This is a genomic window from Microbulbifer mixtoriginis (SeqCode) (genome assembly GCF_052466765.1).
Window position 1 is genome coordinate 3,942,672 of sequence record NZ_CP174289.1, and the last position, 115,343, is coordinate 4,058,014.

The 115,343-nt window shown below is 50.6% G+C and carries 105 protein-coding genes and 1 pseudogene (1 of these 106 only partly in view); 75 read left to right on the forward strand and 31 right to left on the reverse strand.

The window, feature by feature from the left end; all coding sequences use genetic code 11:
* A protein-coding gene (locus tag ACJJIV_RS17170) for a response regulator (RefSeq protein WP_444884168.1) crosses the window boundary here: on the reverse strand, positions 1 to 72 show its 5' end (the start). It extends 633 nt beyond the left edge of the window; the window shows 72 of its 705 coding nt (coding positions 1–72); it begins with the start codon at positions 70 to 72; the stop codon falls past the left edge of the window.
* 168 nt (positions 73 to 240) lie between these two features.
* On the opposite strand from ACJJIV_RS17170, the gene ACJJIV_RS17175 reads away from it, so the two are divergent.
* The 3 genes from ACJJIV_RS17175 (at position 241) to ACJJIV_RS17185 (ending at position 1,869) form a co-directional block, all read left to right on the forward strand.
* Entirely contained in the window at positions 241 to 717 is a 477-nt protein-coding gene (locus ACJJIV_RS17175; RefSeq protein WP_444889729.1) for a Spy/CpxP family protein refolding chaperone, read from the forward strand.
* Between the two features lie 216 nt (positions 718 to 933).
* Complete coding sequence (locus ACJJIV_RS17180; RefSeq protein ID WP_444891722.1) at positions 934 to 1,485, forward strand: flavodoxin; 552 nt, start codon at positions 934 to 936, stop codon at positions 1,483 to 1,485.
* A 6-nt stretch (positions 1,486 to 1,491) separates the two neighbouring features.
* Positions 1,492 to 1,869 (forward strand): hypothetical protein, encoded by a 378-nt coding sequence (locus ACJJIV_RS17185; RefSeq protein WP_444889730.1) that lies wholly within the window; start codon positions 1,492 to 1,494, stop codon positions 1,867 to 1,869.
* Positions 1,870 to 1,942: 73 nt separating this feature from the next.
* Here ACJJIV_RS17185 and ACJJIV_RS17190 read toward each other — a convergent pair whose 3' ends face one another.
* The 10 genes from ACJJIV_RS17190 to map all read right to left on the reverse strand — a co-directional run bounded on the left by ACJJIV_RS17190 (position 1,943) and on the right by map (position 14,314).
* A complete protein-coding gene (locus tag ACJJIV_RS17190; RefSeq protein ID WP_444889731.1) occupies positions 1,943 to 2,710 on the reverse strand; it encodes an alpha/beta hydrolase family protein in 768 nt (255 codons plus the stop codon).
* A 69-nt stretch (positions 2,711 to 2,779) separates the two neighbouring features.
* The gene (locus ACJJIV_RS17195) at positions 2,780 to 3,898 is read right to left on the reverse strand and encodes a hypothetical protein (RefSeq protein ID WP_444889732.1); all 1,119 of its coding nucleotides are present in this window, start codon (positions 3,896 to 3,898) and stop codon (positions 2,780 to 2,782) included.
* A gap of 111 nt (positions 3,899 to 4,009) precedes the next feature.
* Positions 4,010 to 6,064 (reverse strand): alpha/beta hydrolase family protein, encoded by a 2,055-nt coding sequence (locus ACJJIV_RS17200; protein ID WP_444889733.1) that lies wholly within the window; start codon positions 6,062 to 6,064, stop codon positions 4,010 to 4,012.
* A gap of 138 nt (positions 6,065 to 6,202) precedes the next feature.
* Positions 6,203 to 7,336, reverse strand: a complete 1,134-nt coding sequence (gene dapE / locus ACJJIV_RS17205) for a succinyl-diaminopimelate desuccinylase (protein ID WP_444889734.1) — start codon at positions 7,334 to 7,336, stop codon at positions 6,203 to 6,205.
* A gap of 90 nt (positions 7,337 to 7,426) precedes the next feature.
* On the reverse strand, positions 7,427 to 8,458 hold the full coding sequence (dapD, locus tag ACJJIV_RS17210; protein ID WP_444886832.1) for a 2,3,4,5-tetrahydropyridine-2,6-dicarboxylate N-succinyltransferase: 1,032 nt from the start codon (positions 8,456 to 8,458) through the stop codon (positions 7,427 to 7,429).
* 9 nt (positions 8,459 to 8,467) lie between these two features.
* Positions 8,468 to 8,821: an ArsC family reductase gene (locus ACJJIV_RS17215; protein ID WP_444886831.1), complete on the reverse strand. Its 354-nt coding sequence runs from the start codon at positions 8,819 to 8,821 to the stop codon at positions 8,468 to 8,470.
* Between the two features lie 2 nt (positions 8,822 to 8,823).
* Positions 8,824 to 9,492 carry an endonuclease III gene (nth, locus tag ACJJIV_RS17220; RefSeq protein WP_252082677.1) on the reverse strand — a complete coding sequence of 223 codons (669 nt, stop codon included), beginning with the start codon at positions 9,490 to 9,492 and terminating at the stop codon, positions 8,824 to 8,826.
* Positions 9,493 to 9,549: 57 nt separating this feature from the next.
* Positions 9,550 to 10,728: a succinyldiaminopimelate transaminase gene (dapC, locus tag ACJJIV_RS17225; protein ID WP_444889735.1), complete on the reverse strand. Its 1,179-nt coding sequence runs from the start codon at positions 10,726 to 10,728 to the stop codon at positions 9,550 to 9,552.
* A 30-nt stretch (positions 10,729 to 10,758) separates the two neighbouring features.
* Positions 10,759 to 13,464 (reverse strand): [protein-PII] uridylyltransferase, encoded by a 2,706-nt coding sequence (locus ACJJIV_RS17230; RefSeq protein WP_444889736.1) that lies wholly within the window; start codon positions 13,462 to 13,464, stop codon positions 10,759 to 10,761.
* A gap of 79 nt (positions 13,465 to 13,543) precedes the next feature.
* On the reverse strand, positions 13,544 to 14,314 hold the full coding sequence (map, locus tag ACJJIV_RS17235; protein ID WP_252082672.1) for a type I methionyl aminopeptidase: 771 nt from the start codon (positions 14,312 to 14,314) through the stop codon (positions 13,544 to 13,546).
* Between the two features lie 287 nt (positions 14,315 to 14,601).
* Between map and rpsB the strand changes: the two genes are divergently transcribed.
* From rpsB to rnhB, 16 genes and pseudogenes are all read left to right on the forward strand, one after another.
* Positions 14,602 to 15,348: a 30S ribosomal protein S2 gene (gene rpsB / locus ACJJIV_RS17240; protein ID WP_252082670.1), complete on the forward strand. Its 747-nt coding sequence runs from the start codon at positions 14,602 to 14,604 to the stop codon at positions 15,346 to 15,348.
* A gap of 113 nt (positions 15,349 to 15,461) precedes the next feature.
* Positions 15,462 to 16,325 (forward strand): translation elongation factor Ts, encoded by an 864-nt coding sequence (tsf, locus tag ACJJIV_RS17245; protein ID WP_252082668.1) that lies wholly within the window; start codon positions 15,462 to 15,464, stop codon positions 16,323 to 16,325.
* A 162-nt stretch (positions 16,326 to 16,487) separates the two neighbouring features.
* Entirely contained in the window at positions 16,488 to 17,225 is a 738-nt protein-coding gene (gene pyrH / locus ACJJIV_RS17250) for a UMP kinase (protein WP_152452478.1), read from the forward strand.
* Positions 17,222 to 17,779: a ribosome recycling factor gene (frr, locus tag ACJJIV_RS17255; protein ID WP_252082666.1), complete on the forward strand. Its 558-nt coding sequence runs from the start codon at positions 17,222 to 17,224 to the stop codon at positions 17,777 to 17,779. Before pyrH ends, frr begins: the two co-directional genes overlap by 4 nt.
* Positions 17,779 to 18,534 carry a polyprenyl diphosphate synthase gene (gene uppS / locus ACJJIV_RS17260; protein WP_252082665.1) on the forward strand — a complete coding sequence of 252 codons (756 nt, stop codon included), beginning with the start codon at positions 17,779 to 17,781 and terminating at the stop codon, positions 18,532 to 18,534. Before frr ends, uppS begins: the two co-directional genes overlap by 1 nt.
* 126 nt (positions 18,535 to 18,660) lie before the next feature.
* A complete protein-coding gene (locus tag ACJJIV_RS17265) occupies positions 18,661 to 19,506 on the forward strand; it encodes a phosphatidate cytidylyltransferase (RefSeq protein ID WP_252082663.1) in 846 nt (281 codons plus the stop codon).
* A gap of 108 nt (positions 19,507 to 19,614) precedes the next feature.
* A complete protein-coding gene (gene ispC / locus ACJJIV_RS17270) occupies positions 19,615 to 20,799 on the forward strand; it encodes a 1-deoxy-D-xylulose-5-phosphate reductoisomerase (protein WP_252082660.1) in 1,185 nt (394 codons plus the stop codon).
* Between the two features lie 58 nt (positions 20,800 to 20,857).
* Positions 20,858 to 22,213: an RIP metalloprotease RseP gene (gene rseP, locus ACJJIV_RS17275; RefSeq protein WP_444889737.1), complete on the forward strand. Its 1,356-nt coding sequence runs from the start codon at positions 20,858 to 20,860 to the stop codon at positions 22,211 to 22,213.
* Between the two features lie 112 nt (positions 22,214 to 22,325).
* Positions 22,326 to 23,603, forward strand: a pseudogene (gene bamA / locus ACJJIV_RS17280) (outer membrane protein assembly factor BamA); the annotation flags it as partial.
* A 63-nt stretch (positions 23,604 to 23,666) separates the two neighbouring features.
* Positions 23,667 to 26,219 carry an outer membrane protein assembly factor BamA gene (bamA, locus tag ACJJIV_RS17285; RefSeq protein WP_444889738.1) on the forward strand — a complete coding sequence of 851 codons (2,553 nt, stop codon included), beginning with the start codon at positions 23,667 to 23,669 and terminating at the stop codon, positions 26,217 to 26,219.
* Positions 26,220 to 26,289: 70 nt separating this feature from the next.
* Positions 26,290 to 26,805 carry an OmpH/Skp family outer membrane protein gene (locus ACJJIV_RS17290; protein WP_444889739.1) on the forward strand — a complete coding sequence of 172 codons (516 nt, stop codon included), beginning with the start codon at positions 26,290 to 26,292 and terminating at the stop codon, positions 26,803 to 26,805.
* A gap of 12 nt (positions 26,806 to 26,817) precedes the next feature.
* Positions 26,818 to 27,873 (forward strand): UDP-3-O-(3-hydroxymyristoyl)glucosamine N-acyltransferase, encoded by a 1,056-nt coding sequence (gene lpxD / locus ACJJIV_RS17295; RefSeq protein WP_444889740.1) that lies wholly within the window; start codon positions 26,818 to 26,820, stop codon positions 27,871 to 27,873.
* 85 nt (positions 27,874 to 27,958) lie between these two features.
* Entirely contained in the window at positions 27,959 to 28,396 is a 438-nt protein-coding gene (gene fabZ / locus ACJJIV_RS17300) for a 3-hydroxyacyl-ACP dehydratase FabZ (protein WP_252082651.1), read from the forward strand.
* A gap of 115 nt (positions 28,397 to 28,511) precedes the next feature.
* Positions 28,512 to 29,291 carry an acyl-ACP--UDP-N-acetylglucosamine O-acyltransferase gene (lpxA, locus tag ACJJIV_RS17305; RefSeq protein ID WP_444884183.1) on the forward strand — a complete coding sequence of 260 codons (780 nt, stop codon included), beginning with the start codon at positions 28,512 to 28,514 and terminating at the stop codon, positions 29,289 to 29,291.
* Between the two features lie 114 nt (positions 29,292 to 29,405).
* Positions 29,406 to 30,554, forward strand: a complete 1,149-nt coding sequence (gene lpxB, locus ACJJIV_RS17310) for a lipid-A-disaccharide synthase (RefSeq protein ID WP_444889741.1) — start codon at positions 29,406 to 29,408, stop codon at positions 30,552 to 30,554.
* Positions 30,555 to 30,570: 16 nt separating this feature from the next.
* The gene (rnhB, locus tag ACJJIV_RS17315; protein ID WP_444889742.1) at positions 30,571 to 31,188 is read left to right on the forward strand and encodes a ribonuclease HII; all 618 of its coding nucleotides are present in this window, start codon (positions 30,571 to 30,573) and stop codon (positions 31,186 to 31,188) included.
* 23 nt (positions 31,189 to 31,211) lie between these two features.
* Here the strand turns inward: rnhB and ACJJIV_RS17320 are convergent, their stop codons facing one another.
* Together ACJJIV_RS17320 and ACJJIV_RS17325 are read right to left on the reverse strand one after the other, a co-directional pair.
* Positions 31,212 to 32,486 (reverse strand): HlyC/CorC family transporter, encoded by a 1,275-nt coding sequence (locus ACJJIV_RS17320; RefSeq protein WP_444889743.1) that lies wholly within the window; start codon positions 32,484 to 32,486, stop codon positions 31,212 to 31,214.
* 218 nt (positions 32,487 to 32,704) lie between these two features.
* Positions 32,705 to 33,505 (reverse strand): cytochrome C assembly family protein, encoded by an 801-nt coding sequence (locus ACJJIV_RS17325; protein WP_444889744.1) that lies wholly within the window; start codon positions 33,503 to 33,505, stop codon positions 32,705 to 32,707.
* Between the two features lie 205 nt (positions 33,506 to 33,710).
* Here ACJJIV_RS17325 and ffh point away from each other — a divergent pair, with 205 nt between their 5' ends.
* From ffh to ACJJIV_RS17355, 6 genes are all read left to right on the forward strand, one after another.
* Positions 33,711 to 35,129 carry a signal recognition particle protein gene (gene ffh / locus ACJJIV_RS17330; RefSeq protein WP_252082643.1) on the forward strand — a complete coding sequence of 473 codons (1,419 nt, stop codon included), beginning with the start codon at positions 33,711 to 33,713 and terminating at the stop codon, positions 35,127 to 35,129.
* Positions 35,130 to 35,284: 155 nt separating this feature from the next.
* On the forward strand, positions 35,285 to 35,524 hold the full coding sequence (gene rpsP / locus ACJJIV_RS17335; protein WP_226648429.1) for a 30S ribosomal protein S16: 240 nt from the start codon (positions 35,285 to 35,287) through the stop codon (positions 35,522 to 35,524).
* A 22-nt stretch (positions 35,525 to 35,546) separates the two neighbouring features.
* The gene (gene rimM / locus ACJJIV_RS17340; protein WP_444889745.1) at positions 35,547 to 36,086 is read left to right on the forward strand and encodes a ribosome maturation factor RimM; all 540 of its coding nucleotides are present in this window, start codon (positions 35,547 to 35,549) and stop codon (positions 36,084 to 36,086) included.
* Between the two features lie 11 nt (positions 36,087 to 36,097).
* The gene (trmD, locus tag ACJJIV_RS17345; protein ID WP_444889746.1) at positions 36,098 to 36,862 is read left to right on the forward strand and encodes a tRNA (guanosine(37)-N1)-methyltransferase TrmD; all 765 of its coding nucleotides are present in this window, start codon (positions 36,098 to 36,100) and stop codon (positions 36,860 to 36,862) included.
* Between the two features lie 74 nt (positions 36,863 to 36,936).
* Entirely contained in the window at positions 36,937 to 37,293 is a 357-nt protein-coding gene (gene rplS / locus ACJJIV_RS17350; protein WP_286037023.1) for a 50S ribosomal protein L19, read from the forward strand.
* Positions 37,294 to 37,642: 349 nt separating this feature from the next.
* The gene (locus tag ACJJIV_RS17355) at positions 37,643 to 38,395 is read left to right on the forward strand and encodes a DsbC family protein (RefSeq protein ID WP_252082637.1); all 753 of its coding nucleotides are present in this window, start codon (positions 37,643 to 37,645) and stop codon (positions 38,393 to 38,395) included.
* Between the two features lie 45 nt (positions 38,396 to 38,440).
* On the opposite strand, the gene aspA is transcribed toward ACJJIV_RS17355, so the two are convergent.
* The 3 genes from aspA to ACJJIV_RS17370 all read right to left on the reverse strand — a co-directional run bounded on the left by aspA (position 38,441) and on the right by ACJJIV_RS17370 (position 42,017).
* Entirely contained in the window at positions 38,441 to 39,907 is a 1,467-nt protein-coding gene (gene aspA, locus ACJJIV_RS17360; RefSeq protein WP_252082635.1) for an aspartate ammonia-lyase, read from the reverse strand.
* Positions 39,908 to 40,035: 128 nt separating this feature from the next.
* Positions 40,036 to 40,848, reverse strand: a complete 813-nt coding sequence (locus ACJJIV_RS17365) for a helix-turn-helix domain-containing protein (RefSeq protein ID WP_444889747.1) — start codon at positions 40,846 to 40,848, stop codon at positions 40,036 to 40,038.
* A 161-nt stretch (positions 40,849 to 41,009) separates the two neighbouring features.
* Entirely contained in the window at positions 41,010 to 42,017 is a 1,008-nt protein-coding gene (locus ACJJIV_RS17370) for an asparaginase (RefSeq protein ID WP_444889748.1), read from the reverse strand.
* A 384-nt stretch (positions 42,018 to 42,401) separates the two neighbouring features.
* Here ACJJIV_RS17370 and ACJJIV_RS17375 point away from each other — a divergent pair, with 384 nt between their 5' ends.
* The 12 genes from ACJJIV_RS17375 to ACJJIV_RS17430 all read left to right on the forward strand — a co-directional run bounded on the left by ACJJIV_RS17375 (position 42,402) and on the right by ACJJIV_RS17430 (position 54,845).
* Positions 42,402 to 43,724 carry a homoserine dehydrogenase gene (locus ACJJIV_RS17375; RefSeq protein WP_444885898.1) on the forward strand — a complete coding sequence of 441 codons (1,323 nt, stop codon included), beginning with the start codon at positions 42,402 to 42,404 and terminating at the stop codon, positions 43,722 to 43,724.
* A 91-nt stretch (positions 43,725 to 43,815) separates the two neighbouring features.
* Positions 43,816 to 45,228, forward strand: coding sequence for a threonine synthase (gene thrC, locus ACJJIV_RS17380; RefSeq protein WP_444889749.1), 1,413 nt, complete (start codon positions 43,816 to 43,818; stop codon positions 45,226 to 45,228).
* A 49-nt stretch (positions 45,229 to 45,277) separates the two neighbouring features.
* Entirely contained in the window at positions 45,278 to 47,005 is a 1,728-nt protein-coding gene (gene recJ / locus ACJJIV_RS17385; RefSeq protein ID WP_444889750.1) for a single-stranded-DNA-specific exonuclease RecJ, read from the forward strand.
* Positions 47,006 to 47,082: 77 nt separating this feature from the next.
* Complete coding sequence (locus tag ACJJIV_RS17390; RefSeq protein ID WP_444889751.1) at positions 47,083 to 47,994, forward strand: DMT family transporter; 912 nt, start codon at positions 47,083 to 47,085, stop codon at positions 47,992 to 47,994.
* A 9-nt stretch (positions 47,995 to 48,003) separates the two neighbouring features.
* The gene (locus ACJJIV_RS17395) at positions 48,004 to 48,624 is read left to right on the forward strand and encodes a LysE family translocator (RefSeq protein ID WP_444889752.1); all 621 of its coding nucleotides are present in this window, start codon (positions 48,004 to 48,006) and stop codon (positions 48,622 to 48,624) included.
* A 33-nt stretch (positions 48,625 to 48,657) separates the two neighbouring features.
* The gene (locus ACJJIV_RS17400; RefSeq protein ID WP_444884196.1) at positions 48,658 to 49,107 is read left to right on the forward strand and encodes a hypothetical protein; all 450 of its coding nucleotides are present in this window, start codon (positions 48,658 to 48,660) and stop codon (positions 49,105 to 49,107) included.
* A gap of 37 nt (positions 49,108 to 49,144) precedes the next feature.
* Positions 49,145 to 49,540: a MerR family transcriptional regulator gene (locus tag ACJJIV_RS17405; protein ID WP_444889753.1), complete on the forward strand. Its 396-nt coding sequence runs from the start codon at positions 49,145 to 49,147 to the stop codon at positions 49,538 to 49,540.
* Positions 49,541 to 49,640: 100 nt separating this feature from the next.
* Positions 49,641 to 50,736 (forward strand): peptide chain release factor 2 gene (gene prfB / locus ACJJIV_RS17410; protein ID WP_157533496.1). Its coding sequence is split into 2 segments (ribosomal slippage): positions 49,641 to 49,712 and positions 49,714 to 50,736, totalling 1,095 coding nucleotides; the frame shifts between segments, so codons are not numbered across the junction.
* An 84-nt stretch (positions 50,737 to 50,820) separates the two neighbouring features.
* Positions 50,821 to 52,305, forward strand: a complete 1,485-nt coding sequence (gene lysS, locus ACJJIV_RS17415; protein WP_444889754.1) for a lysine--tRNA ligase — start codon at positions 50,821 to 50,823, stop codon at positions 52,303 to 52,305.
* A gap of 346 nt (positions 52,306 to 52,651) precedes the next feature.
* A complete protein-coding gene (locus ACJJIV_RS17420) occupies positions 52,652 to 53,341 on the forward strand; it encodes a hypothetical protein (RefSeq protein ID WP_444889755.1) in 690 nt (229 codons plus the stop codon).
* Between the two features lie 222 nt (positions 53,342 to 53,563).
* The gene (locus ACJJIV_RS17425) at positions 53,564 to 53,830 is read left to right on the forward strand and encodes a hypothetical protein (RefSeq protein ID WP_444889756.1); all 267 of its coding nucleotides are present in this window, start codon (positions 53,564 to 53,566) and stop codon (positions 53,828 to 53,830) included.
* A 550-nt stretch (positions 53,831 to 54,380) separates the two neighbouring features.
* Positions 54,381 to 54,845, forward strand: a complete 465-nt coding sequence (locus ACJJIV_RS17430) for an MAPEG family protein (RefSeq protein ID WP_444889757.1) — start codon at positions 54,381 to 54,383, stop codon at positions 54,843 to 54,845.
* Positions 54,846 to 55,862: 1,017 nt separating this feature from the next.
* Here the strand turns inward: ACJJIV_RS17430 and ACJJIV_RS17435 are convergent.
* From ACJJIV_RS17435 to ACJJIV_RS17455, 5 genes are all read right to left on the reverse strand, one after another.
* Positions 55,863 to 57,215, reverse strand: a complete 1,353-nt coding sequence (locus ACJJIV_RS17435) for a HupE/UreJ family protein (RefSeq protein WP_444889758.1) — start codon at positions 57,213 to 57,215, stop codon at positions 55,863 to 55,865.
* A 30-nt stretch (positions 57,216 to 57,245) separates the two neighbouring features.
* Entirely contained in the window at positions 57,246 to 58,997 is a 1,752-nt protein-coding gene (locus ACJJIV_RS17440; protein WP_444889759.1) for a hypothetical protein, read from the reverse strand.
* 364 nt (positions 58,998 to 59,361) lie between these two features.
* Positions 59,362 to 59,973 (reverse strand): TPM domain-containing protein, encoded by a 612-nt coding sequence (locus ACJJIV_RS17445; RefSeq protein WP_444889760.1) that lies wholly within the window; start codon positions 59,971 to 59,973, stop codon positions 59,362 to 59,364.
* Entirely contained in the window at positions 59,973 to 60,734 is a 762-nt protein-coding gene (locus tag ACJJIV_RS17450) for a TPM domain-containing protein (protein WP_444889761.1), read from the reverse strand. Before ACJJIV_RS17450 ends, ACJJIV_RS17445 begins: the two co-directional genes overlap by 1 nt.
* Positions 60,735 to 60,751: 17 nt before the next feature.
* Positions 60,752 to 61,366, reverse strand: a complete 615-nt coding sequence (locus ACJJIV_RS17455; RefSeq protein WP_444889762.1) for a LemA family protein — start codon at positions 61,364 to 61,366, stop codon at positions 60,752 to 60,754.
* 86 nt (positions 61,367 to 61,452) lie between these two features.
* On the opposite strand from ACJJIV_RS17455, the gene ACJJIV_RS17460 reads away from it, so the two are divergent.
* The 7 genes from ACJJIV_RS17460 (at position 61,453) to ACJJIV_RS17490 (ending at position 66,896) form a co-directional block, all read left to right on the forward strand.
* Positions 61,453 to 61,989 carry a YaeQ family protein gene (locus ACJJIV_RS17460; protein ID WP_252082600.1) on the forward strand — a complete coding sequence of 179 codons (537 nt, stop codon included), beginning with the start codon at positions 61,453 to 61,455 and terminating at the stop codon, positions 61,987 to 61,989.
* Between the two features lie 14 nt (positions 61,990 to 62,003).
* The gene (locus ACJJIV_RS17465) at positions 62,004 to 62,486 is read left to right on the forward strand and encodes a YajQ family cyclic di-GMP-binding protein (protein ID WP_252082598.1); all 483 of its coding nucleotides are present in this window, start codon (positions 62,004 to 62,006) and stop codon (positions 62,484 to 62,486) included.
* An 11-nt stretch (positions 62,487 to 62,497) separates the two neighbouring features.
* On the forward strand, positions 62,498 to 63,433 hold the full coding sequence (locus ACJJIV_RS17470) for an esterase-like activity of phytase family protein (RefSeq protein ID WP_252082597.1): 936 nt from the start codon (positions 62,498 to 62,500) through the stop codon (positions 63,431 to 63,433).
* Positions 63,434 to 63,775: 342 nt separating this feature from the next.
* A complete protein-coding gene (locus ACJJIV_RS17475; RefSeq protein WP_252082596.1) occupies positions 63,776 to 64,711 on the forward strand; it encodes an SdiA-regulated domain-containing protein in 936 nt (311 codons plus the stop codon).
* Complete coding sequence (locus ACJJIV_RS17480; protein WP_444889763.1) at positions 64,712 to 65,302, forward strand: uracil-DNA glycosylase family protein; 591 nt, start codon at positions 64,712 to 64,714, stop codon at positions 65,300 to 65,302.
* A gap of 2 nt (positions 65,303 to 65,304) precedes the next feature.
* Positions 65,305 to 66,027 (forward strand): uracil-DNA glycosylase, encoded by a 723-nt coding sequence (ung, locus tag ACJJIV_RS17485; protein ID WP_252082592.1) that lies wholly within the window; start codon positions 65,305 to 65,307, stop codon positions 66,025 to 66,027.
* 338 nt (positions 66,028 to 66,365) lie between these two features.
* The gene (locus ACJJIV_RS17490; protein WP_444889764.1) at positions 66,366 to 66,896 is read left to right on the forward strand and encodes a hypothetical protein; all 531 of its coding nucleotides are present in this window, start codon (positions 66,366 to 66,368) and stop codon (positions 66,894 to 66,896) included.
* A 537-nt stretch (positions 66,897 to 67,433) separates the two neighbouring features.
* On the opposite strand, the gene ACJJIV_RS17495 is transcribed toward ACJJIV_RS17490, so the two are convergent.
* Complete coding sequence (locus ACJJIV_RS17495) at positions 67,434 to 68,354, reverse strand: LysR family transcriptional regulator (RefSeq protein WP_444889765.1); 921 nt, start codon at positions 68,352 to 68,354, stop codon at positions 67,434 to 67,436.
* A gap of 84 nt (positions 68,355 to 68,438) precedes the next feature.
* On the opposite strand from ACJJIV_RS17495, the gene ACJJIV_RS17500 reads away from it, so the two are divergent.
* The gene (locus ACJJIV_RS17500; protein WP_252082584.1) at positions 68,439 to 69,176 is read left to right on the forward strand and encodes an SDR family oxidoreductase; all 738 of its coding nucleotides are present in this window, start codon (positions 68,439 to 68,441) and stop codon (positions 69,174 to 69,176) included.
* A gap of 178 nt (positions 69,177 to 69,354) precedes the next feature.
* On the opposite strand, the gene ACJJIV_RS17505 is transcribed toward ACJJIV_RS17500, so the two are convergent.
* The 3 genes from ACJJIV_RS17505 to ygfZ form a co-directional block, all read right to left on the reverse strand.
* Entirely contained in the window at positions 69,355 to 69,918 is a 564-nt protein-coding gene (locus tag ACJJIV_RS17505) for a hypothetical protein (protein ID WP_252082583.1), read from the reverse strand.
* A 229-nt stretch (positions 69,919 to 70,147) separates the two neighbouring features.
* Complete coding sequence (locus ACJJIV_RS17510; RefSeq protein ID WP_444889766.1) at positions 70,148 to 70,723, reverse strand: hypothetical protein; 576 nt, start codon at positions 70,721 to 70,723, stop codon at positions 70,148 to 70,150.
* A 331-nt stretch (positions 70,724 to 71,054) separates the two neighbouring features.
* Positions 71,055 to 72,095 (reverse strand): CAF17-like 4Fe-4S cluster assembly/insertion protein YgfZ, encoded by a 1,041-nt coding sequence (ygfZ, locus tag ACJJIV_RS17515; protein WP_252082579.1) that lies wholly within the window; start codon positions 72,093 to 72,095, stop codon positions 71,055 to 71,057.
* 114 nt (positions 72,096 to 72,209) lie between these two features.
* On the opposite strand from ygfZ, the gene ACJJIV_RS17520 reads away from it, so the two are divergent.
* Entirely contained in the window at positions 72,210 to 72,455 is a 246-nt protein-coding gene (locus ACJJIV_RS17520) for an FAD assembly factor SdhE (protein WP_252082577.1), read from the forward strand.
* 43 nt (positions 72,456 to 72,498) lie between these two features.
* The gene (locus ACJJIV_RS17525) at positions 72,499 to 72,882 is read left to right on the forward strand and encodes a protein YgfX (protein ID WP_444891723.1); all 384 of its coding nucleotides are present in this window, start codon (positions 72,499 to 72,501) and stop codon (positions 72,880 to 72,882) included.
* A gap of 30 nt (positions 72,883 to 72,912) precedes the next feature.
* Here the strand turns inward: ACJJIV_RS17525 and nadB are convergent, their stop codons facing one another.
* Complete coding sequence (gene nadB / locus ACJJIV_RS17530) at positions 72,913 to 74,520, reverse strand: L-aspartate oxidase (protein ID WP_444889767.1); 1,608 nt, start codon at positions 74,518 to 74,520, stop codon at positions 72,913 to 72,915.
* 178 nt (positions 74,521 to 74,698) lie between these two features.
* On the opposite strand from nadB, the gene rpoE reads away from it, so the two are divergent.
* From rpoE to ycjG, 5 genes are all read left to right on the forward strand, one after another.
* On the forward strand, positions 74,699 to 75,313 hold the full coding sequence (gene rpoE / locus ACJJIV_RS17535) for an RNA polymerase sigma factor RpoE (protein ID WP_226647383.1): 615 nt from the start codon (positions 74,699 to 74,701) through the stop codon (positions 75,311 to 75,313).
* 117 nt (positions 75,314 to 75,430) lie between these two features.
* The gene (locus ACJJIV_RS17540; protein WP_252082571.1) at positions 75,431 to 76,135 is read left to right on the forward strand and encodes a sigma-E factor negative regulatory protein; all 705 of its coding nucleotides are present in this window, start codon (positions 75,431 to 75,433) and stop codon (positions 76,133 to 76,135) included.
* Position 76,136: 1 nt separating this feature from the next.
* Entirely contained in the window at positions 76,137 to 77,312 is a 1,176-nt protein-coding gene (locus tag ACJJIV_RS17545; RefSeq protein ID WP_444889768.1) for a MucB/RseB family sigma factor regulatory protein, read from the forward strand.
* A gap of 5 nt (positions 77,313 to 77,317) precedes the next feature.
* On the forward strand, positions 77,318 to 77,770 hold the full coding sequence (locus ACJJIV_RS17550; protein WP_252082567.1) for a SoxR reducing system RseC family protein: 453 nt from the start codon (positions 77,318 to 77,320) through the stop codon (positions 77,768 to 77,770).
* A 44-nt stretch (positions 77,771 to 77,814) separates the two neighbouring features.
* Positions 77,815 to 78,762, forward strand: a complete 948-nt coding sequence (gene ycjG / locus ACJJIV_RS17555; protein WP_252082564.1) for an L-Ala-D/L-Glu epimerase — start codon at positions 77,815 to 77,817, stop codon at positions 78,760 to 78,762.
* On the opposite strand, the gene mpaA is transcribed toward ycjG, so the two are convergent.
* On the reverse strand, positions 78,750 to 79,454 hold the full coding sequence (gene mpaA / locus ACJJIV_RS17560; protein ID WP_252082561.1) for a murein tripeptide amidase MpaA: 705 nt from the start codon (positions 79,452 to 79,454) through the stop codon (positions 78,750 to 78,752). The two genes, ycjG and mpaA, sit on opposite strands and share 13 nt — an antisense overlap.
* Positions 79,455 to 79,629: 175 nt before the next feature.
* Between mpaA and ACJJIV_RS17565 the strand changes: the two genes are divergently transcribed.
* The 8 genes from ACJJIV_RS17565 to acpS all read left to right on the forward strand — a co-directional run bounded on the left by ACJJIV_RS17565 (position 79,630) and on the right by acpS (position 87,108).
* Positions 79,630 to 81,024 (forward strand): Do family serine endopeptidase, encoded by a 1,395-nt coding sequence (locus ACJJIV_RS17565; RefSeq protein WP_252082559.1) that lies wholly within the window; start codon positions 79,630 to 79,632, stop codon positions 81,022 to 81,024.
* A 133-nt stretch (positions 81,025 to 81,157) separates the two neighbouring features.
* Positions 81,158 to 82,963, forward strand: a complete 1,806-nt coding sequence (lepA, locus tag ACJJIV_RS17570) for a translation elongation factor 4 (RefSeq protein WP_252082557.1) — start codon at positions 81,158 to 81,160, stop codon at positions 82,961 to 82,963.
* 43 nt (positions 82,964 to 83,006) lie between these two features.
* A complete protein-coding gene (gene lepB, locus ACJJIV_RS17575) occupies positions 83,007 to 83,774 on the forward strand; it encodes a signal peptidase I (RefSeq protein ID WP_252082555.1) in 768 nt (255 codons plus the stop codon).
* A 48-nt stretch (positions 83,775 to 83,822) separates the two neighbouring features.
* Positions 83,823 to 84,263, forward strand: coding sequence for a DUF4845 domain-containing protein (locus ACJJIV_RS17580; RefSeq protein ID WP_444889769.1), 441 nt, complete (start codon positions 83,823 to 83,825; stop codon positions 84,261 to 84,263).
* The gene (rnc, locus tag ACJJIV_RS17585) at positions 84,256 to 84,936 is read left to right on the forward strand and encodes a ribonuclease III (RefSeq protein WP_444889770.1); all 681 of its coding nucleotides are present in this window, start codon (positions 84,256 to 84,258) and stop codon (positions 84,934 to 84,936) included. Before ACJJIV_RS17580 ends, rnc begins: the two co-directional genes overlap by 8 nt.
* A 112-nt stretch (positions 84,937 to 85,048) precedes the next feature.
* The gene (gene era / locus ACJJIV_RS17590; RefSeq protein WP_444889771.1) at positions 85,049 to 85,948 is read left to right on the forward strand and encodes a GTPase Era; all 900 of its coding nucleotides are present in this window, start codon (positions 85,049 to 85,051) and stop codon (positions 85,946 to 85,948) included.
* A 24-nt stretch (positions 85,949 to 85,972) separates the two neighbouring features.
* On the forward strand, positions 85,973 to 86,722 hold the full coding sequence (gene recO / locus ACJJIV_RS17595) for a DNA repair protein RecO (protein ID WP_444889772.1): 750 nt from the start codon (positions 85,973 to 85,975) through the stop codon (positions 86,720 to 86,722).
* Positions 86,719 to 87,108 (forward strand): holo-ACP synthase, encoded by a 390-nt coding sequence (gene acpS / locus ACJJIV_RS17600; RefSeq protein ID WP_252082544.1) that lies wholly within the window; start codon positions 86,719 to 86,721, stop codon positions 87,106 to 87,108. The genes recO and acpS overlap by 4 nt, the downstream gene beginning before the upstream one ends.
* Positions 87,109 to 87,143: 35 nt before the next feature.
* Here acpS and ACJJIV_RS17605 read toward each other — a convergent pair whose 3' ends face one another.
* Positions 87,144 to 89,909: a response regulator gene (locus ACJJIV_RS17605; protein ID WP_444889773.1), complete on the reverse strand. Its 2,766-nt coding sequence runs from the start codon at positions 89,907 to 89,909 to the stop codon at positions 87,144 to 87,146.
* A 288-nt stretch (positions 89,910 to 90,197) separates the two neighbouring features.
* Between ACJJIV_RS17605 and cysM the strand changes: the two genes are divergently transcribed.
* The 15 genes from cysM (at position 90,198) to ACJJIV_RS17680 (ending at position 112,898) form a co-directional block, all read left to right on the forward strand.
* On the forward strand, positions 90,198 to 91,088 hold the full coding sequence (gene cysM, locus ACJJIV_RS17610; RefSeq protein WP_252082540.1) for a cysteine synthase CysM: 891 nt from the start codon (positions 90,198 to 90,200) through the stop codon (positions 91,086 to 91,088).
* 674 nt (positions 91,089 to 91,762) lie between these two features.
* Positions 91,763 to 94,009 carry a GTP diphosphokinase gene (gene relA, locus ACJJIV_RS17615; RefSeq protein ID WP_252082536.1) on the forward strand — a complete coding sequence of 749 codons (2,247 nt, stop codon included), beginning with the start codon at positions 91,763 to 91,765 and terminating at the stop codon, positions 94,007 to 94,009.
* A gap of 9 nt (positions 94,010 to 94,018) precedes the next feature.
* Positions 94,019 to 94,846 carry a nucleoside triphosphate pyrophosphohydrolase gene (gene mazG / locus ACJJIV_RS17620; RefSeq protein ID WP_252082533.1) on the forward strand — a complete coding sequence of 276 codons (828 nt, stop codon included), beginning with the start codon at positions 94,019 to 94,021 and terminating at the stop codon, positions 94,844 to 94,846.
* A gap of 143 nt (positions 94,847 to 94,989) precedes the next feature.
* On the forward strand, positions 94,990 to 95,643 hold the full coding sequence (gene adk, locus ACJJIV_RS17625) for an adenylate kinase (protein ID WP_252082530.1): 654 nt from the start codon (positions 94,990 to 94,992) through the stop codon (positions 95,641 to 95,643).
* A gap of 167 nt (positions 95,644 to 95,810) precedes the next feature.
* Positions 95,811 to 96,809, forward strand: a complete 999-nt coding sequence (gene hemH / locus ACJJIV_RS17630; RefSeq protein ID WP_444884232.1) for a ferrochelatase — start codon at positions 95,811 to 95,813, stop codon at positions 96,807 to 96,809.
* Between the two features lie 262 nt (positions 96,810 to 97,071).
* Positions 97,072 to 97,878 (forward strand): hypothetical protein, encoded by an 807-nt coding sequence (locus ACJJIV_RS17635; protein ID WP_444889774.1) that lies wholly within the window; start codon positions 97,072 to 97,074, stop codon positions 97,876 to 97,878.
* Positions 97,879 to 98,043: 165 nt separating this feature from the next.
* A complete protein-coding gene (gene tsaB / locus ACJJIV_RS17640; RefSeq protein ID WP_444889775.1) occupies positions 98,044 to 98,742 on the forward strand; it encodes a tRNA (adenosine(37)-N6)-threonylcarbamoyltransferase complex dimerization subunit type 1 TsaB in 699 nt (232 codons plus the stop codon).
* Positions 98,743 to 98,748: 6 nt separating this feature from the next.
* Complete coding sequence (locus ACJJIV_RS17645) at positions 98,749 to 99,546, forward strand: undecaprenyl-diphosphate phosphatase (RefSeq protein ID WP_252082522.1); 798 nt, start codon at positions 98,749 to 98,751, stop codon at positions 99,544 to 99,546.
* Positions 99,547 to 99,551: 5 nt separating this feature from the next.
* Positions 99,552 to 100,433 (forward strand): NAD(P)-dependent oxidoreductase, encoded by an 882-nt coding sequence (locus tag ACJJIV_RS17650; RefSeq protein WP_444889776.1) that lies wholly within the window; start codon positions 99,552 to 99,554, stop codon positions 100,431 to 100,433.
* Between the two features lie 84 nt (positions 100,434 to 100,517).
* Positions 100,518 to 101,660 (forward strand): tRNA-queuosine alpha-mannosyltransferase domain-containing protein, encoded by a 1,143-nt coding sequence (locus tag ACJJIV_RS17655; protein ID WP_444889777.1) that lies wholly within the window; start codon positions 100,518 to 100,520, stop codon positions 101,658 to 101,660.
* Positions 101,661 to 102,571: 911 nt separating this feature from the next.
* Positions 102,572 to 110,104, forward strand: coding sequence for an HYD1 signature containing ADP-ribosyltransferase family protein (locus tag ACJJIV_RS17660; RefSeq protein WP_444889778.1), 7,533 nt, complete (start codon positions 102,572 to 102,574; stop codon positions 110,102 to 110,104).
* Positions 110,104 to 110,382: a DUF6881 domain-containing protein gene (locus ACJJIV_RS17665; protein WP_444889779.1), complete on the forward strand. Its 279-nt coding sequence runs from the start codon at positions 110,104 to 110,106 to the stop codon at positions 110,380 to 110,382. The genes ACJJIV_RS17660 and ACJJIV_RS17665 overlap by 1 nt, the downstream gene beginning before the upstream one ends.
* Before the next feature lie 157 nt (positions 110,383 to 110,539).
* A complete protein-coding gene (tnpA, locus tag ACJJIV_RS17670; protein ID WP_444891724.1) occupies positions 110,540 to 110,926 on the forward strand; it encodes an IS200/IS605 family transposase in 387 nt (128 codons plus the stop codon).
* A 1,098-nt stretch (positions 110,927 to 112,024) separates the two neighbouring features.
* Positions 112,025 to 112,357 (forward strand): hypothetical protein, encoded by a 333-nt coding sequence (locus ACJJIV_RS17675; RefSeq protein WP_444889780.1) that lies wholly within the window; start codon positions 112,025 to 112,027, stop codon positions 112,355 to 112,357.
* A gap of 196 nt (positions 112,358 to 112,553) precedes the next feature.
* Entirely contained in the window at positions 112,554 to 112,898 is a 345-nt protein-coding gene (locus ACJJIV_RS17680) for a hypothetical protein (RefSeq protein ID WP_444889781.1), read from the forward strand.
* A 386-nt stretch (positions 112,899 to 113,284) separates the two neighbouring features.
* Here ACJJIV_RS17680 and ACJJIV_RS17685 read toward each other — a convergent pair whose 3' ends face one another.
* The 3 genes from ACJJIV_RS17685 to ACJJIV_RS17695 all read right to left on the reverse strand — a co-directional run bounded on the left by ACJJIV_RS17685 (position 113,285) and on the right by ACJJIV_RS17695 (position 115,210).
* Positions 113,285 to 113,644, reverse strand: a complete 360-nt coding sequence (locus ACJJIV_RS17685) for a hypothetical protein (RefSeq protein ID WP_444889782.1) — start codon at positions 113,642 to 113,644, stop codon at positions 113,285 to 113,287.
* Positions 113,645 to 113,909: 265 nt separating this feature from the next.
* The gene (locus ACJJIV_RS17690; RefSeq protein ID WP_444889783.1) at positions 113,910 to 114,245 is read right to left on the reverse strand and encodes a hypothetical protein; all 336 of its coding nucleotides are present in this window, start codon (positions 114,243 to 114,245) and stop codon (positions 113,910 to 113,912) included.
* 608 nt (positions 114,246 to 114,853) lie between these two features.
* A complete protein-coding gene (locus tag ACJJIV_RS17695) occupies positions 114,854 to 115,210 on the reverse strand; it encodes a hypothetical protein (RefSeq protein WP_444889784.1) in 357 nt (118 codons plus the stop codon).
* Positions 115,211 to 115,343: the final 133 nt, after the last annotated feature.

Genomic DNA, 115,343 nt, shown 5'->3' on the forward strand with positions numbered 1-115,343 from the left:
CTCTCCGGTGAGGTACTCCCTCAACAGATCGGTTAATTCTGTGTCGTCGTCGATTAGAAGGATGCGGCTCATGATGTTCTCTCAATTGCTGTGGGGCCATTATATGCAAAGCGTTGGCGCTAGTTATCACAGCCCTGCAGGCTTTTTACCGTTCTTAACAAATGTTTACCGGGGTTTGCCCCTGTTTACACAGGCCCGACTTACTATGAAATCACTGAATACAAATGTGAGGACGGAGTGATGAAAAACTGGAAACTGGTGCTGAGTAGCCTGGCCCTGGCCGGAGTAATGGCTGCCCCTGTAGCTACTATGGCGTTTGGCGCAGAGGAAGGCCATCACAAGCGCGGATATGAGTATATGGCGCGCAAGCTGGAACTGACTGAGGGCCAGAAAGCGCAGTTGAAGGCTAACAGAGACAGCAATAGCGAAAACAGGAATGCCCAGCGCCAGCAGTTACAAGAGCTGCGCAAGCAAATCCATACCGCCCTGGAGAGCGGTGCAGACCAGGCCACCCTAGATCAGCTCGGGGCCGAATTGGGTAAGTTGCAGGTGCAAAAAATGCAGAACCACTTCCAACTGCGCCAACAGTTCGAAGCGATCCTCACGGATGAGCAGAAAGCTAAATTTGAAAAGTTGAAAGAGCAGCGCAAAGAGCGCCGTGTAAAGTGGCGTGAGGAGCGCCTTGAGCGCCTTGAGCGCCGCACCACAGAAAGCTGATCTTCCCCAAATCGCAGACTCCTTGTGCGATCCGCCGGGCGCACCCTTCCCCAGAGGCCCGGTCGGTTCATAACCCTTTGCCCCCACAATTATGGGGGCTTTTTTGTGTCGAGGTACAGCCTTGGCCAGCTTGCCGTGCCCCGCCTTTGCTGGGAGAATACGCCGCCCCGCCAATAGGTATCTAGTGTGGCCCGGATTGGGCGAAGAGGAATGACTGTGAGCAAAATCGGCTTGTTTTATGGCAGTGACGAAGGCAATACCGAATCTGTAGCCCTGCGCATCCGCGCCCGCATGGGTGAGGAGCGGGTGGACCTGTTTGATATAGCCGATGTCACACAGTTGGACATTGCCAACTACGAGCAGCTGATTTTTGGTATTCCCACATGGGATTTCGGCCAGATCCAATCCGACTGGGAGGAGTTCTGGGAGGATGTGCAGGAAATCGACTTCAGCGGCAAGACGGTGGCCCTGTTTGGCCTGGGCGATCAGTTCGGTTACGGCGATTACTTCCTGGATGCGATGGGCATGCTACATGATGTGATTGTCGGTCGAGGGGCGGCCATTGTTGGTTTGTGGTCGACCGAAGGCTATGAGTTTGAGGCCTCTAAAGCGGAGATCGAGGGCAAGGGCAAATTTATGGGCCTCGCTATTGATGAAGACCAGCAGGAAGAAATGACTGCCGAGCGTCTCAACCTCTGGTGCAAACAAATCGCTGATGAGTTTACTCTCGCTGGCGGTGCCGCCAGTGTCGTCGAGCTGGATGACTAAATCTTCATGCCACAGACGATCCCCTTTAATGAGTTCTGGCCCTGGTTGGCCGAGCATCCCAACTGCATTCTCCGAGCTGGTACTCCAGAGAGCGTCGTTTACGATGATGATGACTACTACTGGCGCTTTGCAGAGGAGGATACCCGCACACTGCTTGTACAAGTGATGCGCGGCAAACGCCCGGTAGCGGAATTTTTTATCGAGCCCTCACATATTGCTTCTGTGCAAGTGGGTCCAGGGGAAAGAGGCGAGTTTAACTTCGATCTGATGACAGAAATCCATGGGCAGATGCAGGTGATTTATTATTTTGTACTGTCACATGGCTTAGACGAGCCAGTGAGTTCAGTCGAGGAAATCTCGGAAACTTCAGGGCAGCTTCATTAAAAGATCGTTTCTTTGTGAAAGCACCAGTTGATAGCTCAACTGGTGCTGGAAAGTCTGGGGTGGTATTAGCTTATTACTGGTTTACAACTGGCTGTTTTTCTACTGACCCAACACCGATATGCTTATCAAGAAAAGCTAGCAGTTCTGTATAAAGTCTCATATTGTTTTCCTCGCTGTAAAACCCGTGCCCTTCATTGGCGACAATAAGGCTTTTTGCAGGCTTCCCTTCTTTTTCAAGTTTTTCTAATAGCTCCTCGGCATGTTCAACGGGCACTCGCTCATCTTTCTCACCGTGAATAATAAACAAGGGAATATTGAGCTTGTCGGTATTGTGGATTGGGGAATTTTCCCTAAGGAAGTTCTTATCTTTGCTCAGCTCCCTTTTAAGGTAGGCTAACCCCCTATCGCGACGCTTGATGTCCCCCTTCTTATACATCATCTCCAGATCATAAACACCTACATAGCCGGCGGCACACTTATACAAGTCTGGGTATCTGATCGGATTCATTGGGGCGGAGTAACCCCCAAAGCTGGCACCGTAAATGCAAACTCTCTCTGGGTCTGCATAGCCTTTTTCTACTGCCCAGTGAACGGCGTCGGCTATGTCCTTTTGAATTTTGCCTCCCCACTCTTGCTCTCCGGCAGTGTAAAAATGGTCTCCATAGCCTGTGGAACCACGGAAATTAACCTGGAGAAACAGGTAGCCATTTTGGGAAAGTATTTGTGCTTCTTGTTCGTATCCCCAATAGTCACGGGCATGGGGCCCACCATGCGGTACCACTACCATAGGCAGATTTTTAGTTTGTCCTTTGGGAAACGTCAGATAGGTGCCTATTCTCATGTTATCTGTGGTGACGAATGACTCAGCTCGCATTGAGTTTAGAGTTTCAGGGGCAAGCCATTCTGATGATCACAATAGAAAATCTACTTTCTTAGTCTTCAAGTTTGCTAAGAAATAATCCCCTGGAAGTCGGTCTCCATAAACTTTTAATATTCCTAAAGAGCCATCACTGGTGAAGCTTGTAAAGTTGATTCTGTAGCCCTCAAAAGCCTTTTTTAAACCACGGAAATAAGCTGCAAACCCATTGCCCTCATCAAAAAAGTACTCTTCAGGGTAGTCGGGGTGCAGGTAAACCCCGATGGGTTTATCACTTTTGGGGTGGTAAATTACTGCGCTAATGTCGGAAATATCGTGGGAGAATATTTGAGTTAATTTGTTTGTTTTAGTGTTAAATTTAACTAGTTGCTCCGTATCGTTAGGGCGGTCTATTTCAAAATAGAAATCCCCTGTTTCTAGATTGCCTCCCCTTGGCCAGCTACGATTTAAAATAGAGTTCTCTAGTTTTTCCCATCCTATTTTAGATTTCTTGTAAAGTTCGCGTTCACCATTTCTGTTGCTGCCGGTAGCGAAGGTTAAATTCCCGTTTCTGTCAGTGTGGGCGCGTCCTACCTGCGGAAGTCCTGTTATTCTTTTTTGTACGCCATTATAAATGTTTACTTCGAGGATTTCTCCTATTGTTTCCCAGTCCTTAGCCCAGGGGGAGGTGGAGATCAATATTTTATTTTTTTCTTTAGGGAGGGTGTCAATGATTGTTGGGTGGGCATATGTGGATTCGGCCTTTTTTAAGCGAGATCCGACTTGGCGCTCTCCCGCCAAGTGTCCGAATATGTTTTTGCCTCTAGTGCCATCATAGTTAATGGCAAATAGTGAGCCATAAAATATTGGTGTCTCTAATGCCGCTTCCCTTGATACGACTTCAGTAACAATCCGTTCATTGTTAGCCCAGTAGAAATCGCCGACTTCTTCCTTGCTTCTAAAGCGCAGATGGCCAGTGATCTTCAGAGGGTTGATAGACATAAAAACCAGTATTCTCTCTCCCTCATATAATTTTTTAATGGCTAAATGGGTACCAGTTGGAGAAATTTTTACTTCTTGTATATCTGTATGCCGTACCAAGTCGGATAAGCTAACTTGCCCAGAAAGTGCGAGAGAGGGCCACAGGAAAAAAAGAAATAACAGCTTGCGCATCACTAGAATCCTTGTCATTGATTTTTCTATTATGAATGACAAGGGAAATGAATAAAATAGTGTGGACGCCTAGTGAAGGCGCCCATTAATTAAAAAGTCAGTAAAGATAAATTATTTACTTACTAAGTCTTCAGCCTCTCTATCCGACTTATGCTGATCAAACCAGTACAAAATAGAAGCCACTTTCGCAATCATCTGGCTGGGTCTTGCGGCAATACTATGAGAGGCGCCTGGAATTCGTACCATTGCAGCTTCCACATCGTTCAACTTCAGTGCCTGGTAAAACTGCTCTGTTTCGGACATCGGTGTGCGGTAGTCCTCCTCTCCGGTAAGCAGCATGGTTGGCGTAGTGACATTGCCCACATAAGTCAGCGGTGAGCGGCGACGATATTCCTCCGGCTTTTCCCAGGGCATGCCTGAGAACCAGTATTTGGTAAAGAACCTGGAGTAATCTGCAGTTAAAACGAAGCTCTCCCAGTTGATTACCGGTTTGGCAACTACTGCTGCGCGGAATCGGTCAGTTTTGCCTATAATCCAGGCCGTTAGGGTGCCGCCGCCGCTGCCGCCGGTAACGAATAATTGCCCCTCATCGATATAACCTTGGTCGATTACTGCATCGACGCCGGCTATTAAATCGTCGTAATCCTGGCTCGGGTAATTGTGATGAATCAGGTTGGCAAATTCATGCCCGTAGCTGGTGGAGCCCCGTGGGTTTGTGTAGAGAACTACATAGCCGGCGGCGGCAAAAAGTTGCACCTCGGCGGCAAACCGGGGGCCATAGTTAGAGAAGGGCCCGCCGTGAATTTCCAACAGCAGGGGATATTTTTTCTTCGGGTCGAAATTGGGCGGGTAGGCGACCCAGCCCTGTATATCACGGCCATCAAAACTGGACTTGTAATTGATCTCCTCCACGCGGGCCATATTGCGCAGCGGCATTACATCGTTATTGAGGCTGGTCAGCGATTTTACTTTGCCATTGTTGGCCAAAGCCAGCTCTGCCGGATGTTGCGGATTAGTTTGCGTGTAAGCAATAGCTCCGCGTTTGGATGTGGCAAAGTGAGTGCCCGAGTAGGGCCGCCCCAGCGATAGACCGCCAGCATCACTGGCGACTACAGTGTCACTGCCACCAATTTTTTTAATGGCAATTTTTGTGGAGCCCTGATCGTCGTAGCTGTAAGCGATACGTTTACTGTCGCCGAGCCAGTCGAAGCTGGAGATGCTGCGGTCTTTAGCGGTTTGGACTTTGCGGGACTTGCCGCTGTCGAGATCGATGATGCGCAGGCTGTGTTGTTGGTACCCGAGCCGTTGATCCTCAAATCCCAGGTAGGCAAGCTTTTTACCATCGGGGGAAATCTGCGGATGGTGATCGGGCCCGAATCTTTCGGTGATCTGCTCGATGTTGCCATCCTTGAGATTTACTCTATAAATTTCAGAGTTCATCAATTCGATCTCGTGATCGGGGTGACGATTTGCAGAAAAATAAATGGCGTCGTTGTTTTTGCTCCAGGCGAGACTACTGCTGTGATCGAACTCACCGCTGGTAAGCTGACGCGGGGTGCCGCCCTCACGGGGGATGACAAATACCTGGGTATGTCCCTGCTTGAGATAACCCATACCGTCCGCACGATAAATACTGCGGTCGATAAACTGGGGTGGTTTTGCCCACTCGGCGCCCTCGGGTGTGCCGGGTAGTTCAACCGGGAGCGGTCTACTTTCTGGCACAAACATGGTGAAGGCAATTTGTTTGCCGTCTCGTGACCACTGAATATTTGAAGGGGATTTTGGCAGGTGGGAGATCTGCAGATTTTGGCCGTTATCGAGCCACAATAAGTGTATCTGGGGGCTGCCACTGCGGGAACTGATAAAGGCGATTGTTTTACCGTCCGGGGATAGGCGCGGCGAATAATCAGAGTAATTTCCTGAGGTCAGTGGACGGTGGTCCTTGCCGTCGGCACTGATGCGCCACAGGTTTGCCCGCTTGTTGTCCGCCATTTTGTTCATGGAGTTGCGGACGTAGTAAATACTCTTTCCGTCGTTACTGAACTGAGGGTCGCTGGCATACTCGAGATTGAATACATCCTCATAGCTGAAGTTAGTGGGTTGCTCTTCAGCGAGGGCAGGGCTGGCGATTAATATCGCCGCGGCTATTTTCAATAGTCTGTTCATTATCTGCGGGCTCCTCCATTTTGTTATCGGAAGGAGCATACCGCAGAGGCAGTTGGTTAGCAGGCGAATAAGCCGATCCGTGTATTTAGTGGGATAGTCCGTGCAATTAATAAATAATTATTGTCTGGGGCAGTAAGCTCAGGTTAGAAGCTCCCTAAGTACTTCCCGATAGATTTCCTTAAGTATATCCAAATCGTCGGCTTTGACTCTCTCATCGACTTTGTGAATAGTGGCATTGACCGGCCCAAGTTCCACTACCTGCGCTCCTGTTGGAGCGATAAAGCGGCCATCGGAAGTGCCCCCGGCAGTCGATAATTCTGTTTCCTTTCCTGTGATTTTTTGAATCGCTTGCTCTACAGCGTGGACCAGTGGACCCTCGGCAGTGAGGAAGGGGTGCCCGGACAAATTAAAGTTCGCTTCATATTTTAAGTTGTACTTATCCAGGATTGCTCGGGCACGGGTCTTCAGTTCTTCGGCGGTGGATTCTGTAGAAAAGCGCCAGTTACAGAGCAGATCCACCTCACCGGGAATCACATTGGTTGCTCCTGTACCTCCGTTAATGTTGGAAACTTGGAAGCTGGTGGCTGGGAAAAATTGGTTGCCCTGATCCCACTCTTCTGCGGCCAATTCAGCGAGAGCTGGGGCCAAATTGTGAATTGGGTTTTCCGCCAGATGTGGATAGGCCACATGTCCCTGCACACCGAAGACTTTTAATTCAAGGCCCAGGGAGCCGCGTCTTCCATTCTTGATAATATCGCCGACGCGCTCGCTGCTGGAGGGCTCACCGACAATACAGCAGTCTATTTTTTCTCCCTGCTCCTCAAGCCACTCAACGACTTTGACTGTGCCGTTGATTGCCGGCCCCTCTTCGTCGCTGGTGATCAAAAAGGCGATGCGACCTCTGTGATCAGAGTGTTGGTGGATAAACTCCTCGCAGGCCACCACCATTGCTGCCAGTGAACCCTTCATATCGGCCGCGCCGCGACCATACAGAAAGCCATCGCGGATTTCGGGTTCGAAGGGTAGGCTGCTCCAGTTTTCCTCCGGCCCGCTCGGCACGACATCGGTGTGACCGGCAAAGGCAAGTAGAGGGCCTATGCTTTGCCCGTTGCGCACCGCCCAAAAATTATCGGTATCGCCACGGCGCAACTTTGTCACCTTGAACCCAATTTTTTCCAACCGCTCAATCATCTGATCCATACAGCCTGCGTCCTCGGGGGTTACGGAGCGACGGCGGATAAGGTCAAAGGCCAGTTGCAGTGTGGGGGTCACGGAATAATCCTTTTAGTTGATCAGGTGCGTTGTTATCGGAATTTATGCAGATGGAGAGCGGGCGGGGCCGGGGCCCCGCAGGGTCAGGTTTTAATTGCTGTGCAGAGCTGCATTCAACTCAATGGCACTCTTATTCGTTAAACATTCAACGGCGCCATTGGTGGAATTTCTGCGGAACAGCAGGTCGGATTTTCCGGCCAATTCGCGTGCTTTGATGTATTCGACCAGTTTGCCGCTGTCGTCCAGTAGGGCCACTTTGGTCCCAGCGGTGATATATAAACCCGCTTCCACGGTGCAGCGATCCCCCAGGGGGATGCCGATACCGGCGTTGGCACCCAGCAGGCAGTTGTCGCCCACGGAAATCACTATGTTTCCGCCGCCGGAGAGAGTACCCATGGTGGAGCTGCTGCCACCCAGATCGGAGCCAGCACCGACAAAAACGCCGGCCGAGATGCGGCCTTCGATCATGCCTGGTCCCTCGGTGCCCGCGTTAAAGTTGACGAAGCCCTCGTGCATGATCGTGGTGCCCTCACCGAGATAGGCGCCGAGACGCACACGCGCGGTGTGGGCGATACGCACGCCCGTGGGCACCACGTAGTTGGTCATCTTGGGAAATTTGTCGACACAGGCAACTTCCAAGTGCTCTCCGTTCAGGCGCGCTTCCAGTTGGCGCTGTGGCAGTTCTTCCAGGTCGATCGCGCCCTGATTGGTCCAGGCCACATTGACCAGTTTGCCGAAGATACCTTCGAGATTCGTTTCGTGGGGTTTCACCAGCCGGTGGGAAAGCAAATGTAATTTTAAATAGGCTTCAGGTACTGTCTGTGGCGCCTCGTCGCTGGAAAGTACGGCCACTACCAGAGGTCGGTGGCTGTTGGCGAACTGCTGTAGGATCTCCGCCTGTTCGCCCGCCCCGGCGCTGTGCAGTTTTTCAGTGAGGCTGTGCAGCAGGGTCGCGTCGAGAGGCAGGCTGTGGTTGCCGCTTTCGATATGTAGGGTCTCGGTTACCGCTTTGGCTATTTCTGCACTGGGTTTCAACAGCGGTTTTGGATAGAAGACTTCCAGCCAGTCGCCCTTGCTATTACAGGTACCAACGCCGAATCCAATGCTGTAGATATCGCTCATATTTTTCTCCTAGTTGGCTTGGCCGGTAAGTGCGGCGAACTCTTGCTCTTTAAAACCGAAGTGGGTAGTGCCGCCTGAGGTGGTCACTGGGCGCTTGATCAGGGTGGGGGTCTCGATGGCCAGGGTCAAAGCGCTGGTGTTGTCCATTGTGTTTTTCTGCGCTTCGCTCAGGGCGCGCCAACTGGTGGAGCGGCGATTCAGTACTTCCTGCCAGCCAAATTTATTCAGCCAGGCTTTTAGGGGCACATTGTCCATGCCGTCTTCACGGAAATCGTGAAATTGATAGTCGACCCCATTCTTTTCCAGCCATTTGCGGGCTTTTTTTACGGTGTCGCAGTTTTTAATGCCGTACAGAGTAATCACAGTTACGCCTTTTTGGTTTTCTTGGGGTTTTTGCGGTTGGGATAGCAGGTGGTGCAGATTTCGCAGACTGTGCCGTCGCAGCCGCGTGCCGAGCAGTACTCGCGGCCATAAAAAATAATCTGCAGGTGCAATTTATTCCACTTTTCTCTGGGGAATAGCCTTTTTAGATCTTTCTCGGTCTGGGTGACATTTTTACCGCTGGTGAGTCCCCAGCGCTGCGCCAGGCGGTGAATATGGGTGTCCACAGGGAAGGCCGGGTGGCCAAATGCCTGGGACATTACCACACTTGCGGTCTTGTGACCGACGCCGGGCAGGGTTTCCAGGGCGGCCATATTTTCCGGCACTTTACTGTGGTATTCGTTGACGAGAATTTGTGACAGCTTGCTGATGGCTTTGGATTTTTGCGGTGATAAACCGCAGGGGCGGATAACCGCTTGAATATCCTCCACGGGTACTAGAGCCATATCCTCCGGGTTGTCGGCCAACTGCCAGAGGGCGGGGGTGATCTGGTTTACGCGCTCATCGGTACACTGCGCCGAGAGTAGTACGGCGACCAACAAGGTGTAGGAGTCTTTGTGATCGAGCGGAATCGGGGTCTGCGGATAGAGTTCTTCCAGGCGCTGTAGAATAAAATCCACGCGCTCTTGCTTGAGTAAATTTTTTACTGCCATTCTCGTCTGTGCCTGGGGGGCTCCTGGGTTACGGTGTCTGTTGGATTAGTTCGCCTGTCAGGTTTGCCGGCAAAATTCCTTGATGCGCTCTGCAGCCTCTATGCATTCTTCCAATGTGGCCACCAGGGCCATGCGTACATACTCGCTGCCTGGATTTACTCCCTCGCTATTGCGGGCGAGGAAAGAGCCCGGCAAAACCGTGATATTTTGCTGGCGGTATAGCTCTCTGGCGAACTCCTCCCCGCTGCCGACTCGCGGCCACAGGTAAAAGCTGGCCTGCGGTTTTTGTACTTCTAAGCAGCCGTCGAGAATATCGAGCACCGCGTCGAACTTTTGTCGGTAGAGTGCGCGATTTTCGCGTACGTGCTCTTCATCCTGCCAGGCGTCAATAGAGGCGTATTGGTTGGGCAGCGGCATTGCGCAGCCGTGGTAGGTGCGATAGAGCAGGAATTTCTCCAGCAGCTGAGCGTCGCCGGCGACAAACCCGGAGCGCAGCCCGGCCAAATTGGAGCGCTTCGACAGGCTGTGAAAAACCACGCAGCGGTGATAGTTGCTGCGGCCCATTTGCTCGCAGGCTTGCAGCAGCCCGGCCGGCGGCGCGCTCTCGTCGAAATAGAGTTCCGAGTAGCACTCATCCGAGGCGATGGTGAAGTTGAAGCGGTCTGCAAGCTTGATGAGTGATTGCAAATCGTCGATCCCTAGCAGGGCTCCTGTGGGATTGCCCGGTGAGCACAGGTAGAGCAGTTCACACCGCTGCCACACCGATTCGGACACCGAGCCGAAGTCTGGTTTAAAACTATTGTCAGCGAGGCAGTTGATAAAGTGCGGCTCGGCGCCGGCGAGCAGGGCCGCCCCCTCGTAAATCTGGTAGAAGGGGTTGGGCATCAGTACTTTACTGCCCGGCGTGACCGTGGCCTGTGCGAAGGCGAATAACGCTTCGCGGGTGCCGTTTACTGGCAGCACCTGGGAATCGGCACTCACCTGTTTGAGTTGGAAACGGGCGCATAGCCAGTCGGCAATTGCCTGGCGCAGGGGTTCAAGGCCTATGGTGAGCGGGTAGGCGGAGATCTTATCCAGGTGCGCGACTAGCGCTCTCTGTACGAATTTGGGCGGCTCGTGTTTCGGTTCGCCGATGGAGAGGGCGATATGGGGTTTGTTCGCCGGCTGCAGGCCCGCTTTCAGTGCCTGTAACTTGGAAAAAGGGTAGGGCTGCAGCTTGTCCAGGTTTGGATTCATGGCGTTCTTATCCGCTCGTCATTGGTGATATTACGGCGCTGTGTGGTCATCCAGCTCCCGGCAAATGGCCTGCTCCAGAGCGTGGTTGGTCTCGGCATTGCAGAGCGCGCGCCCCTCGGCGTCGGTGATATGGAAAATATCCTCCACGCGCTCCCCAAGAGTGGAGATCTTGGCATTGTGCAGGCGCAGATCGTGTGTGACAAAGGTGCGTGCAATCAGGGCCAGCAGGCCCGGTCTATCAGCACTGGTGATTTCCAGCGTGCTGTACTGATCTCCCGGTTCTGTGGATAGGTGCGCGCGGCTCTCCAGCGAAAACATCTTTAGGCGCCTCGGGGTGCGCCGTTGGATCACCTTGGAGTAATCCTCCACCAGTTCCAGCTCCTCTTGTAGGGTTTCGCGAATTTGCTGCAGGCGCTGGGGTTCGTCGAGCAGGGGTTGTCCAGATTCGTCCAGCACATAAAAAGTGTCTAGGGTGTAACCTGAGGCCGAGCTGTAAAGGCGCGCGTCGTGCACGTTCAGGTTGAGCATATCGAGTCCGGTGACTGCGGCGGCGAACACATTGGCGCGGTCGGGGGTATAGACGAAAACCTGGGTGGCGCCATCGTGCTCACCGGGGCCCGAGTTGCGCGTTAGTACCAGGGTGTCGCTCGGCAGCAGCGGGCTGTTGCTGTGCAGCTCATGGATGGCCGCGGTGTGCCAAACGATGTTGTCGGCGCTCTCGCGCACAAAGTAGTCCTCGCCCATTTGCGCCCAGATATTTTCTATGGAGGCCTCTGGCAGACCGAGGGCGCTCAGCTTTTCCAGTGCCAGGCTGCGGGTCTCTTCGATGATTTCCTCCCGATCGACGGGATTCTCCAAACCGCGGCGCAGGGCGTGTTGGGTGGCCTGGTAGAGTTGGCGCATCAGGCTGGCGCGCCAGCTGTTCCAAAGCTCTGGGTTGGTGGCGTTGATATCGGCTACTGTGAGGGCGTAGAGGTAATCCAGGTGTTCGCGGTCGCCCACCTCGCGGGCGAAGGCATGCACCACCTCCGGGTCGCTGATGTCCTGTTTTTGGGATACCTGGCTCATCAATAGATGCTTTTCCACCAGCCAGCACACCAGGCGGCGGTCGCGTGCCGGCAGTTGGTGGCGCTGGCAGAATTCGGCGGCGTCCACCACGCCCAACTTCGAGTGGTCGCCGCCGCGACCCTTGGCGATATCGTGGTAGAGACCGGCAATATACAGCAGCTCGGGCTGGCGCAACCGCTCGAGGATCTCCGCGGCGATCGGGAATTTCTCGCGTGCTTCGGGGCCGCGAAAACTGCGCATATTGCGCACCACCTGCAAGGTGTGAGCGTCCACAGTGTAGATATGGAAGAGATCGTGCTGCATTTGCCCGGTAACGCGGCCGAATTCTGGCAGGTAGCGCCCGAGAATACCGTAGCGGGTCATGCGCGACAGCTGTGTGGAGAGTCCGCGCGCAGAACGCAGCAGTTCCATAAACAGCTCGCTGTTGGCGGAGTCCGCGCGAAAGCGCTCATCGATCAAGTGGCGGTGTTCCCGGATCAGGCGGATAGTTGAGGCACGCACCCGGGTAATCTGCGGGTGCCTGGCCATCAACACAAAGATTTCCAATAGCGCAGAGGGGTGCTGATTAAACACCTGCGGATAGACGGCTTCAATCGCGCCGCCGCGCAGTTGGAAGCGCTCATTGATGGGGGTGATAGCCTGTTCACCCCCTTGTTGGATCACCTCGCCCAAATACTGGAGTAATACATCGTTAAGCTCGCGTAGGGCCATTACGATGCGATAGTAGTTGTGCATAAATTGCTCAACTGCCAGTTGGGTGTCGCTGTCTTCATAGCCAAATTGTTTGGCTAGCTCCCTCTGGTAGTCGAAAAGCAGTCGCTCCTCGGCGCGTCCGGCAAGCAGGTGAAGGCCGTAGCGCACACGCCAAAGGAAGCTTTCGCCGGACTGCAGGATGGCGAATTCTTCCTCAGTGAAAAAGGCCTTGCCCTGCAGTTGTCTGAGCGTGCGTACGCGAAAAAAGTACTTCGCTACCCAAGAGATAGTCTGGATATCGCGCAGCCCGCCGGGTGCGTTTTTGATATTGGGCTCGAGAATATATTCCGCTGCCTGCTGGCGGTTGTGGCGCTCATCCTGTTCCGCCAACTTGGCTTTGAAGAAGTCCTCGGTGGACCAAAGCTTGCCGCCCTCCATCCCGGCCGCAAGCCGTTCGCCGGGTTTGCTATCACCCACCACAGTACGGGACTCGGTGAGATTGGTGATGACGGTGATGTCCTCGGCGGCCAGCGCCAGGCACTCTTTTACGTTGCGCACTGAGTGACCGATCTCCAAGCCCAAATCCCAGAGGAAAGTAATGAGGCGCTCTATGTTGTCGACTGTTTCATCATCGGCCCGTTCTTCGGTGAGGATCAGCAGGTCGATATCGGAATGGGGGTGCAGCTCCCCGCGCCCATAGCCTCCGACGGCCAGCAAGCTGGCGCCCGGTCTCCAGCTGTACTGATGCCAGGCGTAGTGCAACAGGCAGTCGATGAATAAGGCGCGCTCATGCACGAGGGTGGCCACATCTTCACCCTCGCGAAAACGTTCAGCCATCTGGTGCTCGGCAGCGCCAATCGCATCTTTAAATACTTGCAAGGGCGGTTTTTCACGGGAAGCCAAGTCCCGGCGAAAGCGGGTTTGATCGAAGAAGAACAGGGGGCGCTCGAAGTAAGGGATATTGGCCGGCTGCATGACTGAAGTCCGTTTGGCAGTGTCCCGCCGCGCGGCAGCGGGACTGTGCATCTTTAATTGGAGCGGGGAGAGTTTGCGATTAAAACTTTTCCTCACCGCGTGCGGTCAGTACCTCAACCCCGTTGCTGGTGACCACCATGGTGTGCTCCCACTGAGCCGATAGGCGGCGGTCCTTGGTGACTGCCGTCCAGCCGTCGCCGAGAACGCGGGTTGCGGCTTTGCCGGCATTGATCATCGGCTCAATAGTGAAGGTCATGCCCTCTTGCAAAACTTCGCCTGTTCCGGGCTGGCCGTAGTGCAATATCTGAGGTTCTTCGTGGAAGACATCGCCGATACCGTGACCGCAGAAGTCGCGTACGACGGAGTAGTAATTCTTTTCGGCATGCTGCTGGATCACATGGCCAATATCACCGAGGCTGGTACCCGGGCGCACTATCTCAATAGCCTTGTACATGCATTCTTGGGTTACGCGCACCAGTCGCTCGGCGTGTGCAGCGGGCTTGCCGACGAAGAACATCTTGCTGGTGTCGCCGTACCATCCATCCTTGATCACGGTGACGTCAATATTAATGATGTCGCCCTTTTTGAGCACTTTGCTTTCAGAGGGTATTCCGTGGCAGACCACTTCATTGACCGAGGTGCAAATGGACTTTGGGAAGCCTCGATAGCCGAGGCAGGCGGGAATGGCTTTCTGCACATTGACAATATGGTCGTGGCAGCGGCGGTCCAGTTCTTCCGTTGTGACACCAGGGACCACATATTCGCCAATCATTTCCAGGACCTCTGCGGCGAGGCGGCCCGCGGTGCGCATTTTGGCAATTTGTTCCGGCGTCTTTATGGCTGAGGTCATGCGTGTCCTTAAGTCTATCTGTGAAGGCGGGCATTGTAGCGGATTGCCGGTGGTGGGGCATAGCGTCAGGGCTTGACACCATTCAGCGAGCGAATCGGCGCACTCATTCGCACCATATTTGTCCGCGTCCTTCACTCAGCTGTGCGATTGTGGTATAAAGCGCGCCGCTCCGGAATGCTTCCGGGGTGAAAATGCCGCACACGCATCGACACATGAGTCTGGGTGCCTCGATAGGGGTTGACGCATGGGATGTGTGGAGGACTAACCCGTATATATAGAGGTTTATTATGCCGCAAGTAAGCATGCGCGATATGCTGCAGGCTGGTGTTCACTTTGGCCACCAGACCCGCTACTGGAACCCGAAGATGGGTCAATTCATCTTTGGTGCCCGCAACAAGATTCACATCATCAACCTGGAGCACACTGTACCGGCCTTCAACGAAGCCCTGCAGGTGATCAAGGGGATGGCTGCTCAAAAGAAAAAGATTCTGTTCGTTGGCACCAAGCGTGCTGCACAGAAATCTATCAAAGAGCAGGCTGAGCGCTGTGGCCAGCCCTTCGTCAGCAATCGCTGGCTGGGCGGTATGCTCACCAACTACAAAACCATCCGCGCGTCTATCAAGCGTTTCCGTGAGCTGGAAGCCCAGTCTCAAGATGGCACTTTCGAAAAGCTGACCAAAAAAGAAGCTCTGATGCGCACCCGTATGATGGAAAAGCTTGACCGCTCCATCGGTGGTATCAAAGACATGGGCGGCCTGCCCGACGCGATTTTCGTAATCGACGTTGAGCACGAGCGCATCGCCATCCAGGAAGCTAACAAGCTTGGTATTCCGGTAATCGGTGTTGTCGATACCAATAGCGATCCCGCTGGTGTTGACTATGTAATTCCCGGTAACGACGACGCTATCCGTGCAATCAAGCTGTACACCACTGTTGCAGCTGACGCGGTGCTCGCCGGTGCAGCGGAAGCTGGCAGCGCGGTGAACAAAGACGAGTACGTCGAAGCTAGCGATGACGAAGCTGCTGCAGAGTAATTTGCAGGGCTAAGTAGTGTAACGGAGTAGCGTTACATTGCGAACTTAAAAAGGGGCCCGAATTACGGCCCCTTTTTTCTAATTTTTAGTGACAGAACCCCGAGGAAAAAATCATGGCGATTACCGCGTCAATGGTAAAAGAACTGCGCGAGCGTACTGGCCTGCCGATGATGGAGTGTAAGAAAGCACTTACCGCAGCGGATGGCGATATCGAGAAAGCGATCGAAGACTTGCGCAAAGCCTCCGGCCTGAAGGCTGCTAAAAAAGCTGGCCGTACCGCTGCAGACGGCGTTGTCGCTGCAAAAGTAGCCGAGGACGGCAGCTACGGTGTGTTGGTTGAAGTGAACTCTGAGACTGACTTCGTTGCCCGCGATGAAAACTTCCAGGCTTTTGTTGCCAAGGTGGTCGATAAGGCATTTGCTGAGCGTCAGCAGGACGTAGCCGCCCTGATGGAAGGTGATCTGGAAACTGCTCGCGAAGCACTGGTTCAGAAAATCGGTGAGAACATCGGTGTGCGTCGAATCCAGCTGGTTGAGGCTCCGGTTGTAGGTGCCTACGTACACTCCAATAATCGTATCGCCGCCCTGGTAGCTCTGAGCGCTGGTGAGGTTGAGCTGGCGAAAGACGTTGCTATGCACGTAACCGCGGTAAACCCCCAGGTGAATAAGCCTGAAGATATGCCTGCTGATGTTCTGGAAAAAGAGAAGGACATCATCAAGGCGCAGCCGGATATGGAAGGCAAACCCGCTGAGATCGTTGAGAAAATGATGGGGGGCCGTATCAAGAAGTTCCTGAAGGAGAACAGCTTGGTAGAGCAGCCTTTCGTTAAGAATCCTGACGTGAGTATTGGCAAGCTGGTTAAAGAAGCCGGCGCTGACGTAACTTCTTTCGTTCGTTTTGAAGTGGGCGAAGGTATCGAGAAAGAAGAGGTGGACTTCGCTGCAGAAGTAGCTGCACAGGTTAAGTCCTCTTCTTAATTGATAATAGTGGGTGCCCTGTGCGCTCACTCGCGGTGGGGTGCCTTCGCTGGAGCCTATGTGCTTACAGCGGGGCACCCCTCTGTGTAAATGACTGAAAGTGTTGTAATGTTCGGCGGCAATACTTGGCCACTAAACAGGTACATTTGAGAGGACCGAAGAATGCCCGGTATTAAAGACCGCAAATATAAAAGAATTCTGTTGAAACTCAGCGGCGAAGAGCTGATGGGTGATCAGGGTTTTGGTATCAGCCCTAAAGTGCTGGACAAAATGGCCCTGGAGATTGGCCAGCTGGTAGGTATCGGCGTTCAGGTTGGATTAGTTGTGGGCGGCGGCAACTTGTTTCGCGGCGCGGCCCTGAGTGCAGCCGGACTCGATCGCGTGACCGGCGATCATATGGGAATGCTGGCTACGGTAATGAATGCCTTGGCCCTGCGAGATGCACTGGAAAGGTCCAATATCTCCTCGCGGGTAATGTCCTCTATTCAGATGAGCGGAATTGTGGACCACTATGACCGCCGCGCGGCCATTCGCTACTTGGAGCGCGGTGAGGTACTGATTTTTGCCGCGGGTACCGGCAACCCATTTTTTACCACAGATTCTGCAGCCTGCCTGCGCGGTATTGAAATTGAGGCTGAGTTGGTGCTAAAAGCCACCAAGGTAGACGGTGTTTACTCGGCTGATCCGGTACTGGACCCTACCGCAACCCGCTATGACCAGCTGACTTATGACGAAGTGCTCGATAAAAAACTTGGCGTGATGGATTTGACTGCGATCTGTCTCTGCCGCGAGCACAATATGCCCGTTCGGGTGTTCCGTATGGATAAAACCGGTGCGCTGCTCAATATTGTCGTGGGCGGCGAGGAAGGCACGCTAATCGAAGAGGAAGTGAAATCGTGATTGAAGATATCAAAAAAGACGCTAAGACTCGCATGAGCAAGGCGCTCGACGCACTGGCCAATAATTTCAATAAAATTCGCACCGGCCGTGCGCATCCGAGTATTCTCGACGGTATTCATGTTTCCTATTACGGTTCAGATACTCCACTATCTCAGGTTGCCAATGTCACAGTTGAGGATGCGCGCACCTTATCGGTGACTCCTTGGGAGAAAAACCTGGTTCCAGACATCGAAAAGGCGATTATGAAATCGGATCTGGGCCTCAACCCAAGCACAGCGGGTGCGGTTATTCGTATACCGATGCCTATGCTGACCGAAGAGACTCGCAAGAACTTTATTCGTCAGGCTCGCGGTGAGGCTGAGACTGCGCGTGTGTCTATCCGAAATATTCGTCGCGATGCGCTTGCTGAGGTGAAATCTTTGGTCAAGGACAAGGAGATCTCCGAGGACGATGAGCGTCGTGCAGGTGATGATGTTCAGAAAATTACAGATCAGTTTGTAGCGGATGTCGATAAGGCGCTCGCAGCTAAAGAAAAAGATCTGATGGAAATTTAATGGGTAATAGTGGTACCAGCTTGAGCTCCCCGGTCCCCCGACATATCGCCATTATTATGGATGGTAATGGGCGCTGGGCCGCCCGCAGAGGGCTCTCGCCCTCGGCTGGGCACAAGGCTGGAGTTGAGCGCATACGCGATCTCCTGTCTGCGTGTAGGAGTCGCGGTGTAGAGGTGCTGACATTGTTCGCTTTTTCTAGCGAAAATTGGCAGCGCCCTCCTAAGGAAGTGGAGCTGCTAATGACGCTGTTTCACTCCTATCTGCGCAAAGAAGCTAGGCGTATGCGTGATGAAGGTGTGCGCCTGAGAGTGGTAGGGCGCAGGGATCGTTTTTCGCCTCGCTTGCAGCGCGCCATTGTGGAAGCGGAAGAGATTACCCGGGGCTGTACTCAGGGCGACCTGGTTATTGCTGCGGACTATGGCGGTCGCTGGGATATTGCCCAGGCGGCAAAGCAGCTTGCCGAAGAGGTGGTCAATGGCCAGCGGTCCCTCGACTCCATTGATGAGGATGCGGTTGAAAGCCATATACAGCTCGCGGATTTGCCATCGGTGGATCTATTGATAAGATCCAGTGGCGAGCAGCGTATAAGTAACTTTATTCTCTGGCAGGCCGCCTATAGCGAGTTATTTTTTACCGATACGCTCTGGCCGGATTTTGATGAAAGCGCCCTTGATGAGGCGATAAAAGCATTTCAACAGCGCGACCGGCGATTCGGTGGGCGCGCTGAAGGTGATGGCACGGCTGTGCAGGCCTGACAGGGATCGGGCCAAATGCGCGGCCATTTTTTTTCCGCGAATAATTTTTAGGAATATTACACCGGGGCGTTCAGGCTTGCTGTGCGATAGTAGGCTGAGTGTAGGTCCAGATGAAAGGGGTTTTCGGTGCTTAAACAAAGAATAATTACTGCGCTGGTATTGCTGGTACTTTTCGCTGGAGTTTTGTTCCTGCTACCAATTCAATGGTACACACTGATTTTCGTAGCCGTGATTTTGCTCGGTGGTTGGGAGTGGGCCAATCTTTCCAACCTCAATCGCGCACTGCGTTTTGTCTTTCTCGCCGCACTGGGCGGAACCCTGGTATTCACCGCGGAATATGTTTTTTCCATGGATTTCGGATCCCCGGATATTGATCGGGCCCGTCAAATCCTGGCAGTAGCCTGCGGTTGGTGGGCGCTTGCTTTTCACTGGGTCCAGAGCTACCCCGCCAGTGCCTCGCTGTGGGGCAATCGTTGGGTACGTGGACTGATTGGGCTAGTGGTTCTGGTGCCCAGCTGGTTGTCGCTGGTGGTTTTGCGTGGGCTCGATCACGGGGCCTGGCTGGTATTGTATGTCGTCGCTATTGTTGTCGCTGCCGATGTGGGCGCTTATTTTGTCGGGCGCAAGTTCGGAAAGCGCAAGTTGGCCCGCGAAGTGAGTCCCGGCAAATCCTGGGAGGGTTTTTTTGGCGGTTTGGGAGCCTGCTTGATACTCGCACTGGTTACTTCCTACCTGTTTGATCTTCCTCTGAAAAATACTGTGCTGTTCTCTTTCGGTGTACTGGTAACTGCGCTTGCCTCAGTCATTGGCGACCTGCTGGAGAGTATGTTCAAGCGGCACCGGGGTATCAAAGACAGTAGTCATATTCTGCCAGGGCATGGCGGTGTTATGGATCGGCTGGATAGTCTCACTGCGGCTTTACCGGTTTTCACCATGGCGGCCCTCGCTAGTGAGCTGCCTAAGTACTTATAACGGGTACGCCACACTTCAATTTATATCCAGTGCTTGTGACCAGCGCCGCCATTGTCTGTCGGTGCTTTGGTCGAGGTACAAGAAGTTTCGTAGGTAAGTCGAGCACTTATGCAAAGGCAATCTCCACAAGTCGTCACTGTCCTAGGTTCTACGGGCTCTATTGGTGTAAGCACTCTCGATGTGCTTGCCCGCCACCCCCAGCGCTATACCATCTATGCTCTGACAGCCCGCGAGCGTATCGCTGAGCTGGCCCAGCAGTGTCGTCAATATAACCCTCGCTTTGCGGTGGTGGCTGGTGAAGAGGGGGCCGATCAATTGCGCAGCATGCTGGGGGAGGGAGTTTCTACTGAAGTCCTTTGGGGTTTGGAAGGGCTATGCCAGGTTGCCTCTGCGAATGAAGTGGATGTGGTTATGGCAGCAATTGTCGGTGCAGCTGGGCTGCGTCCAACTCTAGCAGCAGTTGAAGCTGGGAAGAAAGTGTTGCTTGCGAATAAAGAGGCTCTGGTGATGGCCGGCCCAGTTTTCCTGCAAGCTTTGCGTGCAGGAGGTGCCCAATTGCTGCCAATTGACAGCGAGCACAATGCCATTTTCCAGTGCCTGCCCCAGCCGTTTGGCAGCTTGGAGGGGGCGGGAGTGGAAAAAATCTTGCTAACCGGTTCCGGCGGCCCTTTCCGCACACGCCTAGCCGGTGATTTACATCGAGTGACCCCCGAGGAAGCTTGCGCACACCCCAATTGGTCGATGGGACGGAAAATTTCAGTAGATTCGGCCACCATGATGAATAAGGGGTTGGAGTTTATTGAGGCCTGTTATTTGTTCAGCGCCAGCCCAGAGCAAATAGAAGTGGTCGTGCACCCACAGAGTATTGTGCATTCCATGGTGCAATATCGGGATGGCTCCCTGTTGGCACAGATGGGTAATCCAGATATGCGCACCCCCATCGCTCACGCACTGGCCTTTCCCACCCGCATAGATGCTGGAGTTCCTGCACTCGACCTGATAGCGCAGGGCCGCCTGGATTTTGAAGCGCCAAATTATCAGCGATTCCCCTGTCTGCGTCTGGCACGCGAAGCTATGAATGCCGGCGGCAGTGCTCCCACGGTATTGAATGCGGCCAATGAGGTGGCTGTAGAGGCGTTTTTACAAGGACGGTTGGCATTTACTAGTATTGCTGCGGCTATAGAAAAAGTAATGAATAGCACTCCCACCGTTGAACTGACAGGGCTGGACGTAGTCGAAGCCATTGATCTCAATGCGCGGGAGCTGGCCCAACAAGCTGTTGGGGCCCTTTAATTTTGCTGCTGGGCATATAATGCCGGTGTTTGCGCATGAAAAGAGACTGTAACTGAGTATGGATCTGATTCAGACGGTAATCTGGGCCTTGGTAGCCCTCGGTATACTGGTTTCCTTCCACGAGTTTGGACACTTTCTCGTAGCACGGCTCTGTGGGGTCAAGGTGCTGCGTTTTTCTGTCGGCTTTGGCCGCCGCCTTTTCTCTCGCTATGACCGGCACGGCACTGAGTTTGCTATCTCAGCAATTCCCCTTGGTGGCTATGTCAAAATGCTAGATGAGCGGGAGGGACCTGTCGCCGCTCACGAGCTGAATCAGGCATTTAACCGAAAGAGTGTTTGGGCGCGTATAGCGATTGCTGCAGCGGGTCCCGCAGCTAACTTCCTGTTGGCAATTGTACTGTTTTGGATTGTCTTTATGGGGGGCACGGCGGGTCCGGTGCCTGTCGTAGATTCCGTCAAACCTGGAAGTATTGCTGAAGCTGCGGGATTGGAGTCCGGGCAGGAAATTATCGCGGTGGATGGCGAAGCCACACCCACTTGGCAAGCCCTCAACTGGCGTTTGGCTAACCGTTTGGGGGATAGTGGCTCTATAGAATTCTCAGTGCGCTACCCGGACTCTAACCTCGAATATCATATGGCGGCTGATATCGACCGTTGGCTCGCAGGGCAGGAAGTCCCTGATCCATTGGGGGAGATTGGTCTCGGTCTCTGGACGCCGCCCATTAGTATGACGTTGCATAAGGTTGTGGAGGGTAGCGCTGCCAGTGCAGCGGGGCTGCGTGCGGGCGATAAGATTGTGGCTACCGACGGGCGAGTTTTTTCCGGTTGGGAAGAGTGGAGCCAGTATGTGCGCGCTCATGCAGGTGAACCCCTTCAGGTGGAAGTTGAACGACAGGGGCAGCGGTTGACCCTGCCGGTTACGCCGGCGCAGGTGACGCTCGACAGTGGTGAGCGTGTCGGCCAGATCGGCGTACAGCCTGTCACCGAGCGCTGGCCCGAGGATCGCGTACGAGTTTTCCACTACGGTGTAGCTGGCGCTCTTTCTCAGGGGGTGCAAGAGACTTGGGACAAAACACTGTTCACTCTGAACAGCTTGAAGAAATTGATTTTTGGTCAACTTTCGACCAAAAACTTGAGTGGCCCCATCACCATTGCTAAAGTGGCGGGTACTTCCGCAGAGAGGGGGTGGCAGTCTTTCCTGTCGCTTTTAGCTCTGCTTAGTATCAGTCTCGGTGTACTCAATCTGTTACCCATTCCGGTACTCGATGGTGGTCACCTTCTCTACTACGGTATTGAGGCGGTCAAGGGTTCTCCTGTGTCTGAGAGAGTGCAGGTGATCGGTTTACAAGTAGGTATGGCCTTAGTGCTTTGTATTATGGGGTTGGCGCTTTATAACGATATTTTACGTTTGTAGCCTCCTGGAGTGCATTTTCCTATGGCGTTTGGAGTGAATAGATTTTTAGAGTGAGCGCGGTGCCGGTTACCTTGGGAACCTCTGCTCTTATCAGAAGCGGTTCGGAATTAGTATGAAATATTGGCTGTTAGCGATACCCCTGGGCTTGGTGCTGCCTCTCAGCGCTTTAGCTCAGTCATTCGTTCTCAGCGATATTCGTGTAGAAGGTTTGCAGCGTGTTTCTGCAGGCACCGTTTTTTCAGCTCTTCCGGTGCGTGTTGGCGATGAAATTGAGCTTGCGGATATTCAGGGGGCGACCCGAGAACTGTTTCAAACCGGTTATTTTGAGGATATTCAGATCGGTCGTGAAAGTAGCGTTTTAGTTGTTAACGTGAGAGAGCGGCCAGCCATATCTAAGATAGATATATCAGGAAACAAGGCGATTGCCTCGGAAGATCTGCTAAAGGCGCTGAAGGATTACGGTCTGGCCGAGGGACAGATTTTAAAGCGCTCGACCCTCAAAGGGTTGACCCGGGAGTTTGAGCGCCAGTATGTGGCACAGGGGCGCTATGGCGCTAGCGTCCAAGCAGAAGTTAAAGAGTTACCACGCAATCAGGTTGAATTGAAGGTTATTGTCGAGGAAGGGACCGTTGCTGCGATTAAACATATCAACATCGTAGGGAATCGCGTCTTTTCAGATCAAGAGCTCGGAGAAATTTTTGAGCTTAAAACCACTGGCTGGCTCTCTTGGTTGCGCAGTGATGATAAGTACTCCCGTGAGAAGCTCACTGGTGACCTGGAGCGTCTTGAATCTTATTATCTCGATCGCGGATATCTCGACTTCCAGATTGACTCTACCCAAGTATCTCTTGGGCCGGACAAGAAGAGTGTTTTCATCACTGTTAACGTGATTGAGGGTGATGTTTACACTGTTAGTGAAGTAGAACTTGCTGGAGACCCAGTCGTTCCAGAGGAAGAAATTAAGCGCTTGCTGCTAGTGCGTGAAGGGCAGACGTTCTCCCAGGTCAGGATGACAACGACTTCAGACTATATTTCCAAGCGTTTGGGCAACAAGGGTTACGCTTTTGCCGAAGTAAATGGTATTCCAGAAGCCAATAAAGAAGAGAACACGGTAAAAATCACTTTCTTTATTGACCCAGGCAAGCGCACCTACGTTAGGCGTATTACTTTTCGTGGAAACACTCGCACGGCAGATGAAGTCTTGCGGCGAGAGTTGCGCCAAATGGAGTCCGCTTTAGCTTCTTCGGCTCTTATTGAGCAATCTAAAGTTCGCCTTGAGCGACTTGGTTACTTGAAGGTGGTGAAAGTTGAAACGGTCAAGGTACCCGGGAACTCAGAACGGGTTGATGTCGATTACAAGGTAGAGGGGCAACCCTCAGGTTCCGGGGGAGCTGGGCGCTGAATAAAGCGCTGTAACTCCTGGATTGCGAATAAAAACACTCGGAATTAGTAGATGAAAGATTTCCTCAAAGCGGCCTCCCTCGGCCTGATGTTGCCTTTAAGTGCAATAGCGCAGTCGTTCGTGGTCAATGATATCCGCGTGGAAGGATTGCAACGCGTCTCTGCCGGTACAGTCTTCTCTGCCCTTCCCGTGCGAGTGGGTGATGAAATTGAATCCGTGGAAATCCAGAGCGCTACCCGGGCACTGTTCCGCACCGGCTACTTTGAAGATATCCAAATCGGCCGTGAAAATGGTGTTCTGGTGGTCACTGTTCGCGAGCGTCCAGCAATTTCCAAGATTGAGATCAGCGGCAATAAGGCCATCGCCACCGAAGATTTGCTCAAGGGTATGAAGGATAACGGTTTATCCGAGGGGCAGATCTTTAAACGTGCAACCCTGGAGGGGCTCGCCCAGGAGCTTGAGCGCCAATATGTGGCACAGGGGCGCTATGGTGCAAGTGTTAAGACCGAAGTGAAAGAATTGCCACGCAATCAGGTCGAGTTGCGGGTTATCGTCGACGAGGGCTCGGTTGCGGCTATCAAGCACATCAATGTTGTGGGTAACGAGGCATTTTCCGACGAAGAATTGGCAGAAATTTTCGAGCTGCAGACCACAGGTTGGTTGTCCTGGCTGCGCAGCGATGACAAATATTCCCGTGAGAAACTCACTGGTGACTTGGAGCGCCTAGAGTCTTACTATCTCGACCGCGGCTATCTGGATTTTCAAATAGAATCCACTCAGGTTTCCCTGAGCCCAGACAAGCAGAGTGTTTTTATCACAGTCAATGTGAGAGAGGGGAATGTTTACACCGTCAGTGAGGTGGATCTCGCCGGCGACCCGGTGGTTTCGGAAGAGGAAATCAAGCGCTTACTGTTGGTGCGTGAAGGGCAGACTTTCTCCCAGATTCGGATGACCACCACGTCTGACTATATTACTAAGCGTCTGGGCAATGAAGGTTATACCTTTGCTGAGGTGAATGGCATTCCCGAACCCAATAAAGAAGAGAATACGGTAAAAATTACCTTCTTTATCAACCCAGGTAAGCGCGCCTATGTGCGCCGAATCAATTTCCGTGGTAACACTCGTACTGCCGATGAGGTGTTGCGCCGTGAAATGCGTCAGATGGAATCTGCCTCGGCCTCCTCCGCAAGAATTGAGCAATCCAAGGTGCGCCTGGAACGCCTCGGTTACTTTAAAGAAGTGGAAGTAGAAACTGCAGAGGTGCCTGGTACTTCCGACCAGATCGATGTGGAATATACCGTAGAGGAGCAACCTTCAGGCTCTATTGGTGGCACTATCGGCTGGGCACAGAGTAGCGGCTTGGTGCTCGGCGGTAATATCCAGGAAAATAACTGGCTGGGTACCGGCAAGCAGGTAGGTATAGGTTTAAACGTGTCTACCTACCAGACTGCACTGAACTTTTCCTATCTTGACCCTTACTTTACGCCTGACGGTGTGAGCCGCGGGTTTAACGTTTTTTATAGGGAAAATGACTACTCTGAGGTCAACCTGTCGGACTACAACACGACTAGTTATGGTGGTGGTGTTAGCTTCGGCTACCCGGTTTCAGAAATTTCCCGTGTGGGACTGAATGTTAATTTCAGTCATTTGGAGCTCTCAGCCTCGAGTGGTTCTGTGCAGGAAATCCAATCCAGCCCATCTCTTTTGGATGACACCTCTCGTGAGGGGGTGACGCTCACTAATGCTGAGACGATTGTTGCAGATCTCAATGATGGAGTGGCCAATGATCTTGCAATGATGATTGATCAGAATCAGTTTAATACTTCAGCAGATGGTTTTATCGATCGTTACGGTGATGCGTTTAATAACTTGGCTTTGACAGCTTCTTATGCCCGCTCCACTTTGAACCGCGGTATATTAGCGACTCGCGGGGCATCCCAGAATTTCTCCGCGGAATTTACCGTGCCCGGCAGTGATCTTGAATACTACAAATTTATTTATACTGGTCAGTATTTCCGCCCCCTAACGAAGAGTTTGACGCTACGTCTGCGTACGCGCCTGGGTTACGGGGATGGCTACGGCGATCTCGATCAACTGCCTTTCTTTGAAAATTTCTATGCCGGTGGTTTTGGCTCTGTGCGCGGTTTCAAGCGAAATACACTGGGCCCCCGTTCAACTCCGGCCGAGTTTTATACTCGTCTCCCCTGTGCGACTAATGGTGAGATCATCACGGAGTACTGTTATCAGACCGATGAAAATGGAAACCTGGATATCCGTCAGAATGGGGATGCCGACCCCTTTGGTGGCAATATCTTAGTAGAAGGTAGTGCCGAGGTTATTTTCCCGCTGCCGTTTATCAAAGATCAGCGTTCTCTGCAGTCTGCCTTCTTTGTTGATGCGGGTAACGTCTTTGATACCAGTTGTGATGAAACCCAGATCAACTGTTACGATGTGGACTTCGGTAAAATGAATGTTTCCGCGGGCATTGGCTTGACATGGGTTACCGGTTTTGGACCATTGACTTTCAGTTTGGCTAAAGCCTTGAAGGAAAACGAGGATGATGAGACGGAAGTGTTCCAGTTTACCCTGGGTAATAGCTTTTAACTTTATCGAATATAAATGGATTGAGTGCAGCTGCTGCGCATAAAAAATAAAACCAATTGGAGAGACTAAAGTGCTTAAGAATGTAAAGATTTTCGCAATCCTGCTGGCTGGTATAACCCTGTCTGGCGCCGCGCTGGCGCAGACCAAGGTTGCGGTATTTAACCTGCAGGCTGCGATTATGAGCACCGATGTGGCCAAGACCAAGGTCAATTCATTGAAGACCAGTTCCGAGTACTCCAAGCTGCAAAGTAGCGCCGAGTCTATTCGTTCAGAACTACAAAAAATGGCAGAAGATGCGCAGAAAAATAGCGTTACCTGGTCCGATGAGCAGAAAACAGAATATCAGCGTAAGATGAACTTCAAGCGTTCAGACTTTGAAACTACCGTTAAAAAACTGCGCGCAATGGAGGCTCAGGTAGGCCAGGAAATTCAAACTTCTCTGGGGCCCAAGGCTAAAACAGCGCTGGAAGCGATCATTAAAGAGCAAAACCTGGACTTAGTGTTGGATGCTTCTACCGCTTACTTTGCAAATCCTTCGGTCAATCTGACTGAGGCTGTCGTAAAGCGTATGAATGCTGATAAGTAATCGATAGCCTGTATGAGTGACAATTTGTCGTTAACCCAGCTTGCGAATGCTCTGGGTGCTGAGCTGCGTCTGGCCCCCGGGGTAGACGCAGACTATGTAATTTCTGGTCTTAGCACTTTGCAAGATGCTGGGCCCGAGCAGTTGACCTTCCTGGCAAACCCTAATTATCGCCGCTTCCTCAAGACCACGTCAGCGGGCGCTGTATTGGTGACTGCCGAGTTTGTTGAGGAGACACCTGTTAGCGTACTTTGTGTGGATAACCCTTACTTGGCTTTTGCCAGGGCGAGTGCTTTGTTCAATACGGCTCCAACGATTGAGGCGGGTATTCACCCGAGCGCTGTAGTTCATCCGGACGCAGAAGTGGCCTCTAGTGCCTCTATTGCAGCTGGTGCGGTGATAGAGGCGTTTGCGAAAATTGGACCTCGGGCATCGGTTGGCGCCAACTGCTTTGTGGGAGAGGGCAGTACCCTTGGAGAAGGGAGCTGCCTTTATGCGGGTGCAATACTGCATCACGGTTGTCAGGTCGGGCGCGATGTTATCATCCACAGTCACGCGGTTATTGGTGCAGACGGCTTTGGTTTTGCGCTGCATCAGCGTGAATGGATTAAGATTTACCAGCTGGGTGGCGTGCAGGTTGGCGATGAGGTTGAAATAGGCGCCAATACTTGTGTGGATCGTGGGGCACTTGGTGACACTGTGATTGGTCGTGGTGTCAAGATCGACAATTTGGTCCAAATCGCGCACAATGTGCAGATTGGTGACTACTCAGCCATTGCTGCATGCACAGGAATTGCGGGCAGCGCAGTAATCGGTAAGCACTGTGCTTTGGGTGGCAGCTCCCGTATTGCCGGGCATGTAACCATTGCCGATGGCTGCCAAGTTACCGCTAATACTTTTGTGACCAAATCCATCGACAAGCCGGGAATTTACTCCGGCGCTTTACCCTTTGCCGATAGCCAGTCCTGGCGTCGCAACGCGGTGCGTTTCGGGCAGTTGGATAAGGTGGCACGAAGGGTGAAAGATTTGGAGAAGCAACTTAAAGCCCTGTCCCTCGATCGGGATAAATAGCTCACAGCTGCTTTAAGAAAAACAATTTTGATTTGATGTTTTCGGGGCGTTTAACGCCCCGAAGTGGTTTCTGGGGGCATTTGGAATGATGGATGTAACTGAGATTCGCGAGTACCTGCCACATCGCTATCCGTTTTTATTGGTCGATCGTGTCGTTGAACTCGAGGAAGGGAAGTTTATTAAGGGGTATAAAAATATCTCTATTAATGAGGAGCTGTTTAACGGTCACTTTCCACAGATGCCGATTTTCCCCGGTGTTATGATCGTTGAGGCTCTGGCCCAGGTTTCAGGAATTCTTGGCTTCAAAACATTTGGCAAGAAGCCTGAGGATGGCTACCTGTACCTGTTTGGCGGTGTCGACAAGGCGCGCTTTAAGCGTCAGGTGGTCCCTGGGGACAGGCTGGACCTGATGTCCGAAGCAGTTTCAGTGCGCCGTAATATCTGGAAGTTTTCCTGTAAAGCCAGTGTCGATGGTGAGCTTGCGGCCTCTGCAGATCTTCTGTGTGCGGTGAAGCAGGTTTAAAGCGCTTATTCGTCACTTGACGTGGCTGCTAAGGTGCTTTTGATAACTCTTCCAGTTGTTGTTTATTTGAAGTTGTAGTGTCCGAAGTGTCGCTACCTGAGGAGTAGATTCCAGAATGCAGACAAATATCCACCCCACAGCTATTATCGATCCGACGGCGGTTATCGGTTCCGGGGTGAGTATCGGAGCCTATTCCATAGTTGGCGCCGATGTGGAACTCGGTGATGGCTGTGAAATTGCTTCACATGTTGTATTGAGTGGGCCCACTAAGCTCGGAAAAAATAACCGTATTTACCAGTTTGCCTCGATAGGTCAAGATACGCCGGACAAAAAATATCAAGGCGAGCAGACCACCCTGGTAATCGGCGATAACAATGTTATTCGTGAGGGCGTTACCATCCACCGGGGCACTGTGCAGGATCGTGGGGAAACCACTATCGGCAGTGATAACCTGATTATGGCCTATGCCCATATTGGTCATGACAGTGTTGTCGGTAATCACACCATTCTCGTTAATAATGTGGGGCTCGCCGGCCACGTAATAGTAAAAGATTGGGCAATCCTCAGCGGGTACAGTCTTGTACATCAGCATTGCACCATTGGTGAGCACGCTTTCCTAGGGATGGGCGCAGCGATCGGCAAAGATGTGCCGGCTTATGTGATGGTGGCTGGGAATCCGGCAGAGGCCAAGACTATTAATGCGGAGGGGTTGCGTCGTAGAGGTTTTTCCCGCGAGGATATCTCTCTAATCAACAAGGCATACAAAACGGTCTACCGGCGTGGCCTCACTCTGCAAGAGGCTGTCCAGGCCCTTACGGAACTGCGTGAACAGTCCCCTGTAATTCAGCCTTGGATTGATTCCCTGCAGACCTCCTCTCGCGGAATTGTCCGCTAAGCACAACCATTTGCGGGAAGTGCTGTTATTGTGCACTTCCTGATTTAGTCTTTTCATATCTTAATCGGTATCTATGAAAATTGAGCCATTTCCACTCTGGGGGAATTGTTAGGCGTGTCAGAAAATAATAAGCCGGTTCGTATTGGTATTGTTGTCGGTGAGGCCTCTGGAGATATCCTCGGTGCAGGTCTTATTGACTCCCTGCAAAAGCGCCTCCCGGGAATTCAGTTTGAAGGGATTGCCGGTCCGCGTATGCAGGCTTTGGGGGCGAAATCCCTTTTTCCAATGGAGCGCCTCTCGGTGATGGGATTGGTTGAGCCGCTAAAACGACTGCCAGAATTATTAAAAATTCGCCGCACTCTGCGCGAGCACTTCACTGAAAATCCGCCGGACCTTTTTATCGGTATCGACTCACCAGATTTTAACTTGTCTTTGGAGGAGTCCCTCAAGGGCGAAGGGGTTCGCACTGTGCATTATGTCAGCCCTTCAGTGTGGGCGTGGCGGCAGGGGCGAATAAAAAAGATTGCTCGTGCTATTGACCATATGCTCACCTTGCTGCCTTTTGAGGCTGCTTTTTATCGTGAAAACCATGTGCCGGTGACTTTTGTTGGGCATCCGTTAGCGGATGATATTCCTCTGCAGGTTAGCAATGTTGCAGAGCGCAAAGAGCTGGGTCTCACAGTTGATGAACGTGTTATTGCGCTGTTACCGGGTAGCCGAGGTGGGGAAGTGCGTTTGCTTGGGCCGTTATTTTTGCAGACGGCTCGCTGGTGTTACCAGCGCCATCCCGATCTCAAATTTGTATTGCCGGCAGCAAATGAGCAGCGTTTAGCCGAATTGCGGGAGCAGCTAAAGGATTTTCCGGAACTGCCTGTCACGATATTAGAGGGAGATTCACACAAGGCGCTCAGTGTGTCGGATGCTGTGTTAATTGCTTCAGGAACGGCAACGTTAGAAACTATGCTACTGAAAAAGCCTATGGTGGTTGCCTATAAACTGGGCAAAATTACTTACGCTATCGTCTCTCGTATGCTGCACACGCCCTGGGTTTCTCTGCCCAACTTGCTGGCACAAAGGGAGCTGGTGCCGGAAATCCTGCAGAGTGATGCGACCCCGGAGAATCTCGGAGCGGCGTTGATGCGCTATTTTGAAGATCCACTACTGGGTGATCAGTTGCAGCGCGAATTTGACGATCTTCACCAGCAATTGCGTCGAAATGCCTCTGAGCGGGCAGCCGATGCTATCTGTGCTCTTTTGAAGTAATCGGGTTTTATAAACCATGAGTGTTAAAAAAGAATTACCTCCGTACATCTGTCCTTATAAAGGTGATCTTCTCGCTGGAGTTGATGAAGTTGGCCGTGGCCCATTGGCTGGAGATGTAGTGGCGGCTGCAGTAATTCTCGATCCAGCAGAGCCCATTTTGGGGCTGGCTGACTCCAAAAAACTTAGTGAGAAAAAACGAGAGTCGCTCTTTGAGGAAATTTGTGAGCGTGCGCTGAGTTTTTCTATTGCCCGTGCGACCGTCGAAGAAATTGATCAGATCAATATTCTGCAGGCGAGTTTATTGGCAATGCGCCGTGCAGTGGAGCAGTTGCCACTACAGCCTGAGTTTGTGTTAGTAGATGGTAATAAAAGACCGGACTGGTCTTATGCCTGCGATACTGTGATTAAGGGGGATAGTCGTGTTGCCGCCATTGCTGCGGCCTCAATTTTGGCCAAAGTGACCCGTGATCGAGAGATGGTGGAGTTGGATGCACGCTATCCAGGTTATGGACTGGCCGGCCACAAAGGTTACCCCACTAAAGCTCATATGCAGGCCCTGGAAGAATTGGGTCCCAGCGCTTTGCATCGGGTGAGTTTTGCCCCGGTAAGGAAACTCTTAGAGAATACTGCTTAAGACCAAGGTTGTAGAGCGCTTGACTAGCGCTCAATTTTTTTGATCCTGGCTCTAATAATCATTTTGTCGGACACCTCTTCAATTTCCACTTGGTAATTATTGAGGATGAATAAACTGATATTGCCATCTGGGATGCTTTCAAGATGCTCCATAAGGAGACCGTTGAAGGTCTTTGGGCCGTCGGTGGTCAGGTCCCAATTTAGCGTGCGGTTGATATCCCGGATAGAGGTTCCACCCTCGATCATATACCAGCCGCCTTCCATGGCGACAATTTCCTCATCGTCGCTGGGAACTGGGCTCGCGGTGAAGTCGCCGACAATTTCCTCCAGTAGATCTTCTAGAGTTACTATCCCCATAACCTCCCCATATTCATCCACAACCAAGCCCATGCGGCGCTTGGTTTTCTGGAAGTTCATTAGCAGGGTGGGTAGTGGGGTGGCCTCGGGAACAAAGTAAGGTTCACCGGTAAAGGACTTGAGGCGTTCAGCTGTGAGCTTGTCTGGGCCGTCTCGCAGTATTTGTGCCGCGCGACGCAGGTGCAAAATACCCACTACCTGATTGATATCTCCCCGGTATACCGGCAGGCGGGTGTAAGTACTCTCTGCCAGTTGTTGGAGAATTTGATCGGCGCTGTTTTCCAGGTCGATTCCCAAGACCTCGTTGCGCGGGATCATAATGTCTTCCACTGTGGCCTGATCCAGGTCCAGTACATTGAGAAGCATGCCTTTGTGCTTGCTGGGAAGCAGGGCGCCAGATTCGAACACCACTGTTCTAAGTTCCTCGGGCGCTAGGTGTTCCGCCTCATTGCCAGCAGTTGCTTCAACGCCTACCAGGCGCGCAAGTCCATTGGATATGCTGCCGACGAGTAATACAAACGGTGTCAGAAGCCATTGTAGTGGGCGTAAAACTAGCGATGCAGGAAATGCCACTCTCTCCGGGTGAAGAGCGGCAATGGTTTTTGGGGTGACTTCCGCAAAAATAAGAATAACGATAGTGAGAGCGCCGGTAGCGTAGAAGAGGCCGGCATCGCCGTACAGTTGAGTAAAGACAGCACCGGCAATCACTGAGGCCAGGATATTGACCAGATTATTGCCAATCAGGATAACGCCGATCAGCTTGTCCGGCCGGGCAAGCAGTTCCATGGCCCGCTTGGCGCCGCGGTGGCCGCTCTTGGCCTGGTGGCGCAGGCGGTAGCGGTTCAGCGCCATCATGCTGGTTTCGGAACTGGAAAAGAAAGCCGATATCACAATCAGCAGGGCAAGCAGGCTAAACAGCAGACCCGGGGGCATCTCGTTCAAGGGAGAACTCTTTTTATTTCTGAGCGGAGATATTGAAACAGAACGGCCACCTCCGCAAGTTATCCGGTCACTTATAATCCAAAATAAACCTGGTAAAGGCTATAGGGGCGGTTGAGGAGATCAAGGGGTGTTCGGTCTCCTGCCTAAAATGGCACCTGCGAGCGAATGTCAGTGCCGTTTGCTTATAATCGACTTTAAACGGCTCCTCTTTAGTATTTTTAGCCGCGCTGAAGGATAACCTCAATAACCAACTTGCTACCAAAGTAGGCCAGCATTAGTGCGGCAAAGGCACACAGAGTCCAACGCACGGCAGTGTTACCGCGCCAACCCCACTGCCAATGCCCCCAAAGAAGAATACTGTAAAGCACCCAGGCGAGCAGGGAGAGCACTGTCTTGTGTAGGGGGCCCTGCTCAAAAAGGTTACCCACAAAGATAAATCCGGTAATCAGGGAGGCAGTTAACAGTAATTGGCCGAAAGCGATTAACCCAAAGAGTAATGACTCCATGCTTTGCAGGGGGGGGAGCAGGCGCATGGCACCCACTGGCCGATGGTTGTGCAGCTGCTGGTTCAGATAATAAAGGTAGATGGCCTGTAGGGTTGCAAGAGTAAGTAGGGAGTAGGCGGAGATTGATAGCAGCGCGTGTATGGCAATCCCAGAAGATAACTGTTGGTGTGGCGCAACGCCTCCCCAGGTGTGGGACGCGGTCAGTTCGGTGAGTGCTCCTAACGGGGCAAAAATCAGTATCAACAGGGTTAGTGGTCGATTCACCGCTAGGATAAGCAGCAATAAGTTCACCACCCAGGTGATTAATGACAGCATTGCTAGCAGATCAAAGCGATAGCCTGCTGAGGAAAACAGTGTCTGCGCAAGGGATATTGCGTGGGTGGCCAGGGCTCCGGCGAGCAGGCCCAGGAGCAGTTTACGATTGGGCTGTTGGGCGCGGGCAAGGGCCCTGGCCGCGACAATGGTGGTAGCTATATATAGCGCGATGGCCGTCCAGTGGGCGAATGCCGCCATTGGTTAGATCCGTATCTTCTAAGCAGTGGAGGAGGAGTGTGTCACAGCACGCTTTAACAGGGAAGATCTGGTGATATTTCGGCTGTGACGGGACCTGAGCTATACTGCCGCGCCTCAGAGTGGGAGTTGGAGATACTCCCCAAAAAAATTTCGCGGCCCTCCGCACCGGGGTCCTGTCCGCAATCGGAGAAATCGAGACGAATTTATGTTCGATAACCTGAGTGACCGCTTATCGGCGGCCCTAAAAAAAGTCACCGGCAAGGCCCGCCTGACCGATGACAATATCCGCGATACTCTGCGTGAAGTGCGCAAAGCGCTGCTTGAGGCGGATGTCGCTCTGCCTGTCGTGAAGGCCTTTGTGCAGCAAGTGCGCACAGCCGCTGTTGGGCAGAAGGTTAGCAAGGCCCTGAACCCGGGGCAGCAGTTCGTCAAGATTGTTCAGGATGAGCTGGTTAAGGTGATGGGTGCTGCTGCAGAGCCGCTCAACCTTGCAGTTCAGCCCCCCGCTGTGATTTTGATGGCGGGCCTTCAGGGGGCCGGTAAAACCACCAGTGTTGCCAAGCTAGCCAAATACCTGCAGGAGCGGGAAAAGAAGAAAGTTATGGTGGTGAGTGCGGACGTGTATCGCCCCGCGGCCATCAAGCAGCTGGAAACTCTGGCAGGTGAAGTGGGCGCGCTGTTCCATGCTTCAACTCCTGATCAGAAGCCCCTGGATATTGCCAAGGGTGCAGTGGATGCGGCGCGCAAGCAATTTGCCGATGTACTGATTGTCGATACCGCGGGTCGCCTGCATATCGACAGTCAGCTGATGGATGAAATCCGCGAGCTGCACAGTGAGTTGGATCCCGCAGAAACCCTGTTTGTTATCGACGCAATGATCGGTCAGGATGCGGTAAATACCGCCAGCGCCTTCAATGAGGCCCTGCCACTGACCGGGGTTATTCTGACTAAGGCAGATGGTGATGCACGCGGTGGTGCGGCACTCTCTGTGCGCCATGTTACTGGCAAGCCGATCAAGTTTATCGGTGTTGGTGAAAAGACCGACGCCCTGGAAACCTTCCACCCGGATCGTATCGCCTCCCGTATCCTGGGTATGGGCGACATTCTGTCTCTGATTGAAGAAGCAGAGCAGAAGATCGATAAAGAGAAAGCCGAAAAGCTGGTTAAGAAGGTCCAGAAAGGTAAAGGCTTCGATCTGGAAGACCTGCGCGACCAGTTGCAGCAAATGCAAAACATGGGTGGCTTTGGCTCCCTGTTGGAGAAAATGCCCGGCATGGGTGGTGTGGCGCAGGCCGCACAACAGGCCGACATGGGTAAAGAATTTAAGCGTATGGACGCCCTGATTTCCTCCATGACGCCGGCCGAACGCCGCAATCCTGACCTTCTTAACGGTTCGCGCAAGCGCCGTATCGTCGCCGGCTCCGGCACCCAGCTACAAGACTTGAATCGCCTGCTCAAGCAGCACAAGCAGATGGGCAAGATGATGAAGAAGCTCAAAGGCGGCGGCATGGGCAAGATGATGCGCGGCCTCGGTGGAATGACCGGGGGTGGTGGTCTGCCCGGAGGTCTCGGTGGAATGGGCGGTATGCCCGGTGGCCTGCCCCCCGGATTCAAGAAAAAGTAAGGGTTTTCGGAGCTCTGAGGGCCCTAGGAATCGCTATACAAATCTCTGGCGGTACATTAGAATACGCCGCCTTTCAGCCGGGTGAGCTGCCGGCAGAGATGTTTGGGTGACAGCTTATTGTTGTCGCCAAGTGTTAAAAAATACAGGAAAGTTACATGGTAACCATTCGTTTGGCTCGTGGCGGTGCTAAAAAACGCCCGTTCTATCACCTGACCGTAACCGACAGCCGCAAGTCTCGCGACGGTCGATTCATTGAGCGTGTTGGCTTCTTCAACCCGGTTGCCCGTGGCCAGGAAGAGCGTCTGCGCATTGATCGTGAGCGTGTTGACTACTGGCTGGGTCACGGAGCTCAGGTTTCTGATCGCGTCAGCAAGCTGCTGAAAGAATCTGCTTAATTTACGCGTAAGTGGTGCTCCTGTGACAGATAACGGAAAACCTTCCGAAGAGTTGGTCACGGTTGGGCGCGTTACTACCGTTTATGGTGTGCGCGGCTGGGTCAAGGTTCACTCCTATACCGAGCCGATGGACAACATCCTGCAGTTCCCTAATTGGCGCTTGCAGGGGCCGAAAGGTTGGGAAGCTCTCGAAATTGACGCTGGTAAGCGTCACGGTAAGGGCTTAATAGTACATGTGAAAGGCATTGATGACCGCGATTTGGCGGCTCGACTTTGCCAGCGCGATATAGCTGTAGCTCGTGAACTGATGCCTGAGCTTGAGCGGGGTGAGTATTACTGGCACCAGCTCGAGGGATTAAAGGTTGTCAGCCATTTCGATGGCGAAGATCACGACTTTGGTATCGTCGCTCGCATGATGGAAACTGGCGCCAACGATGTAATGGTGGTGCGCGGTGGAGCGGATAAGCGCGAGCGCTTGATTCCCTATCTGCCGGATCAGTTTATAACCAATATTGACCTGGAAGCCGGTGAAATAACCGTCGACTGGGACCCAGCTTTTTAAGGCGCTGAGCGATGACTAAAAAAATCGCTCTGGTAAGCATTTTTCCGGAGATGTTTGCTGCATTGACCGAGTATGGTGTCAGCGGTCGGGCCGTTAAAGATGGCCTGTTGGAAGTACGCTGCTGGAACCCTCGGGATTTCACCAGTGACAAGCATCGCACTGTGGATGATCGCCCTTATGGCGGTGGTCCCGGAATGGTGATGATGGCTGAACCCCTTTATCAGTCCCTGCAGGCCGCGCGCGCCTGGGCTGGGGAAGAGGGCGAAGCTGTACGCACTATCTACCTGTCTCCGCAGGGACAGCAACTGGATCAGCGCGGGGTCGAAAACCTCTCTGACGCTGGCAATCTGGTTTTGCTGGCCGGGCGTTACGAAGGGGTAGATGAGCGTATCGTCGAATCATTGATCGACGAGGAGTGGTCCATTGGTGACTATGTCCTAAGTGGTGGTGAACTGGCTGCTATGGTGTTGGTGGATACCATTACACGGCTGATTCCCGGCGCGCTAGGGCACGACCAGTCGGCGGTTGAGGATTCATTCTCCTCGGGTCTGCTCGACTGTCCCCACTATACCCGGCCCGAACAGTACCGGGGTGTGGCGGTACCGGAAGTGTTGCTCTCGGGCAACCACGAAAGAATACGCCGCTGGCGCCTGAAGCAGGCACTGGCGCGCACACAGCAGCGTCGACCCGACCTTTTGGATGGGCTGGAGCTGAACAAGGAGCAGAAGCAACTGTTGGAAGAAATTCAACAGGAGCGGAAATCTGATAAAACTTGATGCCGGATTCGCCGGGAGGCGGGAGTAGTTCGGTGAACTAGCTGAGAAGCTACATAAACTCTATTTGGGAGCAAATCCAAATGACTAACAAAATTATCCAGCAGCTGGAGCAGGAACAGCTGAAGAGCGAAGTACCTCCCTTCGCGCCGGGCGACACTGTAATCGTTCAAGTGAAAGTAAAAGAAGGTAACCGCGAGCGTCTGCAGGCGTTCGAAGGTGTGGTAATCGGCAAGCGCAACCGCGGCCTGAACTCCTCCTTTACCGTGCGTAAAATCTCCCACGGTGTTGGTGTTGAGCGTACTTTCCAGACTCACAGCCCGCTGGTTGACAGCATCAAGGTTAAGCGTCGTGGTGACGTACGCCAGGCTAAACTCTACTACCTGCGCAGCCTGACTGGTAAAGCCGCACGTATTAAAGAGAAGCTTAACTAAGCACCTCTCATACAGCTCGCAGAAAAGCCGGGGTTATTCTCCGGCTTTTTTGTATCCGTAGCCTTCCCTTTATGGCCAGTCATGTGCCAAGCCCGAAAGGCTGAATTGCCATGGAAGTGCATTTGAACTTCTGGCCTCACGCTTCTCCCTTTGTCCCCGACAGCTACGCTATCTACCCCTGTATCCTTTAGATCAGCGCACAACTTGGGAGTTTGTACGTAGTGTCCAGTGCCTGAATATGTTAAAACGCGCCATGTGGATCTGAAATGGCATATAGCTGCCATACTGGCTGGAACTGAAGGCCGACGTTTGAGTCGAACCTCATTGAGAATTTAAGGAGCAATCGGTAATGATGCTTATCAAGAAGCCGCTGGCGCTCGCTGGAGTGCTGCTCGGTCTGCTTGGCCCAGCGGCCCTTGCAGAGGTCGACGCAAACGTTGCGAAGACAATCAAGGCCCGCCTTGAGGCAAGTAACCCCAAGCCTACTTATGGTGAAGTGCGTGAGACCCCGATTGAAGGGCTCTACGAAGTAGAGCTTGACGGTGGTAGCAGTACTCTGTTTGTCTCAGCCGATGGCAACCATTTTATTCTGGGGGACCTGTTCCAGGCTAAGACTGGCGGAGGCTTTGCGAACCTCTCTGAGGGGCGCCGAGCAACTCGCCGGGCCAAGGTGATGGAAACCCAAAGCATCGACGATATGATCGTCTTCTCGCCCAAAGGCGAGACCAAAGCGCGTATCTATGTTTTCACCGATGTCGACTGTGGCTATTGCCGCAAGTTGCACCAGGATGTTCCTGAGCTGAACAAGCGCGGGATCGAAGTAAGATATTTGGCATTCCCGCGCGGCGGCCTGCAATCTCTGGGTTATCGCAAGCTCGCTACTGCCTGGTGTGCCGATGACACCAATAAAACGCTCACCGCATTGAAGAACCGCGAAAACGTGCCTTTGCAGGTCTGCAATAACAACCCGGTTGCCGCCCAATATAAATTGGGTAACGAGGTGATCGATGTACGCGGCACGCCCACTATTGTGATGGAGGATGGCAGGGTTGTGCCCGGTTATCTGCCTCCAGCCACTCTAATTAAAGAGCTGGGTATTTAAGATCAGCGGAAGAAAGCGGCCTCTCTAAAGCGGCCGCTTTTTTATCTAAGTCGGGCTCTTCAATGCTACTTTACGTGGCTGAGTCATATTCTCTGGAGCGAGAATATCATTTAACTCCTCCTCACTTAGTAACCCCTCATCCAAAATCAACTGCTTGACGCTCGCGCCCGTCATCAATGCTTGCTGGGCAATACGAGTGGCATTTTCGTAGCCGATAAACGGATTTACCGCGGTGATCAGGCCGATACTGTTTTCTACCAACTGCCGGCAATGCTCTTCATTCGCGCTGATGCCATTGACACAGCGTTGAGCCAAGGTATGCATAGCTTGGGTCATTAGGCGCATAGACTGTAGCAAGTTGAAGGCGATAACTGGTTCCATGACATTTAACTGCAGCTGGCCCGATTCCGCTGCCAAGGTGATTGTCAGGTCGTTACCGATTACTTGGTAGGCCACCTGGTTGACCACCTCGGGAATTACTGGATTTACCTTGCCAGGCATAATGGAGGAGCCAGGCTGCATCGGTGGCAGATTGATTTCGTTGAGGCCTGCGCGAGGGCCGCTGGAGAGAAGGCGTAGATCGCTGCAGATCTTTGAAATTTTTACTGCGATACGTTTCATTACCCCGGAAAACATGACGAAGGCACCCATATCAGAGGTGGCCTCTACCAGATTTTCCGCACAGACAAAATCGATGCTGGAAATTTCAGACAGTGCCGATACAACCAGTTGACGATATTGCGGGTCGGTATTAATACCTGTGCCGATTGCGGTGCCGCCCATATTGATTTCTTTAAACAGGGCTACTAGCTCTTTAACCCGAGCGACATCTTCACGAATGGTTGCAGCAAAAGCGGCAAACTCCTGCCCCAGGGTCATGGGTACTGCATCCTGTAGCTGGGTGCGGCCCATTTTAATAACCTGTGCAAATTCCTTGGCTTTGCCATCAAATTCGATACACAGCTCCTCCATAGACTGCACCAGGTCGTTGTAGCTGAGCAGGACTGCTAGGTTGATGGAGGAGGGGTAAACATCGTTGGTGGATTGCGATAGGTTTACATGGTTGTTGGGGTGAGCGTTTTTGTATTCACCCTTATTGTGGCCGAGCAATTCCAGCGCGCGATTGGCAATTACTTCATTGGCGTTCATATTGGTGGAGGTGCCGGCACCGCCTTGAATCATGTCTACCAGGAATTGATCGTGCAGCTTGCCTTCAATAATTTCATCGCAGGCTTTGGCAATTGCCGCTTCCAGGTTCTTTTCCAGGTAGCCGAGTTCGCAGTTGGCATGAGCCGCAGCCTTCTTCACCATGGCCAGCGCTTTGACCAAGTTAGGGAAGTGGTTGAGGGTGATACCAGTAATTTGGAAGTTTTCCAGGGCGCGCAGGGTCTGAATGCCAAAATAGACATCGGCCGGTACTTCGCGCTCTCCGAGCAAATCTTTTTCGATGCGGTATTCACTACTGGTAGTGAATACCGGCATGGGTTTTAGGGTGTGGAAATCGTTTGTCATGGTACTTCTGCTTTCTCTTCATCTGCATAGGGGCAAGTGCACCAATAACCAGGATTAACCTGGGTTACAGGGTGCCCGTGGTTGTTATCATTTGGGCCTCTTGGTTGGGCCTTAATATAAATTCATGCTTAAAGTGGAGTGGCAAAAAAACTCTGTGGACCCTCAGTGTTTGAGGCTCGGATATTTTCGCGAATACTGCGATTGATCTCATCGGAATCTGGGCCAAATACCCCACACAGTTTTAGTGCGTTTTTGATGCTGATATTACGTCCGAGAGATTCCAGTAATACTTTTGTACATACGGGTTCGCGCCGGTCACTGGCAGAGGCACCCAGCTTGAGGCCGGATAAATAACTCACTCGGCTTTTATAGGTGGGATAGAGGATTGTCTGGGCGATTTCGTTGCGTGTCAGCGCTTCGTAGCCAATCAAAAATATACGCTCCGAGAGAAAAAGCAGCATGCCTTTGTAGCGGGATTTGTACCACTCCTCCCTATCTGGATAGCGCATGCGCTCGAAGCGCTGGAAATAATATCCTTCCCCATCGGACTCGATATGCAGCAGGCTGCGAATAATATGATCTGGAAAAGTCATCGAGTAGTGATATTCAAAGTAAAAGCCCAGGTATTTATCAGCGCGCCCCTGTGACTCCCGCATTAGCAAGTCAATATCCATAGAGTAGGGACGGGAGGGTTCGACAGTCGTAGCGGTGCGGCGTACCCGAACAATTTGCTCAAACTGTTCGGCGGGCATCAGAATTTCATGGGGTTCAACACCAAAGAAGTGGCAGATTTTACTGAGAGTGTACTGTGAGGGCTGAGTATTACCGCTGAGGTATTTATTAAATTGTGCTCGGTTCACACCCATGCGCCGACACACCTCGGCGATGGAGCGATAGAAACTGCACAACAGGCGTAAGTTTTGTGAAAAATTATTGCTCATCAAGGAGTATCTGCTTCTGGTCTAAATGCCCAGTATTTTCCTATAAACTAATACCTGGCCACATTTGGTCGCCCGATAAAAAACCGTCGGGATTTATATCTGAAACGATAGGCTGGCAGAATTTCTTCTGCGCATTGCTCAATAAATCCCGTTTGATTTTGTTAGGGGGTGCATTCCCCGCATAAGGGGGTTTCCATTAAGTCTTTAACTTCACTGTTGGTATAGTTCATGGCTAGCAGATGATTCAATTTGGCATAGCAGGCTTCGCTGGTCATATCCAGGCCACCGATCACACCGGCGCGCAGTAGTGCCGAGCCGGCAGCGTACTTACCGAGATCCACATGGTTTTCCAGGCATTGTGATACCGCCACACAAATAATTCCCAGCTCTGTAGCTCTGGTAAGCTGCTCGGTAAATGCCTGATTGTCGGTGGGGGCATTGCCGGTACCGTAGGTTTCAATCACTATACCGCGTGGGCGTGCTTCAATAACTTTACTGAGAAACAGCGGAGTAATTCCGGGGAATAGTTTCACCAATACAACGCAGCCATCGGCGTTATCGGGGATTTCAAACTGCGGTGTGTCTCCGTGCATCAATAAAGCATTAGGATCGATATGTACCTGGATGCCCACTTCGCCGAGGCTCGGATAATTGGGACTGGAGAAAGCATCCAGTGAGCCGGAGCTAACTTTTACCGCACGGTTGCCGCGCAACAGCTTGCCGTTAAAGTAGAGGCAGACCTCACCGATACTATCTGAACCGCTCAACAGCAAGGCGGCGATTAAATTGTTATAGGCGTCGCTGCGCATTTCCCGCAAGGGGATCTGAGAGCCGGTTACCACTACCGGTTTGGCCAGTCCCTGCAGGGCGAAGGACAGCGCAGAGGCGGTATAAGCCATAGTATCGGTGCCGTGCAGCACAACAAAGCCTGTGTAGTGGCTATAGTTGTCGCGTATCAGGGCGGCGATGCGGTACCAGTCCTGGGGCTGCATATTGGCGCTGTCGAGGAGCGGGTCGAGGGCCTGGAAATCATAGCTCGGCAGTTGGCCGATCACATCCTGTAGCAGGCGCTGCAGGGCATCTTCAAGATCGGCGTCCGGCACATAGCCGGATTCACTGCGGCGCATTCCCAGGGTTCCGCCAGTATAAAGGATAAGGGTTTTTTTCATCACTCGACCGCTATCTGAGTCCGTTTTTCAGTGCGCCCATTTTTTGGAAAAGGCGCGGTGGATGCAATTTCGCAGGTTGCTGGTACCTGATGCTAGTAGATGCACTTATAGCATCTACTGAGGATGGCTCCTATTTCAAGGAGTTCTTTTGGGTGACAAAAATTTCGTTTACCCCATCGTTGAGGGTGGAGTTTGGCTGGCGCAATTTTATTGACTTTTTTGCTTTCAGCTCGGTAAGGTTGTCGATATTTTGTTAATTTTATTTGTTTTTATTGCGTCTTCTCCTGGTGTGGCATTTTAGGTTGGGGTGCATTGCCGGGGGCCTACGTGCGGAGGGAATTTGTGAGCGCAACAATTGAAGACGTCGCAGAGGCGGCGGATCAGATGCCTGCGGTAGAGCCGCAGCGTGCAGTGCGTATTGGTGTTTGCGGTTTGGGCACGGTGGGCAGCGGAACAATCAATGTCCTGGCGCGCAATGGAAACGAAGTGGCCGCGCGTTGTGGCCGTTCGGTAGTGATTGAGCAGGTCGGGGCCCGCCGTGACAACCCCGATTGCGATACCAGCGAGCTGGATGTTACCCGCGATATCTTCGATGTCGCCAACAACCCCAATGTTGATATTTTGGTGGAGCTGATTGGCGGCACCACGGTAGCGCGCGAGCTGGTCCTGGTGGCAATTGAAAACGGCAAGCATGTGGTGACCGCCAACAAGGCTCTGATCGCCGAGCACGGTAATGAGCTGTTTGAACTGGCCGCACAAAAGGGGGTCACCATTGCCTATGAAGCGGCCGTGGCCGGTGGCATCCCTATTATTAAATCTCTGCGCGAAGGTTTAGTGGGCAACCGTATCGAGTGGCTCGCCGGTATTATTAATGGCACCGGAAATTATATCCTCACTGAAATGCGCGAGAAGGGGCGCAGTTTTGATGAGGCTCTGGTTCAGGCACAGGCTCTTGGATATGCAGAAGCAGACCCGACCTTCGATGTAGAAGGCATCGATGCTGCGCACAAGCTGGTAATCATGGCCTCCTTGGCTTTCACTATCCCGCTTGCCTTCGACAAGGTGTATACCGAGGGTATCAGCCGCATTTGTCCGGAGGATATCCGCTATGCCGATGAACTCGGCTATCGCATTAAACATCTGGGCATCGCGCGCCGCACAGAGCAGGGGGTGGAACTGCGGGTACATCCAACCCTGATTCCACAGCGTCGCCTGATCGCCAATGTAAATGGTGTGATGAATGCGGTGCTGGTCAACGGCGATGCGGTGGGGCCAACGCTGTATTACGGCGCAGGCGCCGGTGCCGAAGCTACAGCCTCGGCAGTGATTGCCGATATTGTCGATGTGGCGCGCACCCTGGATGCCAAGCCGGATCAGCGGGTACCGGCTGCCGGGGTGGCCTTGGCAGAGCAGGGCGATACCCTGGTGTTGCCGGAGGAAGAGGTGGTCACCAGTTATTACCTGCGTATTTCCGCTCATGATAAGCCCGGAGTTATGTCCAAAGTGGCAACTATTTGTAGCGATCAGGGCATCAGCATTGAGGCCCTGATTCAGCACGAGCCGGTCGATGGGGAAGAATTGGTCCCAGTGGTGATTCTCACCAGCCGTGCTAGGGAGGCCTGCCTGCGCGAAGCGGTTACACAAATTGAGGCCCTGGATACGGTTGAAGGGAAAGTGGTGCGTATTCGCGTGGAGAGCCTCGGTTAAGCCTTCTCCCCTATTGCTAGATGGCACCTTTCTCTATGAATAGGCGCCAGTTTTCTTTATTGCCTACGAGATCCAAGAGCGAAACAACACCGTGAAATTTGTCAGCACCCGCGGCCGCGCGCCGTCTCTCTCTTTTGCCGATACTGTCCTCACCGGGCTCGCCAGCGATGGCGGTCTCTATGTGCCCGAGTCACTCCCGCAATTTTCCCGAGTGGATATTGCGGCTATGGCGGGTATGGATTACCAGCGGTTGGCTTTTGAAATTATCCGGCCGTTTGTGGGAGAGGATCTCAGTGAGCGGGAGCTGCGCAATATTATCGAGCGCTCTTATGGTTTGGGGCAGGGGCAGTTTCGTCACAGGGCGGTAGCGCCTTTGGTGCAGACCGATACCAACGAGTGGATTCTGGAGCTTTTCCACGGCCCGACTCTGGCCTTTAAAGATTTTGCCCTGCAGTTTCTCGGTCAGTTGTTCGACCACCTGCTGAAAAAGCGTGGTGAGCGCGTGGTGGTGATGGGGGCGACTTCCGGGGATACCGGTTCGGCGGCAATTGAAGGCTGCCGCCACTGCGACAATATCGATATTTTTATTTTGCATCCCCACAATCGTGTCTCAGAAGTACAGCGCCGGCAGATGACCACAGTGTTGTCAGACAATGTGTTCAATATTGCCATGGAAGGTAATTTCGACGATTGCCAGAATATGGTGAAGGCCAGCTTCGCCAACCAGTCCTTTTTACCCGATGGGCGCCGTTTAGTGGCGGTGAACTCCATTAATTGGGCGCGCATTATGGCGCAGATTGTCTACTACTTTTACGCGGCCTTGCGCCTGGGCGCACCAGATAAGACAGTAAATTTCTCCGTGCCCACCGGCAACTTCGGCGATATTTTTGCCGGTTACCTGGCGAAGCAGATGGGTTTGCCAATCGACCAATTGGTGATCGCTACCAATGCCAACGATATCCTGCACCGCTGCATCAGCGATAACGATCACACGCCCAAACCGCTGATACACAGCCTGTCGCCCAGCATGGATATCATGGTGTCGAGCAATTTTGAGCGCCTGCTGTTTGATCTCTATGGCCGCGATGGTGCCGCAGTGGCGGAGTTGCTGGCAGATCGCAATGTACCTATGCACTTGAGCGAATCGGCCCTGGCGCAGGCCCAAAAGACATTTTCCAGCTATAGGGTCGACGATGCGCGTACTATTGAGGTGATTCGTGAGCAGTACCTGGCGACCGGCTATTTGCTCGATCCCCATACCGCTATTGGTGTCGAGGCCGCAAGAAGGGTGCGCCGCTCCGCCGAGCAGCCAATGGTTTGCTTATCCACCGCACACCCGGCAAAATTCCCCGATGCTGTGGCGCAGGCACTGCCACAAACCGAAATTCCCCTGCCGGCCCATATGCAGGACCTCTGGCAACGCGAAGAGCGATTCAAGGTGCTGCCCAACGACTTGTCCCAGGTGCACGACTATATGGCGACCATGCTGTCCGAAGGGCACTAGCTGGCGCAGCGAGGGACTTGGCGGCCGGATTAAAAATAGCTGAGAGAGAATGAATACAACAATTCAGCGGCGGCCAGTGGATTTTTCCACTGGCCGTTTTGCTTCTGAAACCCCCAAAATTTTGCAGAGGGTACTGCTAGGTCGCGGTATCGTCAGCGAGGAGGCCCTGAACCACAGTCTCGCCAAGCTGCAGCAACCCCAGTCGATGCGTGGGCTGGATACAGCGGTGACACTGCTGGAGGAAGCCGTGCGGGCACAACAGAAGATCTTGATCGTCGGTGACTTCGATGCCGATGGTGCCACCAGCAGCACGCTCGCCGTGCTGGCACTGGGGGCCATGGGTGCGCAGGGCGTGGACTTCCTGGTGCCGAACCGCTTTGATTTTGGTTACGGCCTCACCCCGGAAATCGTAGAGGTGGCCAAGGATTACGCCCCGGATATGCTGATCACCGTGGATAACGGCATCAGCAGCATTGATGGGGTGGCGGCGGCCAAGGCCGCAGGCATGACAGTGATCGTAACCGATCACCACCTGCCCGGCAGTGAGCTGCCGGATGCCGATGCCATTGTGAACCCGAACCAGCCGAACTGTGATTTCCCCAGTAAGAATCTCGCCGGTGTGGGAGTTATCTTTTACCTGTTGAGTCGTCTACGCAGTGCCCTGCAGGAATGCGGTTGGTTTGCGCAGAGCGGTATCGCTCCGCCGAATATGGCCGAATATCTCGATTTGGTGGCGCTCGGCACTGTCGCTGACCTGGTGCCGCTGGATCACAACAACCGCATTCTGGTGCACCAGGGTATCGCCCGTATTCGTTCCGGGCGCTGCCGACCCGGTATTTCCGCTTTATTAGAGGTGGCCGGGCGAGACCAACGCAGGCTTTCCACCACCGATATTGGTTTTATCCTGGGGCCACGTATCAATGCGGCCGGGCGCCTGGATGATATTGGCACAGGCATCCGCTGCCTCCTGACCCGCGATCCCAGTGAAGCTCGTGAGTTGGCGGGGGAGCTGGATATGCTCAACCGGGACCGCAAGGCCATAGAGCAGGGTATGCAGCGGGAAGCTCTAGCGGCGTTGGAAGAACTGCAGCTGGAGGGGGAAATTCCCTGGAGCCTGTGTCTCTACGATGCCAATTGGCATCAAGGGGTGGTGGGTATTCTTGCCAGTCGTATCAAGGAGAAATTCCACCGCCCGGTAATTGCCTTTGCCGAAGGGGATAACGACCTGGTAAAAGGCTCGGCGCGTTCCATACCCGGCTTGCATATCCGCGATGCCCTGAGCGATGTGGCCGCAGCCAATCCTGAGCTGATCAGTAAATTCGGCGGTCATGCCATGGCCGCAGGGTTGAGTCTGCCTGCACAAAACCTCAATGCTTTCCGGGCGGAGTTTGAACGAGTGGTGCGCAAGCGCCTGGATGAGAATCAATTGCAGGCCGTGATCGATTCCGATGGTGAATTGGATATTGCAGACTACACCCTGCAAACCGCGGCCCTGTTGCGTGCCTGTGCTCCCTGGGGGCAGGCGTTTCCCGAGCCGGTCTTCGATGGCGAGTTTCTATTGCTTCAGCAACGCATTGTCGGCGAGCGGCACCTGAAAATGGTGGTCGCTCCGCTGCAGGCGCCTCAGCTGGCCCTTGATGCCATTGCTTTTAATATAGATACAGACCAGTGGCCGCAGCCCACAGAGCGAGTGCGCCTGGCTTACAAGTTAGACGTCAATGAATTTCGTGGGCGCGAATCCCTGCAATTAATGGTGAGCCTGCTGGAGGCTATATAGGAGCACCTTTCGGAAAGTTGTGAATTGCTTGGAGCTTGTTCACAGCAGTAATAAAAAGTGGTTGGAAGTAAAAAGTAGTGAAACGTAAACAAGTCCAGGCCGAAGTCCTGCTGTTATTAGCCGCTCTTTTCTGGGGTGTTGCCTTTGTGCCACAAAAGATCGCCATGGCAGATATTGAGCCGTTGGCGTTCAATGCCTGGCGCTTTATCCTCGGCGGCCTTATTTTAGTGCCCATCGTTTATTGGCTATCTTCGCGCAGAGATTCCCAACCTGGCGAGGCGAACGGACATACCGTTAGCCACCGCTGGAGAGCCTGTTTACCCGGCGGTGCTCTACTCGGTTTTTGGTTGTTCCTAGGTGCGGCGCTGCAACAGATCAGCCTGCTCTACACCACTGCTGGCCGCGCTGGTTTTATCACCGGGTTTTACCTCTTGTTGGTGCCGGTTATCGGTTTGTCCCTCGGGCATAAAACCAATCGCTGGACTTGGGGCGGTATTGGCCTGGCTTTATTTGGTCTCTACTGGCTGGCGGACTTCAGTGAAGAGTCTCAGTTAGTTGGCGACCTGATGGTATTTGCCAGTGCTTTTGTCTTCGCCATTCAGGTGCTCTCTGCGGATCGCTTGGTGAAACGCTACGATGCACTGCGTCTGGCCTGTATTCAGTTTCTGGTCTGTGGTCTGTTGTCGGCCCTGGCATCCCTCTTCACCGAGCAGGCAACGATACAGTCCGCTATGGATGCGGCCTGGCCGATCGCCTACATGATGATTTTCTCCACTGCGTTGGCATTTACTTTCCAGTTGCTGGCTCAGCGCCATGCGGCACCATCCCACGCCACGGTGATTATGAGCCTGGAGGCGGTGTTTGCTCTAGCTGCAGGCTGGTTATTCCTTAATGAGATGCTTAACACCACCGAATTGATTGGCTGTGGCCTGATGCTGGCTGGGATGCTGGTAAGCCATTATGGGAACCACAGTGGTACCCATCACTAGGAAAATACAATGGAATTGTCTGTACTCGCGCTTTTTGTCCCCGCCAGTTTTTTTGCCTCGGTAACCCCGGGACTGTGCATGATGCTGGCCCTAAGCCTTGGTATTACGGTGGGGGTGCGCCACACCCTGTGGATGATGGTTGGCGAGCTGGTAGGAGTAGCGCTGGTGGCCTTGGCTACGGTGCTTGGTGCGGCGGTGGTGATGGTGCAGTATCCCACGGTATTTCAGCTATTTAAATACTGCGGTGGTGCCTACCTCGCCTGGATGGGCATACAGATGTGGCGTTCCCGGGGGCAGCTGGCTTCTCTGGATGCGGCACAGGGGCGCGCCCGGCCCTCCGCAAAAGCGCTGATTGTTCAGGGGTTTATTACTGCGGTTGCAAATCCTAAGGGGTGGGCCTTCTTTATTGCTCTGTTGCCGCCCTTTATCAACCAAAGCAAGCCCTTGGCACCGCAGCTCTCTGTGTTGATCGCCACCATACTGTTGCTGGAAACCTTGTGTTTGCTGATTTACGCTGGGGGTGGTCAGGCCCTCAGTCGCCTGCTGGAACGCGCTGAAAATGTACGTTTAATTAACCGTATTTCCGGTACTTTGTTGTTACTGGTGGGAGCCTGGCTAGCGCTGTCTTAAGCTGGGTGGCCATTGCTTTATGGAGGAAGTGTGATGGTGAAAATAAAATTGTCTGCTCTGCTGGTGCTGACTTTACTGGCTATGGCGGCCTGCGGTGGAGCCAAGGAGGAAAAGGCTATGGAAAATCAGGTAGAGAATACCCCGGGCTCCAGTCAGCCAGAGGTGACGTCCAACCCTCCCGCAACTAGGTCGGGTGAACTGGTTTGGGTCTATCGCAAGAGTGGCCGCAAGCAGTGCGAGGGCGGTGGCATGACTTTACAGCAGAGTCAGGCCAAGTTACGGGAAAATGGTTTGATGGTGCAGGAATCCCGCTGCGGTGTGCGCACAGATCGAATGTTTCCGGCTGTCTGTGGTGCGCCCACAGGGGATATATTGTTGCACTTGATCAGTATGGATGCTCTGGATGCCGCCCTGGAGCTGGGTTACGACCCCGCCGAAAAGATGCAGTATCAATTTTCCCAGTGCCGGGATAACAGCGCTTAAGGGTAAACTCTAGTGGTCAATAGGTTGGGAGTTGGCAGTGAATATTTCTCAGGCGGCAAAGCATTCGGGGCTCAGTAGTAAGGCCCTGCGCCACTATGAATCGATCGGTTTGGTGTCTCCTGCGCGCAAGGCCAATGGCTACCGCCATTACACCGAGGACAATCTGGAGACCTTGCGCTTTATCCAGCGCGCTCGCGCCTGCGGCTTCTCCATAGAGGAGGTACGCACTTTGTTGGGGCTTAAGGGTAATCCCGAGCGACACAGCCGCGAAACTAAGCAGTTGGTGCACGAAAAGCTCTCCATGCTGGAAACCCAGTTGCGCGATATGTTGGCAATGCGTGAAACCCTACATTCGTTTGTCGACAGTTGTGCCGGTGATGACTCACCGGACTGCGCGATTTTGCAGCAGTTATCCGGCCAGTTTGGCAAATAGGGATTTTGCGCAATTTACAGCGGCTGGCTGACTGGAAGGACCCCCGCGCGCTGCGGTAGAATGCGCGCCGCTTTTTATTTTGTCCGGACACCGAAAGTTCATGGAAATCAATCCCCTCCTCAATCAATTAAAAGACCTCGAAGAGCGCACTGACGTTCTTAGGGGGTATCTTTGACTACGCCAGCAAGAAAGAACGCCTTACCGAAGTAGAGCTGGAGCTGGCTGAGCCGAGCGTTTGGGATGACCCCAACCGCGCGCAGGAACTGGGGCGCGAGCGCTCCTCCCTGGAAACGGTGGTTAATACCATCGAAAACCTCGACTCCGGCATCGCCGATTGCCGCGAACTGCTGGAAATGGCAGTCGAGGAAAATGATGAGGACTCCGTAGGGGAGGTCTCCACTGAGATCGAAGGTCTCCAGCAGCAGCTGGGAATTCTGGAATTCCGCCGTATGTTCTCCGGCGAGAACGACGAGAACAATGCCTACCTGGATATTCAGGCCGGCTCCGGCGGTACCGAGGCCCAGGACTGGGCGGAAATGATCCTGCGTATGTACCTACGCTGGGGTGAAGCCCACGGTTTCAAGACCACCCTGGAAGAGGTCTCCGCAGGGGAAGTGGCCGGTATCAAGAGCGCCACCGTGCACTTTGCCGGCGACCATGCCTTCGGCTGGCTACGCACAGAAACCGGCGTACATCGCCTGGTGCGCAAATCGCCGTTTGATTCCGGCAACCGCCGTCACACTTCTTTCAGCTCGGTATTTGTGTCGCCGGAAATCGATGACAATATCGAGATTGAAATCGACAAATCCCAGGTGCGTGAAGATACTTACCGCGCGTCCGGCGCCGGTGGTCAGCACGTGAACAAAACCGATTCTGCGGTGCGTTTGACCCACACAGAATCCGGCATCGTCGTACAGTGCCAGAGCGAGCGCTCCCAGCACCAGAACCGCGATAAAGCCTGGAAAATGCTGCGCGCAAAAATGTACGAGCAGGAAATGCTCAAGCGCAACGCAGAGAAGCAGGCCATGGAAGACAGCAAGGCCGACATCGGTTGGGGCAGCCAGATCCGCTCCTACGTGTTGGACGACCAGCGTATCAAGGACCTGCGTACCAGTGTCCAGACCAGCAACTGCCAGGCAGTACTGGATGGAGACCTGGACCAGTTTATCGAAGCCAGCCTCAAAGCCGGCCTCTGATTTAAAGACTCCACTCTCACCGCGCCCCTCGTCTCTCACTAATGGGACGAGGGGTAATATCACTCACAAAACTGATAGATCACCATGACTGATATCCAGCAAGACGAAAACAAACTGATCGCCGAGCGTCGCACCAAGCTTTCCGCTCTGCGCGAGAAGGGCAATGCTTTCCCCAACAGTTTTCGCCGCGAGAACCTCGCTGCCGACCTGCAAGCTGAGTTCGGCGATAAACAGAAAGAGGAGCTGGAAGAACTGGGTAAACGGGCGTGCGTAGCAGGGCGAATCCTGGCTAAACGCGGACCCTTTATGGTGATCCAGGATGTGTCCGACCGCATCCAGCTCTACGCCGATAAAGCGGCACAGAAAGATATTAAAGAGCGCTTCGGTGCCTGGGATATCGGCGATATCGTCGGCGTAAAAGGCACACTGCACAAATCCGGCAAGGGCGATCTCTACGTCAACTGTGAAGAGTACAGCCTGCTAACCAAAGCGCTGCGCCCACTGCCGGAAAAATTCCACGGCATCGCCGACCAGGAAATGCGTTATCGCCAGCGCTACGTGGACCTGATCGCCACGCCGGAAGCCCGTGAAGTGTTCCGCGTGCGCTCCAAAGTGATCGAGTACATCCGCGACTTCCTCAACGCCCAGCAGTTTATGGAAGTGGAAACACCCATGCTGCAAGTTATTCCCGGTGGTGCCAGCGCGCGTCCGTTTGTTACCCACCACAATGCGCTGGATATCGATATGTACCTGCGTATTGCCCCGGAGCTGTACCTGAAGCGTCTGGTCGTGGGTGGTTTTGAGCGGGTTTACGAGATCAACCGCAACTTCCGCAACGAGGGCCTGTCCACGCGCCACAACCCCGAATTCACCATGCTTGAGTTCTACCAGGCGTATGCGGACTACAACGACCTGATGGACCTCACCGAGAAGATGCTGCGCGGAATCTGTGAAGATGTACTGGGCTCCACCACTGTGGAATACCAGGACAGCAGCTACGACTTCTCCAAGCCGTTCGCGCGTTTGTCTGTATTCGACTCCATTCTGCACTACAACCCGGAACTGACTGCGGCCGATATCGACAATATCGAATCCGCCCGCGCCGTTGCCGAGAAGCTGGAAATCCCGCTGAAAGACAGCTGGGGCCTGGGTAAGGTACAGATCGAGATTTTCGAGAAGACTGTAGAGCACCGCCTCGACCAGCCGACCTTTATCACTGAGTACCCAACCGAGGTGTCTCCGCTGGCTCGCCGCAACGATGAAAACCCGTTTGTCACCGACCGCTTTGAATTCTTCGTTGGCGGTCGCGAGATTGCCAATGGTTTCTCCGAGTTGAACGACGCGGAAGATCAGGCCGAACGCTTCAAGGCCCAGGTTGCGGAAAAAGATGCCGGTGACGACGAAGCCATGCATTACGACGCCGACTATATCCGCGCGCTGGAATACGGCTTGCCGCCCACCGCTGGAGAGGGCATCGGCATTGACCGTCTGGTAATGCTGTTTACCAACTCTCCATCGATCCGCGACGTACTGCTGTTCCCGCATATGCGCCCTGAAGCGAACGACTAAGCGAACAAAAACGTAAACCCTGCGCACTATCCCAAGTGCCTGCAGCCACCGCGCCATTTCCGGCGCGGTGCTTTCCCTTCGGTCAATTCCCCGCCTGGCTATCGCTATCTATTCTTAATGGATGCTTATTGAGATTGAACCTCGGTAAAACCATTAAATGGAGATGCTCTTGTCAGTAATAAGGGCGGTGGTAATTATTTCTGGGTTAATAGCGCTTTTTTTTTCGTGTGCAATTTCAGCCCAATATGCGCCTCAGAGCCGCCCCCCTGCGACAACCGTAGATGACTGGCGCTTTGCGGCCACCCCTTACATTTTTCTGCCACTTCGCACCAAAGGAAAGGCCACAGTGGCGGATACCACTGTGGATGTAGATCTGAACTTAAGAAAAACCCTAGAGCTCCTGAATGCGGCTTTTTCTGTACGTCTGGAAGCTTGGAAAGGACGCTTTGGCCTAGTTTCTGACCTCTATTATGTACACCTCAATTTAAATGAGGGCACAACGATTGCGCCACCCCGAAATCCCCAGTTGGATATAGATGTTGATATCGATGTGAATGTGGATGTTCATCAGGCGTGGGTGGCTGCATTTGGCGCTTACCGGGTACTGCAAGGCCATTTTGGCGAAAGCGAGCGGCGCTATTTTTGGGATATAGGCGTGGGTGTACGTTGGAATCGCCTGAGGCAGGAAGTGAAAGCCCGCGTGGGTATTGATATCGGCAGAATGCCAGAAATCCAAAATCGTTTGGGCGGCCGCAAAAGTTGGTGGGAGCCGACTATTGGTACCCGTGTGGGCTTTGCTGTGAATGACTGCCTGACCCTGGGGGCGCGTACCGAAATCGGCGGTTTTGGAGCTGGTGGTGATGATTTGCAGTGGAATCTATTGGCAGGATTAGACTGGCGCGCCTGGAAAACCACCTCATTGCGCCTGGGCTACCAATATTACAGTATTAATTATTCCGATCGACTTTCTGATGGTCGCTTTGCCTATGATATTACCCAGCATGGACCCTATCTGGCGGTGACTTGGCGCTGGTAAATGGAATAGTTTTTTGTTTCTGCGCTGAGCTTGGTTTCCCTTTATAAATACCTCTTATCAGTTTTCCATTTTAAATGGCAGCTATGATAATGATGATTGAAATTATCACTTTATGAGCCTGCAAGAATATATGGGATTATGGCTTATGAGGCTATTAGAGGTGATGCAGACCCGTTTTTTATGTTGTGTTAGTTCTATCAATATTATCAGGGCTCCTTTAATTTGGAAAATATTGATAGTAGAGGTCGGTACAATATAGATGAAGGGCGTCTAAGTGATGTGATATCTGGCAATGAAGAATGTGATGCATATATTATTCTGGCTGAAGGTGGGGATGCTGGTTTTGTAACTATAGAGCAGGCCGAAATTGTTGGTATGGAAATGCCGGAATTGTCTAATATCTTTATTCTTCCAAAATATCGCAGTCAAGGGATGGCAAGTAAAATAGTTAGGGTTTTATGTTTAAGGAAACCAGTCAGTGATATGTGACGCAGTCTATAAGGAGGGTGCTTTTCACTTTAGTTTTAAGAGGTTTTTTCAAAAATTAATGTAACAAAAGTCAGTAAGTTTGAGTCCTCTGAAACTCCAGAGTTTTATGAATATGCGGTAACAAATATCTAGTAAATAGAGGTGTTTTTTCAAGTGTAAGTTTTTATTGTGCAGTAATATTTTGATAAAGTTGATTTACTGTGCGTGATAAATGGAGTTGGGTATTTGGTTTCTGTGGGATGAATGATAGGATTGTTGAAATGTTGCTTATTGCGCTTGAGTTGATAGGGTCTGAGGCCGGTACCCTTGCTGTGCTAGATATTTGATAAAAGTTAGGCGTAACAGAAAAATATCGATGAATATAGAGGTCAATTCCTGGGTTTTTAAGAAAGTTAGAGGTAACTGTTGTTTAATCGCAGTTGGATGGTTGAGGGAATCCGTATCTGCTATTGCATGTTGAATTAGATTAAGTTTGATAGCTTTGGCTTGGTGGGTGAGGTGATATAATTTAATCTTCGTAATTTTGCTTCCCTAAAGGTCCAGTGCATTATTGGAAAATAAAAATTTAACTATTGGGAATAAGATGAATTCAACGGTTCAATTAATTCAGCCAGTAGTGGCTTTGCTGGCTTGGTCAATGGTTATGTGGTTTTGGATGTACGCAACAAGATTGCCGGCGATTGCATCTATGAAAATGAAGTTGGATTCTGAGGTGCCGTCCGGAGTCCAAATGTCAGAGCTTCCGGCAAGGGTTAGATGGAAGGCGGATAATTATAATCATTTAATGGAGCAGCCTACTCTATTTTACGCAGCAGTTTTCTCATTGGCTTTTCTAGGCGCAGCCACGGAGCTTATCGTTTATACTGCTTGGGCATATGTGGGTTTAAGAGTGATTCATAGCCTTGTTCAGGCTTTAGTGAATAAAATAGAATTTCGCTTTGTTATCTTCGCTTTATCCAATATTTCCTTGGTAATCCTAATATGTAAAGCAGCGATTCAAGCCTTTAAATGGTAACTAAAAAAGCAAAATTATTCGTTATATTTTGGTGCTTGTTATTGATTGAGGTGATATTAACTTGGTAAAGCTAATCTGATTTGGTGTGTGGCCACTGCCCCCGTTTTGCCGTCGAAGAAAGAGTGCTTTACCAACCCATCTGCTAGGGATGATCATGTCCCCCGAGATTGAATGTTTGTAAGTTGTAAATGGAGGGAAGCATCTTTTTGGCTACTAGTATTTGTTCCAGATTGACCTAGCCTAAGAGCAGGCTCTCTTGTTTGTGGGGTAGGTGGTTTTAATTCTGATTAACTAAGGGGCGGTTGCATCCCCATTTTTTTCTGTATAAGTTTCCTGTTATTCTTTTTTTCGTTTAATGGAAGCAGTATTGTCGATTAATGGGTGGGTAGATAATACAAGGAGCTGCTCTTCTAGGGTATAGATTTGGTAGTCATGCATACTGAGAGAACTCCAGTGGGGCTGTAGCGAAGTGGATTTATTTTTCCCGGCTTATGTCGTGCAAAATACATGAAAGGCTGCAAGTGATTCCAGTATTAGAGTGCATTCAGGTGTCCGTGCAGAACCCCTGATTCAATTGGGTAGATGCAATTTGTCTCGAAAAATACGCCAAGTTATTTATGATGATATCAGTGATTTTCTCCTTTAGTCTAAAAGATACCATTCGTTCTGAGATGACCATATGTTATATGGATGCTATTTTTATTCTGCTCTAAGCAGGGTGTGATCGAATTTGTTTTCGGTGATTAGGCAGGGGGAAGGTGGCTAATAGTGTGCAGAATGCACTCCGCTGGTGAGTTTAATAAGATCCCTTGTGGGCGAATAGCGATGGTTATAAAAAATAATACCTTTTTGTTCGCTTGTTTCATTGAATCTATAGGGTTGGTTGTCTTTCGGTTTCTGGTTGCAAAACCAGTAAATAGAGTGCTGCTTGATTTGTGGCTATCTTTAACTTTAAATCGTTAGATTTATTGTTCGATATAATGAGGCTTATAACTTCCTCTCTGGTAAAATCATGAATTAGGTTTTACTGTTGCTGATTGTAATATTGGTTCTGGGTTGGTTTTTTTGCTGTATTACGTTCACCAATTCATAACCCCTCTCAAAAGTCCAGAGTAAGGCAATGGTGCAGCATATAGTGGCAATTGTGTAGCGTAGGTTAGATTCCCAGTTTTCCTGTCGACGTCTGGCCAAATAAAGCAGAGGCCAGATTGCTAAAATTATTAAAATTTGACCGGCTTCTACGCCGAGATTAAATGCTAACAAGCTTTGCCAAATATTAGGTGAGTTGATGTTGAGTATTTCGTGTAATACAAAGGAAAATCCGAGTCCATGCAATAAGCCCAGCATCAAGGAAGTCAAAAAAATTGTGCGCTCGCTGGATGTAGAGGCGATCGATTTTTGTCTCATTGAAAGCCAGGCAATATAGATTATGGAAATGGCGATTCCGGTTTCAATCAGTGGGACAAACCAGACAGTGCTAGGAATAAAACCAAAGAAACCTACGGATAGGGTAATACTGTGGCCGATAGTGAAGGCCGTGACACGCCAGAATAATAAGGGGAGAGCGAGGGCACCAAGACTAAGACAAAGTACAAAAAGCACATGATCTAGCCCCTGAATAATATGTACCATACCCTCCTTTAGAAAGGTATTGATGGCATCTATACTGGAATAACGGATTTGAACAGGCTCTCGCATTAGCCCCCTAGAGCGGAAAATCTGGATTTTTCCAGGGTTGTAACTGAGGATTAAATTTGCAGTATTTTCTTGATCGGGAAGCCCTGGATTCAGGGAGCTAAAGAGTTGATATTCTTCCAGCTGTTGCTGAGTAGGGTAATGGATGTGGATATCAACCAGTGTGTCACTGACATGGAGTGAGTTGTTAAGTGCCATCTGTTCAAAGTTATTAGAAAGGGCTCGTTTTGCCTCTGCAAGTGTGGCAAAAGCTGGCTCGTTGCCGATAGGATAAAGACGTACTGACTTTACATGCCCTTTAAGCTCCTGATTAGCAGAGAGGATATGTGTCGCTGCTGCGGCAATATTGCCCAGCCCCTCAGGGTGGATCGTGAACTGTTCGACATCCACATAGTGAGCCAGCCGATCATTTTCCAGGCTGTTACGAGTATATAGTACTTGATATGAAATTTTCCCCGAGTAGGGATCAATGCTATGTTGCGCCTTATCCGCCAGTAAATAGGAAAGAGGCAGTCTCATATAGAGGCTGGCTCCATTGACGCTGTGCTCAATATGTAGAATTCTTATATTTAGGTTTAGTGAAAAGTGGGCTTCAGTGATTTGAGATATTACATATAGGTGGAGAGCCAGAGCAAAAGAAAGAAAATTAATTAAATTTGAGTTACTTTTTTTCATAGCACTTGGTTACCAACTCTAGTGGCAAGCTTATCGTATAGATAGTGGTGTAAAGGCGGATATCTTCCAATACTTGTCTGATTGGGTTATTTCTATACTTGCACGAGTTTCTCGCGGTAATTGCTCCATATGTCCCCAGCTGTAATCTTCAATCATTGAATGCCACTTTCCAACAATTCTAAAAGTTTTATTTCCGTTCAGGACCATTTGATCTGCGTGCTCAATTTCCAGATCACGGATAGATCTAATAGAACCCTTATTGCCGCTGTTGGTTAGAGGTTGGTAAACTTGTGACAAGTTTGCGACGGTAAAATCAAATTGTTCACTGCTTACTAGGTTGGCAAGCTGGTCGTTTAATTTTTCACTTTGAGGTTCTTCATAGGCAGCGGAAAGGCGATCAAGTATTGTCTCGGTAATTTCTTTTATTTCTTGCTTGTTTATGGTTCCGGGCAGGGGGATGCGCAGTTCACTTGGAAGAGTGTAATAAATGGGTACGGCACAAATAATTACAATGCCGTAAAAGAGTATCGGATGTTTGTTTTTTGTCTCAACCTTTTTGCTTCGCAGGGTGAGAATGAAAAATACTGCAAAGCAGAAGGAGAAAAGCACCGCCATGGGTATGGCCGCTATGGTATTCTCAATGGGGATTGGATCACTATTGGGAGCACGGTAATCATATAAATAATTGCGCCATTGAATGTCGGGAAAGTCCGGCATAACATGTGTTGGGAAAGGACCAGCCGGATCTTGTATGAGTGTGGGAACTGATTTGATAGACTCTGTAAAGAGGTTCCAGTCGATAGTAACACTTTGTGGTAGCTCCTTAACATGATATTTTTCCCGGTAACCGATCAGTAATGAACCTATCTCGATCCGCTCATGCTCTCCTATTGTGGTAAAGCCTGTATCGTTTGCCTTGAGAAAAACTGTTTCCGTGCTGATAGGTTCAACCAGCGTTTGGTTGATGCTAGTGGGATTTTTTTTCTGTAGGAATTTCTCTGTAGTTACTCTTAACTCTTTTCTTCGCTTGGCTGTAAGGGGCTTCCAGGCATCAAAGGGTTGGTCGGTCCATTGTAATAAATCTCTTGGGCGCAATAAAATTTCGTGGCGAACCTGACGAGGTTCCACGTAGAGGAAAGATCTAAGGGGATAGCGATTGTGCCGATTTATAGCTTGGTTTTCAAAGCGAGTATTCCAAGGATCTCCCCAATCAATTTTCAGCTTTTCTATTTGAGACAAATATTGAAAACTGCTTACTGATGTGTGGCCGTGTTGACTAGTAAATCCTATTGTGGCTAAGACAGCCCCATCGGAATCCAGTGGTGGACGTATTTCCAGATTGCTTAAGCCTTTTATTGGAAACTCGATATCTGCCAACAGTATGGTTTTGTCGGCTGGAAAATTCGGCCTTAGCAGGCCTGTCCTTGGATCTATTCTTCCCGCAAAAGGTGAGTTTCTCGGTTTTCTCTCGGCAATTCTGACAGAGGTTATAGTCGGCTCAATTTTACCCTCTGGGGAGTGCACCTCAATGGCGATCTCTTTTTGTGCAAGAGCAAGTCTAGCTATTTCATAAATACTCTTTGTGGGTGGTATTCCCGGCCAGAACGCGTTCGCATCAGCTGCAGAAACCTCTAGGCTGATGTAAAGATTGTTATTGAGTATCTCTATTTCTGCAATATTTGGTGCAGTCTCCGCACCGGTGAGATTGATATAATCGGCGCAGATAGTGGAGGACAGTGAAGCCGATATAAATAGCCAAATTGTAATTAAGATCTTTCTCATTGGGTTTTCTAATTTTTTGGTTACGAGCGATCACCGTAGTTGCAGGCGTAACTGGTATTTGGCGCTGGACTTTTTTGTGAGCTGGATGCTTTCATACGGATATTGAGGCTTTCATTTGACGTTTTTTTAATCTTAATATTAATTGCCAAGCACTGTTAAATTGGCGTGGCTGACTTTGCTTTTATCTGATTTAGTTTTTACTTTTAATGGTTTTTATAAGTGCATAATCACCATAAGCTTAAATTTTTTATGGGGATTATTGTTCCTTTATAGCAGCTTAGTAGAAGGAGTTGTTAAAGCGTAGGTATAGAAGTATTGTGGCGTTAAAATCACGCCTGAAGGGTAAGTAGGGCAGTAAATTAGGTTAGTTAATTAGAATCAGGTGGTTGGGCAACTCATCTTTCACAGCACTACAGGGGGCTGCATCTTTTAATAAGTCTCCACATTGGGAAATACAGAGTAACAGTGCTTCCCCAGCCCTACCGCGCTTAATTTCCCGTACAAATTGCTCGATAATAACCTGCCAGTTGTCGTTGGATACATGCTGAGCCAAGCCGCGATCTGCCAGAATTTCTACATAGTGCTCCGCTTCACAAATAAAAATCAACAGACCCAGTCGATCTTTGGTGCTATGCAGCTCTTGTTCAAGAAATTGACGGCGGGCTAGGTTAGAGGCGCGCCAGTATTTGATCTTTTTGGGTACAAGGCGCATGGTTATCGGCCGCCAGCGAAACAGTACTGCCAGCGCGATAAAGAGAACCCACTGTAGCAGAAAGGCTTGCTGAAAGCTGAGCCACCAGGGTAGGAATTGGAATAGTGGCGATAACAGCAGGGTCAAGAAGGCAGCCCAAAGGGTGGAGATATACAAATAGTTATCGGCTTCCCGCGCGACAATAGCTACCAACTCCGCGTCGGTTTGGGTCTCCACTTCTTTGATGGCCTCCGCCACCTGGCGTTGATAGCTATTACTAAGCATTACCATCCTCCCGAAGCACCTCCTCCGCCAAATCCGCCACCTCCTCCACTAAATCCACCGCCTGTACCAGTCCCGGATAAGCCTCCTCTAGGGTGCCCCGCGCCAAAGCCTCCGCTACCATAGTAGCCGCCAAAGCGACCGCGTTTATAATTACGCCCATGAATTGGTGAGCTGAGGACCGAGCTACCAAACAGATGCAGCATTACCAGTAAGAGAAATAGCCCAACTACAAAGGCCAGGCGTCGGCCCTCCTTGGTCTCGATCGGTTCGGCCACATATTCGTTCTTGGTGGCGGCAATAATTGAGTTCACGCCGGCATTAATTCCACCGGCATAACTCCCTTTCTGGAATTCCGGCAGAACCTTGGTTTGAATAATATTGGCAGATAGCGCATCGGTGAGGGCACCTTCGAGGCCGTAGCCAACCTCAATTCGGAGCTTGCGCTCTTTGGGAGCTATCAAGAAGAGAATCCCATTGTTTTTCTTCTTGTGGCCCAGCTTCCACTCTCTTGCCAGTTGATTGGCGTATTCCTCTATGGTGATACCCTGGAGCTCTGGGAGGGTGGCCACCACCAGTTGGTTACTGCTCTCAGATTCGTATTGCTGTATCAATTCTGTAAGTTTGTATCTCTCTTCGGCGGTTAGTAGCTCAGCTTTGTCCACCACCCTCCCGGATAGAGGAGGGAGCTGAACCTCGGCCCATAGAACTATAGCCAGTAATGCTGTAATGAGCGTCAACAAGATCAGAAGGGGGCGTTTCATAAGGGTTTCCCGGCGGCCTACTGGAAATTGACTTCCGGAGCCTTCTCGGCCTCTTCGCTGGTGGCCTGGAAGGTCTCCCGCAAAGTCATATCTCGATATAGGAGTGCGTGCCAAATACGACCGGGAAAAGTGCGAATCTCACGGTTGTAGCGCTGCACTGCCTGGATATAATCCCGGCGCGAGACGCTGATGCGGTTTTCGGTGCCTTCTAACTGGGATTGCAAGCTGAGAAAGTTTTGATTGGCTTTGAGGTTGGGGTAGCGCTCGACCACAAGCAGCAGCCGTGATAAGGCGCTGGAGAGTTGTGCCTGTGCGGCTTCGAACTGTTGTAATTTAGCCGGATCGTTGAGCAGGTTACTGTCCAGCTGAAGTGAGTTCACCTTGGCGCGCGCCTCGGTTACGGCCTGAAGGGTTTCCCGCTCATGCCCGGCATAGGCTTGAACGGTTTTCACCAGGTTAGGCACTAGGTCTGCGCGACGCTGGTACTGGTTTTCCACCTGAGCCCAGGCGGCTTTTACCTGTTCGTCATAGGTGGGGATATTGTTTACGCCGCAGCCACTGATGAGACTTGCCATCAGACACAGCATGGTGCAGCGCCAAATTGGCAGGCTGTTGCCGGTAGCAGAGGTCATGCGGAATATCCTTATTCTTCCGTAAACCAACCAAGAATAGTCCGCCTCAGTTGTAGTGCTGAAGGTGGCGTAGAGATGGAGCCGAAATGGCACTAAAAGCAACAATTTTCAAAGCCAAGGTGCAAATAGCCGATATGGACCGTGACTACTACGCGGAACATCAGCTGACCTTGGCGCGCCACCCTTCAGAAACAGATGAGCGTATGATGGTGCGCTTATTGGCGTTTGCACACAATGCATCCGATTTATTGGAGTTTACCCGAGGCCTCTCATCTGATGAGGAGGCGGATTTATGGCAAAAGAGCCTCAGTGGAGAAATCGACCTATGGATAGAAGTGGGTCTTCCAGCCGAGGAGCGCTTGCGCAAGGCCTGTAACCGTGCCGGGCGGGTTTTGGTATACAGTTACGGGCGTCGTGCCGCACCGATCTGGTGGCAAAAGCTGGAGAATCAGCTCGAACGTTTTGACAACCTTAGAATTTACAATCTCGCTGCGGACACGACTGAGCAATTGGCACAGATGGTTGAGCGCAATATGGATTTCAGTATCACCATTCAAGACGGCCATATTTGGTTGGCCGATAACGATCACAATACGGAGATTACTCCGCAAATCTGGAAATAGGAGCCGAGAATTTAATGCCTTCTTTTGACATTGTATCTGAAGTAGACAAGCACCAGCTGACTAACGCAGTGGATCAGGTAAACCGCACTGTTACCAATCGCTTTGACTTTAAAGGCGTGGATGCGGAAGTGGAGATGAGCGATTTCTCTCTGGTAGTGCGTGCCGAGGTGGATATGCAAGTAGACCAAATGGTGGATATGCTGCGCGGTGCCCTGATTAAGTGTGATATCGATCCGCTGGCGATGGATGTAGGTGAAAAAGAGCAGTCTGGTAAGCTGGTTAAAGTGGGAGTGACCCTAAAGAATGGCCTGGACAAAGAATTGTCAAAAAAAATCGTTAAGCTGATCAAAGATGAAAAGCTCAAGGTGCAAGCGGCTATTCAGGGTGAACAGGTGCGGGTTACCGGGAAAAAGCGCGATGATCTGCAACAGGTAATTGCCTTACTTCGTGGTAAGGAACTGGAGCAGCCACTGCAATTTAATAACTTCCGCGATTAAATGGTTACACAGTGATCAAAAATTATCTCTCTGGCATTGCTATCGTGCTGTTCTCCCCCTTGCTGGCGGCAGTGGAGATTTCTCCCGCCAAGCTGCAAGCCGGCTATTGGGTGGATAATAGCGAAGGTCTGGATATTTCTGGCCTAAGCTTTTGTGCTGGCAAGTTGCTGGCAGTTTCCGATAAGAATTCTGGAGAGGTTTACTCATTAGAGCTCAGCGAAGGTTCCGCCGATCTGGTGTCCTTTTTGCGTTTGAGTGGTCTAGGAGTGCCGGAACGTGACGAGCCGGTTAATGTCTGGGAGAGCTTTAAAGCGTTTTTCCGCCCCGCAGAAGATCTGGACTTTGAGGGCGTTAGTTGTGATGAGAATCAGATCTTTCTGGTCAGTGAGCATTACAATCGCATTGCCGTGGTGGACCCAGAGGGGAATGCACGCTGGCAAGAGCATATCTGGTCGGGTGAAGCCAAATCTCAAGGTTTCTTACAAAAGAGCAACGCTTCCAGTGAGGGCCTGGTAAAAGCTGGCGATACTTTCTGGGTGGCGATGGAGCGTGAGCCAAGGGGCCTGTTGAAGCTGGATTCAGATGGAGAAGCCAGCGCATTCACTTTGCCACAGGTAGAGGGTTTAAATTTTGCTGATCGCTCTGAGGATTTAGCCGGCCTGGACTTCTTTAACGGCGCCCTCTATACCTTGGAGCGCAATGCGCACGCAGTTTGTCGCAGAGTATTGCCCAGTCTACGGGCGGAGTGGTGTCTGGATTATCGCTCGCTTGAAGAGTCTCCAGAGCGTGTTTATGAGGAAGCCCACTATGGAAAAGGTGAGGGATTGGCTGTGGGCGAGAAGGGCATTTTTGTAGTGCTGGACAATAATAATGTTGGCCGTGCGCAAGAGCCTGAAGATAAGCGCGCGTTACTGCTACACCTTGCAATGCCGGAAATGGCAAATTAATTGCGGCTCTGTTGACACTATGCCGATACATTTCGGCGTCACGTTTATTGCGCTCGGCGTCGAACTCTTTTCATTTCCACTCCTTTTATTTGCCAACTTTTGGCTTGAGTTTAGTCTGCCTCCTAAATTGGGTATCGTATTATCCTCCTTGTAGCGCAAAAATTGTCGATGGGTATTATGGTGGCTATGCTATTTCCTAGTGATTAGCGATCTAGAGTATGTTGGCAGCGGCTTCATGGAGAGAGACTTTTCCATTTCTCTGAAAGGTAAACGGTGAATTAAATGCGCCAAATCACTAATTACCCTTTTGGTTTATTCATTTCTCGATGGATTGAAAAAATCGTGATCAAGCGAATTTTATTTTTCTTTATCAGTTTGTTGGTGCCTTCAGCGATGGCTGCTGACATTATTCCCGCTAAAAAAGTACAGCATTATTGGGTAAATGCCAGTGCAGGGTTGAGCCTCTCTGGTTTAAGTTTTTGTGATGGCAGACTTGTTACTATCTCAGATAAAAAGTCAGAGAAAGTTTATCAGATCGTTTTAAAGGGTGTTCACGCCAAGCTGGAACCCTTTGTCACGCTCTCTGGTTTGAGTGTTCCAAAGAAAGATCGGCCGACAAACGTATGGTACTTTTTATTGGATCTCACCCGGCCGGCAGCGGCAATGGATTTTGAAGCCATCAGCTGTGTAGATAATAATTTGTATTTGTTGAGCGAACGCTACAACCGCATTGCCGAAGTTGATATGCAGGGGCAGGGACGTTGGCTGGAAAATATGTGGTCGACCACAGCTAAGGCTCAGGGCTATATGCAGGGGTACAACCTCTCAGGCGTAGGCTTACAGAAAGTTGGCGATGATTTTTGGATGGTGCTAGAGCGCGATCCCCGTGCTTTAGTTAAGCTTGGCCCTAAGGGGGGAGTGCAAATTTTTACACCGCCGGCTGTAGAGGGGCTTAATTTTCGCGGGCAATCAGAAAACCTGGCGGGTTTGTCCTATTATGATGGCGCGCTGTTTACTCTGGAGCCCAATGCGTCTGCGGTATGTCGGAGAGAATTACCTAGCTTGAAGGCGCAGTGGTGCTTGGATTATTGGGAGCAAGAGAACTCCTCTGAATTGGGCTATGAAGTATCCCGCACTGGGGGCAAAGGCGATGGGCTGGCAGTGGGTGATACGGGCATTTATATAGTGTTTGACAACGACAATATCAGCCGTATACATGACCCTCAAGATCGTAGGGCGCTTCTGTTACATCTAGCCTATCCCGAAGGGGCGCAATAGGTGGTCGTCGAGAAGTTACCAACCTTATTGGAGGAGATACGCGCTTGTCGCCTATGTGAGGAGCACCTGCCACTGGGAGCCAATCCGGTTCTGCGAGCGGCAGAATCTGCTCGTTTGTTGATCATTGGTCAGGCGCCGGGAACTAAGGTTCATGCCACCAGTATCCCATGGAATGACCCCTCTGGTGATCGTCTGCGCGAGTGGCTGTCGATCGATAGGGATATCTTTTACGATGAATCCCAGATTGCCATTATTCCCATGGGCTTCTGTTATCCGGGGCGAGGTAAAGGAGGTGATTTGCCACCGCGCTCGGAGTGTGCTGTCACCTGGCATAAGCGCTTGCTGCAACAGCTACCTCACTTGCAACTCACGCTGTTGGTGGGACAATACGCCCAGCGACACTACCTGCCGCATTGGTATGGCAATATTACAGAGAATGTGCGCCATTACCGCGATGCCCTGCCCGCAGGGTATTTCCCTTTGCCCCACCCGAGCCCGCGCAACACACTTTGGCTGCGGCGAAGACCTTGGTTTGAAGAGGCTGTGGTGCCCGAGTTGCAAAAGTACGTAAAAAAGATTCTGAAGGTTTGATAATGCCGGTTCCGGAAAAAGTTAAGATTCACCCCTCCTGGTACGATGTATTGAGCGAGGAGTTCAAGAAGCCTTATATGGCGGAATTACGTCAGTTTCTGCGGGGAGAAAAAGAGGCTGGTAAGCGCATCTATCCACCCGGTGGGCAGATCTTTAACGCTTTCAACTCCACCCCATTTGATCAGGTGAAAGTGGTGATTTTGGGGCAGGACCCCTATCACGGGATAGGCCAGGCGCACGGTTTATGCTTTTCTGTGATGCCCGGCGTACGAATCCCGCCATCGTTACAAAATATTTACAAAGAATTGCACTCTGATATGGGGATACTTCCAGCGCACCACGGCTGCCTACAACCCTGGGCAGAACAAGGAGTGCTGCTACTCAATGCCACCCTCACTGTAGAGGACAGTAAAGCTGGTGCCCATCAGGGGCGCGGTTGGGAGCAGTTTACCGATGCCGCTATCCATAAGCTGGCGGAGCAGCGTGAAGGCCTAGTGTTTATACTCTGGGGTAGTTACGCACAGAAGAAAGGCGGTTTTATTGACCGCAATAAGCACTTGGTACTACGCGCCCCTCATCCATCCCCTCTCTCAGCGCACCGCGGTTTTTTTGGCACTAAGCCGTTCTCTCAAGCTAACCATTGGTTGCAGCAGCGAGGTGAAAAGCCCATTGAATGGGCCCTGCCAGAAGAAAATCAGTTAAAAAGAGTTGCTGTAGAAGTCTAATAGCTGCCCCCCTTCGATAAAAATCAATTTTAAAAATAAAAACCCAGCTTACGATGGTTAAATGTAGGCTGGGCATATTAGGTCAATTAATCTGAGCAATATTTATAAGTGTTTAAGGTTATTCCTAGTAAAGTCTTGGTGCTGGTGTATTTAAGTGCCTGAAAGGTTCTCTCGCACCGGTGGGTGTTTTCTGCTTTTTTACAAGCTGTCTATAATGGTTCTAGTTCAAAATTCCACGGTTGTTTGATTGGATCTTATGAGGGGTTAATCCCTTTTACAGGGCTAGTGCTGTTTGATTTTTTTTGCGACACCTGACTACTTTATTGGGGGAAGTACAAGTGCTGCTATTGTTGACCGATTTAGCCGATTCTATTCTAGAACTCCTTTCTGCTCCATTTGTAGAGGCCTTTCTTACTGCAACTTTTATTGGCTCTGGGGCAGTTTTAAAGAAAAAATTTGATGCAAAAGATTATAAGGCTCTGTGGGATAAATTCTTTGGTGATTCTGACTCTGACATTCACGTGGTGCTTCCTTTGATAAAGCAAAGAACACTGTTTTCCGAGATTACTAGAACACAAAGTCGAATTCCTGATAATGTGTTGTTTATGCCCTACGATGAGTCTCTTGGAATACAGTTGTTAAAGGATCGGATTGAGAGGGTGTATCCGAAAAGAAAAGTGATTTTTCATGATTCTCATAATTTTGTAGATGATCACAAGACCTTTATCTGTGTCGGTGGGCCCGCTATAAATGTTGTGAGCCGTGATTTATTGCTAACTAGAAAAATAGATGAAAAGTTCAAAATGGATTTTTTAGGCCGCTATGCGATTGATGAGATTGATGATAGTGTTTATAAGTCGAGTGTTTAAGGAGATTCAATTACAGAAGATTATGGGTTTATATTTTTTTCGAAAAACCCCTACCATAAAGACAGTTTTATATGCTTGGTTTTTGGGATATGGTCACATGGGACTTATTCGGCAATTCAAGCTTTGTGCGGCAAAGGGACGCATCTGCCAGAGTTGGCTGAAAGCCTCAAGTTAAACAAGTCTCTGTTTGCTGTCACAAAGTCTACCGTAAGGGGGATGGTAACAGGGTTTCCTTCTGTGGAAAAAGTGAGAAGAATAGAGTCTTCCTGTCAAATCTAAGAGCTTGGTATTTAGTTGATTTCGATGCTTGTTGTTAGAAGAGTAGGCTTTCTGGGTGTTTTCCTGAGAGGCTCTAAATGCAAAGAATTTTGCCTATTGGGATTATGATTTTGGGCGGAGCCCTTTGAGGGCTTTGTTGTTGTGATGTTATTTGAGATAAGGTTAAAAATTCAGCCCAAATACTCTTAAGGAATACTCTGGTGGCGATACAGGTGAGGGGCGATTGATGGTTGACCGTATAGGATTCCCTTCATGCCGCTAGATACTCCAATTAAATAAATTTTTTTCCTCTTTAAGAAAGTCTAACAATGCAGCGAGTTTCTTGGGTTTATTGAGTCCCTGGCGGTAAACGGCATGAATGTCCATTGGTGGAACATGCCAGTCTGGAAGAATATTAACGAGTGAGCCTTTGCCTAACTCTTCCATAATATTGTTGATTGGTAATTGCGCAATTCCCAGCCCATTGACTGCCGCATTTTTCAGGGCTGAAATATTAGCACAAAAGAAATTCCCATTAACGGGTAAAGTCATTGTCGATTGTTTAGAGGTTAGCGCCCACTCGGTATCTCCAGGGTTAAATTGAAATCTCAGGCAGTTATGGCTTATTAGGTCGCTGGGCTGCTGTGGTTTTCCCTGTGTGGTGAGATATTCAGGGCTGGCTACGAGAATTCGCGTTGAACTGCCAAGCTTTCTGGAAATCAGTCGCTCATCATGTATGTCGCCAACACGAAACGCGAGGTCAATGCCTTGGGAGAAGAGGTCTTCAAAGTCGTAAGTGAGGTTTAGGGAGGCGGTAATTTTTGGCCAGCGCTTCAAAAAAGTGGGTAAAACTCTCTTGGAGAGAAATTCACCCAGGGCTGGCGGGGCTGAGATTCGCAATAAGCCTTGGACCTGCTGATCCATTACCAGCACATCATTTTGCATGGTTTTAAAGTCTTCTATCAAATGCAGAGCCCGGTCATAGGCAATAGCCCCCACTTCTGTCAGTGCAACACGCCGGGTGGTACGATCCAATAGTTTGGCTTTCAGGTGGGACTCCAGTCTTGAAACCTCCTTACTAACCGTTGACTTAGGGAGTTCTAGCTGATCTGCAGCCAGCGATAGGTTTAATGTCCTACAGACATGGACAAAAACAGATAAAGTTCTAAGGCTGATTGTTTCCAATTCGCGAACATTCATTTTCTTTTTATACAATTGTTTCTATTTTTTCGAATAATAGAATGCTCCTGTGTTTGAAGCAACCTAACTCACAGGAGATTTACCATGTCTAACGATCGAATTGCATTGATCACCGGTTCAAATCGAGGAATTGGTCTTGAGGCTGCCAAGCAGCTTTCTAACCAGGGAGTCAAAGTAATCCTGTCTGGTCGAGATAAAGCGAAATTAGAGGCCGTTCAAGCTACTTGGAATGGTGAGGTGGCACCAATTGATATTATTGAGCTGGATATTACCAAAGCTGAAGATAGGGCACGAGCTGCTCAAAAGATTGCGGAGCAATATGGTCGGCTGGATATTCTGGTGAATAATGCCGGTGTTATCGTTGAGGGGGAGTGGGGCCAGAACAATAGTGAAACAGTTTCGCAGGAGGATCTGAACACCACTTTTAGCATTAACGTATTCGCTCAAATTGGTCTAACGCAAGATCTTCTGCCAGTGCTAAAGAAGAGTAAAGCTGGCCGTATCGTGAATGTGAGTAGTATTCTGGGTTCTTTAGCTGTGAATGCTGACCAGAACTCTAGTTGGAGTGCAGTGAAGCCCTTCGCCTACAATGCGTCAAAGGCTGCGCTTAATATGTTTACAGTTTCTTTGAGCCAAAGTCTTGCAGATACTGGTATTAAGGTAAACAGCGCACACCCAGGTTGGGTTAAAACCGATTTGGGTACCAGCGCGGCGCCAATGGATGTGACCGAAGGGGCGAGAACTGTTGTGGAGCTTGCCTTGATTGATAGTGACGGTCCTAACGGTCAATTTATTCACCTTGGTGAAGAACAGCCCTGGTAAATAGTTGAAGTTACAGCTGGGTAGTTTTCAGGGACCCCGTATCTATTGTTTGAAAAATAGGTATGGGGTCTTCGGTTATTTGAGTGACTGTTGATTTTACTGTGAAGCAGGTTTCTTGAGGTCTTGGATTTACTAAAAAATAATTTTTCATGAATTATCCAGAGGCTTTCCTGTGTGGTTAACGGCGTCTCCTTGCACGCTCGATATGAGGCCGGCTGGCTTCTTTCTTTTCAACGGACTTCCATAAAGGCCGCATTAAGAGCCTGGCAAAGGCAAAGCCGACAAAAAACAAATTACATATGTAAGCAAGAAAATACGGCCCAAACTCTCTTTCAAAAACTATCCCGGCTGCATTTAGAGTGCTTATGATGACAATGGAAGAAGCTATGCCAAAAAGTCCGTAGTAGGTGAATTTCATTATGGGGGAGACAAACTTGAAATGTCTTTTCTTCCACAGGTAAGCAATAAACCCCATGGTGGCTATTCCCATGAGGCTGCTGCTGATAGACCAGACATGCTTAGCCTCGACATGAAAATTTAAAAGCGTAAGTGAAAAAGCGGAGAGTAAGGCGCTACACAAGCTGATATAGACAATCATGGCGAGAGAGACGACATGCCCTCTGGAGATACTTTCCATTTTTCTTGACTGAAAAGTTGCAACCATAGCTGCAAAACCTGCCAGGATAATGGAGACTTCGATAATATGTAGCAGTTGTTCAATTTGTCCCGGCAGTGTATCCATCTTCCGCTGTTGCCCTGGGCAGAGATGTTATGTTGTGAGGGGGTTATCGGTGTGTAAAGGATAGTTTATGTTTTTTAGTGGCTTGCAGACTTTATAGGGTTTCATTCGTTTCTGTTGCATGCCGAAATTTTCTATTGAGGGCTCTTGGTAAGGTAGGTACTTCTCGGTGGATGAAGTACGTTTGGTTGTTTAGGGCAATTTATATGCCCTTGAGAGTCGGGTGTGATTCTTATCTGTTTTGGTAGGGCCACCTTGTACCGGCTTGACTCTTTCTTGCATGTTGTTGTTCGTTTTCTATTACTACTGCCCAAAGAGGTCGCATAAGCAGTCTAGTGAAGGCATAACCAACAATAAACAAATTAAAAACAAATGATAGGAAGTAGGGTCCATATTCTCTGTTAAAGCCAAGTCCAAAGGCATTTAAGAGGTTGATAATTACCATGCACCCAGCGCCTCCAAAGAGCGCAAAGTAAATAATTTTCGATATTTTGGAAACTGTCCTAAGGCGCTTTTTTATCCATAAATAAGTAATAGAGAAAGCGGTAGCCAAACTCATGGCAAAGCTGCTTGCAGACCATAAGGTTTGATCACTAATGCCAAAGTTTGCAAGTATTAGGGTGAAAGCGGCGAGGAGAGCATTAACTAGACTGATATAAATTATCATGGCGAGGGAGACAATTCTTCCCTTGGTGATCCTCCTGGTTTTTTTTGGCTGAAGGGTGCCTACGATTGCCGCGAAACCTGCCAGTACAACACAGGATTCAAGAGTAACGATAATCTGGCTCATTTCTTTCAGTGGAGTCATCCCTTTGCCTGTGTAAGTTTTGGGTATAGCAGAATAAGATTAGTGGAAAAAGGCAAAATATTTTTGTGGAAATAGCTGTAATTATTTGGTGTAAAAGTTACATGTCGTATTAGGGAGGCGCTTATTAATTAGTGGCCTGAATGTGAAAGCGGCGATGGGGGATATTACTTTGTGAGTATTTTGCCAAATATCTGAGTGGATTGTCAGGTCTATGGAGGCAATGGTTGTAAACATTGCCTAAAGACCGTGTGGAAAGGTGTTTTCCGCTTGAGACCGGTATGAACTGTATGCCGGTCTATCTGCCAAAAGTGAATCAGCCGGTTAATTACCCTTATGCTAAGGGGTCGGCATCAGCATCGTAGGGTAAATCCTGAATCTCCAGGGTGCGGCCATCTTTCAACTTTAAGGTTTCGCCGGCGGCAATTTTGGCGATTGTTAGTACGGCGAGCAATTCTATGCCTTCTTCGCTGTGGCAGGCTTCAACCAGATTGCCGATGCTTTGTTGTCCGTCGGCAAAAATTTCCAGTCCACTGGCTGGAAGATCACCACCCTCACATTTTGCACGGTATAGGCGACGCTTGGCGGCGCCACGGAACTGCATGCGGGCAACAACTTCCTGGCCGGTATAACATCCCTTTTTAAAGCTCACACCGCCAAGAAGGTGCAGGTTAGTCATCTGTGGGATAAACATCTCAGAAGTGGTGGCATCAACCTGGGGGATGCCGGCTTCGATCTGCCCCTTTTGCCACTGGTCGTAGCCTGTGGCTTCACTATGGGGAGAGAGTTTTTGCCAGAGTTGTTGTGTTTTATCGCTGGGGCTAAGCAGAGCCAATTGGAACTCATTGACCGATTGGGCGATACAGCGCTCGCCACTGAAATTGAAAGTCACTACCTGGCCTGGAGAAGGGGCCTCGAAGCCCAGTAGTTGTGCCGCCCGCTCCGCAACACCCTCTCCCTGTAGGCCTAGCCAATGGGAGTTATCGCTGATGTCGCTAAGTTCCGCCTTGAAAAATACGGCGTACTTCGCCAGCGCCTGCTGGGCGATTGGGGCGAGACTGCGGGGTAGGCGGAGTATAAATTCGCTCTGGGAGAGCTTTAGGGCACTAAAGGCACTGATCATGCGTCCCTTGGGGTTGCAGTGAGCACCCAGTATGCTGTGCCCGTCGGGTAGATTTATAAGGTCGCAAGTGAGCTGGCCTTGCAGAAACTTCTGACTATCGGGGCCTACTACTGAAACGGCGCCCACGGGGCCGAGGTCGATAAGATGTAAGCCCTGGCGGTCATCATTGCTGGTAAGGGGGAAGTGGGCTCTGCCGCCTTCCCAAATGGCGCCTTCGCTACTGAGAAAATCCTGCCACTGTTGCTGGTCCATAGTGTTGCCACCTCCGGTTGTCTTGGTGGCATTAATTGGGGATTACAGCGCCCCTTTTCAAGTTTGCTCAGCTAGCAGGTATACTGCGCACTTTAATCTGGTTGGAAATGAAGTATGGATCGCAACCGCCTGTTTTGGGCCAGCCGCCGCGGCATGTTGGAGTTAGATCTGGTGCTGCTGCCGTTTCTGGACAATATCTACGAGACCCTGGAGCCCGAAGATCAACAGCGTTATGTGCGACTGATGGACGAGCAGGACCAGGATCTGTTTGCCTGGTTCATGCGCCGTGAAGATCCGGCCGACCCGGAGCTATTGCGCATAGTACAGATCATCCGTGACAACACCGGTTTACAGCAGTAGACCGCCGCCTCAAATTTTTGAGCGCAGCGCACGCTTGAGCTGCGTGGTTGCGCGATCGCCTCTCCTTCTTCTCTTTTTATTACTTGCCACAGGGCAGGCGGTAATGCTGTTGTGGTTGAGTGACTTCCCTTCCTGGCTTTTCTGGTCGGCAGTGCTGCTTGTGTGCCTCTATGCCTTTGTCGAAAAGCGTCGTCTGGAGCGGATGAGCGGAATCTTATCAACCCGAGACCGTCGCTGGTTTTGGCGTACTGAAAGTGGAGTGGAACGAGAATTTGAGTTTTGTGGTGAGCTGGTAGTGTGGCAGTGGTTGCTGGTAATCCGTGGGCGTGATCAGATGGGCGCCTCTCTTTGCTTGGTTTTGGCGCGGGACGCGCTCAATCGGGACGACTGGCGCAGATTGCAGGTGGCTTTGCGCTATTCGCGCTAGGGCGGGCTCTGCCCACCCATACCCCTGTGTTCAGATAAATTGCCTTTGATTGGCGTAGTTTTCCGGTACCAGCACCGTATCCATGGCCAGCTCTCTGAGATCTGGGTAATCGAGAGAGTAGTGCAGGCCCCGACTCTCGCGGCGGTCCAGAGCCGAGCGGATGATCAAATCGGAAACCAAGGCCAGGTTGCGTAGTTCCACTAGATCATTCGTGATGCGGTAATTGGCATAAAACTCGCGAATTTCCCGCTGCAGGAGTTTTACTCTGTGCTGAGCGCGCAGAAGGCGCTTGCGGGTGCGCACGATTCCCACGTAGTCCCACATAAAGCGCCGCAGCTCATCCCAGTTGTGGGATATCACAACGTCTTCATCGGAGTCCGTAACTCGCGAGGCGTCCCACTCCGGCGCCTTGCGCGGTGCTTGCACCGAGTCAAGATGTTCGTCGATGTGTAAGGCCGCAGAACGGGCGTATACCAGGCATTCCAATAGGGAGTTACTAGCCAGGCGATTGGCGCCATGAAGGCCGGTAAAAGTGGTTTCCCCGATGGCATAGAGTTGGTCCAGGTCGGTGCAACCGTGTTTATCTACCATAATTCCACCGCAGGTATAGTGGGCGGCAGGCACCACCGGGATGGGCTCTTTGGTGATATCTATGCCATATTTCAGGCAGTTGCTATACACGGTGGGGAAGTGCTCACGTACAAAGGTGGATTCTTTGTGGGAGATATCCAAATAGAGGCAGTCGGCACCAAGGCGTTTCATTTCATGGTCAATGGCACGGGCGACGATGTCCCTGGGTGCTAGTTCACCGCGCTTATCAAAGCGTTCCATAAAACGGCTGCCATCGGGCAGTTTCAACTGTGCTCCCTCGCCGCGTAGGGCCTCTGTAACCAGCAGGGCTTTAGCCTTGGGGTGGTAGAGGCAGGTGGGGTGGAATTGGTTGAATTCCATATTGGCCACCCGGCAGCCGGCGCGCCAAGCCATGGCAATGCCGTCGCCGCTGGCACCATCTGGATTACTGGTATACAGATAGGCCTTGCTGGCACCACCGGTGGCGAGGATCACCGCCTTGGCCTGCAATAGCTCGACTTCTTCAGTATTTTTATTCAGCACATAGGCGCCAGCACAGCGAAAACGCCCTTTCTCGGGGTCCGGTTGGCGTATTAAATCAATAGCGACGTGATGCTCAAAGCAGTCAATATTGGGGCTGTTGAGTACTTTCACCAGCAAGGTGCTATGTACGGCTTTGCCTGTGGCGTCGGCGCTGTGAATGATACGGCGATGGCTGTGCCCACCTTCTTTTGTCAGGTGGTAGTCCTCGCCCTCGCGGGTGAAACTCACGCCTTGGTCAATCAGCCAGCGAATGGCTGCGGTGCTCTCTTCTACCGTGAAGCGGACAGACGATGGGTGGCAGAGTCCGGCACCCGCGTCTAATGTGTCTGCAATATGTGACTCCACCGAATCCATATCGTCTAACACTGCCGCGATGCCCCCCTGGGCGAACCAGGTGGAACCGTCCTGCAGACGCTGCTTGGAAAGCAAGGCTACGCGGTATTTGGCGGAGAGATGCAGGGCCAGGGTGAGACCAGCGGCGCCGCTGCCGATGACGAGAACGTCGTAGTTTACCGGGGCATTCATAGATTTCATTTATCTTTATGGGTCGCGTAGTATAGCGCCTCCTGATTATTCGTCGATTTGACGTGGAACTTATGTCCTATTGTCAGTGTCTTCAACACAGTAAAAGAAACGCCTGCGCCGGCAGCCCCTCATTAAATCGTTGTGGTGCCCGCAGTGTGGCTGGATATGGGAGTTGGGGATGACAGCGCATCAGGCGTCAACGAGTGACCGTGAGCTGGTGGAGCGGGTTCAAAAGGGAGATAAACGCGCTTTTGACCTGTTAGTACTCAAGTATCAACACAAAATTGTTGCTGTGGTCAGCAGATTTATCAAGGACCACAGTGAGGTACAGGATGTCACTCAGGAGGCTTTTATTAAGGCCTATAGGGCGCTCGCCAATTTCCGTGGCGACAGCGCTTTTTACACATGGATGTACCGGATTGCGATTAATACCGCTAAAAATCATTTGGTTTCCCGTAGCCGCAGACCCCCGTCTTCCGATGTGGATCTTGAGGATGCCGAGTTCTACTCCGGCGCCGATCTGTTGCGGGATAACGAAACACCTGAGAACCAGATGTTTCGTGACCAGCTTGAATCTGCGGTGCATCGCGCCATTCGCGCACTGCCAGAGGATCTGCGTTCAGCGGTTACGCTGAGAGAGCTTGAGGGACTGAGCTATGAGGAGATCGCCGAGGTGATGGGATGCCCGGTAGGCACAGTGCGTTCGAGAATTTTTCGTGCACGGGAAGCTATTGACCGGACAGTCCAGGCCGTGATGGCCGGTGAGCCGGAAACACTGGGTGACCGGGGTTAAAATTGCGGAAAATTTTCCCAACTGGGGAAACCAACCGCCGAGAGCCCGGTCTTATCTCATACCAACTATGGTGCGTGTGGGCACCGAATAAATGATTGCACAAGAGGGTTAACCCCTATGTCCCACGGGAATCATCAGGAACGTCTCAACGAGTCGCTCTCGGCGCTTATGGATGGCGAAGTCAGCGAGTTGGAGTTGCAGCGGCTGTTAAAAGCCTCTTCGGCTTCTGAAGAGTTGGGTGAGCGCTGGTCACGCTACCAACTTGCGGCGAGTGTAATGCGCCGCGAACAGGTTGCCCCTGTGAACAGCAGTCTCGCTGCGAACATCTCTGCGGCAATTGATCTCGAAGAGCCCTTGTCGCAAACGGGGAGTGGTGGTGCCGTGGCGGCCAATGGGTTGATCAATAACCGTTGGTGGCGTCCGCTTTCACGCGGTGCGGTAGCGGCCACTGTAGCATTTGCTGCAATTCTTGGGGTTCAACAGATTACCGATACACAGCAGAGCCCAGTGCAGGGCCAGGGTGTGGAATTGATGGCGGAGGTTGAGCGCCCGGCACAGCCGGTAGTGCAATCTGCCCCGCAGCCGTCCGGTTTTTATGTGCCGGCACCATCTACTCGCTCAGTGAGCACAGCCACTCCGAGCTTTGTACCCGAGCAGCGCGGTGTGGTTGGCCAGCAGGTGATTCAGCAGGTGCCTACGCCGGAGCTGATGCGCCATCTGAACCGCGTAATGATGCAACACTCAGAACAGGCCGCGCATGTCGGCAGCCAGGGCATGGTGCCTTTTGCCCGCGCGACCTACGGCGAACAAGTTGGTATGTAGCGTGACGAAAGCCGTTTTCAGGGGGAGTCTTATCCGTATTGGAATTCGCAGGGCCAGTAACCTCTTACTGGCCACCTCACTGCTGGCGCCACTGGCGATCGCTCAGGAGACAGCCAGCACCGATAATGCTATCCAACCCAGTGCGCCGAGTATCGTAAACCTCGATATGGCCAGCACCCAGGCGGCAGCTTCTGCTGCTGAGGTGACAAACCCGAGCAGTGAACAGGATGCCCTGACTACCGCCAACTCGGAGCCTCCGGCTGTCGACCCTACAGTGCTCTCTGCAGAAGCTCTGGCCAGTCCTGGTGCTATGTCGGTAGCGGTTGCCGGTAATGAGGTAGAGCAGTGGCTGGCCAAGCTTGCCAAAGCGGTTGCCGAGCTGGAATACAGCGGGCTGGTCACCTTTGAGCACGCCGGCATGCTTGAAACCCTGCAGGTGGTACACGCGGTCCGCGACGGAGAACAGGTAGAGCGTGTGCGCTACCTCAGTGGCGAGCCGCGAGAATTGATTAGCCACGGTAGCAGCAGCAATTGTGACTACGGTGTTTCGCCCAGTGCTCGGGCTACCCTATGGAATGCGGTGGGACAGCAGCAAGTTCAGCGCGCCTACCAGTTTATTTTGCGTGGCGAGGAGCGTATTGCCGATCGCGATGCAGTAGTTATCGAGGCCAGGCCGCGGGATCGCTACCGGCTCGGGCTGGTGGTCAGCTTAGACCGGGAAACCGGCCTGCCCCTTAAAACTATGTTGGTGAGCACCCAGGGCCGAGTGTTGGAGCGCTACCAGTTTGTACAGCTAGACTTGTCGCCGGTAGAGGATGGTGCTCTGGAGGCGGTCTCCAATAATGCGCGACGGGTTGATAATCGAACTAGCTGCGAATCCTCCCAGAGTCGCTGGCAAGTACGCTGGCTGCCGGAAGGTTTCAAGGTGGTATCGGTAAAACCCCTTTCCGATGGCGATATGATGGTCTTTAGTGATGGGCTAGGCGTATTTACCGTGTTTGTGCAACGCCTTGGACCTGAGCTAAAGGATTTTAAAGGCCGAGCCATACGCGGTGCGACAGTGGCCTATATGGACCGAATGGAAGTCAATGGCGTCGCTTATACCGTTACTGTCGTTGGGGAAATCCCCGATGCCACGGCGCGCAGAGTAGCCAGTTCTATTGCTGAAAAAGGCTGAGTGCCGTGCTTGAAGAGCGCGGCCGTATTGTCGCCATAGAATCCGACGCTGTCTGGGTTGAAACAATCCAGCGCAGCGCCTGCAATGGTTGTGAGGCCAAGTCTGGCTGCGGCACTGGTCTACTTGGTGACTTTTTTTCTTCTTCCACGCGAGTGAGAGCAGTTCTTAACGGCTACCCGGCCGATAAAATTTCCCTGAATGATACCGCCGTAATCGGCATTACTGAGAGTGCCCTCACCAGCAGTACCCTGCTGGTTTATTTGTTACCCCTGGTTTCCCTGGTGCTTGTCGCACTATTGGGGGACTATTTTTTCGCTGAGGCTGGCGCCGTTATAGGCGCGCTAATGGGCCTGCTGGGCGGTGCTCTCGGCGTGCGTTGGTACAGTCGCCGCCAAGCTGCCAATCCCACTTTTACCCCGGTGCTGTTGCGCATAGAGCCCAGCAGCGGGCATTCATAACAGAACCTAAACTGATAACTCCAAGGTTTAATCGGAGTCTTTCCATGTTGGCCCGCTGCTATATAGAGCGCTGGCCCCTGCGCACGGCCTTTGTTATCTCCCGCGGAGCTCGCACTGAAGCAGAAGTCGTCGTTGTAGAGGTAAAGCTGGAAGGCCGCGTGGGTATTGGAGAGTGCACCCCTTATGCCCGCTATGGCGAAAGCCCTGAATCGGTTGTGCAGCAGCTGGAACCCTTGCTTTCCGAGCTGGCTGCCGGTTTGAAGCGGAGTGCTTTGGCGTCGCGATTGCCCGCTGGTGCCGCGCGCAATGCCCTCGACTGCGCGCTGGCTGACTGGGAGGCGAAGTACAATAATGTGCCCTTTGCCGGTCCCGATTCCCTGCCCACCGTACAGACTTTGGTGATCGATAGCCCGGAGGCCATGGCTATGGCCGCGGACAATGCGGTATCCCATGGAGTGCAAGTGTTAAAGCTCAAGCTGGATGATCACCTGGTCTGTGAGCGGGTGGCGGCCGTACGTGCCGCTGCGCCCAGTGCCCAGTTGGTGATTGATGCCAATGAAGCCTGGCAGAGCATCACTCTGATCGAACGCTGTCAGCAGTTGGCGGAGTTGGGGGTTGCCATGCTGGAGCAACCCTTGCCTGCGGACGACGATAAATTTCTCTCCACATTTCCCCATCCACTTCCTATCTGTGCCGATGAGAGCTGCCATACCCGAGCTGACCTGCCGCGCCTGAAGGGGCGCTATGAGATGGTCAATATTAAGCTCGATAAGACCGGGGGGATTCGTGAGGCTGAGGCTCTGGCGAAGGAGGCTTCTGCGCAGGGTTTTGAGCTGATGCTCGGTTGTATGTTGTGTACCTCGCGGGCAATACGTGCGGCTTGGCCTCTGGGGTCAAAGGCGCGCTACCTGGATTTGGATGGCCCTACCTGGCTGGCGAGAGATGCCGAGCCCCCACTGCGCTTTACTGCTGGCAGGGTTTATTGGTCGTAAGTAATCAGGTCGATCAGTATATCCAGATATTCTTCACTGGCTGCATCAGCGGAGATTGGTGGAAACTCCACGGTGATACAGGGCAGGGCGCGCTCGGCGCACCAGGTACCGAAAGAACCCGGTGTTTGGTAGCCTAGCTGTTCGACCAGTGGCAGCTGCATACCTTCGGCCAACCAGGCTCCCAGTGTAGTTTTGTCGGGGTCTTCCACGCAGCCCAGGGGTTCGTGGATGGATACCGTCCAAGGGGGCGCCAGTTTAGTAATCAACTGGGATAACGCGGAGGTTTCACTCTCAGAGGCGGGCCTGTTGCCGGTACCGAGTTGGACATCGCGGGCATCTGCTGTGCTATTCCAGCGGTAAACATTGCCGCCGCCGTCCCAGTTCTCTGTGGCAAAGTTGCGGTTCAGGTCTACGCCGTTTGCATTGCAGCGGGTACCCAACTGGCAACCATCGGGATTTACCGCCAGTATCACATGGTGTTTGAGCTGGTTCGTCGCCAGTGAGCGCAGTGCACAAGAGAGTGCTACCACTGCTGCGACTTCATCGCCGTGGGTGCCGGCCATCACCAGGCCCGGTTTGTGGCCGGATTGAGCGGGAAAATAAAAAAGTGGTGCGCCCAGGGCACTGTATCCGTACAGTTCTTTGGGGAGGTGGAATTGGCCTCGCTGTGGGCGTGGGCGCAGTTTGGACATCGCTGGCCTTTACACAGATTTACATTAGGCGGCAGAACTTTCGTGGCTATACAGCCACTAAATCGTTACTGAATGTCCCTAAAGGGGCCGGAGCCATTCCGTCGAGGCATGCCCTGGAAGGGATTCAAATTCCAATGGTTTCATATTAGAAGGGAACACTAGGGGTAACAAACCTATGGTTAAACGCTGTACACAATATCTCTTGGTACTCTGTCTCTTGGCTTCCGGCGCTGCTAGTGCGCGCGGACTGCCAGAACTTACCGAATTGATAGAGGAAAACTCTCCTGCGGTGGTTAAGATCAACACGGTGGATCGCAGCCGAGTGGCTCGCGGCAACAACTCGCCGCAGTATCAGCAGGAAATCCCCGATATTTTCCGTCACCTGATCGAGCCACGCCGTCGTCAGCGCCCAGTGGCCAGCATGGGCTCAGGTTTCATCATTTCTGAAGATGGTTATATCGTGACCAACAACCATGTGGTCGATGGTGCAGATGAGGTGAGAGTTACGCTAACCGATCGCCGCGAATACGAGGCGAAGGTGATAGGCACCGATGAGCGCTCGGATCTTGCCCTGCTCAAGATCGAAGCCGATGACCTGTCGGCAGTGCGCTGGGGGGACTCAGAGGAGCTGCAGGTGGGTGAATGGGTGGTCGCGATCGGCTCGCCATTCGGCCTCGACTACTCCGCCAGTGCCGGTATCGTGAGTGCTATGGGGCGCAGTATCCCCAATGAAAGTCGCGAAAACTATGTGCCATTCATTCAGACCGATGTAGCGATCAACCCTGGCAACTCCGGTGGGCCGTTGTTTAATCTCGATGGGCGGGTAGTGGGGATCAACTCCCAGATTTATACCCGTAGCGGCGGATCTATAGGCCTGTCTTTCGCTATCCCAGCGAGTCTGGCCCAGGATGTGGTTGCCCAGTTGAAAGAGAAGGGCCGTGTGGATCGCGGCTGGCTCGGCGTTGGTATCCGCAATGTGGACCGTGATATGGCTGAAGCCATGGGGCTCGGTAAACCTTCTGGTGCGCTAGTGGAGCAGGTGAGTCCAGGTACTCCTGCGGCTGAGGCCGGTATTAAACCTGGAGATGTAATTATCCGTTTTGATGGTCGCAAGATTGGTGTACATGGAGACCTGCCACATGTAGTAGGTCAGGTTCGCCCCGGCACCGAGGTGCCCGTGGAGCTGATGCGCAAGGGCAGAACCGAAAAGCTACAAGTGGTTGTTGGCTCCCTGCCGGGTTCTGATGAAGAGCGCAGCCAGGCGTCCAATCAGCCGGCATCCAGAATGGGTGGCCCCCTCGGTGTGGTTGTCGAGGAAATCCCGGAGGGTATGAAGCAGCGCTGGAATGTAGATACTGGCGTGCTTGTACGCCAGGTTATTCCCGGCAAGCCAGGTGCAAAGGCGGGTCTGCGTAGCGGCGATATCATCGCCCAGTTGGGCTTTGAGGAAGTGACCGATATCAGCGACTACGAAACGGTGGTCGATGACCTCCCCAAAGATGAGCTATTGCCGATCCGCTTTTTCCGAGCTGGCCAGTCAACTTTCCGCACAATTAAGATCGAAAGCTAAGTACAAGAGGCAAATGGTGGCCCATTGTGTCACCTGCCTCTCACCTCTGCTCGGGAGTTCTGTTAGACTTGCGCCACACAGCTGGCAGCTCCGTCAGCTAATCATTTGATTTTTCAAGGGTTTTTATTCCGCAGTGGCCACAGATCTCTCACATATCCGCAATTTCTCCATTATTGCCCATATCGACCACGGGAAATCTACCCTGGCGGACCGCTTTATTCAGGATTGCGGCGGGCTCTCAGACCGCGAAATGGAAGCCCAGGTGCTCGACAGCATGGAGTTGGAGCGCGAGCGCGGTATTACCATCAAGGCGCAGAGTGTAACGCTCGACTACAAAGCGCGGGATGGTAAGACCTACCAGTTGAACTTTATCGATACCCCGGGACACGTGGACTTCTCCTACGAGGTATCCCGCTCTCTGGCAGCCTGTGAAGGGGCGCTGTTGGTAGTGGATGCCGCACAAGGTGTCGAGGCCCAGTCAGTGGCCAACTGTTATACGGCGATTGAGCAGGGCCTGGAGGTTATCCCGGTACTAAACAAGATGGACTTGCCCCAAGCGGACCCGGATAAAGTCGCTGAGGAAATTGAGGAAATCATCGGCATCGATGCAGCTGATGCGACCCGTTGCAGCGCCAAGTCCGGTCTGGGTGTAGAGGATGTCCTTGAGGATCTGGTGCGTCAGGTTCCACCACCCGAGGGCGATGTGGATGCGCCGCTACAGGCCCTAATCATCGACTCCTGGTTCGATAGCTATTTGGGCGTTGTGTCCCTGGTACGAGTGGTGCAGGGCACCCTGAAAACCAAAGACAAGATTGTCACCAAGTCGATTGGTCGCCCCCATGTGGTGGATAACGTCGGTATCTTTACCCCCAAGCGCAAAGAAACTGGTGTGCTGCGTGCCGGTGAAGTGGGTTTTGTTGTGGCTGGCATCAAGGATATCCATGGCGCGCCAGTGGGCGATACCCTGACCCACGCTAAGGGTGCCGATGAAATCGAAATGCTGCCGGGCTTCCAGAAGGTCAAACCACAGGTTTACGCGGGTTTGTTCCCGGTTAGCTCCGACGATTACGAAGGCTTCCGCGATGCGCTGGAGAAGCTTTCTCTTAACGATGCCTCTTTGTTCTATGAGCCTGAGACCTCTGATGCGCTCGGCTTTGGTTTCCGCTGCGGCTTCCTCGGTATGCTGCACATGGAGATTATCCAGGAGCGTTTGGAGCGCGAGTATGATCTCGACTTGATCACCACCGCGCCAACCGTGGTGTATGAGGTTGAGCAGACCGACGGCGAAGTGGTGATGGTGGATAACCCATCGCGCCTGCCGGATGTGGGTAACATTGAGGAGATGCGTGAGCCTATTGCCGAGGTGAATATCCTGGTACCGCAGGAATATCTGGGCAACGTGATTACTCTCTGCGTGGAGAAGCGCGGTATTCAGAAAGATATGCAGTACGTGGGCTCCCAGGTATCCCTGCGCTATGAGCTACCCATGAGTGAAGTGGTGATGGATTTCTTCGACCGCCTCAAGTCGGTGAGCCGTGGCTTTGCTTCCCTGGATTACAGCTTTGTACGCTTCGAAGCGGCAAAACTGGTGCGTCTGGATATCCTCATTAACGGGGATCGAGTCGATGCCCTGGCGCTGATCGTGCACCGTGAGAATGCCCAGCAGAAGGGGCGTGCCATGGCGGAAAAAATGAAAGAATTGATTCCCCGGCAGATGTTCGATGTGGCAATTCAGGCGGCTATTGGTGGCCAAGTGGTGGCCCGTACCACTGTAAAGGCTCTGCGCAAGAATGTGACTGCAAAATGTTATGGTGGCGATGTCACCCGTAAGAAAAAACTGCTTGAAAAGCAGAAAGCGGGTAAGCGCCGTATGAAACAGCTCGGTCGAGTGGAAGTGCCACAAGAAGCCTTCCTGGCCGTGCTGAAGGTGGATCAATAGCGGCTAGGTCCGCTATTGGCTTCAAGGAAAATAGAGATACATAATGGATATTAATTTACCTCTGATTCTGCTCTGGTTAGTCGTTATCAGTGGCGGTATCTGGCTGGTAGACAGCCTGTTTTTTGCCCGTCGCCGCAAAAAAGAAGGCGGGGGCAAGCAAGAGGATCCAGTGGTTGTGGAGTACGCAAAGTCGTTCTTCCCAATCCTGGCAATCGTTTTTGTGTTGCGCTCTTTTATTGTCGAGCCTTTCCAGATTCCCTCTGGCTCCATGATCCCAACCCTTCAGGTTGGTGATTTTATTCTGGTCAATAAGTATGAGTACGGCTTGCGCTTGCCGGTCTCCCGTAAAAAAGTAGTAGATATCGGCGAACCTCAGCGCGGCGACGTGATGGTGTTTTTCCCACCGCACATGAATGATACCTACTTTATCAAGCGGGTTATTGGCCTTCCCGGTGACAAAATTGAGCTGAAAAACAATGTGCTCTATGTCAACGGTGAGCTGGCACCGCAGGAGCTGATTCAGGCGATGCCCCCGGTAAATCCGAGACAGGAAATATTGTGGGAAAATCTCTATGGCAAGCGCCATTTAATGCAAAAAAATATCCCTGCCAGTCAGTACGGTAACTTTAGTGGTGTAGTTCCGGAAGGCCATTACTTTATGATGGGCGACAACCGCGATAACAGCCTCGACAGCCGTGCATGGGGCTTTGTCCCTGAGCGTGACGTAGTGGGTAAAGCCTTTGCTATTTGGATGCACTGGGACAACTGGCTCAGTTTGCCCAGCTTTAAACGTGTAGGCTCTATCCAATAACGAAAATGGCCGGCGTTGTGCCGGCGATATGGATTGAGGGCAAAGGTAATGAATAGTGTTATCCGGGTTTCGCTAAAGCGTCAGCGCGGCATGAGTTACTGGGGTTGGTTGTTGGTTATTGCGGTGTTGGGCTTTGCCCTTACCTGTGTTTCTAAAATGGCCCCAGCCTACGTGGATGCGCGTTATGTGAGTGAGGCCCTGAGAACTCTGGGTGAGAACCCGGAGCTGGAAAATATGTCGACCGGCCAGATCAAGAAAGAGCTGGGCCGTTTCTTTCTGATCAATAATGTGCGTGGAGAGCCCACTAAAGCATTGCAGGTGGTGCGTGGGGCGAAAAGTACTGTGGTCAGTATTAATTACGAGTTGCGCCAGCCGCTGATTTATAACGTGGATGTCGTGATGAAATTTAACAAACAGCTCAATACGGCCAAGCCTGAGCTTTGTTGTGATCCTTTGATAGATCTGGAGCAATTCCGCAAACGTGACTGACCTTTTACTGGAGCGTCTCTGCCAGCGCCTTGGCCACAAATTTGAACAAAGCACTCTTTTGGAGTTGGCGCTTACACACCGATCCCACGGCAGCCGTAACAACGAGCGTTTGGAATTTCTCGGCGATTCCATTCTCGGCTTTACTATTGGTGCCGCACTTTATGAGCAATTTCCCCAGGGTCGCGAGGGCCAGCTGAGCCGTTTGCGCGCGCAACTGGTCAGTGGTGAAACCCTGGCCAAGCTGGCGCGAGAGCTGGATATTGGCGACTGCTTGCGCCTGGGCGAGGGTGAGATGAAAAGCGGCGGCTTTCGCCGTGCCTCTATCCTGGCTGATGCGGTGGAGGCCCTGATCGGTGCTATCTACCTTGATGCCGGTCTGGAGGCAGCGCGCGCTAGAGTGCTGGCATGGTTTGCACCACGGCTGCAGGAGCTGTCACTGGAGACGGTGAAAGACCCCAAAACCCGCTTGCAGGAATGGCTCCAGGCCCGTAAAAAGCCACTGCCTGAGTATTCAGTCGTGGATGTGTCCGGTGCTGAGCACGCCCAGCATTTTATCGTAGAATGCCGGGTTAGTGGTTTGACCCAGCCGGCTCGCGGCGAGGCCAATAGTCGCCGCGCCGCAGAGAAAACTGCTGCGGTAGAGGCTTATAAGCGCCTCACTGGGCAGGACTAACCTTACAATAGAGCGCAGCGGTTCATCGCCCGGCTCGGACAGATAGCCCCTGTGTGCGGGGGCGAGCAGAGCCCGGTTTCGCTGGGCACTTCAACCCTTTCGGAGAAACTTCTTGAGTGAACAACCCTCTCGCTGCGGCTATGTAGCGATCGTCGGCCGCCCCAATGTGGGAAAGTCCACGCTGCTTAACCATTTGCTGGGCCAGAAGCTGGCGATTACTTCACGCAAGCCCCAGACAACCCGCCACAACATGCTCGGTATTAAAACCGATGGCCCCAATCAGGTTATTTTTGTGGACACACCCGGCCTGCATTCGGATCAGGAAAAGGCCATCAACCGCTATATGAACCGCGCCGCTTCCAGTGCAGCGCGGGATGTAGATGTGGTGGTGTTTGTCGTGGAGCGCACCCGCTGGAGTGAGGGTGACCAGCTGGTGGCCGACAAGTTGCGCGGTCTCAAGTGTCCGCTGATTATCGCCGTCAATAAAGTCGATCAGCTGGAGGATAAGAGTGATCTGCTGCCTCAGCTGCAGGCTTTGGCGGAACAGCACCCTAAGGCTGAAATTGTGCCGATCTCGGCACTGCGCAACGTCAACCTCGATTCCTTAGAAGAGGTAATCCTCAAGCATTTGCCAGAGGGGCAACACTTCTTCCCAGAGGATCAAGTTACTGATCGCAGTTCACGCTTCCTCGCCGCAGAGATTGTGCGTGAAAAAATTATGCGTCAGCTGGGTGCGGAAGTGCCCTACCAAGTCACTGTTGAGGTTGAGGAGTTCAAACAGGAAGGGAAGATTCTGCATATCAGCGCGGCGATCCTGGTGGAGAGATCGGGGCAGAAGCGCATTATCATCGGCAACAAGGGTGAGCGTATCAAGCAGATTGGCAGCCAGGCTCGTGAAGATATGGAGCGCCTGTTCGATAGCAAGATAATGCTGAATTTGTGGGTTAAGGTGAAGTCCGGCTGGTCTGATGACGAGCGTGCCCTACGCAGTCTCGGCTATCGTGACGAGTAACCCTCTTCCCCTGACTCGTCCGCCATGAAGACACCACCGCCGGCGCAGCCGGCGTACATTCTCCACGCCCGGCCCTATCGCGACTCCAGCCTGATTCTTGAGTTATTCACTCCAAACCATGGCCGTATTGGTTGTGTTGCCCGCGGTGCGCGGAGGGACAAGCAGCGGCGCCAGCAGGCGCTGCAACCTTTTACGCCTCTATTAGTTACTCTGCTCGGTGCTGGATCTCTGAAAACCCTCGGGCCCGTGGAGAATGTTGGAGTTCCACTCTGGCTTAAGGGACGTGCTGTCTATGGCGGGCTCTACGCCAATGAGTTGATGGTGCGCTTGCTACCGGAGGGCGAGGCGCACATAGGTCTTTTTGCCACCTATCAGCGTCTATTGCAGGAGCTATCAGATCTGGGAGGTACGGACAGTGCAGAGTTGGAAGGACCACTGCGCAGTTTCGAATTACAGCTGCTCGCGGAGTTGGGTAGTTGCCCACCGTTGGATTATTGTGTGCAGAGTCAGGGCGTTGTGAGTGAGGCCGGCAGCTACAGGTTGGAATTGGAGGTGGGCTTTGCGCCGGTGCACAGGCAGGGTGCCACTGCTCTGCGTGAGTGGGAGTTTTTTGGTTCAGAGCTGCTGGGGATACTGCGGGCTAAAGAGTCTGGCAAGTGGCCGGCAGAAGTATTGGGCCCGGCAAAGCGTTTAACCCGTATTTTGTTGCGCACATTACTGGGGGAGAAGCCCTTGCAGAGCCGCGAGTTATTTAAACAGGTTTACGGGAAATGATTGTTAGCATCGGTACCGACATTTGCAATTACAGCCGTATCGAGTCAGTTTGGCGCCGCCATGGTGATCGTTTCGTGGAGCGTATATTGAGTGGTGGCGAACGCTGTGATTTTGCCGATCTTGCCGAGGCCAATAGAGCGGCCTATTTGTGCAAGCGCTTTGCAGCTAAAGAAGCGGTGGGTAAAGCCCTAGGTACTGGTATTGGAGAAGGTGTTTCCTGGCAGGATATTGAAGTGCGCCGGCGCCAGGGTGCAGCTCCGCAGGTGCTGCTGCGGGGTGGAGCGCAGAGGCGGGCTCAGGCGATGGGAGTGGAGGTGATACACCTCTCCCTTTCCGATGAAAAGGATGCAGCCCTGGCGTTCGTGATTTTTGAAGCTCGCAGTTAGGCCGGAGCATCTCTCCGGCCTTAATTCACTGCGAGTCAGGCAACCTCCAACCCAAACAGTGTGTCGAGATCCTGCTCGGAGGCCCATTCTCGCAGGGCGCGAATTTCCCTGAGTGCCCTATCCAATTTGCGGCGGTCGAGCTGGGGATTCTCCTGATTTTGCTGGATACGTAACTCCTCCTGTAACACACAAGTGGCCTCTCGTAGGCGTGATACGCCACAATAACAACAGCCGCCGTGCATGCGGTGGGTCAACTCAAACATGCCTTTTATGTCGCCTAGACCCTGTAGTCGCTCCAGTTCCCGTTCATCGGTTATCAACCCATCCACGAGCATTTGCAGCATATCCCTGGCCAGTTTTGCATCGCCATTTGCCAGGTTGAGACTCTCTCCGATATCCACCAGGCGCATCTGGTTTGGGTTCAATTTTTCTACCACTTGTGGAGTGATAATTTTGAGCCAGCGTTTGATCATATGGGACAACTGGGCTTCGCTTACTGGTTTGCTCAGGTAGTCGTCTAGCCCTGCGGACAGTAGCCTCGCCTTCTCCTCGGCTCCCACATGGGCAGTGAGTGCAATAATGGGCGTGCGGCGGCCGGTCTCTCGTTCGCGGATGCAGCGGGTGACTTCAATACCGTCCATACCGGGCATCTGGATATCCATGAAGACCAAGTCGAACGTGCTTTGCTGCCAATGTAGTAAGGCTTCTTCACCACTGGCGGCGATCACCACCTCTACACCCTGGGCGCGCAGTAACTCGCCGACCAGGCGCCGGTTAGCGGCGTGATCATCCACGGCCAGGACACGCGGTGGCGCGGGCCAGGGGAGGGCGGGTACGGCACCATTACTGGGGCGAGGCTGGCTCTGTTGGGGGACGGCTCTTTTCAGGGCGCGAAGCAGGTTCTCGCGGGTTACCGGCTTGCCAAGGAAAGTTAAGGTGCGGGTGCGCAACTGCTCATAGCAGCGGCGCAGCTCTGCTGGGGCACCGAGTACGATTACCCGGCATTGATAGGCATCGACCAGGGACTGTACCTTCATGCTGAAGCTGTCAAAGTCTCCCTTGGCGATGGCGGTATCGATAATCACCGCATCTGGCAGCGCATCGTGCCGCCACATTTGTTCAATTGCTGGCTGCAGAGTATCGGTATCGGCAAGTTCAATGGGTTCAACCTGCCACTGTTTAAGCAGTTGAGCAACCTGGGAGCGGGTCAATTCGTTGGGGTCGGCAATCAGTATGCGGCAGTCTGGGAAAAGCACCCGTGGCGGGATGCCGCGGTTGCGTTCCGGTACCAGGGTCAGTTCCACCCAGCAGGTGCTGGCACCATTTGCAGCTACTTCCATACCCGTGCAACCGCGCATGCGCTCGACGAGGCTGCGAGCGATAGAGATTCCGAGCCCGTTGGCGCTGATCTGCTGCGAATGTTGTGGTGTTTTGGCGTTGAGAATTTGTTCCAGCTCGCGGCGACCGGGCTCATCAATGCGATTGCCAAGGTCGGTAACACTGATTCGCAATACCAGTTCAGAGTCCTTATTGCTCTGTACAGTGAGGCGTACCGGGATATTACCATTCTCGGAACTGCGCACGGCGTTACCGAGCAGGTTGGTAAATATTTGCTTTGTACGCAGAGGATCGCCCACCAGGGTGACAGGCAATTGTGGGTCAATCAGTGGCACCAGTTCCAGGTGATGCTCATAGGCATAAGGGGCAAGAATTTGCAGGGTCTCCTCAAGCAGCTGCCCCAGGTCCATAGGGATATGGTCGAGCACCAAATTGCCGGACTCGATTCGAGAAAAATCCAGGATATCGTTAATTGTGGTGAGCAGGTTTTCTGAGGAGCGCAGAATGGTTTGCAGGTAGTCCTGTTGTAGCTCATCGATCTCGGTTTTAAGCAATAAATTAGTAAACCCGATAATGCCGTTTAATGGTGTGCGGATTTCATGGCTGGTATTGGCAAGGAAGGTCGACTTGATACGGCTCGCCTCCTGGGCTCTTTTGCGTGCCAGGTCCAACTCGATATTTTGCTCTTCCATACTGTCGAGAGACTGACGTAGATCGTCCATGCTCTGCAGCATGTTCGATTTATAGTCCCGCTGGTAATTGGCAAGACTTTCACCCATCTCGTTAATCTGATCGGCCAGTTGTGCGAGTTCGCGGTTCTCTATCTCGTGAATGCGGCGGTCAAACTCACCGCGCCCCATGGCTTGTAATACCTGTCCCATACGTACCAGGCTGTGAGCAAAACGCTCAGATAAAATCACCGACCAAGCTAGGGCGGCCAAGGTGCAAATAATTAAGCCCACCAAGCCCACGAGTAATACTTGGTAGGTGCCCACAAGAAAATAGGGCCGGTGTAGCTCGATACTAATCCAGCAGGTGGTGATGTCCCCCTTTAATGGCTGTAATACCTGTAGGGTTTCATCATCTTCAAAAATAAAAGCTTCGCGCTGATTGAGTTGGTGGTTTGTAAGCGGGGTGCGTGGTCGTGGGCCCACACTGGCCAGAAGCCCCAGCCCAGTGGATCTATCCAGTGAGATTTTTTTACTTTCCTCAGTGGAATAAATATGTACCGAGCGCACCATGTCCTTTTCCAGCATCAGTGCCAACAGGCTCTTGCGTAACCATTCCATACGCAGATCGAAAGGGTGACCGCCACTCATTTCAATTAACTCGGCCAGTTGTTCGGCACTTGCCCGTCCGTGGCTGAGTAAGAGCTGACGGCGATCGTGCATTTGTTGCAGCGTGAACACAAGGGCCAGAGTCATGGCCAAAATCAGTGCTGGCGCAACCGTGAAGCGAAACATAGTTGAACGCAACGAGCGGAGCTCTGAAGGAGCCGGCATGGAAGGGTCGGTATTATTTGGGGCCATGAGAAATCAAGGGTCTTGTGCGATTATTTTTTCCCCATTTTACCCCTATGCGAGAGGAGGCGCACTCCTATACGGGCTGCTCTGGGTAAATGTTTTCTGCTTTGCGATTTTTTGATACTTGTAATAACTCGACTATATAGTCCACCAAAATAGTCGGTATTTAGCCCGAGAGGGAGCATCGGGTACACTGTGCGGCCGCAATATGTCTGGACTCAAGGTACTATGGATTACCCAACGATTGCTGACTGCGTAGGTAATACGCCACTGATCAAGCTGCAACGCCTCCCCGGTGATACCAGCAATACGATTTTGCTCAAGCTGGAAGGTAATAATCCGGCCGGTTCGGTAAAAGATCGCCCAGCTCTATCAATGATCAACCACGCCGAGGCAAGAGGGCAGATTAAACCAGGGGATACCTTGATAGAAGCTACCAGCGGCAATACGGGCATCGCACTGGCAATGGCAGCTGCCATTAAAGGTTATCGTATGATCCTGATTATGCCGGACAGTGCTACCGCAGAACGTAAGGCTTCTATGACAGCATACGGTGCCGAGCTGATTTTGGTCAGCGCGGAGGAGGGAATGGAAGGTGCTCGGGATCTGGCTCTTCAAATGCAGACCGAAGGTCGTGGCCTCGTGCTTAATCAATTTGCCAATGCGGATAATCCTCTGGCCCATTACGAGGGTACCGGGCCCGAAATTTGGCAGCAGACCGCTGGGGAAATTACTCATTTTGTCTCTTCTATGGGGACCACAGGTACCATAATGGGCTGCGGCCGCTTTCTGAAAGAGCAGAAGCCGGAGATTCAGATTGTGGGTCTGCAGCCAACCGATGGTTCCAGTATTCCCGGAATTCGCCGATGGCCACAGGCTTACCTACCAAAAATTTTTGTCCCAGAGGAAGTGGATCTCGTTATCGATATGGATCAGCGGGAAGCGGAGGAAATGACACGTAGGCTGGCGCGTGAAGAGGGCATCTTCTGTGGTGTTTCTTCCGGCGGAGCGGTTGCCGGAGCACTGCGCCTTTCCTGCCAAGTGGAGAATGCCATAATTGTGGCAATCATCTGTGACCGCGGTGATCGCTATTTATCCTCGGGATTGTTCAATCAGTAAGGCTGGGAAAAAAGGCACAGTCGGGTGTGCAGATTTTTTGTTGCCCCCGACTTTAGTGTGATTTTTTATATGCCTGCCAATCTATCTGCGTATATTTGATATTTTCTCTCTCCGACTTTTATTTTTAGTTTTTTTGACGCTCTGATTTTAAGCGTGTTCTCAGTTTAAGATTGTCAGTGCGTAGATTGTTTTATTAAAACAAAGACCATTAATTAGCTGTGGGCGGCAGGTGAGGGCTTAAAGCTCTCTTTATGTGGCTAATGAATAGGCTTCCACTAAAAAGGCTGTAATAGAGGCTGGTTTTCTCGGTTTTTCAGTGTCACCGCTGAGATGTTGAAAATGAGAGGGCCTCTCTGTAAAAGCCTTTCAGCCCGACAAGCTTTCCTTTGATCGCATTCTCCTCGGTAAGAATTCTCGCTGCTCAATGTGATTGACCAATTGGTATTGTCGTTTGCAGTTTCCAGTATCAAGCCATATCCACTGGGGTGAGTTATCGCTAAATTTCACGCGGCTTGTTGAAAACATAAAGAAAATCGTGGACTTTAGTCTGACCAAACCTATGATAGAAGCGTCCCTAATTTGGGAAGTTATTCTTTTTGCTTGGTTTTGCCATCATGCAAGTCACTGAGCAATGCTAGTAAGCTTACAAATTCCTGTTTCGGCCCGGTTAAAACATGGTTCAAGTCAGAAAACATCATTCCTTTGGAGGTGAGAGAGAGCACGACCTGGAAGCCTGGTTGCGCCATGTGCAAAAACTGGCTGGGCTGGATGGGGCTGCCATAGTGACCTTGCGCCGTGCAGCGGAAGTGAGTGCAGAGGCTGAGCAGCAGGCTATCGCCGCAGAAAATATTTGGGCAGAGGGTGCCAGCAGTTTTGCCACCGGCCTTGAAATGGCGGAAATCCTGGCGGACTTGCAAATTGATTCTGAAGCACTGGTGGCTGCAGTGCTCTACAGAGCAGTACGAGAGAAGCGCCTCGCGCTTAAAAGCGTTGAAGAGGAGTTTGGGTCGGTTGTAGCCAAGCTTATTCGCGGGGTATTGCGCATGGCGGCGATTCGCAGTCGCAGTGCCGATACTGGTGAGGAAAGCAAAAGCGGTGCGGTAGAGGAGCACTCGGAAAATATCCGCCGTATGTTGGTGGCGCTCGTTGATGATGTTCGCGTTGCGCTGATCAAACTTGCCGAGCGGACTTGTGCAATTCGTGCGGCCAAGAATGCTGAGCCCACTAAGCGCCAGCGAGTCGCTCGCGAGGTGGCCGATGTCTATGCACCACTGGCGCATCGCCTTGGCATAGGGCATATCAAGTGGGAGTTGGAGGACTTGTCCTTCCGTTACCTTGAGCCTGAAGACTACAAACAGATAGCGCGCCTTTTAGATGAAAAGCGGATGGCGCGACAAGAATATATCGATGAGGTGCTGGAGCTTCTTCGCTCAGAACTGGCGCGGGCGGATATAGAGGGTGATGTCTATGGCCGCGCAAAGCATATCTACAGTATTTGGCGCAAGATGCGCCGCAAGAATATCGGCTTTTCTCAGGTTTATGACATTCGTGCTGTACGCATACTGGTGCCTACCGTGCGGGATTGTTACGCGGTGCTGGGGATTGTACATAACCTCTGGCGCAATATTCCCAACGAGTTTGATGACTATATTGCCTCTCCGAAGGAGAATGGCTACCGCTCCCTGCACACTGCGGTGATCGGCCCCGAACGCAAGGTGCTGGAAGTGCAAATCCGTACTTTTGCCATGCACGAGGAGGCTGAATATGGGGTCTGTGCTCACTGGCGGTATAAGGGCACCGACCTGAAAACAGAGAGCCAAGATAGCTATGAGCAAAAGATCTCTTGGCTGCGGCAAGTGCTCGACTGGCATGAAGAGGTGGGTGGTAATCCCTTACAAGAAGATCTTCAGACCGGGGAAGGGGACTCCCGTATCTATGTTTTTACTCCCGATGGCCATGTAGTCGATTTGCCTCGCGGAGCCACACCGCTGGATTTCGCCTATAAAATCCACACCGAGATTGGTCATCGCTGTCGCGGCGCTAAGGTGGATGGCCGCATAGTGCCATTAAACCACGAACTGGAAACCGCCAATCAGGTGGAGATTCTCACTGGTAAACGTGAAGCCCCCAGTCGCGATTGGCTTTCGTCCGGTATGGGCTATATAACAACCTCGCGGGCACGGGCCAAGATTATCCACTGGTTTAAGCAGCAGGCCCGAGATCAAAATATTGCCGATGGTCGCAGTATTTTAGATGGTGAGTTCAAACAGCTTGCTCTGAGTGATTTTAATTTTGAACAGCTTGCTGCCAAGCTAAATATGCACTCGTTGGATGATCTCTATGCGGCAGTGGGAGCTGGGGATATCGGTGTGGGGCAGGTGCTGAACACCGCCCAGCGTATGGTAAAGGTCGACAACGCGGAGCGTGTGCCTTCACTTACTGCCCCGGTGGCCACGGGGGCGGGCAAAGCCGATGTTTATATCGAAGGGGTTGGCAATTTACTGACGCATATTGCGGGTTGTTGTAACCCTGTTCCCGGTGATGAAATTATGGGTTACATCACTCTTGGTCGCGGGGTATCGATACATCGTAAAGACTGCACGAATATGCTGCGTATGCAGGCAGAGGAGTCTGAGCGAGTACTAGAAGTTAATTGGGCGGCAAAACCGAGGGAACTCTATGCGGTGGAAATCGTTATCGAAGCCTATGATCGCCTGGGGCTGTTGCGCGATGTCACCGCTATGCTCGATAGTCAGAAAATCAATATTACGGCGATGCAGACACACAGTAATAAGCATAAGCATACTGTAGAGATGGTACTTACCGCCGAGATTCATAATTTTGAAGAGTTGAGTTACGTGTTGCACCGCATTAATCGCCTGCCCAATGTCGCATCGGCGAAGCGGCGTATGCTGCGCTGAGGGGGATCCTTGCAAGACCAATACTCGGTGGAGGACTTACTCCACCTAATGTCCCAGTTGCGCAACCCAAACGGTGGTTGCCCCTGGGATCTGAAACAGACATTTTCCAGTATTGTTCCTTCAACGATTGAAGAGGCCTATGAAGTGGCCGAGGCAATTGAGCTTGAAGATTTCGAACATCTACATGAAGAGCTTGGGGACTTATTGTTTCAGGTGATCTTCTATTCCCAGCTCGGCCGTGAGCAGGGGCATTTCGATTTTTCCCGTATTGTGGACACCCTGGTACGCAAGTTGGTGCGACGCCATCCTCATGTATTCCCCAGCGGAGAGCTCTATGGCGAGAATGGCTCCTCTGCAATGGATGAAGCGCAAGTAAAGCAAAACTGGGATGCCATTAAAGCTGAAGAGCGCAACGCAAAGGGTGAGAGTGGAGTCCTGGCTGGTGTTACCGCGGGCTTACCCGCTTTGACGCGTGCGGCCAAATTGCAAAAGCGTGCCTCACAGGTGGGTTTTGACTGGCCAGATATTACCGGTGTGCTGGACAAAATAGAGGAAGAGATAGCCGAATTGCGCGAGGCTATTGCAACCGGTGATCGTGAGCATGCTGGGGAGGAGCTCGGCGACCTGTTGTTCTCCTGTGTAAACGCGGCCAGGCATTTGAAAGTTGATCCTGAGTCTGCACTGCGACAGTGTAATCGTAAGTTCGAGCGTCGTTTTGGCGCTGTTGAGGCAGCGCTCAGGACAGATGGACGTGGGCCAGAAGATGCCAGCCTGCAAGAGCTTGATCGACTCTGGGAACGCGCGAAAGACATAGAAAGACAGGATTCAGACAGATAAGTAGCCGTATTGGCCGCAGTTTATTCTGCAGTAATGGCTGTACCACAGTCATAATCTTGCCCAATTTGGGGTGGACGTGTAAGGTAGCGCTCTTTTGGCGCGGCGGCTCTTAGTGCGTCGATAGTTTTGGAGGCTTACTGAACATGCGAATTATTCTCTTGGGGGCACCGGGGGCCGGTAAAGGCACTCAGGCACAATTCATAACAGAGAAGTTCGGCATTCCGCAGATCTCCACCGGCGATATGCTTCGCGCTGCGGTGAAAGCGGGCACACCTCTCGGCTTGCAGGCAAAAGGCATTATGGAGGCCGGCAAACTGGTTTCCGACGACCTGATTATTGCCCTGGTGAAAGAGCGCATCGCTGAGGCAGATTGTGCAAATGGATTTCTTTTCGATGGTTTCCCCCGCACTATTCCCCAAGCGCAAGCACTGCTGGATGCCGATGTGCATATCGATCATGTGCTGGAAATTGCTGTGGACGATGAAGAAATCGTCAAGCGCTTGTCTGGGCGTCGCGTGCACGAGGGTTCAGGCCGCGTCTATCACGTTGTGTACAACCCGCCCAAGAGCGAAGGTGTGGATGATGTGACTGGTGAGGCACTGGTACAGCGCAGTGATGATACCGAAGCTACCGTGCGCAAGCGTTTGGCGGTTTATCACGAGCAGACAGCGCCGCTGGTTGGCTTCTACCGAGAGCTGGAAGTGCGCTCCCCTGAAGCAGCTCCGAAATACAGTAAAGTGATGGGAGTTGGCAGCATGGATGAGATCCGCGATAAGGTCATCGAAGCATTGAGCTGATCGCACTGAACATTGTTAAAAAAAGCCCCCGTTTGGGGGCTTTTTTGTATCTTCTCCGATGGGTTCCTTTTTAGTTTCGCAAGCGCTTACCTTGTAGTTGACTGACCAATCATTAAGATGGCCGGCAGGTTATTCCTGGCAAAATTGTATTTCAGACGGGTCTTTGTATGTCCACAGCGATAGTTTTGATGAATCTGGGTACCCCTGCGCAGCCCACGCCGTCCGCCGTAAGAGATTTCTTGCGAGACTTTCTCTCCGACCCCAGGGTAGTGGAAATACCCCGACCACTGTGGCTTACAATACTAAACGGTTTGATATTACCTTTTCGCCCCAAGAGAATTGCTCCGGCTTATGCGGAAATCTGGAATTGCAGCGCGGACGATGCGCAAGTTGAAGGTTCACCACTTCTCTACTATACCCGCCATCAAGCGCAGCTACTGCAAAAGCATTTAAAGGATAAAGGGCGGGATATCGCGGTAGAGTATGCCATGACTTACGGAGAACCGCGCCTCGATAAAGTTATTGAAAGCTTGCGATCAAAAGGCTATGAGTCCTTTGTTGTTTTCCCTTTATATCCGCAGTATTCGGCTACCACTACTGCTGCAATATATGATCAAGTGGCGCAAATTTTCCGAAAGAGTCGTGATATTCCGGATATTTCCCTGGTTCGTGATTATTACCACAACCCTCTATATATTAAATCTCTCGCCAACTCTGTCAGGGAACACTGGCAGAAACACGGTCAGGCTGAAAAATTAATGCTTTCTTTTCACGGTATCCCCAAAGCAAATGTTGATAAAGGGGACCCCTATTTACGCCATTGTCAGGAAACCGCGAGGCTGCTTGCGGAAGAATTACAAATTTCCCCGGAGCGTTGGCAAGTTACTTTTCAGTCACGCTTTGGTAAGGCTGAGTGGTTGCAACCTTATACCGATAAAACTCTGATTGAATGGGGCAAAGGCGGTATCAAGAGTGTTGATGTGATTTGCCCAGCATTTTCGGCCGATTGTTTAGAGACATTGGAAGAAATTTCGGTAGAGAATCGCGCTAATTTTATCGAAGCAGGTGGAAGTGAATACCATTATATTCCCGCGCTAAATTTACGTGCGGATCATATCGAAGCTCTTGCTGCGGTTGTTGAAGATAAGTTGCCAGGCCCAAAATAATTTTTACTTTTAGGTGTTTTGCCTCTTCAAAAGGCAATTTGTTAAGGAAAAGAGACTTATTTGCTGAAAAATTTCTCATTTTTCGCTTTTTTACTTGCAATGCCGTGTATTTTTATTAACTTTGATAAAGTTGTATTGAAATAGGCAGCGCACCGCTCTGTATAAGCAATAAAATAACCCCCGGGTTTTATTCGATAGCTAACAGGCCGCGTTGCCAGCACACTTTTGGAAGTACTTCTTCTTTTTAATGAGGAGACAAGGGATGGCAAGAGTAGTAAAAAAGAGTACACGTGCTAAAAAGGCAACTACATCGACCAAAGCGTCGCCGGTAGTCGTAAAAGCACAGAAAGCCGTGGATGCAGCAAGTAAGTCGCTGGATGCACAAATGGATCGTGTGGCAAAAGCAAAAGCGCGGGCACAAAAAAGTAGTACGGCAGCGGCCAAGGCTTCCTTGACCAGCGCCAATGGTAAAGCAAAAGATTTACGCGCCAAGCTGGCGATGGCAAAAATGGAGCTTGCCAAGGCCAAGACCATGGATGCTGTGCGTCATGCAGAAGAAGCGGCTAAGGAGAAGGTGGCCACCCTTTCTGAAAGCCTTTCTGCCAAGGCAGATAAAGACCTGGCGGCGGCATTGAAGGCGTTCGAAGCGCGCTGGATGAAGTCTCGTGTTAAGGCTCATGCCAAGAAGATCAAAGCCGCCGAGAAAAAAGCTGAGGCTAAGATAAAAGCTGCAGCAAAGAAGGCTGCGACAAAAGCCAAGGAGCTAGAGAAGAAAGCAGCTGCGAAGCTAAAAGCTGATGCTCAAAAAGCTAAAAAGGCGGCGACTAAAAAGACTACTACGGCCAAGAAAGTAGGCCGCCCCAAAAAGGCTGCTTCTGAAACTAAAGCCACCAAGCGTGTAGGGCGCCCCAAGAAGGCCACCTCCGCAGCAAAGCCAGCGAAAAGAGTAGGGCGTCCGAAGAAGTCTGCTAGCAAAGCGGAGGCGGCCAAGAAAACGCCAACTCGTCGAGGGCGCCCACCTAAGGCCGGTACCGCTCGCCGTGGTCGACCACCCAAGAGTGCGGCTTAATTAAACCTCCTCTAGTTCACAGCATGCCTTAGTGGCATGGCTAACTCTCCACCAACCCCGGTTAATACCGGGGTTTTCTCTTTCCTCAATATCGCTAATCTACATGACTAGACCTTGTGACCGTGCCACAATTCACTCCCTTCGATAACCCGGTTTGAAATAGTTGTGAAGATTCTTGCCCTGGATACCACGTCTGGTGCCTGCTCAGTGGCACTTTATAGTAATGGCCAGATTACCGAACGCTTTGTGCAAGCAGAGCGAGACCATACACGGCGCCTGCTACCAATGGTGGATGAGGTATTGGCTGAGGCCCAGTTGAGCCTTCCCGACCTGGATGCCCTTGCTGTAAGCAGGGGGCCCGGCTCATTTACGGGTCTGCGTATCGCTATCAGTTGTGTACAGGGGCTGGCCTTTTCCGCCGATAAGCCAGTAGTGCCGGTTTCCAGCCTTGCCGCTTTGGCCTTGGGGGCCAGAAGGGCGCACCCGCAGTGGGGAGGAGATCCTATTATCGCTATGCTCGACGCTCGTATGCAGCAGGTGTACTGGGGTATTTACGGCACCGAGATGCCTAATGACAGCTTGATACCTGAGGCAGTACAGAATCCAGAGCAGGTTCTACTGTCATTGAGTGAGGCCAAGCTGACAAACACATATTACGGTGCCGGTCCCGGTTGGCACTATGAGGCATTAGGCAAGGCTCGAGCGGCAGAGCTGGATCTGAATGCCTTAATCCATGCACGGGATATTGCTGAGCTAGCGGTTCCTCTCTATCGAGCTGGTGCAATGGTATCTGCTGAAGCTTTGGAGCCCGTTTATCTTCGCAATGAAGTTACCTGGCAAAAACGTCAAAAAATTCGATCCTGATAATTCATGGAAATATTTCAGATTGTTGTACTGGCCCTGATCCAGGGCTTGACTGAATTTCTCCCTATTTCAAGCTCGGCACACCTGATCTTGCCTGCAGAAGTTTTAGGGTGGCAGGATCAAGGGCTTGCTTTCGATGTGGCTGTACATTTTGGCTCACTGATCGCGGTAGTCACCTATTTTCGAAAAGATATTTGGCTACTCCTGCGTGATGGTTTAGGGGGGCTTAAATCGAGGCAATTTAGCGATGAAGGACGTTTGGCTTGGCTGATTGTGTTGGCTACGATTCCTGTCGGTTTGGTAGGATTAATTTTTAAAGGCTATATAGAAACGCATTTACGCTCAGCAGCAGTTATAGCTGCCACCACCATCGGTTTTGGTCTGTTGCTTTGGTGGGCTGATGTGCGTGGAGCCAGGGTGCAAACCCTAACGCAACTTAACTGGAAAAAAGCACTAGTTATTGGTGGTGCGCAAGTATTGGCGCTTATTCCAGGTACTTCCCGCTCGGGTATTACCATGACCGCAGGGCTGATGCTCGGCATGAAGCGCGAAGCTGCTGCGCGCTTCTCTTTCTTGTTATCCATACCGGCGATAGCCCTGCCGGCCATGTTACTGACCTATGATTTACTCGCCCTAGAGTCGGTACCCTGGGGGGATATTTTATTGGGTACTTTGCTTTCTTTTATTAGTGCCTATCTATGTATTCATTTTTTCCTGCAATTTATTAGTCGCATCGGCATGGCGCCATTTGCGATTTACCGCCTGATTTTAGGGGCGGCTCTTATTTGGATGATATGGGGGTAATCAATATGGCAACGGTAGCGTTTATTGGCTTGGGAGTAATGGGTTACCCAATGGCGGGTTACCTGGCAAAAGCGGGTCACTCAGTGCGGGTATATAACCGCACCGCCAGCCGTGCAGAAAAATGGCTGGGCGAGTATGAGGGGGAGAGCTTCGAAACACCCGCTGAGGCCGCAAAAGGTGCAGAGGTGGTGTTTGCCTGTGTGGGTAATGATAACGATTTGCGCCAGGTGGTTGCTGGAGAGCAGGGCGCCTTCGCCACTATGGAAAAGGGCACCCTGTTCGTCGATCATACTACTGCCTCGGCAGATGTCGCGCGTGAACTGGCAGCAATTGGCAAAGAGAAAGGTATCGGCTTTCTCGATGCCCCAGTATCTGGTGGCCAGGCCGGTGCAGAAAATGGGGTTCTCACCGTAATGGTTGGTGGTGAAGAGACAGATTTTGAACGTGTAAAGCCGTTGATAGACACTTTTGCCCGTGCTGTTACCTTATTGGGCCCGGTGGGCAGTGGCCAGCTTTGTAAAATGGTCAACCAAATCTGCATTGCCGGTGTGGTGCAGGGGCTGGCAGAGGGGCTGCATTTTGCTAAAGCGGCAGGGCTGGATGGCGAACAGGTCGTGGATGTAATTTCCAAGGGCGCGGCACAAAGCTGGCAGATGGAAAACCGCTCAAAAACAATGCTGGCCGGTGAATATGATCACGGCTTTGCCGTGGACTGGATGCGGAAGGATTTGGCCATCGTTTTACAGGAAGCCCAGCATAATGGCGCCCTGTTACCGGTGACGGCACTGGTGGATCAATTTTATAGTGAGGTGCAGGCGATCGGCGGTTCTCGCTGGGATACCTCTAGTCTGTTTGCTCGCCTGATGAATGTGCGCTCTTTCGACTGACTTTACCTCCTCTCAAGCCTATAACGGAGCTGGATACTTCTGTTTCCAGCTCTGTATTTCCGTTCCTTGTTGTTTTAGGTTCCCATGAAAGTTTTATTGCTCTCGGCCTATGATGCCGACAGTCACAAGCGTTGGCGTAAAGGCCTAGTCGCTGCCTTTCCCGAGTGGCAGTGGACAGTCTTGACACTGCCCCCGCGCTATTTCAGCTGGCGTATACGTGGCAACAGCCTTTCTTGGGCCAGGGGGGAGACGGCACAAATACTAAAGCAACAGTGGGACCTAATTGTCGCCACGTCTATGACCGATCTCAGTGCGTTGCGCGGCTTAGTGCCTGAGATAGTGGGGGTGCCCACAGTGGTCTACTTCCACGAGAATCAGTTTGCCTATCCAGTCAGTTCAGGTGCGTTCCAATCTATAGAGCCACAGCTACTCAATATCTATACCGCTCTAGCCGGTGACCTGTTGCTGTTTAATTCGGAATACAACCGCCGCACCCTGATTGAGGGCGCAGCCAAGCTTTTAAAGCGCTTCCCGGACTGTGTGCCTGTGGGAATTTGTGAAGAAATTACAAGTAAGTCAAAGGTGCTGCCAGTGCCACTAGAGGATGCACTCTTTACTCAAGATTACACACAAGCTGATTTTTGCTGGGATCACCGGTGGGGGCAGGGTTATCAGGGTGAAGTAAGCGAGGATAAGCTAATCATCAGTTGGGCCGCCCGCTGGGAATATGACAAAGGTGCAGACCGCCTGCTGCAAATTCTTCGGGGCCTAAAAGAGAAAAAGGTAAAATTCTTGCTCAACCTGATGGGCCAATCTTTTCGTAATAGCCCAAAAGAGTTTGAGCAGATACAGCGGGAGTTTAGTGAGAATCTGCTGGTGGTGGGGTACGTGGAGAGTGAATCTCTATACCGACAAACCTTGCATAACAGCCATGTATTTCTATCTACCGCATACCACGAATTTCAGGGGTTAGCGGTAATGGAGGCCGCCGTAGCGGGTTGTACGCCATTAGTGCCGGATGAGCAGTGCTACCCGGAATTTTATCCTGAAGGGTTGCGTTATCTGGAGGTGAGTAATGCGGTTGCAAGGCTCGAAACTATGGCTAATAAGATTCATTGTGGAGCAAGATTGGTAAAGGTAGATTTTCAAGCTGTTGCATGGAGAAGCAATAGGAATAAATACTATTGTGTTTTAAATTGTCCCGCTACCGATATTATCAGCCATTAACACCTGATAACTGAGCGATTAAGAGTCGCTGCGTTTTCTGGTACTTTGTGGGTTTTGCAAGCACTACCGCTGCTGATGAGATCAGTTAACCCATTTTGAAGCAAAATAGATTTAATTATAAGCGGGTGAAAGGTTGTAATTAATATCTGTTTCTTTAGGTCCCGCTGAGAAGCCAGGGTTTTATTCGAAGATTACGTATATAAGCTATATTGCCATTTATGGTTTATATCAGCTGAAGAGATTTATAAGTACCGTTATAAATTACATTCATTGTGCCCTTAATCACCGGTTCACAAGTGCTATAGGGGGAGGAAAAAACGTAACTTTTCGAGATGCTCTTAGCTTATTAAGCTATTGCAAAGTTCCTAGTGGCTATAGATAAGAATAAGGAAATTCTGACTATCTTGCCGTTGAAATCCTAAGAATAATTTTTCCTCTTATTGTTAATGCTTGACATTAGCTGAAGCAGGATTAGATACGGTTGCTTGATAATGTATTCGCCGTTGGAGCTTAAATTCGAATGTCATAATTTAGCCTCACTTAGTTGCATTCATAGAGTTCTCCGTACGGCGACAGTAAACATTTTACCGACATGAAAAGATAAAGCATTCTGCTTTTTCAAAGAAAATGTGGGATTATGCGTGCACCCTGCAATTGTTAATTCTAAAGTTGCGGATGGCCATAAGGTTAAGTTGGATGTCAGCGTTTTCGCATTTCCCTTTTGGTGACAAAGATGCCTGTGGACTTTTCTTGATTGGATTTTTTTCTCCATAGGTTAAATATTCTAATTCAATATTTTTCTGAAAACTGATAAAATAACTAACAGGTTTCTTAGAATTTCGTTTTTTCTGCATATGAAGAGGCTGGGGCGCTTGATTTTCACCTATCCTTTTAATCTGGGAGTTATTTTTTTGGGTAATTTTAAGGTTTACGGAATTGTAAAATATTTGATTGCATTACTTTTCCTATTAAATGTGGTTGTGGCTCATGCAATCGATTATCTGAATGGGCCAGATCAGTCTGCAAGTGGAACCTACACTCTTAAAGTAGATTGGACCCATATTGATAAAGCTCAAATAAAGGAATATAAGAAAGGTGTTGGCCAGCTTAGGAAGTTAGAGTTAACTCATGGTAATCATGTGGAGGCCAAAAGGTATAGCGACGGTATTTATACATATGAGACATCAGTATATCTTAGTAACGAAACTGATTTAGGTTGGCCTGTTACCGATCATGATGTAGTTGAGGTACTTCGGCCCCCCTCCTCTCCGACTAGCGTTACCATCAGTCAAACAAGTGGTAACTTGGGCAACAAGATTAAGTTGATTTGGGCTGGTGTATCAAATGCTGATTATTATGATGTAGAGTTTCGCGTTAATGCTGGTCCTTGGCAAGATTTGGCCGAAGTTGATATTGGTGAGCCGAATGAACTTGAAGATGAGTTGCAATATATAGGTAGGGTAGAATATCAGGTTAAGGCTTGTAGATTTAGTCCATATGGCACTGGTAAATATGCATGTAGTGGTGGACAGGTAACGGATGAGGTAGTTGTATCGGAGGGCAGTGGCAGTGGCAGTCATTTCGTAGATTTCCCTATAGATCGGTATGGGTACGCTGTTTTTAGTGGCGATTTTAATAATGATGGTTTGCAAGATTATCATTTTTACAGTCGGGAAAGATTGTTAATTCTGCATGGTGATATTGCTACCCCAATCACCCTTTCTCCGAATCCTGCCTTTAGCATATATCATTGGGATAACGGAATTTTTTCTCCGTTCCATCTTTTACGCCATGAGAGTGTTTCTAATATAGCATTGAGTGATGCTGCCCAACTAAAAGAAGGTGTTGATTATTTCGTTGGTGATTTTGATGGTGATGGAAAAGTCGACTTTCTTTTTCGGGGGCAAATGGCGGGCGAAAGACCATTTATTGTTTATGGAGTTAACCAATTTAGTTATCCAGCCGAAGTTGATAGTTTTCCAGTAGATGCAGAGCTTACTAAACTTATCAATGATCGAAGTAATACCATCTATATAGATCGTATCGATAATAATGGTTCAGATGACCTGGTGATTAAGTCAGGTAATAAATATCTTGCTGATACAGCTTATTTGTCAGTTGCCGGTATTCCGAAAACGAAAAGGAACTTAATTGAGCCTGATACCAAGTCAGTTAATTTAGCAGGAACACTTTCTGGAGCTGCAGCGGTTTCTCCTTCCGGAGCAGCTACTTATAGTTTGCCACTTGCGTTGCCGCCAGGCTCCAGTGGACATGCGCCTGATTTGACATTGAATTATTCTAGCCAGGGTCAAAATGGCGCAATGGGTTTAGGTTGGGGCTTCTCAGGATTGTCTGTGATCCGATATTGCCATCGCACATTAGTGCATGATGGTGGAGAGGTATTGCTGGGAGAGAAAGATCGTTTTTGTGTCGATGGTCAGAGATTAGTTCTCACAGGGGGTAGTTACGGAGGCGTAAATTCAACCTATGCGTCTGAAATAGATTCTTTCAGAAAATTTGTTGCCATAGGAAATGGCCACAATGATATTACAGGCTTTAGGGTGACAACTAAAGGTGGGGAAACGGCTCTCTATAGTATTAATAAAGGTCGAGACTCCTATGTGCTTAGTGAGCTTTACGATAGCTCTGGTAATAATCTTATCAAGTATAGCTATATTGAAGACACTAATGGCTTCAGAATAGATAAAATTGAATATGCTTTTGGAGTAGGATCTAAAGCTAATGCGCTTGTTAAGTTTGAATATGAAGGTCGCCCGGATCCTGTCCCAGAAAATCTAATGGTAGGCGATTACTCCCTAAAAGTTCGGCTGAGTAAAATTGCAGTTACGAATAATGGGAGTCCTTTCCGAGAATACAATATCAACTATTTGCTCCGACCCGTTGAAAGTGAAAATCCACTTTTAAGTCGGCTCCATAGTGTGCAAGAGTGTGTGGGGAGCGATTGTACAGCAGCCACAACATTTGGTTGGAATGTAGTAGATGCCCCAGGTTTTGCTTCAACCAAATATACAACAATGAAGTTCCATTCCAATGCAAATCGCTTTCAACCTGGGCGCGTAGCTGATGTGAATGGTGATGGAAAGGATGACTTTATTTGGTTTTACAAAAATAGTGATGAAGAAAGATATCTTCAAGTTGCTCTTTCAGATGGTGAAAAATGGGTTGTTCAAGAGACTAACCATTCTATTAGGGCGTATTATTATTTGCGGGTTGACTGGAATCTTATTGATTATAATGGCGATGGAAAATTAGATATTATTCATCGTCAGAAAGATAATAGTTGGGCTGTAAGGACCTTCAATGGGAGCCAGTTTTCTTCTACACCAATTACAGTTATCCCAGCTAAGGCTGGTAATCAGAGTGTACTAACAGATATCACTGGAGATGGTCTGGGAGATCTTGTTCTACGCCACACCGATATCAATGGCATTAGCTTTTATTATGCCAAACGAAATGATCAGGGTATTATTACCTACCCGGATAAGCCTAGTAAATCTCTAGGCTTTTCACAGCCATTAGATTCAACTATTTGTGGTTATGATGTTGGTAATTTACATGCAATGGAAGTTATCGATAAAAATGGGGATGGGCTAACGGAATTTCTACTGCCTTACTCAGCAGAGAGAGGATGTTCTAGTAAGAAGAAAACTTACAGGGATTGGCAAACTATTACATTAGCCTCAAAAAGCCTTTCTCCAAACGCCTTTAATGAAGTAAATACTCATAATTATTATTGGCGCCCGTCAGATCTGAATAGAGATGGTCTGACCGATATGTTGTTTAAAGATGAAAAAGATAATTGGTCATATGCCTTATCAAACGATGGGGAATTAAGCGATTATATCGCTTTGCCTGAGATTGATGTAAAGAGCATCTATTTTGTTGATTATAACCATGATGGGTATGTCGATATTGTATGGCCTGGGAGCAACCTGAGAGTTAAGTTATGGAATGGAAGCGGTTTTGATAAGGTGATCGAAACCAATATTCCTGCTGGTACTGGTCATAGTATCCATCCAATGTTTGCCGATATGAATGGAGACGGCTTCCATGAGTATGTACGAATATATGACGGAACCTCCAACCACTATGTGGATTTCTATGCCCCCAATGCAGGACTTACAGCGAATAATGTTATTAAAAATGTTAGTGACGGGAATGGTAAGAAGTCGACTTTTACTTACAAACCTCTAACAGATAGTAGTGTTTATTCCAAAGGGGTTGGTGCAAGTAAACTAAATTGGGGTTCGCCGGCATTTGATATATTTGGTAGTAGCTATGTAGTTTCTCAGATTGAGTTTTCTATGCCCACCGCAGCAAATAAATCCAATACTGAGAAAGTAACTTACAACTACAAAGGCTTGCGCTTCCAGGGTGGTGGCCGTGGTAACCTGGGTTTTGAGAAGATTACCACTACCGATAGCCGAACGGGTTATTCCGTTACTACATTTGCACAGGAATTCCCTTATACGGGCATGCCGCTAAACGTAAGGAAGTACAGCCCTCAGGGTAAGCTTCTTTATAGTCAGGATAACAAGCTAAATAAACGCGGTGGTACCAGCGCCCCTTATTGGCCCTATGTAGAAACTTCCACCGCAAACTTTTACCTGTTGAAAAATAATGGCGCCTCCGCTGGTGCGCACTATAAAACCGTTGTTACCAAAAGCGATTACGATGATTTTGGAAACCTGGAGGAATCCACGGTCACCACTAAAAATGCATCGGGCCAGGTGGTGCAAACGGTCAAGCAGGAAAATGGTTTTGATGGGCAGAGTTGGTATCGGGAGAAGGGCCGGGTCACCAATACCAAAATTACCACAACGCGTGGTAATGATGTGGAAACCCGGGAAGTCTCTTTTGAGTACTACGACTCTGGCAGTAAATACGGTCTATTGAAAGCGGAACATATCGAGCCGAAATATAGTGGCTCGGATGCCGATGCAATCAAGCTAACTACCGCTCATACTTATGACGATTATGCCAATCGTTTGACCACTACCAAGACCGCTGCCGGTGAGCCCACGCGAATCACGCGCTCTGAGTACGACGCTCAAAAGCGTTATATCAATAAGGTAAGGGATGCGGATAACCGTCTGCTCAGTGAGGTGATCAGCCGTAATAATATGGGCTTGCCGACGGAAACCCGCGCCTATTTGGATGCCTACGGGGCAAGCTATGTAACCACCCGTATTGAGTACGATGCCCTTGGCCGCGAGATTTACCGGGTTTCAGATAGCGCCCCCTGGGTGCGCACTGAGTATAAAACCTGCACTTCAAGTAGTTGCAGCCTTGGTGCAGCTAAAAGTTATGTAGTGACTACCAGTGAAACCGGCGCTCACAGCACTGTGTATTTCGATATGCAGGGCCGCCAACTGCGTCAAGAGTCTACAGGTTTGACCCAAAACCAAATTATCGTAACTGATACCGAGTACGATGATATGGGCCGTGTGGAGCGCCAGAGTGAACCCTATATTAAGGGCTCCACAGCGCAATACTGGACGGTAAATCAGTACGATATCAATTCCAGAGTGACTTCCGTAAAGCTGCCTGATGACAAAAAGGTTGTGCACAGCGAGCCAGTACTGGCAAGCAATTTAGTGGTGAGTACCGGAACCAATCCTGGCGGCCAGAAACGTACAGAGAAAACGAATGCGCTCGGGGAGACTGTCTATGTGCAGGATCACTACCAAGGCACGGTGGAGTATCGCTACGATGCGGTGGGTAATGTTAAGGACGTCGTAAGCCATGGCCGCTCAGGGGAGAACCTGGGTATTACTATCTCCGCCAAATACGATGCGCGTGGCCGTAAGATTTTTATGTCTGACCCAGACAAAGGCGACTGGATTTATTCTTATAACGCCTTTGGTGACCTGCTTGTGCAGGAAGATGGCAAAGGTCAAAGAGTGGTTACGCAGTATGACCGCTATGCACGCCCCTTACGCCGCACCGATTACCTCTCTTCCGGCAAGGAGGAAGGTCACACCCGCTGGTATTACGATGATAAGGACTCCGCCGGTCAAACTGTAGCTAATGCCTTGGGTAAGGCGACTGCGGTTGTTATGTCAGCCAGCGCGAATGATGAGCAATGCTACGCGGGTTCAACACATTACTGTGCCGTTTATGAGTATAAGCATGTTGCGGGTTTGCAAACCTCTGTTGGTGTTGCCGTAGGTGCTGTGGGTAGTGAAGAGTCATTCTTCAGTTCCACCGGATACGATCGATTCGGCCGTCCCGAATACCAATACGATGCCTTAAACGGTGAAGTACTGAATGATTCAAATAAGATAACCAGCGGAATCCGGGAACACTACACCAATACCGGTGCCCTGGAATTTGTATCAGACCTCAATACCGGGCGCGAAGTGTACCGAGTGATCGGCAGCAACAGCCGCAGCCAGGTAACGGACTTCGATATCAATAGCGGTAAGGTGCGTGTAAAGAACGGCTACGATGCAGCCACTGGACGCCTGCTGTCTCAGAAAGCGGATAACTCTGCACAAGCTTCCACAGTGCAGCAAATGGCTTATACCTGGGATTCCGTAGGCAACCTGGTTAGCCGCAATAACCAGCGCAGCGGCAAGAAGGAGTCTTTCTGTTACGACCACCTAAACCGCCTGTTGCGAGTCAACTCCGGAACTACCAGTACCGCAAGCTGTAATCCCAATGCCACTGGTACCCAATATCAGTACGACAGCATCGGTAACATCCTCAGTAAAGATGGTGTGGCCTACCTGTATAAGAGTACCAAGCCCCATGCGGTAACCAGTGCTGGTGCGGTTGATTACGCTTATAACGACAACAATGGCAACCTGACTTCAGATGGTACCGGCCGGGTATTTAACTACACGACTTTTGATAAACCATCCCTGATCAGTAACAAGCAATCAGGTGATAGCACTGCCTTCACTTATGGTCCAGAGAGAGCACGCTATAAGCGTGTGGATAATCGATCCGATGGTGAAGTGCTAACCACCCTGTACCTGGGCGGCGTTGAGCGTATCCATCAAAAATCCGATGGCAAGTACCGCTGGAAGCGCTATTTGCCCGGTGGTGCTGTGTTTACTTATGTGACGGATGCCGCTTATAAGCAAGAGTCCCTGACGGAGCGCTATCTGCTTACTGACCATATCGGCTCAACTGATGTGGTGCTGGATGCGAACGGCAATATTCTGCAAAGTCAGAGCATGGCTTTTGACCCCTGGGGTAAGCGCCGCGATACAAACTGGAAGTCCCTGGAAATCAGTGATCTGGTCGGTGGTGATTACCAACTGTTGGATAGTTTGAACGATGTTACTACCCGTGGCTTTACCGGCCATGAGATGGTGGATGCCTTAGGCATTATCCATATGAATGGCCGTATCTATGACCCGAACCTGGGCCGCTTCCTACAGGCAGACCCAATGATCGACGGTGTGAAGGATACCCAGGGCTATAACCGCTATAGCTATGTAAAAGGCAACCCCCTAACCTTGACTGACCCTACCGGCTATTACAGCTGGGGGGACTTTAAGAAGGATGTCAAAGAACTCTGGTACGATGCCTGTGGCGATGGCTGTGGGGTTAGCGGTAACTCCAATGGCGATATTGGCTTTTATGCCGGTCAAACCAACCCGGACCATCAAGGCTTCTGGGCGCCGCAGGGTGCTAGTGGAGCCGAAGCGCCAGAGGGAGCGTCTTCAGCCACTTTCTCGGGTGAAAGTAAAGCTGATGCTAATGGGGGTTATTATGAGTACTCCTCTGCAAGTGACTATCAGAATGGCGGTGGCTTTGAGGGGCAAATAAGTGCTCTTAGCTTCATGCATATGCAAATTACTCAGGATGAGTATGATGCCTATCAAGACTACCTGTTTCGGAATTACCAGGATGACGCAACAATAGCGTATTACTCTAAGAATGAATCTTATGCTGTGTTACCGGCTATACCAGTCATTCTGGCATTTATTGGGAAGGAGTTAGCTGCTGAGGGTTTAAGTCGAGCGACGAATGGTGCAACAGATTTCTTAAGTATTCGAAGGGTCGGCACTAAAGGAGGTAAGGTTGCCTATAAATACTTTAGTAAGCAGATTGATGGGGCGGCTGTTACAAAGGGACCAGAGAAACTATATCACTACACAGACAATAAGGGTTTGGACGGAATAACAAGTTCTAACAAGTTGAACCCATCTTTAAAAGCTAATAACCCAAATGATGCACGTTACGGCGATGGTCAGTATTTGTCTGATATTGCTCCTGGATCTAAAACGTGCGCTCAACTATCAAGATGCTTTTTTGGCAACCCCTTCCAAGGGAGGAAAGTAGAAAACTATATCGAGATAGATGTTCGCGGATTGAATGTGCAAAAAGGAAGAGATGGCGTCTACGTGGTACCTGGTGACAAGCCATTGGATCTGACAAATCGAATTACAGGTAGCGGGAAGAACTAATGAAATATCTAAAGGTTAAGTGGCTGCATGATTTCGATGATGAGCCTGTACTTCTGTATAGCGAGTTGACTGATGACCGGTCAGAGTTAAGGAAGGTGGAGGTCTTTCCCAACGGCGATTTCGGATATGCCTATGATGATAAATTTAAAGGTACGACACAGCTATCTGATACAACTATTCCATTAGAGGATGAAATCGCTGAAGATCCGCAATTCGTTCCAGAGGTAATAACAAAAGCCGAGTTTGAAGAGATGTGGGTAAAAGCCACCGCCGCCTAATGCAGTAATGTTGCAAACAGTGCAGGCAAGAAGATCCCTAATTAACACACAGGTAAACCACCGCCTCTGGCGGTGAGACTTGACAAGGCTCAGCCGTTCCGGCGTGCAGAGTAAAAATATGGCCTCCATGAACGGGCAAGTTCTAGAAGGAGGCCATATACGAGATTGGCAGTGCCAAGCTCACGTGAAACATTATTGCAGGTACCACGTGGTATTTGTGCCCAAGTATCGAAAGAAAGCGTTATTTGGGACATTGAGGCGGGAGATTGGAGCAATATTCCGAGACTTATGTCGTCAAAAGGGCATTGAGTTAGTCGAGGGGTACACAATGAGGGATCACATTCATATGCTGTTAATGATTCCTCCGAAGTTTAGTGTTTCCAATACGGTTGGGTTTCTGAAAGGAAAATCTGCGATCCAGATATTTCGGAAGTACAAGCATGTACAGAGAAATTTCACAGGAAGACACTTTTGGGCTCGGGGTTACTGCGTGAGTACAGTGGGGCTTGATGAGCAGATGATTCGAGAGTACATCAAGAATTAAGAGGTCTAAGAACGCCGGCAAGAGCAGATTCAACTAGCGGGGTTGTAACTAGCCCCCTCTGGGGGCTTTCACCATACCACCCGCTATGCGGGTGGTTGCTGATTTGTTTAGAGAATGCTTTGCCAGTTCGAGCCAGAGCCATCATGAATAATTGGCATGCGTGAAATAAAATTTCAGTATAAAGCATCATTCTCTTTACTGGTCATTAATAAACAGTATTCACCCTTGAGGGCCTTGAAAATTCAGCCTTGATATTGTTCGCACTTTTCTGGTGGGGCAGTACCGCTTTTCATGAATAGTTTGTTAACCGTAGCTTTTTTAAGTTGATTAGTTTAGATCAGACTCAATAAATATTCGCCCAGATACCGCTTGATCCTGATGGTGCAGCGGTGCTTGATCCATATATTCGTCACCAGATTAGACACCCTGATTAAGGGAGCTCCTAAATTCTGATCGGTGCTTGTGTAATATTCTTATGTACATAAATCGCTGAATTTTATGTGGGCGATATGGCAGATGCACAGAAATAAATGAAGGGCCTATTTGTGCGCTTAAAGTCTTTGATATCAATACTGTTTTTGTCAGCACCCGCACTCAGCACAGATTTCACTTTTGAAATTTGCCAAATTCAGGTAACTAATAGTGAAGCGTTTATTAAAAACTGAAGTAACTATGCCTCATATAATAAGTGTGAAAGTGGAGGATGGGTTGCATGGCCTTTACAGGAAGGTAAAGGCGAAGCCATATAGACACGGCATTGACAGCATTTAGTTTGGGAAAAGGTGTGCAGATACGTGTAGATGGTGAGACTTGTTTAGGGTTGTATGACGCTACCTCAATGATTCGTATCGTTAAGTAGATGTTATAGATCTGCGATTAAGTAGTGCAGTATTGAGAATGCGGCAAACACCCCTAAGGCCAATTATTATGGTAAGGAGGAAAAGAACCTTGTAGGCAAGGGGGGAATTTGGAGTTCATATTGTTAAATAATATAAGATTCGTTAATATATATTTAAAATTCAGTGGCATCTTTTGTCTTAAATTGTCGCTGTATTCTTAGCAGGTTGGTGATTTTTTGAATTATTTTAAGAGGTGTATATGAAAAAAATATTGGTGGCATCATTGGCTTATTTTTTTCCAGCAATGGGGTTGGCGGAAGAGTGGATCACTCACAGCGATACAGTAGTTTCAATTGATATTTGGCCGAGTAGTGCCACTGATGACTGGGGGATAAAATTTTCTCCAACTACCCAGGCGCATAGCACTTGTCCGGATGGTTTTTATGTTCCACTGGAGGCAAAAAACAAAGATGTAACCTACAGTGCCGTGTTAACTGCCTTGAGTGCTGATAAAAAAGTGGCGGTTCAGTTTAAGCCTTCCATGGCGCTTAATGGCAGCTGCAAGGCGAACCGTGTTACGCTGAAAAAGTAAACTGCCTTTGTTTATTTAGATTGAATATGTTTTGTGATTGAAGAGGTTGAAATCTTAGGTTGATCTTAAGCGTGAAATGAAAGTACAAGCCCTAAATTCTTAGGATGTTTTTTTTGATATCGGGCTGAGCTCGCCAGTAAGAATACATCTTTTTCACGTTGGTTAATGTCGAGTATTTATAAAGAAAGAAGAGAAAATGTCTTTTAGAGTGTTGTTTAAAAAAATATCCTGCTTGTTACTGCTCTCTCTCACTTCCAGCGCTGCTCTTGCGCTGGATGATGAGGGTAAGGAAATTCGTTTGGTGGAAGCCCTTAGTGGCGATATGATTTATATACACTTAAAAGAGCCTACCAGTAAAAAGTCAAGTTGCTCAAAATATGAGACGATTATTGCTTGTTCAACAGCGAACAACTCTTTTTGCTCGCATGCGCTCTCTATTGCCCTGGCTGCCCAGGCATCTAACCGAACAATTGATTTTCAGATCAGCGAAGCCTCATGTATTGGTAGTGCGGCTGAATTCACCAGACTACGTATGCGCTAATTAATTTTACTGGTCGCTAAATATAATATGAACCTAGCGAAATTTAATGGTTAGTTAAATTATATATTAGCGTCTAGTTGAGTTTATTGTAAAAGTCTCATCTTGAGTCAGTAATTGCTAACTAATCGGGGGGATGTGTTCAGGATTTCTTTGCTTTTGAAGTGAGCAGGTTTGAAAGCAAAGAACTGGTTGATACCTAGGATAATAGTTAGAGTTTTTATTGATAAATTTCTGCTAAAGGCGTGGTCTGGTATTTTTCAAGGATAACGATTTTATATCAATCCTTATGGTATACCAGCTTATTAATTAGGCAGCTAGCCAATTTTAGTTTGGTTGGCTGCCTCTTTACTTCATCGGCACTACATAAGTATGTCGAAATCTAGAGATTATTTAGAAAGCGATATATTGTAGCCTTTACACCTGTTACTGCCATCCACGCCGTCCCAGTCATACCAGACCATAACTTTCTTGTCAGCCATAAATGCGGCTAAAAGGGCTGTATACTGTTCATCTTTATTCGGCTGGCTTGAGGGAACTATAAAACCTTTCGCGTTACCTATATTAAAGTTACAGGTGCATGAGGTTGAACTCGATGGCTCTATCTCATAGTACAGGTAATCATTGGTTTCTACCCATACTTTAGACACCGTGCCTGTGCAACCAGCTGCAGTTGAGGTGGCTGCCCCAGTGATACTTGAACTCAAAAGCAATGAAATTGCGGATCCAGCTTTAACAATATTTCTCATGTTGTTTTCTATAAAAGGTTTTATGCAAATCTTATAATGTAAAAGTGTAATAACTATTCAATAATTGTACAGTTGAAGGGGGGGGTTGTATCAATTTTTATTTATGGTTAGGATTTGCTTTGACCTATAGGTATTTATGTGTGGGGGGTGGGGGAAATAAGATTTTAGGCCTATTAATGCGGAAATCCTCCAGTCAACAAGCCCCTACACTATCGCCAAATATACCGAAAGAAGATAAAGGATTAGTCTAATGTTTCTGTACTATTCAGTGTAATTCTAGCGAGGTAAAGCTGGTGTATCCTCCAAAACAGGTTTCACCGGCAGATCCAAATTCAACAGCTTGTCCTGTAGTTTTGGCTGTAAGTAAAATTGATAAAGCTGCTTGGACATTCTGTGAGGTGTTCCCTGAACCATCCCATCTTAGGGAGGAATTATTCCCGCAATTTGCTTTATCTTCAATTGTTTCATTCAAGTAGACAAAGCAGTGATTGTGGTCAATGTGACAGCCGACTTTCCGAACTGTACTAGTGGTGCTGCCAGCAAAGGCATCATAGGTAAACAAAAAGGAAGCTAAAACAAATATGGCGGATTTTAATTTCATATCCTAATTTTCCATAGAAACTATTTTCGTATGATTCACAGCGGATCGCCCAGAAAATTTGTCTTTTGACGCCACTGTAAGCTTTCTATTATTACGTATTTGAATCCCTGTGAAAACCTTTAGATGCTAATAAATACTAGTACTTTTCTGCAAAAAGAAGCTTACTTCTAGCGCTTGCTGATAAAAAGTTGTTGAACTTTTAGATGTACTTTTTATTAATATCTGCTGTAGGTGAGTATGGCAGGTAATACAAGCAATTTAAATTAAAAGTTTTATTGCTCATTCTCCCTTCTAACAATAATTTCTAGGGTGCTAAATATTAGTGTTGTTATAGGCACTTTGTAATTGTTTAGAGTTGCCATTGGATCTTGAAGGTATAGCGAGAGTAATAGTTTAAGGTTTATCCCTTGGTTGTTAACTTTGATTAAAAGGTAAAAAGATTGGTATCGATTTAGGTTGATGTAGATGTGGTAATGATCATCTTAACGAGAGTTATTAAATTTGATGTTTAAAGCGGTCAGTGAAATTGTGCATATACAATAGGCAGTAGCCCCATATCATTTAACTCGAAGACATGGAGCTCAATTGTAAATGGCTGCTGCTTTAGATTAGTCTACTAATTCAATATAGAAAATAGACTCTCTATCTGGCCAGTCTGAACATTGATGAGAACCAGTTACTTTGACCTTCTTCCCTTGTGCTTGTGCCGATAGCACAAGAGAGTAAACAGATTTTCCAAACTCATCCAGTTTAACTGTCCATTGTATTGCAGGTTTATTTGATTCTGGACAAATCGGTGCATCAAAGTAAGGGTTCGTAGAAAACATCAAAACTGGAACATCCATAGTACGGTGAACCATAATGTTTTGAACGCTTCCCCCAGCCTCACCGGAATGCCCTGCGAGGGATTTCAATGGTAATAAAGAAAAGATTGAGAGGGCCAAAAATAAAATCTTAATTCTCATTAGTTAATTTACCGTACCTATATAAGGGTATAAAATTCACTCAATATTTGTGGTTCGTCCAAGAAGTCAGAAAGAAAGCTTCTTAGACCCTTTGAATCCACTGAAGATAACTGAGCTATAAAGTTATCATCAA

Bases quoted from the DNA above. Each gene is read 5' to 3' on its own strand.
- hemH (WP_444884232.1), top strand. From the start codon at position 95,811: ATGTCCACAGCGATAGTTTTGATGAATCTGGGTACCCCTGCGCAGCCC.
- ACJJIV_RS17495 (WP_444889765.1), bottom strand. From the start codon at position 68,354: ATGAATGTTCGCGAATTGGAAACAATCAGCCTTAGAACTTTATCTGTT.
- adk (WP_252082530.1), top strand. From the start codon at position 94,990: ATGCGAATTATTCTCTTGGGGGCACCGGGGGCCGGTAAAGGCACTCAG.
- ACJJIV_RS17510 (WP_444889766.1), bottom strand. From the start codon at position 70,723: ATGACTCCACTGAAAGAAATGAGCCAGATTATCGTTACTCTTGAATCC.
- ACJJIV_RS17685 (WP_444889782.1), bottom strand. From the start codon at position 113,644: ATGAGAAATATTGTTAAAGCTGGATCCGCAATTTCATTGCTTTTGAGT.
- rnhB (WP_444889742.1), top strand. From the start codon at position 30,571: ATGAGTGTTAAAAAAGAATTACCTCCGTACATCTGTCCTTATAAAGGT.
- cysM (WP_252082540.1), top strand. From the start codon at position 90,198: ATGGATTACCCAACGATTGCTGACTGCGTAGGTAATACGCCACTGATC.
- ACJJIV_RS17505 (WP_252082583.1), bottom strand. From the start codon at position 69,918: ATGGATACACTGCCGGGACAAATTGAACAACTGCTACATATTATCGAA.
- nadB (WP_444889767.1), bottom strand. From the start codon at position 74,520: ATGAATGCCCCGGTAAACTACGACGTTCTCGTCATCGGCAGCGGCGCC.
- bamA (WP_444889738.1), top strand. From the start codon at position 23,667: ATGAAAGATTTCCTCAAAGCGGCCTCCCTCGGCCTGATGTTGCCTTTA.
- ACJJIV_RS17460 (WP_252082600.1), top strand. From the start codon at position 61,453: ATGGCACTAAAAGCAACAATTTTCAAAGCCAAGGTGCAAATAGCCGAT.
- trmD (WP_444889746.1), top strand. From the start codon at position 36,098: ATGACTAAAAAAATCGCTCTGGTAAGCATTTTTCCGGAGATGTTTGCT.
- ACJJIV_RS17635 (WP_444889774.1), top strand. From the start codon at position 97,072: ATGGCAAGAGTAGTAAAAAAGAGTACACGTGCTAAAAAGGCAACTACA.
- rpsP (WP_226648429.1), top strand. From the start codon at position 35,285: ATGGTAACCATTCGTTTGGCTCGTGGCGGTGCTAAAAAACGCCCGTTC.
- ACJJIV_RS17690 (WP_444889783.1), bottom strand. From the start codon at position 114,245: ATGAAATTAAAATCCGCCATATTTGTTTTAGCTTCCTTTTTGTTTACC.
- rpsB (WP_252082670.1), top strand. From the start codon at position 14,602: ATGCCGCAAGTAAGCATGCGCGATATGCTGCAGGCTGGTGTTCACTTT.
- lysS (WP_444889754.1), top strand. From the start codon at position 50,821: ATGACTGATATCCAGCAAGACGAAAACAAACTGATCGCCGAGCGTCGC.
- acpS (WP_252082544.1), top strand. From the start codon at position 86,719: ATGATTGTTAGCATCGGTACCGACATTTGCAATTACAGCCGTATCGAG.
- aspA (WP_252082635.1), bottom strand. From the start codon at position 39,907: ATGACAAACGATTTCCACACCCTAAAACCCATGCCGGTATTCACTACC.
- ycjG (WP_252082564.1), top strand. From the start codon at position 77,815: ATGTTGGCCCGCTGCTATATAGAGCGCTGGCCCCTGCGCACGGCCTTT.
- nth (WP_252082677.1), bottom strand. From the start codon at position 9,492: ATGGCAGTAAAAAATTTACTCAAGCAAGAGCGCGTGGATTTTATTCTA.
- ACJJIV_RS17185 (WP_444889730.1), top strand. From the start codon at position 1,492: ATGCCACAGACGATCCCCTTTAATGAGTTCTGGCCCTGGTTGGCCGAG.
- ACJJIV_RS17440 (WP_444889759.1), bottom strand. From the start codon at position 58,997: ATGAGAAAGATCTTAATTACAATTTGGCTATTTATATCGGCTTCACTG.
- ACJJIV_RS17175 (WP_444889729.1), top strand. From the start codon at position 241: ATGAAAAACTGGAAACTGGTGCTGAGTAGCCTGGCCCTGGCCGGAGTA.
- recO (WP_444889772.1), top strand. From the start codon at position 85,973: ATGAAGACACCACCGCCGGCGCAGCCGGCGTACATTCTCCACGCCCGG.
- recJ (WP_444889750.1), top strand. From the start codon at position 45,278: ATGAATACAACAATTCAGCGGCGGCCAGTGGATTTTTCCACTGGCCGT.
- ACJJIV_RS17605 (WP_444889773.1), bottom strand. From the start codon at position 89,909: ATGTTTCGCTTCACGGTTGCGCCAGCACTGATTTTGGCCATGACTCTG.
- relA (WP_252082536.1), top strand. From the start codon at position 91,763: ATGGTTCAAGTCAGAAAACATCATTCCTTTGGAGGTGAGAGAGAGCAC.
- ACJJIV_RS17370 (WP_444889748.1), bottom strand. From the start codon at position 42,017: ATGAAAAAAACCCTTATCCTTTATACTGGCGGAACCCTGGGAATGCGC.
- uppS (WP_252082665.1), top strand. From the start codon at position 17,779: ATGGGTAATAGTGGTACCAGCTTGAGCTCCCCGGTCCCCCGACATATC.
- ygfZ (WP_252082579.1), bottom strand. From the start codon at position 72,095: ATGGACCAGCAACAGTGGCAGGATTTTCTCAGTAGCGAAGGCGCCATT.
- ACJJIV_RS17365 (WP_444889747.1), bottom strand. From the start codon at position 40,848: ATGAGCAATAATTTTTCACAAAACTTACGCCTGTTGTGCAGTTTCTAT.
- rpoE (WP_226647383.1), top strand. From the start codon at position 74,699: ATGACAGCGCATCAGGCGTCAACGAGTGACCGTGAGCTGGTGGAGCGG.
- ACJJIV_RS17375 (WP_444885898.1), top strand. From the start codon at position 42,402: ATGCCTGCGGTAGAGCCGCAGCGTGCAGTGCGTATTGGTGTTTGCGGT.
- ACJJIV_RS17445 (WP_444889760.1), bottom strand. From the start codon at position 59,973: ATGCTTAGTAATAGCTATCAACGCCAGGTGGCGGAGGCCATCAAAGAA.
- lpxA (WP_444884183.1), top strand. From the start codon at position 28,512: ATGCAGACAAATATCCACCCCACAGCTATTATCGATCCGACGGCGGTT.
- fabZ (WP_252082651.1), top strand. From the start codon at position 27,959: ATGATGGATGTAACTGAGATTCGCGAGTACCTGCCACATCGCTATCCG.
- ACJJIV_RS17435 (WP_444889758.1), bottom strand. From the start codon at position 57,215: ATGAAAAAAAGTAACTCAAATTTAATTAATTTTCTTTCTTTTGCTCTG.
- tsf (WP_252082668.1), top strand. From the start codon at position 15,462: ATGGCGATTACCGCGTCAATGGTAAAAGAACTGCGCGAGCGTACTGGC.
- ACJJIV_RS17190 (WP_444889731.1), bottom strand. From the start codon at position 2,710: ATGAGAATAGGCACCTATCTGACGTTTCCCAAAGGACAAACTAAAAAT.
- ACJJIV_RS17580 (WP_444889769.1), top strand. From the start codon at position 83,823: ATGAATAGTGTTATCCGGGTTTCGCTAAAGCGTCAGCGCGGCATGAGT.
- ACJJIV_RS17325 (WP_444889744.1), bottom strand. From the start codon at position 33,505: ATGGCGGCATTCGCCCACTGGACGGCCATCGCGCTATATATAGCTACC.
- ACJJIV_RS17695 (WP_444889784.1), bottom strand. From the start codon at position 115,210: ATGAGAATTAAGATTTTATTTTTGGCCCTCTCAATCTTTTCTTTATTA.
- ACJJIV_RS17540 (WP_252082571.1), top strand. From the start codon at position 75,431: ATGTCCCACGGGAATCATCAGGAACGTCTCAACGAGTCGCTCTCGGCG.
- ACJJIV_RS17665 (WP_444889779.1), top strand. From the start codon at position 110,104: ATGAAATATCTAAAGGTTAAGTGGCTGCATGATTTCGATGATGAGCCT.
- lpxD (WP_444889740.1), top strand. From the start codon at position 26,818: ATGAGTGACAATTTGTCGTTAACCCAGCTTGCGAATGCTCTGGGTGCT.
- ACJJIV_RS17200 (WP_444889733.1), bottom strand. From the start codon at position 6,064: ATGAACAGACTATTGAAAATAGCCGCGGCGATATTAATCGCCAGCCCT.
- ACJJIV_RS17565 (WP_252082559.1), top strand. From the start codon at position 79,630: ATGGTTAAACGCTGTACACAATATCTCTTGGTACTCTGTCTCTTGGCT.
- rseP (WP_444889737.1), top strand. From the start codon at position 20,858: ATGGATCTGATTCAGACGGTAATCTGGGCCTTGGTAGCCCTCGGTATA.
- dapC (WP_444889735.1), bottom strand. From the start codon at position 10,728: ATGAATCCAAACCTGGACAAGCTGCAGCCCTACCCTTTTTCCAAGTTA.
- ACJJIV_RS17675 (WP_444889780.1), top strand. From the start codon at position 112,025: ATGAAAAAAATATTGGTGGCATCATTGGCTTATTTTTTTCCAGCAATG.
- ACJJIV_RS17195 (WP_444889732.1), bottom strand. From the start codon at position 3,898: ATGCGCAAGCTGTTATTTCTTTTTTTCCTGTGGCCCTCTCTCGCACTT.
- ACJJIV_RS17230 (WP_444889736.1), bottom strand. From the start codon at position 13,464: ATGCAGCCGGCCAATATCCCTTACTTCGAGCGCCCCCTGTTCTTCTTC.
- ffh (WP_252082643.1), top strand. From the start codon at position 33,711: ATGTTCGATAACCTGAGTGACCGCTTATCGGCGGCCCTAAAAAAAGTC.
- pyrH (WP_152452478.1), top strand. From the start codon at position 16,488: ATGCCCGGTATTAAAGACCGCAAATATAAAAGAATTCTGTTGAAACTC.
- ACJJIV_RS17355 (WP_252082637.1), top strand. From the start codon at position 37,643: ATGATGCTTATCAAGAAGCCGCTGGCGCTCGCTGGAGTGCTGCTCGGT.
- ACJJIV_RS17400 (WP_444884196.1), top strand. From the start codon at position 48,658: ATGGTGAAAATAAAATTGTCTGCTCTGCTGGTGCTGACTTTACTGGCT.
- lepB (WP_252082555.1), top strand. From the start codon at position 83,007: ATGGATATTAATTTACCTCTGATTCTGCTCTGGTTAGTCGTTATCAGT.
- ACJJIV_RS17680 (WP_444889781.1), top strand. From the start codon at position 112,554: ATGTCTTTTAGAGTGTTGTTTAAAAAAATATCCTGCTTGTTACTGCTC.
- map (WP_252082672.1), bottom strand. From the start codon at position 14,314: ATGACCTCAGCCATAAAGACGCCGGAACAAATTGCCAAAATGCGCACC.
- ispC (WP_252082660.1), top strand. From the start codon at position 19,615: ATGCAAAGGCAATCTCCACAAGTCGTCACTGTCCTAGGTTCTACGGGC.
- dapD (WP_444886832.1), bottom strand. From the start codon at position 8,458: ATGAGCGATATCTACAGCATTGGATTCGGCGTTGGTACCTGTAATAGC.
- ACJJIV_RS17655 (WP_444889777.1), top strand. From the start codon at position 100,518: ATGAAAGTTTTATTGCTCTCGGCCTATGATGCCGACAGTCACAAGCGT.
- mpaA (WP_252082561.1), bottom strand. From the start codon at position 79,454: ATGTCCAAACTGCGCCCACGCCCACAGCGAGGCCAATTCCACCTCCCC.
- ACJJIV_RS17465 (WP_252082598.1), top strand. From the start codon at position 62,004: ATGCCTTCTTTTGACATTGTATCTGAAGTAGACAAGCACCAGCTGACT.
- ACJJIV_RS17645 (WP_252082522.1), top strand. From the start codon at position 98,749: ATGGAAATATTTCAGATTGTTGTACTGGCCCTGATCCAGGGCTTGACT.
- ACJJIV_RS17650 (WP_444889776.1), top strand. From the start codon at position 99,552: ATGGCAACGGTAGCGTTTATTGGCTTGGGAGTAATGGGTTACCCAATG.
- ung (WP_252082592.1), top strand. From the start codon at position 65,305: ATGCCGGTTCCGGAAAAAGTTAAGATTCACCCCTCCTGGTACGATGTA.
- ACJJIV_RS17395 (WP_444889752.1), top strand. From the start codon at position 48,004: ATGGAATTGTCTGTACTCGCGCTTTTTGTCCCCGCCAGTTTTTTTGCC.
- ACJJIV_RS17500 (WP_252082584.1), top strand. From the start codon at position 68,439: ATGTCTAACGATCGAATTGCATTGATCACCGGTTCAAATCGAGGAATT.
- ACJJIV_RS17450 (WP_444889761.1), bottom strand. From the start codon at position 60,734: ATGAAACGCCCCCTTCTGATCTTGTTGACGCTCATTACAGCATTACTG.
- ACJJIV_RS17520 (WP_252082577.1), top strand. From the start codon at position 72,210: ATGGATCGCAACCGCCTGTTTTGGGCCAGCCGCCGCGGCATGTTGGAG.
- ACJJIV_RS17455 (WP_444889762.1), bottom strand. From the start codon at position 61,366: ATGACCTCTGCTACCGGCAACAGCCTGCCAATTTGGCGCTGCACCATG.